At 66.8% G+C, this 95,454-nt stretch carries 84 protein-coding genes and 4 pseudogenes; 43 read left to right on the forward strand and 45 right to left on the reverse strand.

Annotated features, from left to right (window positions below; translation table 11 throughout):
• From A3ES_RS48800 to A3ES_RS52210, 3 genes are all read right to left on the reverse strand, one after another.
• On the reverse strand, positions 1 to 263 hold a 263-nt coding region (locus A3ES_RS48800), incomplete at its 3' end, for a DUF222 domain-containing protein (protein WP_040455840.1).
• Positions 264 to 396: 133 nt separating this feature from the next.
• Complete coding sequence (locus A3ES_RS0129270) at positions 397 to 1,722, reverse strand: FAD-binding oxidoreductase (protein WP_020390404.1); 1,326 nt, start codon at positions 1,720 to 1,722, stop codon at positions 397 to 399.
• Between the two features lies 1 nt (position 1,723).
• Positions 1,724 to 2,395, reverse strand: a complete 672-nt coding sequence (locus tag A3ES_RS52210; protein ID WP_237745085.1) for a DoxX family protein — start codon at positions 2,393 to 2,395, stop codon at positions 1,724 to 1,726.
• Here A3ES_RS52210 and A3ES_RS55620 point away from each other — a divergent pair.
• Positions 2,384 to 5,518 carry a LuxR C-terminal-related transcriptional regulator gene (locus A3ES_RS55620; protein WP_202806611.1) on the forward strand — a complete coding sequence of 1,045 codons (3,135 nt, stop codon included), beginning with the start codon at positions 2,384 to 2,386 and terminating at the stop codon, positions 5,516 to 5,518. The genes A3ES_RS52210 and A3ES_RS55620 overlap by 12 nt on opposite strands.
• On the opposite strand, the gene A3ES_RS48810 is transcribed toward A3ES_RS55620, so the two are convergent.
• Entirely contained in the window at positions 5,496 to 6,752 is a 1,257-nt protein-coding gene (locus A3ES_RS48810) for an alpha/beta fold hydrolase (RefSeq protein ID WP_020390407.1), read from the reverse strand. The two genes, A3ES_RS55620 and A3ES_RS48810, sit on opposite strands and share 23 nt — an antisense overlap.
• 270 nt (positions 6,753 to 7,022) lie before the next feature.
• Here A3ES_RS48810 and A3ES_RS0129290 point away from each other — a divergent pair, with 270 nt between their 5' ends.
• Positions 7,023 to 7,805 (forward strand): alpha/beta fold hydrolase, encoded by a 783-nt coding sequence (locus tag A3ES_RS0129290; RefSeq protein ID WP_020390408.1) that lies wholly within the window; start codon positions 7,023 to 7,025, stop codon positions 7,803 to 7,805.
• Between the two features lie 187 nt (positions 7,806 to 7,992).
• Here the strand turns inward: A3ES_RS0129290 and A3ES_RS0129295 are convergent, their stop codons facing one another.
• Together A3ES_RS0129295 and A3ES_RS0129300 are read right to left on the reverse strand one after the other, a co-directional pair.
• Positions 7,993 to 9,747: a bifunctional metallophosphatase/5'-nucleotidase gene (locus A3ES_RS0129295; protein ID WP_020390409.1), complete on the reverse strand. Its 1,755-nt coding sequence runs from the start codon at positions 9,745 to 9,747 to the stop codon at positions 7,993 to 7,995.
• Positions 9,748 to 9,902: 155 nt separating this feature from the next.
• Positions 9,903 to 12,881 carry an AfsR/SARP family transcriptional regulator gene (locus tag A3ES_RS0129300; RefSeq protein ID WP_020390410.1) on the reverse strand — a complete coding sequence of 993 codons (2,979 nt, stop codon included), beginning with the start codon at positions 12,879 to 12,881 and terminating at the stop codon, positions 9,903 to 9,905.
• 57 nt (positions 12,882 to 12,938) lie between these two features.
• Here A3ES_RS0129300 and A3ES_RS0129305 point away from each other — a divergent pair, with 57 nt between their 5' ends.
• A complete protein-coding gene (locus tag A3ES_RS0129305) occupies positions 12,939 to 13,970 on the forward strand; it encodes a questin oxidase family protein (protein WP_020390411.1) in 1,032 nt (343 codons plus the stop codon).
• 3 nt (positions 13,971 to 13,973) lie between these two features.
• Here the strand turns inward: A3ES_RS0129305 and A3ES_RS0129310 are convergent, their stop codons facing one another.
• The 6 genes from A3ES_RS0129310 to A3ES_RS0129335 form a co-directional block, all read right to left on the reverse strand.
• Positions 13,974 to 15,545, reverse strand: coding sequence for an FG-GAP-like repeat-containing protein (locus A3ES_RS0129310; RefSeq protein ID WP_020390412.1), 1,572 nt, complete (start codon positions 15,543 to 15,545; stop codon positions 13,974 to 13,976).
• 107 nt (positions 15,546 to 15,652) lie between these two features.
• Positions 15,653 to 15,868, reverse strand: a complete 216-nt coding sequence (locus A3ES_RS55140) for an NPCBM/NEW2 domain-containing protein (RefSeq protein WP_020390413.1) — start codon at positions 15,866 to 15,868, stop codon at positions 15,653 to 15,655.
• 99 nt (positions 15,869 to 15,967) lie between these two features.
• Positions 15,968 to 18,019: an alpha-galactosidase gene (locus A3ES_RS0129320; protein ID WP_020390414.1), complete on the reverse strand. Its 2,052-nt coding sequence runs from the start codon at positions 18,017 to 18,019 to the stop codon at positions 15,968 to 15,970.
• Positions 18,016 to 18,840 (reverse strand): carbohydrate ABC transporter permease, encoded by an 825-nt coding sequence (locus tag A3ES_RS0129325; protein ID WP_020390415.1) that lies wholly within the window; start codon positions 18,838 to 18,840, stop codon positions 18,016 to 18,018. Before A3ES_RS0129325 ends, A3ES_RS0129320 begins: the two co-directional genes overlap by 4 nt.
• Entirely contained in the window at positions 18,837 to 19,667 is an 831-nt protein-coding gene (locus A3ES_RS0129330; protein WP_202806613.1) for a carbohydrate ABC transporter permease, read from the reverse strand. Before A3ES_RS0129330 ends, A3ES_RS0129325 begins: the two co-directional genes overlap by 4 nt.
• Before the next feature lie 119 nt (positions 19,668 to 19,786).
• Positions 19,787 to 21,067, reverse strand: a complete 1,281-nt coding sequence (locus tag A3ES_RS0129335) for an ABC transporter substrate-binding protein (protein ID WP_020390417.1) — start codon at positions 21,065 to 21,067, stop codon at positions 19,787 to 19,789.
• Positions 21,068 to 21,277: 210 nt separating this feature from the next.
• Between A3ES_RS0129335 and A3ES_RS0129340 the strand changes: the two genes are divergently transcribed.
• The 4 genes from A3ES_RS0129340 (at position 21,278) to A3ES_RS0129355 (ending at position 24,867) form a co-directional block, all read left to right on the forward strand.
• A complete protein-coding gene (locus A3ES_RS0129340) occupies positions 21,278 to 22,000 on the forward strand; it encodes an SDR family NAD(P)-dependent oxidoreductase (RefSeq protein WP_020390418.1) in 723 nt (240 codons plus the stop codon).
• Positions 22,001 to 22,139: 139 nt separating this feature from the next.
• The gene (locus tag A3ES_RS0129345) at positions 22,140 to 22,907 is read left to right on the forward strand and encodes a FadR/GntR family transcriptional regulator (RefSeq protein WP_237745087.1); all 768 of its coding nucleotides are present in this window, start codon (positions 22,140 to 22,142) and stop codon (positions 22,905 to 22,907) included.
• Positions 22,904 to 24,049 carry a galactonate dehydratase gene (gene dgoD, locus A3ES_RS0129350; RefSeq protein ID WP_020390420.1) on the forward strand — a complete coding sequence of 382 codons (1,146 nt, stop codon included), beginning with the start codon at positions 22,904 to 22,906 and terminating at the stop codon, positions 24,047 to 24,049. The genes A3ES_RS0129345 and dgoD overlap by 4 nt, the downstream gene beginning before the upstream one ends.
• Before the next feature lie 5 nt (positions 24,050 to 24,054).
• On the forward strand, positions 24,055 to 24,867 hold the full coding sequence (locus tag A3ES_RS0129355) for a hypothetical protein (RefSeq protein ID WP_040455852.1): 813 nt from the start codon (positions 24,055 to 24,057) through the stop codon (positions 24,865 to 24,867).
• 8 nt (positions 24,868 to 24,875) lie between these two features.
• Here A3ES_RS0129355 and A3ES_RS0129360 read toward each other — a convergent pair whose 3' ends face one another.
• Positions 24,876 to 26,684, reverse strand: a complete 1,809-nt coding sequence (locus tag A3ES_RS0129360; protein ID WP_020390422.1) for a sialidase family protein — start codon at positions 26,682 to 26,684, stop codon at positions 24,876 to 24,878.
• 163 nt (positions 26,685 to 26,847) lie between these two features.
• Here A3ES_RS0129360 and A3ES_RS0129365 point away from each other — a divergent pair, with 163 nt between their 5' ends.
• From A3ES_RS0129365 to A3ES_RS0129400, 8 genes are all read left to right on the forward strand, one after another.
• Positions 26,848 to 27,471 carry a bifunctional 4-hydroxy-2-oxoglutarate aldolase/2-dehydro-3-deoxy-phosphogluconate aldolase gene (locus A3ES_RS0129365; protein WP_020390423.1) on the forward strand — a complete coding sequence of 208 codons (624 nt, stop codon included), beginning with the start codon at positions 26,848 to 26,850 and terminating at the stop codon, positions 27,469 to 27,471.
• 282 nt (positions 27,472 to 27,753) lie between these two features.
• Entirely contained in the window at positions 27,754 to 28,818 is a 1,065-nt protein-coding gene (locus tag A3ES_RS0129370) for a sugar kinase (RefSeq protein WP_020390424.1), read from the forward strand.
• 138 nt (positions 28,819 to 28,956) lie between these two features.
• Positions 28,957 to 29,271 carry a RidA family protein gene (locus A3ES_RS48815; RefSeq protein WP_020390425.1) on the forward strand — a complete coding sequence of 105 codons (315 nt, stop codon included), beginning with the start codon at positions 28,957 to 28,959 and terminating at the stop codon, positions 29,269 to 29,271.
• Positions 29,272 to 29,352: 81 nt separating this feature from the next.
• Positions 29,353 to 30,183 (forward strand): hypothetical protein, encoded by an 831-nt coding sequence (locus A3ES_RS0129380; RefSeq protein ID WP_157630804.1) that lies wholly within the window; start codon positions 29,353 to 29,355, stop codon positions 30,181 to 30,183.
• On the forward strand, positions 30,180 to 30,491 hold the full coding sequence (locus A3ES_RS0129385) for a hypothetical protein (RefSeq protein ID WP_026163311.1): 312 nt from the start codon (positions 30,180 to 30,182) through the stop codon (positions 30,489 to 30,491). Before A3ES_RS0129380 ends, A3ES_RS0129385 begins: the two co-directional genes overlap by 4 nt.
• Before the next feature lie 110 nt (positions 30,492 to 30,601).
• Entirely contained in the window at positions 30,602 to 31,447 is an 846-nt protein-coding gene (locus tag A3ES_RS0129390; RefSeq protein ID WP_020390428.1) for a nucleotidyltransferase family protein, read from the forward strand.
• Positions 31,444 to 31,755, forward strand: coding sequence for a hypothetical protein (locus tag A3ES_RS0129395; protein WP_020390429.1), 312 nt, complete (start codon positions 31,444 to 31,446; stop codon positions 31,753 to 31,755). Before A3ES_RS0129390 ends, A3ES_RS0129395 begins: the two co-directional genes overlap by 4 nt.
• 124 nt (positions 31,756 to 31,879) lie before the next feature.
• Positions 31,880 to 32,293, forward strand: a complete 414-nt coding sequence (locus A3ES_RS0129400) for a VOC family protein (protein ID WP_020390430.1) — start codon at positions 31,880 to 31,882, stop codon at positions 32,291 to 32,293.
• A 4-nt stretch (positions 32,294 to 32,297) separates the two neighbouring features.
• Here the strand turns inward: A3ES_RS0129400 and A3ES_RS56810 are convergent, their stop codons facing one another.
• From A3ES_RS56810 to A3ES_RS0129415, 3 genes are read right to left on the reverse strand one after another with little or no spacing between them, the layout of a single operon-like run.
• Positions 32,298 to 33,770, reverse strand: a complete 1,473-nt coding sequence (locus A3ES_RS56810) for an ATP-binding protein (RefSeq protein ID WP_020390431.1) — start codon at positions 33,768 to 33,770, stop codon at positions 32,298 to 32,300.
• Positions 33,770 to 35,431, reverse strand: coding sequence for an FAD-dependent oxidoreductase (locus tag A3ES_RS0129410; RefSeq protein WP_040455843.1), 1,662 nt, complete (start codon positions 35,429 to 35,431; stop codon positions 33,770 to 33,772). Before A3ES_RS0129410 ends, A3ES_RS56810 begins: the two co-directional genes overlap by 1 nt.
• Positions 35,432 to 35,486: 55 nt before the next feature.
• On the reverse strand, positions 35,487 to 37,262 hold the full coding sequence (locus A3ES_RS0129415) for a chitinase (protein ID WP_026163313.1): 1,776 nt from the start codon (positions 37,260 to 37,262) through the stop codon (positions 35,487 to 35,489).
• A gap of 228 nt (positions 37,263 to 37,490) precedes the next feature.
• Here A3ES_RS0129415 and A3ES_RS0129420 point away from each other — a divergent pair, with 228 nt between their 5' ends.
• From A3ES_RS0129420 to A3ES_RS51670, 3 genes are all read left to right on the forward strand, one after another.
• Positions 37,491 to 38,297, forward strand: coding sequence for a hypothetical protein (locus A3ES_RS0129420; protein ID WP_157630805.1), 807 nt, complete (start codon positions 37,491 to 37,493; stop codon positions 38,295 to 38,297).
• 408 nt (positions 38,298 to 38,705) lie between these two features.
• Positions 38,706 to 39,143 carry a hypothetical protein gene (locus A3ES_RS0129425; RefSeq protein ID WP_020390435.1) on the forward strand — a complete coding sequence of 146 codons (438 nt, stop codon included), beginning with the start codon at positions 38,706 to 38,708 and terminating at the stop codon, positions 39,141 to 39,143.
• A gap of 390 nt (positions 39,144 to 39,533) precedes the next feature.
• Complete coding sequence (locus A3ES_RS51670) at positions 39,534 to 42,359, forward strand: S8 family serine peptidase (protein WP_020390436.1); 2,826 nt, start codon at positions 39,534 to 39,536, stop codon at positions 42,357 to 42,359.
• A 94-nt stretch (positions 42,360 to 42,453) separates the two neighbouring features.
• Here the strand turns inward: A3ES_RS51670 and A3ES_RS48825 are convergent, their stop codons facing one another.
• The 3 genes from A3ES_RS48825 to A3ES_RS55625 all read right to left on the reverse strand — a co-directional run bounded on the left by A3ES_RS48825 (position 42,454) and on the right by A3ES_RS55625 (position 44,405).
• Entirely contained in the window at positions 42,454 to 42,807 is a 354-nt protein-coding gene (locus A3ES_RS48825; protein ID WP_020390437.1) for a transposase, read from the reverse strand.
• A 52-nt stretch (positions 42,808 to 42,859) separates the two neighbouring features.
• The gene (locus A3ES_RS0129440) at positions 42,860 to 43,681 is read right to left on the reverse strand and encodes a hypothetical protein (protein ID WP_157630806.1); all 822 of its coding nucleotides are present in this window, start codon (positions 43,679 to 43,681) and stop codon (positions 42,860 to 42,862) included.
• Between the two features lie 268 nt (positions 43,682 to 43,949).
• On the reverse strand, positions 43,950 to 44,405 hold the full coding sequence (locus A3ES_RS55625) for a hypothetical protein (RefSeq protein WP_020390439.1): 456 nt from the start codon (positions 44,403 to 44,405) through the stop codon (positions 43,950 to 43,952).
• A gap of 224 nt (positions 44,406 to 44,629) precedes the next feature.
• Between A3ES_RS55625 and A3ES_RS0129450 the strand changes: the two genes are divergently transcribed.
• The 3 genes from A3ES_RS0129450 (at position 44,630) to A3ES_RS0129460 (ending at position 47,862) form a co-directional block, all read left to right on the forward strand.
• Positions 44,630 to 45,937, forward strand: a complete 1,308-nt coding sequence (locus A3ES_RS0129450; protein WP_020390440.1) for a helix-turn-helix domain-containing protein — start codon at positions 44,630 to 44,632, stop codon at positions 45,935 to 45,937.
• A 40-nt stretch (positions 45,938 to 45,977) separates the two neighbouring features.
• Entirely contained in the window at positions 45,978 to 47,084 is a 1,107-nt protein-coding gene (locus A3ES_RS0129455) for a branched-chain amino acid aminotransferase (RefSeq protein ID WP_040455860.1), read from the forward strand.
• 223 nt (positions 47,085 to 47,307) lie between these two features.
• Positions 47,308 to 47,862: a chloramphenicol phosphotransferase CPT family protein gene (locus A3ES_RS0129460; RefSeq protein ID WP_020390442.1), complete on the forward strand. Its 555-nt coding sequence runs from the start codon at positions 47,308 to 47,310 to the stop codon at positions 47,860 to 47,862.
• A gap of 42 nt (positions 47,863 to 47,904) precedes the next feature.
• On the opposite strand, the gene A3ES_RS0129465 is transcribed toward A3ES_RS0129460, so the two are convergent.
• From A3ES_RS0129465 to A3ES_RS0129490, 6 genes and pseudogenes are all read right to left on the reverse strand, one after another.
• The gene (locus A3ES_RS0129465; protein ID WP_020390443.1) at positions 47,905 to 48,483 is read right to left on the reverse strand and encodes a GNAT family N-acetyltransferase; all 579 of its coding nucleotides are present in this window, start codon (positions 48,481 to 48,483) and stop codon (positions 47,905 to 47,907) included.
• 612 nt (positions 48,484 to 49,095) lie between these two features.
• Positions 49,096 to 49,437 (reverse strand): annotated as a pseudogene (locus A3ES_RS48835) (DDE-type integrase/transposase/recombinase); the annotation flags it as partial.
• 72 nt (positions 49,438 to 49,509) lie between these two features.
• Positions 49,510 to 49,692, reverse strand: coding sequence for a hypothetical protein (locus A3ES_RS0129475; protein ID WP_237745088.1), 183 nt, complete (start codon positions 49,690 to 49,692; stop codon positions 49,510 to 49,512).
• Positions 49,693 to 49,697: 5 nt separating this feature from the next.
• The gene (locus A3ES_RS54395) at positions 49,698 to 49,853 is read right to left on the reverse strand and encodes a hypothetical protein (protein WP_020390446.1); all 156 of its coding nucleotides are present in this window, start codon (positions 49,851 to 49,853) and stop codon (positions 49,698 to 49,700) included.
• Positions 49,854 to 49,860: 7 nt separating this feature from the next.
• Positions 49,861 to 51,084 carry a metal-dependent hydrolase family protein gene (locus A3ES_RS0129485; RefSeq protein WP_020390447.1) on the reverse strand — a complete coding sequence of 408 codons (1,224 nt, stop codon included), beginning with the start codon at positions 51,082 to 51,084 and terminating at the stop codon, positions 49,861 to 49,863.
• On the reverse strand, positions 51,081 to 51,272 hold the full coding sequence (locus A3ES_RS0129490; protein ID WP_020390448.1) for a hypothetical protein: 192 nt from the start codon (positions 51,270 to 51,272) through the stop codon (positions 51,081 to 51,083). Before A3ES_RS0129490 ends, A3ES_RS0129485 begins: the two co-directional genes overlap by 4 nt.
• Before the next feature lie 256 nt (positions 51,273 to 51,528).
• Between A3ES_RS0129490 and A3ES_RS0129495 the strand changes: the two genes are divergently transcribed.
• Complete coding sequence (locus tag A3ES_RS0129495; protein WP_020390449.1) at positions 51,529 to 51,681, forward strand: hypothetical protein; 153 nt, start codon at positions 51,529 to 51,531, stop codon at positions 51,679 to 51,681.
• A gap of 431 nt (positions 51,682 to 52,112) precedes the next feature.
• Here A3ES_RS0129495 and A3ES_RS0129505 read toward each other — a convergent pair whose 3' ends face one another.
• The 8 genes from A3ES_RS0129505 to A3ES_RS0129540 form a co-directional block, all read right to left on the reverse strand.
• Entirely contained in the window at positions 52,113 to 52,787 is a 675-nt protein-coding gene (locus A3ES_RS0129505) for a GntR family transcriptional regulator (RefSeq protein WP_020390451.1), read from the reverse strand.
• Between the two features lie 228 nt (positions 52,788 to 53,015).
• Positions 53,016 to 54,473: an aldehyde dehydrogenase (NADP(+)) gene (locus tag A3ES_RS0129510; protein WP_020390452.1), complete on the reverse strand. Its 1,458-nt coding sequence runs from the start codon at positions 54,471 to 54,473 to the stop codon at positions 53,016 to 53,018.
• A gap of 213 nt (positions 54,474 to 54,686) precedes the next feature.
• A complete protein-coding gene (locus A3ES_RS0129515; RefSeq protein WP_020390453.1) occupies positions 54,687 to 55,592 on the reverse strand; it encodes a dihydrodipicolinate synthase family protein in 906 nt (301 codons plus the stop codon).
• A 32-nt stretch (positions 55,593 to 55,624) separates the two neighbouring features.
• Complete coding sequence (locus A3ES_RS0129520; RefSeq protein ID WP_020390454.1) at positions 55,625 to 55,807, reverse strand: hypothetical protein; 183 nt, start codon at positions 55,805 to 55,807, stop codon at positions 55,625 to 55,627.
• A 57-nt stretch (positions 55,808 to 55,864) separates the two neighbouring features.
• Complete coding sequence (locus A3ES_RS0129525) at positions 55,865 to 56,443, reverse strand: aldehyde dehydrogenase family protein (RefSeq protein WP_026163316.1); 579 nt, start codon at positions 56,441 to 56,443, stop codon at positions 55,865 to 55,867.
• Complete coding sequence (locus A3ES_RS0129530) at positions 56,440 to 57,567, reverse strand: TIGR03364 family FAD-dependent oxidoreductase (protein WP_020390455.1); 1,128 nt, start codon at positions 57,565 to 57,567, stop codon at positions 56,440 to 56,442. The genes A3ES_RS0129525 and A3ES_RS0129530 overlap by 4 nt, the downstream gene beginning before the upstream one ends.
• A 26-nt stretch (positions 57,568 to 57,593) precedes the next feature.
• Positions 57,594 to 58,910 carry an MFS transporter gene (locus tag A3ES_RS0129535; RefSeq protein ID WP_020390456.1) on the reverse strand — a complete coding sequence of 439 codons (1,317 nt, stop codon included), beginning with the start codon at positions 58,908 to 58,910 and terminating at the stop codon, positions 57,594 to 57,596.
• Positions 58,911 to 58,967: 57 nt separating this feature from the next.
• Positions 58,968 to 59,204 (reverse strand): hypothetical protein, encoded by a 237-nt coding sequence (locus tag A3ES_RS0129540; RefSeq protein ID WP_202806614.1) that lies wholly within the window; start codon positions 59,202 to 59,204, stop codon positions 58,968 to 58,970.
• A gap of 256 nt (positions 59,205 to 59,460) precedes the next feature.
• On the opposite strand from A3ES_RS0129540, the gene A3ES_RS55145 reads away from it, so the two are divergent.
• Both A3ES_RS55145 and A3ES_RS57210 read left to right on the forward strand, forming a co-directional pair.
• A complete protein-coding gene (locus A3ES_RS55145; RefSeq protein WP_026163317.1) occupies positions 59,461 to 60,093 on the forward strand; it encodes a hypothetical protein in 633 nt (210 codons plus the stop codon).
• 192 nt (positions 60,094 to 60,285) lie between these two features.
• A pseudogene (locus A3ES_RS57210) lies at positions 60,286 to 60,746 on the forward strand (substrate-binding domain-containing protein).
• 54 nt (positions 60,747 to 60,800) lie between these two features.
• Here the strand turns inward: A3ES_RS57210 and A3ES_RS0129560 are convergent.
• From A3ES_RS0129560 to A3ES_RS0129575, 4 genes are all read right to left on the reverse strand, one after another.
• Positions 60,801 to 61,568, reverse strand: coding sequence for an alpha/beta hydrolase (locus A3ES_RS0129560; RefSeq protein WP_020390459.1), 768 nt, complete (start codon positions 61,566 to 61,568; stop codon positions 60,801 to 60,803).
• Between the two features lie 114 nt (positions 61,569 to 61,682).
• Positions 61,683 to 61,988, reverse strand: coding sequence for a transcriptional regulator (locus A3ES_RS0129565; RefSeq protein WP_020390460.1), 306 nt, complete (start codon positions 61,986 to 61,988; stop codon positions 61,683 to 61,685).
• Positions 61,985 to 62,446 (reverse strand): hypothetical protein, encoded by a 462-nt coding sequence (locus A3ES_RS0129570; RefSeq protein ID WP_020390461.1) that lies wholly within the window; start codon positions 62,444 to 62,446, stop codon positions 61,985 to 61,987. The genes A3ES_RS0129565 and A3ES_RS0129570 overlap by 4 nt, the downstream gene beginning before the upstream one ends.
• A 69-nt stretch (positions 62,447 to 62,515) precedes the next feature.
• Complete coding sequence (locus A3ES_RS0129575) at positions 62,516 to 64,591, reverse strand: S9 family peptidase (protein WP_020390462.1); 2,076 nt, start codon at positions 64,589 to 64,591, stop codon at positions 62,516 to 62,518.
• A gap of 229 nt (positions 64,592 to 64,820) precedes the next feature.
• On the opposite strand from A3ES_RS0129575, the gene A3ES_RS0129580 reads away from it, so the two are divergent.
• From A3ES_RS0129580 to A3ES_RS0129595, 4 genes are read left to right on the forward strand one after another with little or no spacing between them, the layout of a single operon-like run.
• Positions 64,821 to 65,804 (forward strand): ABC transporter permease, encoded by a 984-nt coding sequence (locus A3ES_RS0129580; protein WP_020390463.1) that lies wholly within the window; start codon positions 64,821 to 64,823, stop codon positions 65,802 to 65,804.
• Between the two features lies 1 nt (position 65,805).
• Entirely contained in the window at positions 65,806 to 66,747 is a 942-nt protein-coding gene (locus A3ES_RS0129585; RefSeq protein WP_020390464.1) for an ABC transporter permease, read from the forward strand.
• Positions 66,747 to 68,852 carry a dipeptide ABC transporter ATP-binding protein gene (locus tag A3ES_RS0129590; protein ID WP_020390465.1) on the forward strand — a complete coding sequence of 702 codons (2,106 nt, stop codon included), beginning with the start codon at positions 66,747 to 66,749 and terminating at the stop codon, positions 68,850 to 68,852. The genes A3ES_RS0129585 and A3ES_RS0129590 overlap by 1 nt, the downstream gene beginning before the upstream one ends.
• Positions 68,853 to 68,906: 54 nt before the next feature.
• Complete coding sequence (locus A3ES_RS0129595; RefSeq protein WP_020390466.1) at positions 68,907 to 70,586, forward strand: ABC transporter family substrate-binding protein; 1,680 nt, start codon at positions 68,907 to 68,909, stop codon at positions 70,584 to 70,586.
• A gap of 13 nt (positions 70,587 to 70,599) precedes the next feature.
• On the opposite strand, the gene A3ES_RS0129600 is transcribed toward A3ES_RS0129595, so the two are convergent.
• Positions 70,600 to 71,580 carry a hypothetical protein gene (locus A3ES_RS0129600; RefSeq protein WP_020390467.1) on the reverse strand — a complete coding sequence of 327 codons (981 nt, stop codon included), beginning with the start codon at positions 71,578 to 71,580 and terminating at the stop codon, positions 70,600 to 70,602.
• A gap of 116 nt (positions 71,581 to 71,696) precedes the next feature.
• Between A3ES_RS0129600 and A3ES_RS0129605 the strand changes: the two genes are divergently transcribed.
• From A3ES_RS0129605 to A3ES_RS0129650, 10 genes are all read left to right on the forward strand, one after another.
• Complete coding sequence (locus A3ES_RS0129605) at positions 71,697 to 73,196, forward strand: aminopeptidase P family protein (RefSeq protein ID WP_020390468.1); 1,500 nt, start codon at positions 71,697 to 71,699, stop codon at positions 73,194 to 73,196.
• Positions 73,197 to 73,340: 144 nt separating this feature from the next.
• Positions 73,341 to 74,396: a LacI family DNA-binding transcriptional regulator gene (locus tag A3ES_RS48845; protein WP_020390469.1), complete on the forward strand. Its 1,056-nt coding sequence runs from the start codon at positions 73,341 to 73,343 to the stop codon at positions 74,394 to 74,396.
• Positions 74,393 to 75,676 (forward strand): ABC transporter substrate-binding protein, encoded by a 1,284-nt coding sequence (locus tag A3ES_RS0129615; protein WP_020390470.1) that lies wholly within the window; start codon positions 74,393 to 74,395, stop codon positions 75,674 to 75,676. The genes A3ES_RS48845 and A3ES_RS0129615 overlap by 4 nt, the downstream gene beginning before the upstream one ends.
• Position 75,677: 1 nt before the next feature.
• Positions 75,678 to 76,640: a carbohydrate ABC transporter permease gene (locus A3ES_RS0129620; RefSeq protein ID WP_020390471.1), complete on the forward strand. Its 963-nt coding sequence runs from the start codon at positions 75,678 to 75,680 to the stop codon at positions 76,638 to 76,640.
• Positions 76,633 to 77,469 (forward strand): carbohydrate ABC transporter permease, encoded by an 837-nt coding sequence (locus A3ES_RS0129625; RefSeq protein WP_063746007.1) that lies wholly within the window; start codon positions 76,633 to 76,635, stop codon positions 77,467 to 77,469. The genes A3ES_RS0129620 and A3ES_RS0129625 overlap by 8 nt, the downstream gene beginning before the upstream one ends.
• 39 nt (positions 77,470 to 77,508) lie before the next feature.
• On the forward strand, positions 77,509 to 79,686 hold the full coding sequence (locus A3ES_RS0129630; RefSeq protein ID WP_020390473.1) for an alpha-galactosidase: 2,178 nt from the start codon (positions 77,509 to 77,511) through the stop codon (positions 79,684 to 79,686).
• Positions 79,687 to 79,714: 28 nt separating this feature from the next.
• A complete protein-coding gene (locus tag A3ES_RS48850) occupies positions 79,715 to 80,605 on the forward strand; it encodes an alkaline phosphatase family protein (RefSeq protein WP_020390474.1) in 891 nt (296 codons plus the stop codon).
• 36 nt (positions 80,606 to 80,641) lie between these two features.
• Entirely contained in the window at positions 80,642 to 81,529 is an 888-nt protein-coding gene (locus tag A3ES_RS0129640; protein ID WP_020390475.1) for a LysR family transcriptional regulator, read from the forward strand.
• A gap of 48 nt (positions 81,530 to 81,577) precedes the next feature.
• Entirely contained in the window at positions 81,578 to 83,074 is a 1,497-nt protein-coding gene (locus tag A3ES_RS0129645) for a S8 family peptidase (protein WP_020390476.1), read from the forward strand.
• A gap of 100 nt (positions 83,075 to 83,174) precedes the next feature.
• Positions 83,175 to 84,617 (forward strand): M60 family metallopeptidase, encoded by a 1,443-nt coding sequence (locus tag A3ES_RS0129650; RefSeq protein ID WP_020390477.1) that lies wholly within the window; start codon positions 83,175 to 83,177, stop codon positions 84,615 to 84,617.
• A 92-nt stretch (positions 84,618 to 84,709) separates the two neighbouring features.
• Here the strand turns inward: A3ES_RS0129650 and A3ES_RS0129655 are convergent, their stop codons facing one another.
• Positions 84,710 to 86,827 (reverse strand): alkaline phosphatase D family protein, encoded by a 2,118-nt coding sequence (locus A3ES_RS0129655; RefSeq protein ID WP_020390478.1) that lies wholly within the window; start codon positions 86,825 to 86,827, stop codon positions 84,710 to 84,712.
• Positions 86,828 to 87,042: 215 nt separating this feature from the next.
• On the reverse strand, positions 87,043 to 87,411 hold the full coding sequence (locus A3ES_RS0129660; protein ID WP_237745091.1) for an RICIN domain-containing protein: 369 nt from the start codon (positions 87,409 to 87,411) through the stop codon (positions 87,043 to 87,045).
• Here A3ES_RS0129660 and A3ES_RS56815 point away from each other — a divergent pair.
• Together A3ES_RS56815 and A3ES_RS0129665 are read left to right on the forward strand one after the other, a co-directional pair.
• Positions 87,384 to 87,509, forward strand: a complete 126-nt coding sequence (locus A3ES_RS56815; RefSeq protein ID WP_272944651.1) for a hypothetical protein — start codon at positions 87,384 to 87,386, stop codon at positions 87,507 to 87,509. The genes A3ES_RS0129660 and A3ES_RS56815 overlap by 28 nt on opposite strands.
• A gap of 523 nt (positions 87,510 to 88,032) precedes the next feature.
• Positions 88,033 to 89,460 carry an aminopeptidase P family protein gene (locus A3ES_RS0129665; RefSeq protein WP_020390480.1) on the forward strand — a complete coding sequence of 476 codons (1,428 nt, stop codon included), beginning with the start codon at positions 88,033 to 88,035 and terminating at the stop codon, positions 89,458 to 89,460.
• On the opposite strand, the gene A3ES_RS56355 is transcribed toward A3ES_RS0129665, so the two are convergent.
• Both A3ES_RS56355 and A3ES_RS57215 read right to left on the reverse strand, forming a co-directional pair.
• Positions 89,398 to 89,742, reverse strand: a complete 345-nt coding sequence (locus A3ES_RS56355; RefSeq protein ID WP_020390481.1) for a hypothetical protein — start codon at positions 89,740 to 89,742, stop codon at positions 89,398 to 89,400. The genes A3ES_RS0129665 and A3ES_RS56355 overlap by 63 nt on opposite strands.
• A gap of 227 nt (positions 89,743 to 89,969) precedes the next feature.
• Positions 89,970 to 90,269: pseudogene (locus A3ES_RS57215) on the reverse strand (alpha-L-fucosidase); the annotation flags it as partial.
• Between the two features lie 65 nt (positions 90,270 to 90,334).
• Here A3ES_RS57215 and A3ES_RS0129680 point away from each other — a divergent pair.
• The 3 genes and pseudogenes from A3ES_RS0129680 (at position 90,335) to A3ES_RS54400 (ending at position 91,936) form a co-directional block, all read left to right on the forward strand.
• Positions 90,335 to 91,477 (forward strand): SGNH/GDSL hydrolase family protein, encoded by a 1,143-nt coding sequence (locus A3ES_RS0129680; protein WP_020390483.1) that lies wholly within the window; start codon positions 90,335 to 90,337, stop codon positions 91,475 to 91,477.
• Between the two features lie 27 nt (positions 91,478 to 91,504).
• A pseudogene (locus A3ES_RS57220) lies at positions 91,505 to 91,660 on the forward strand (IS256 family transposase); the annotation flags it as partial.
• Between the two features lie 108 nt (positions 91,661 to 91,768).
• A complete protein-coding gene (locus A3ES_RS54400) occupies positions 91,769 to 91,936 on the forward strand; it encodes a hypothetical protein (RefSeq protein ID WP_020390484.1) in 168 nt (55 codons plus the stop codon).
• 365 nt (positions 91,937 to 92,301) lie between these two features.
• Here the strand turns inward: A3ES_RS54400 and A3ES_RS0129695 are convergent, their stop codons facing one another.
• From A3ES_RS0129695 to A3ES_RS0129705, 3 genes are all read right to left on the reverse strand, one after another.
• Positions 92,302 to 93,357, reverse strand: a complete 1,056-nt coding sequence (locus A3ES_RS0129695) for a GDSL-type esterase/lipase family protein (protein WP_020390486.1) — start codon at positions 93,355 to 93,357, stop codon at positions 92,302 to 92,304.
• Positions 93,358 to 93,432: 75 nt separating this feature from the next.
• On the reverse strand, positions 93,433 to 94,956 hold the full coding sequence (locus A3ES_RS0129700; protein WP_020390487.1) for a hypothetical protein: 1,524 nt from the start codon (positions 94,954 to 94,956) through the stop codon (positions 93,433 to 93,435).
• 33 nt (positions 94,957 to 94,989) lie between these two features.
• Positions 94,990 to 95,454: hypothetical protein (locus A3ES_RS0129705; RefSeq protein WP_026163323.1), on the reverse strand; the 465-nt coding region annotated here is incomplete at its 5' end.

Here is a 95,454-nt window from a genome sequence, read left to right on the forward strand (position 1 = left end):
AGGGCGGCGGCGACGGCGGGGTACTTGTGCAGGTTCTTGGCGAAGTTGACGCGGCGGTGGGCCTCGGCCGGGTCGAGCCGGTACCGGACCGCGATCATCCGCGCGGTNTCNGTGGCACCGATCTCCTTCGCGTGACCNGTCTCCTCCATCCGGCCCAGCAACTCCGCCCCGTAGGCCTCCAACGCGGCGACCTGCTCATGCACGGCGTCGTAAGCCGACAGCAGTTCGCTGCCGCTCATCAACACCGCTGCACGATCGTCCATACCGCTAAGGCTAGACGAGGCCGCCGACAGTTTCTGGGCCTGAATCCCCTTATCCACAAGGGAAAACCTCACACTCAGGAAACGCGGGAAAGCAGTAGGTTGGTTGGGCGATCCCCGGGAAGCCGGCGGGACTTCACGGGCGGATGTTGAGGGTGTGGTGGAAGACGTTGGTGGGGTCGTACTGGCGTTTGATCGCAGCCAAGCGGGTCAGGTCGGCGGTTGAGTAGGCCCGGCGTACTGCAGTGGCATCGTCGTCGGAGATGGTGTTGACGTAGGAACCGCTGGCGAAGGGTTCCAGGCCGGCGGCGTAGGTGCGGGTGGCGCCGACTCTCGTCTCGTCTTCGGCTGCGTCGGTCCAGCCGGCGGAGGTGGTGAACTCCAGGAGGGCGTCGCGGTGGCTGTACGCCGAGGCGCCGGGCGGTACGTCGGCCATCGCGCCGCCGTTCAGGGTCAGGCGGGCACTCATTTCGTTGCCTGGAGCAAGGAAAGCGTCGATCGCCTGGTCGGGGAACTCGCGGAGGTAGAGGCCCTTGCAGTAGCGGCGGAGCGCATGTTGCTCGGCGTCGTCGTCACCCATCTGCAGGTCGAGGTAGCTGAGCTCGCGGGCGCGCTGGGCGACCGGCCGGCCGATTCCGGAGTACGACGGGAGCAGTTGCCGGCCCTCGTCCGGATCGCCGACCCAGACGAATCCGATACTCGCCATCCGGCGGCCGCCGAACTCGTCCCACTGGCCGACTCGTGCCACCGGGGTGGCCCGCCGCGGGGTGTCTGCGAACAGGTCTCGCCAGGCGCGGAGCGCAGTACGGGCTTCTTTCAGTTCATAGTAAAAGTCGGCGACGAAAGCCTGGGTGCCGACTGGATGCAGGTGGAACTCGAATTCGGTCACGACGCCGAAGTTCCCGCCACCGCCGCGGAGTGCCCAGAACAGGTTTGGGTGGTTGTTCGCGTCGACCCTCAGTACGTCGCCATCGGCGGTGACCAGCTGGTATGAGGCGACGTTGTCGCAGGTCAGACCCAGTTGGCGGCCAAGCCAGCCAGTGCCGCCACCGAGGGTGAGACCGCCAACGCCGGTGTGGGATACGTTGCCGGCCGTCGTTGCGAGACCGTAGCGCTGGGCTGCGATGTCGAGTGCGCCCAGGAGGGCACCGCCGCCGACCCAGGCTCGGCGGGTTCCTGGGTCGACGCGGACCGTCGCCAGCCCGGACAGGTCGAGCAGCAGCCCGCCTTCGACCACCGGGAGGCCGAGGAAGCTGTGCCCTCCGCCGCGTACTCCGATCTCCATGCCGGCGTCCCGGCCGTACCGGATCGCTGCTACGACGTCGGCCGTGTTCGCGCACTTCGCGATCAGTGCCGGGCGCCGGTCGACGATCGCGTTCCAGACCGATCGGCCCGCTTCGTACCCTTCGTCTTCGGGGTGAATCAAGACTCCGTCGAAACCACGGATCAGCAAGTCGGTCATCTCAGCCCTCCGCCCGGATGTGCTCACCGGCGACCTCGCGGCTCTCCGAGCGGATAGGTCCACCGGTCTCCTCGCGGCTCTCCGAGCGGATGCGTCCACCGGTCCCCTCGCGGCTCTCCGAGCGTCGCAAGCCGCCGACCAGCCTGGCGAGCTGCTCGCGGATCGCCGACCGGCGGAACCAAGCGATCAGCCCGGCAGCTAGTAGGAAAGCGAACGCCACCACAGGTGAGTAGCCGAGGACGAACACGTTGGTGACCACGGCGCCGGCCATCACGCCCGCCAGCCCGAGCGCGGCGAGACCGCACAACCGCGGTACGAGCAGCCCAAGCGCCCCGGCCACCTCGAGTACACCGACGACGTACCGGAACCAGTGGCCGGCGCCGATCTCGGTGAACATGGTGACCATCGCCTCGTTGCCGGACAGCTTCAGGACTCCCGCCATCACGAACTGTGAGGCCAGGATCAGTTGCAGGATCCACAGCGCGACCGTGCCCGGCCGTACTTTCCTGGTCCGCGTTGCCGTACCGATGGTGCTCATCTCGTCCTCCTGGTGGGTTTGGTTCGGTACGACGACGATCCGCCCGCGGGCACGACCCCGGCATCCGTGCTGACCACGGATACGGCACGGATCCAGCACGGATTCGGCACGGAAGGACCACGGATGGGTGATCATGGGCGGATGGTCCCCGACGGGCAGGTGGAGATCTCGGCCCGCGAGGCTGAGGTCCTCGACGCGGTCGCCGACCACCGCTCGAACGCCCAGATCGCTCACGCTTTCCACATCTCGATCCGCACGGTGGAAAGCCACGTCTCATCACTCCTGCGCAAATACGGCGTCACCGACCGCCGCCAACTTGCAGACCTAGTAGCAGCATCCCGAGCCCGCACCCCCGACCCCGCGGAAGGCGACGAGAGCAGCGCAGGCGCAGTAGGTGCAGGGGCTGCAGGCGCAGGGCGTGGAGGCGGGGCGGGGCCGGGCGCGGTAGGCGCGGGGCCTGGAGCCGGGGCGGGCACGGGCGCGGGCGGTGCCAGCGCTGCAGGCGCGGGCGGGATGAGCGCCGGCTGGGTGGGCGTAGAGCGCGCAAGCGCAGCAGGGGCGGGCGATGCAGGTGCGGGCGCGGCAGGCGTCGAGTATGGAGCCGGGGCCGGGGACCGCGCGGGCGCGGAAGGCGTAGGTGGAGCCGGGGTCGGCGTGGGTGCGGGTGGCGTGGGTGGGGGTGTTGTTGGGGTGCCTGGGGGGCGTACTTCGTTTGTGGGGCGGGGGGCGGAGAGGGGCGTGGTGGGTGGGGCGTTGCGGGTGGCTGGGTTGGTGACGGTGGTGGGGCCGGGTGGGATGGGTAAGACGCGGATGGCGGCGGTAGTGGCGGGGGCGGTTGCTGAGCCGGGTGCGTTTGTGGATCTGGTGCCGGTGCGGGAAGGGCTGGTCGCGCGGGCGGTGGCGACCGCGCTCGGTGTCACGGAGCGGCCTCCGCAAACTCTGGAGCAGGCCTTGGTTGAGCGGCTGTCCTCAGGCCGCTCCTTGCTCGTGCTCGACAACTGCGAGCATCTCGTGGCCGAGGTCGCCGACCTGGTCGAGTTGTTGCTCTCCGCATGCCCGGATCTGAGCGTGCTCGCGACCAGCCGCGAGCGCCTCGCAGTACCGGGCGAACGGGTGGTGCGACTCGAACCGTTGCCGGCGGCATCCGACGGCGTACAGCTGTTTCAAGATCGGGCAGAAGCCGTCGACTCCTCCTTCGCCGCCGACGCGACCGACATTGCGCGGCTCTGCGAGCAATTGGACGGCATGCCACTGGCAATCGAACTGGCCGCAGCCCGTACGGCGTCCCTCGGGCTGGACGGCCTGCTTGCCCTCGACAACCAATTGCGGCTGCTGTCCGGCGGCCGCGGCGCCAACCCGCGTCACCGTTCCCTGAGCGCGGTGATCGGCTGGAGCCACGACTTGCTGGACGATGACGAGCGACGGCTCTTCCGTCGGCTCGGCATCTATCTGAGCGGCATCGACCTGGACGCCGCCTTCGCCACCAGTCCGGAGTACTCGCGAGGCGAGATCGCCGACCTCATCGGCCGCCTCACCGACAAAAGCCTGCTGGTACGCCGAGGCGCTCGCTGGCGCCAACTCGAAACCGTCCGAGCCTTCGCTCTGGAGCAACTGGAGGCCGCCGGCGAGACCGCCACCGCCCGCGAACGACACCTCCAATGGGCCGCCGCCACCGTCGCCAAACTGGAGTCCCAGCTAGACGCGCCAACTGGTGAGTGGCGCACGCTGTTCGGCGAGGTAGTGGATGACCTGCGAGCAGCTCTGGCAGGAACAGTCACAGCGCCAGACCCGACGGCGCATCGACTGGCTCGCTCATTGGCACATTTGGCCTTTGCCAGCCAGGGATTCGTCGAGGCGGTCGACCACTACCGAGCGGCGGCTGAGCGGGCGGAGGATGGAGTGAGCGCGGCGCGGGATCTGAGTTCCGCGGCGGATACCTCGCTCATCCTGTCCGACGGACCGGCCACCGTCCGGTACCTGCTGGAAGCCGCCGAGCTATCCGTTGCTGATGGCAACGTCCGGTCAGCGATGCTGGCCTCGGCGGTGATCGCGATCAACCGCTACCCCGCCGGCTCGATGTACAGCATGCCGCGGAACGAGAGTGCTCAGATGCTCGCTGACGCGCGCGCAGCCGGCGACGCCGCACGCGTTCAGCGCCTGGCGGAAACGGCGGCCAGCCGGCAAGCCGACGACGATCCTCATGTGGCAGCGCTCTTGGCCACGGCCGAAGCCTGGGAGCACGGCGAGCGACGGATCGGCGCGGACGCCGCCCTCGCCCAGAGCGCTGTGGATGCCGCCCGCCGATCCGGCGACCCGGTCCTGATCGCCGGTGCGCTCGACGCCCTCTGTGTTGCCGCAGGCAACGCGGGACGGTTGCGCGAGGCCCGCAAGTACGCGCTCGAAAGACTCGACCTGGTCGCACCGCTGCCACGCCATGAGCCTTATGCGGCAGCCGAGATCGTCGACGCGTATCACGTGGCCGCGACCACAGCCGTTGCTACGGGCAACCTGCCCGCCGCGCTACCGGAGTACCAGAATCTTCCACCGCTGATAGCCAGCGCGGGCGAGGCGGCCGGTGATCTCCTGGCCGGTGACCGCTCGTATCTGTGGCTGCCCCGAGTGATCCGTCTCAGCGGGCTGACCGGGCGGTTCGACGAATGCATCGCCGACGCCGACACGCTCTGGGCTCGGTGGGAGCGAGCCGGTTCGCCACCCCAGGAGTGGATGTCGTCCTCTCTGGCGGTGGCGGCGATGGTCCATGGTCTGCGGCGGGACGGCTCCTTCGAGATCTGGCAGCAGCGCGCACTCGAAATCGCCCGCGCCGGACGCGACACGACAGCACCCGTGCTGAGTGCCGTGGCCGCGTTCGCCGACGCCCGCGTCGCGGTGCACAACAACACTCCATCCAGGGCGCTGGTCGAGCAGGCCTTCGCAGAGTTCGCCGAACTCTGGTGGGCGCCCTACGCCCACGCCGCCGGCGCCGAACTCGCGGTCGTGGCCGGCCTCCCCGATGCCGATCACTGGCTGAAAGCCGCCGCGACGACCGCAGCCGAAAACAACTGGGCCGAGGCCTGTCTTCTTCGCGCTACTGCAAGGCTGTCCGGCGACACAGCTGACCTGCAACAGGCTGCAGCGCGCTTCGCCGAGATCGGCGCCCGCTTCGAACACGCCTGTACTTTGCTACTGATCCCCGGCCATACCGACGAGGCCCTGGCCATGCTCAACGAGCTGGTCGTCAGCCCGCCAGATATCGGTTGACCGCGGCCACCATCTCTGGAATCCGTTCGTCGTAGACACCGTGCGCGCGGCGATCGACTGTCTTGAGAGTTGAGTTCGGCAACTTCTGGTGCAGGGCGCGTGCCCAGGCGACCGGGATGCTGTCACGTTCGGCCTGGACGATGAGCATCGGAGTGTTGTTGCCGATGGCAAGTTCAGGCTCGGTCGTGTGGTCGGTCCAGAACGCGCACGGCAGGATGGCGACGGCGAACAGCGGCTGCGTCACGTGATCACGTTGCACATCCCGCCAGTACTGCGCTGGGCCGCGCGGCCAGCCGTTGTCGTTGCAGGTGTAGGACAGCGACGCCGCGGCGAAGCGCGACAAGTTCGGGTTCGTCTCGTAGAACTGCTGCAAGAACCCCAGCAGCTCTTCAGCTGGCTGGACCGGCTTGCCTGCGGCCGCATCGACGAGCGTGCGCACGTTGCGAGCCATCAGCTCGCGATCGCTCTCGTCTTCGAGCGCCGACTGCAGAACCCAAGGCATCGTGGCTGAACCGATCCGATACTTGCCCACCACAACGGGCCGCCGGCTGTGTACCAACGCTGTCACCTTCGCGCGAACCTGCATGCCGGTCCGGCCGAGGTGGTACTCGTCATCACGCCAGGCCGCCCAAGCGGCCCACTCATCGAAGGCCGCCTCGGCGCCGAGCCCCGTCGCAAGATGCCGGTACTCCGATCCCTCGACGTCCGTGACGCTGTCGACCACCATCCGGTCCACCCGGGATGAGAAGAGCTGGCTGTAGACGACGCCGAGATCGGCACCCCACGAGACGCCGTAGTACGAGAGCTTCTCCTCCCCCAACGCGGCGCGGATCGCGTCCATGTCCCGCGCGACCGCACGGATGTTCGCGTGCTCCAGCAAACCCGGGTTCTTCGCTCTGCACGCAGCGGCGAAGGTGGCGGCGTGACGGCTCCCGAAGACGAAGTCACGGCGGGTGATCGATGAGCGGTAGAGGTCGGTCAATCGGACCGGTCCGCAGTCGAGGGGCTTACTTCGGCCCATAAATCGTGGGTCGAACCCAATCAGGTCGTACTGCGAAGCCACCTCGCCCAGCAACGGTCGCAAGTCGAGCGGGTACGCCAGGCCGGGGCCACCTGGGCCGCCCGGGTTGGAGAGCAGGACTCCACGCCGCTTCGCCGGGTCTGCCTTGATCCGCGAGATCGCGATCTCCAGCGTGCGCCCGTCGGGATGCAGATGGTCCAGCGGGACGCGCACGGTAGTACAGGTTGCTCCTGCTTCGTCGAGTGCTTTGCCTTGTTCATCGCCCGAGTCGGTTTGGCACTTGTGCCAGGCGAGTCGGCTGCCGGGTGCGCGGGCCGGCGTACGCAGTACCGGTTGGGGCTAGGAGGGCGAGCACTAGTGCAGCCAAAGTCAGTCGTCGCATGGCTTCGACGGTAGGAAAGTAGAGCCGGTGGCGCGCGTGCCTGTGAGCCCGAATTGAGGTAGCTTCCGCGCTACCACCGTCTACGAGGGGAGCTGGGGATCATGGGTGAATACGTGCAGCTGGGTGCGGTGAAGACCTGGTACGACGAGCAGGGTGAAGGCGAGCCGCTTGTCTTGATGCACGGTGGTCTGGTGGATGCGCGGTTCTTCGCGGCGAACACCCCTGCGCTCGCCGAGCACTTCCAGGTCTACGTACCGGAGCGGCGCGGACACGGGCACACCCCGGATGTCGAAGGACCGATCGGCTACCAGGTGATGGCCGACGACACGATCGCGTTCCTGGAGACAGTGATCGGCCAGCCGGCCGATCTGGTCGGGCACAGCGACGGCGCCGTCACCGCGCTACTGGTTGCGATGCAGCGGCCCGAGCTGGTGAATCGGCTGGTGCTGATCAGCGGCGGCTTCAACAAGTCCGGCGAGGCGGGCCCGGAGATGGAGTGGGACGTCCCGGCGATCACGCAGTTCCTCGGCCCGGCGTACGGCGAGGTCTCGCCCGACGGGGAGGACCACTTCCCGGTGGTCGCGACGAAGATCGGGGAGATGGCTGCGAAGGAGCCCGACCTGCAGGCGTCCGAGCTGGCCGCGGTGACGGCTCGCACCTTGATCATGTTCGCCGACGACGATCTGGTGACGCTGGCCCACTCGGTCGAGATGTACGACAACATCCCGAACGCCGAGTTCGCCGTTGTCCCGGGCACCTCACACTTCCTCGTCCAGGAGAAGCCCGAGCTCGTCAACCAACTCGTGCTCGACTTCCTCACCAACGACCCCGTTCCCACCGTCGCCGGCATCCGCCGCCCGCCCAGCTTCCCCGAGGATGCCTAGGCACTCGACAACGCCTAGGCACTCGACAACGCCTGGGCACTCGAGAACACGTCGGGCGCCGCGAATGCCATGGGGTGCCGGACCGCCACCACTCACAAACGTCACCCGATCAGGTGAGCTCCCACCTGAGCGCAGTCGCTCGACCGGCTCGCAGCATGGTTCATGAGTGGTGGCGGTCCGGGAATCTCTAGCCCTTGGCGATCATTCGCGTCAGGGGCGCTGGGGTCAGCGTGCGATGTGCGCGGAGGTACGCCGCGAAGGTCTCATGGTCGGTGTTGTTCCGGACCGGGTTGGTATAAGCCTTGAAAGCTGAGTAGCCGTCAGCACCGATCACGGTGTAGGCGAGCGCCGCGACGCGATACGTCCGCGCCGGGTCGAGTGGCTTGCCGTCGATGGTCAGGGTGCCGCGGTCGCCGACCGGTTTCGTGGTGTCGAAGGTATAGCTGGCATTGGCCGAGATCGCCATCGGCGCGAACTTGGTTGTCCCGTCCGCCTGCTTCTGCCACTGCTGTTCCAGTACTGCGTCCAGCTGGGCGCCAGTCAGGCTCACCGTGAGCACCGGATTGCCGTACCCATAGGCATCCCACGATTCGCCGAGCATGACCTTGCCCTCGGCATCACCAGGTTTGGGGCCCTTGGCAACCAGCAGATCACCACGGAGCGCAGTACTCCCGGTGGCCGGCTTGGCGGCGATCAGCCCGAGATCGGCCTTACCCTGCTGGCGCGCGGTCCAGAGGTGGACGTCGGCCGCGAGGTCCGCGAGGGTGCTCTCGCCGTTCGCGTTCGCAGTACGGGTGAAGTCGCCGGTGATGGTGGCCACCTGCTCGGCGTACTTGCGATCGCCGGCCGCGGTCCAGTAGTCGACGATCTTCTGGATCTTCGGGTCGGGAGCCACATCGCGTGTGACGGCGTGATTGGTCGAGGTGGTCTGGTCGCGCAGGACTTCGCCGGTACGCCGGTCCAGCTGGAGGTTGATCTCGTTGATCAGCCGGCCGTGGTTGGCCGCCTCGACGACCGGGCGCGGATTGCCGGCGGGATCCGGGATGCTGCAGTTGAACGCGGCATGCCAGTGACCCGTCACGATCGCGTCGATCTGCGGGGTGACCTGCTTGGCGAGCTCGATCGCGGGACCGGTCGGGTTGACGCAGTTGTCGTACGTCGAGGAGGCGTCGGTACCGCCGTCGTGCATGTTCAGCACGATCGCCTTCACGCCACGGCGGGTCAGCTCGGCGGCGGCGGCGTTCGCCGAGGCGATGGAGTCCTTGGCTTTGAGGTCGGGCTGGTACGACGTGGAGCCGACCGGGGTGTCCGGCACGGTCAGGCCGATGAAGCCCACGGGGTACGAGCGATCGCGGTCGCGGACCCAGCGGATCTGGTACGGCGCGACGATCGTCCTGCCTTTGGCGTCGACGATATTTGCGGACAGGAAGCCGAAGTCCGCGCCGTGGAAACGCCGGCCGGTGGAGTCGATGAAGCAGCTGTCGACGCCGGGTTTGCCGAAGCATTTGCCCTTGGCCATGTGGTCGACGAGGAAGCTCTTGGAGACGTCCAGCTCGTGGTTGCCGACGCTGGTGAACTCGAGCCCGAGCGCGTTCAGTACCTCGATGGTCGGCTCGTCGGCGTGCGAGTCCACCTCGAACGGCCAGCCGGAGAAGTTGTCGCCGTCGGCGAAGAAGATCGAGTTCCGGTGACCGTCGCGGATGCTCTTCAAATGCGTCCCCAGGTACGCCGCTCCGCCCACGGTGACCGGTTTGCCGTCGGCGCCGGCGATGGTGCCGCCGTCGGCCACGGACGGTGGGCGCAGGTAGCCGTGGAAGTCCGTGATCGACACCAGCTGGACTCCGACGGTCGAGGGCGCGGATTCCTGGGCCGCGGCGGTCGCGGCACCGAAGGTGGTGAGAGCGAGAGCAGTGAGAGCGGCGAGCGCTCTTGGGCGGGTCATTCTGCGCACAAGTGTCTCCTCAGGTGCATCGGCAAGCACTTACCAACACCTATAAGCCTGGCCCAGAATGAACAAGATGTCACTACCAAACGGCAGATCCGAGAAATCCGAAGGAATTTGCCGATCCGGCGCCTGCCGTCACGTGAGATGCGCGATCAGGCGAGGGCTGCGGCCAGCCGGGAGGTGATGCGGTTGACGTCGTAGCGTTCGGCGGGTGGGAGTGGGGCGTTGACTGACAGGCGGAGGCGGGTGGCCTCGGCTAACAGGCGTATGGCCTCTTCCGTGTCGCCGGCGAGCGAGTGTGCGCCCGCCAAGCCCTCATGCGCTAAGGCCAGTGCGCGTGGGTCGCCGACTGCTTGGGCTGCGGCTAGGCCTTCGGTTTGGAGTCGGAGGGCCGTGGTTGCGTCGCCGCGTTGTTCGGCGATGAAACCCAGCTCGGCCAGGACGAGCGGGACGCCGGGTTGGGCAGGGAGTTGCCGAAGCCAGTCGAGCCAGCGGCGCAGGTGATGCTCAGCCTTGTCCAGTTGACCCGCGCGGCGGGCACCCAGACCAAGCCCGAGCTCGGCAAACTCCTCCGCCGGTTTGTTGCCCTGCTCGGCGGCAAGCCGCATCGCTCGGCTGTGAAGCTCTTCGGACGCGTCGAAATCCTTGCGCAGCAAGGCGATCCGCCCAAGCCCTGACAACCGAAGCGACGCCTCACCCCACAGTCCGAGCTCCTCCGCCATCCGCAGCCCGTCCTGATGAAGCCGTACGGCGCGGTCGTAGTCGCCGGAGATCTCAGCCAGTTCGGCCAGGCTGTTCGTTGCCTTCAGCAATCCCCAGCGATCGCCCAGCTCCCGGAAGATCGCCTCGCTCTCGGTCGCATCACGCTCGGCCTTCTCCAGCTCACCACTCGCCCGCCCCAACGTCCCCCGAACACTCAACGCAGCAGCGATCCCCCATCGATCGTCAGCTTCCCGGTACTCCGAGAGCGCCTTGTCCACGACCTCCACAGTCGCGGCAACCGCTCCCCCACGATGCGCGAACCCAAGGAACCAATGCGCCCTGATCCGTTTGTCCGCAGCCATCAGCGTGCGAGCGGCCGCAGTACGGGTCGCGTCGTCGCCGAGCAATCTGATACCCGCCTGCCAGCCGACAACTCGTTGCTGACGGCCCTCATCTCCTGGCGACGCCAGTGCTGCTTCGAAAGCCCGCCCTGCCTCCGCCACACGTCCCCGCAAGAACCAATACCACGCCAGCGCATCCACTAGCCGCAGCGCCAGATCCCCCTCTCCCAGCCGTACTGCGTCGTCGAGCGCACCCCGCAGATTCGGCGTCTCCACATCCAGGCGCGCGAGCCACTCGCGTTGCGCGTGCCCGTAGAGGTGTGGTTCGGCGCGTTCGGCCAACTCGGCATACCAGCGGATCGCCGCGAGTTCCACTTCCTCCGCCTCACCCGCTTCGCTCAGCCGCTCGGCGGCGTACAGCTTGACCGACTCGAGCAGCCGGTACCGCGGGCCCTCGACGACCGTCACCAGCGAGCGATCGACAAGCCGGCCGAGCAGTTCGATGTCATCGCCGACCGCGTCGAGACTCCAGCTGTCCGCGTGGACGGAGAGACGGCGGAGCAGCACCTGCTCGGGCTCAGTGAGCAGTCCCCAACTCCAGTCGACCATCGCGCGGAGAGTCTGCTGCCGAACCGGACCGTCCCGCCGCCCAGCCGGCAACCGGAACCGGTCATCGAGTCGAGCCGCCAGCCCCTCGATCCCCAGAGCGCGAGCCCGAGTCGCAGCCAGCTCCAGCGCGAGCGGAAGCCCATCCAGCCGTCGACAGATCGCCTCGACGGTCACCACTTCGTCGCTGCTGCAGGCATACCCAGCCGCTGCCGCGCGTGCCACAAACAGCTCGGCTGCGCTGGCCGGTTCCAATGGCGGCACCGGAAACTGAAACTCCCCAGTGATTGCCAGGGGCTCCTGACTCGTTGCCAACACCACCAACTTCGGTGCCTTGCGCAACAGCTCCGCGACCACCTCGACCACGGGCGCGATCAGGTGCTCACAGTTGTCCAGCACAACCAGTACGCTCTGGTTGCTGAGAGCATCCATCAGTAGGTGCTCCCGGATTCCCAGCGCAGTAGCGATCGCCTCAAGCGGAGTACCGGCTGTGGAAGCGAGCTCAACCAGCCAGACGCCGTCACCGAACTGGTCGCCGACCTCTCGAGCCGCGGCGAGTGCGAGACGGGATTTGCCGACTCCGCCGGGACCGGTCAGCGTGACGAGGCGACGGGTCTTCACGAGCTCGGTCACGCTGCCGAGTTCCGTTTCGCGGCCGATCAGGTCGGTCAATGGTTCAGGGAGGTTCGCCCGTCGGCGGGTCGAAGCAGGCGCCGCGTCGAGGCTGTCGTCTTGACGAAGGATCGCCGCTTGCAGGCTCTGCAACTCCGCCGACGGATCCAGACCTGCTTCGTCGCGAAGCTGGTGCTGCAGCAACCGATAGCTGTCGAGCGCCTCCTCGTGACGACCCGCCCGATAGAGAGCCGTCAGGTACGCCGCCCGCAGCCGCTGGCGTAGCGGGTGCTGCCGGACCAGATCACCGAGTTCGCCGACCAGCAGGCCGTGCTCCCCCAGCGCCAGCCTCACCTCGGCCAGCGACTCCATCGCGGCCAGCCTCTCCTCCTCCAACCGGTCGGCCGCACTCATAGCGAAAGCCTCGCCCGCGAAATCGGCGTACGCCGAACCGCGCCACAACCCGAGAGCCTCGGTCAGGGACGCGGCCCGGGTCGGCAGGTCTGCGTTTGACCCAGCGAGAGCGCGGAAACGCACGAGGTCGGTGGACGCCGTGGGAGCCCCAGCGCCAGAGCGGGTGGCAGTCCGCAACAGGTAGCCCGGCGACTGCGAGACGATCAGGCCGCGAGCGCCCGGCTCAGCGGCATCGAGCGTGTGCCTGAGCCGCGACACCCGAAGTTGCAGGGCATTGCTCGGGTCGCGAGGCTGCCGCTCCGGCCACAGATCGCCGATCAGGCGATCCGCGGGAACCACCCGTCCCTCGTGGATGAGGAGGTCGGCCAGCAGAGCGCGCACCTTGAGCTCCGGGATCCGCACCGGGACACCGGAGTCCGTCCAGACCGCCAATGGCCCTAGCACGCCGAACCGCATAGCGCCCACAGTAAGACCTACAGGGGATCTACAGGCGGATTCGGGAGACTACGAGGTATGAGCGACGGAATCCTGAACGAGGCCTATGAGCGATTCGCGCGAACCGGGCCCGAGTGGGGCGAGAACACGCTGACCAATCACGGCCCGATGGCGGTCGAGGTGCTGGTACGCCGCGGGCTCGCCGACGAGGTCCACGGCTGGGTCGACCAGTACGTCGGCAAGCTCAGCGAACTCCCCTCGGTCAGCGACCGGCTCACGGATGCCACCTGGATGGACGCGTTCGGTGACGGCCGCCGGATCGGCGACTGGTCCGCGTACTTCGAGGAGCAGATGCGCGAGCACGCGTGGCGCGAGGTGCTCGTCACCTGGTGGCCGCGGCTGCTGCCTGGGATCGTGGCCGGCGCGACTCATGGGGTGATCCGCGTCAGCCACGCAGTACGGACGTTGCTGTCTGGTGACGAGAGTGCGCCTGCAGTGACCGAACTGGCGCATGGGCTGGCGTTCTGGGCGGCTCGAATGCGTGCTGTTCCGCAGGCTGTGGATCCGGCTGGATCGCTGGAGATGGAGCAGGCCCTCGACGCGATCCCGCGGATTCCTTCTCAGCAAGGCACGGTGGCGATTCGCTTCGGCCAGCTCGCCGAGATGCCGACCTGGCCGACCTCGCTGCGTTCCTTGCGTGCGGCAACCGACCCTCAGGATGTCCAAGCACAGTTGGCGGATCTCGTCGCCGGGGCGGCCGCTCGATACTTGACGCATGGGCACGGGAGCCCGGTGCTCCTGGTCCACACCGCGACGGCGCCGAACGCAGTACTGCACACACTGCCGGTACTTCCGCAGTCGCTGTGGGCGCCGAGTCTGTCTGCGGTGTGGGCTGCCAGCGCGGCCATCACCTCGGCGTACGCGCCGCCTTCCGGGCTGCCGAAGGACGAGCTGCCGGCAGCGCGGAAAGGCGATTTGATGCCTTGGGCAATTGAGCACGGCGACGAGCACGTGATCAAGTTCGCGGACACCGCCCTCGACGCCTACCGCCACTCGGGCGATTCGGATGTCCTGGCCGCTGCCCAGCGCGTCGGAGACCTAATCAAATAAGTCTCAGCTGTTCCAGCCGCTGCCCTGTTTCGAGCGGGCGCCGAGGCCGCTGGCCTTGCCGGAGTACAGGTACATGTCGCCGCTGGAGTTGATGACGGTGATGAGGTCGGGGATCTTGTCGCCGTTCATGTCACCGACGCCGGTCAGCGAGCGCAGTCCGTTCCAGCCACCAGTTCCGATCTCGACCCGGCTGGTGCCACCGGCAAACGTCAGTCCTTTGTAGAGCCATAGCTTGCCGGTCTTGGAGTCGACGGCGACGAAGTCGGCCTTGCCGTCGCGGGACAGGTCGCCGATCGCGGCGAGCTTGGTCATCGACGTCCATTTCGTACCGATCTGCTTGCGCGGACCGAAGCCGTTCGCCTTGCCCGGGTAGGCCCAGAGGGCGCCGGTGGACTTCTGGATCGCGATCAGGTCCGGGTGCGAGTCGCCGAGGACGTTGCCGATGCCGATCAGGTCGCGCATGCCGGTCCAGCCGCTCGCGCCGATCTGGATCCGGGTCGTGCCGGCCAGGCCAGGACCCTTGTACAGCCAGAGCTTGCCGGTCGACTTCTCGACCGCCGCGACGTCAGGGACCTTGTCGCCGGTCAGGTCGCCGACGCCGGCCAGTTCGGTCATCCCGTTCCAGCCGTTGCCGATCTTGACCGCCTTGCTACCGCCGTCGAACGCACCCTTGCCGTTGTTGGTGTACCGGTACAGGTTCCCGGTCGGCCGGTGGACGGCGATCATGTCCGCGAGACCGTCACCGCTCAGGTCGCCGGCGTTGGTCAGGTCGGCGTCGGAGTGACCTGCCAGGTACGACAGGCCGTACTGCTGCATGGTCGCGTTCAGCGCGGCCGCGCTCAGCGTGTGGGTGCCGCCGGTCGGCTTCCACGGATCCCAGACCGTCAGCGTCTTCGCGGCCAGGTCGTACCCGTAGATCAGGATGGCGTGCCCGAAGTGCCCGGTCATGCCCTTGTTCCAGGGCAGTTTCTCCATCCAGACGCCGATCTTCGGCGCCTTCTTCAGCGTGCCGATGTCGTACGCCGCCCAGTTGAGCAGGTTCGTCGCATTGCCAGTGGTGTCGGCGTCCCAGACGGAGTACGCGAGCGGGTTGATGTAGCTGTTGATGACCGGCAGGGCCGTCTTGTCCCAGGTGCCGGACGTCGTCGTGCCCATCTTCTTCGCCAGCGTCTCCTGGGTGACGGTGACGCCGAAGGTGCCGAGGCTGACCGCGCTCGACGCGGGCACGCAGTTGTAGTTGGTGCTCTGGTAGACGCCCTTGATCGACAGCTTGGCCTTGGTCGGCGCGGCCGCTGCGGCGCGGGCGACCTCGGCTGACGTCCTCGGCCGCGCGGCCGCACCGGGGCGCACCAGCTCGGTCGATGCGGCAGCCGGTCGGACCAGACCACTCGCGCCGTTCGGGGTGGCGGCGGCGAGCTCAGTGGTGCTCAAGGCAACTGAACCGTTTGCGGGCGGCAACTGCTCTGCCGAGGGCTTGTCGGTATCCGCGGTGGCGGCATGGACGACGCCTCCGACGACAAGTCCCATTCCCACGAAGACGGCCGTGCCGAGCTTCCACTGACGACGGAGTTTCATGCACTGTCCCTTGCACCTTTGGCGGATGTTCGAGGTCCACCCAAACACACAACAGGGGCAGACCTCGACGCGGTCTGCCCCCTGCTACCTGGCTAGTTCACGACAAGTCAGCAAGCAGCCGTTGGAGCGGCCCAGTCGGCGCGGTCGTTGTAGCCGCCGTCGCCTGCGTCGCCGACCACCAGGTCGAGCACGCGAACCCCGGTGAGCCGGCGTAGTACCGGACCAGCGACGGCGACGCGACTCCGATGCCGGTCGGGCAGGTCTGGCTGCCGAGGCCGCACTTGCCGGGGATGAAGGGGCCAGGCGTCGGTGTAGATGCCCACCTTCAGACCCTTGCTGTGGATGTAGTCGACCAGCGGCTTCAGACCGCCGAGCAGGGCGGAGGGTCGTTTCGCGTCTTCATCCTTTGGCTGGACGGAAGGTCAGTCGACAGCGGTGACGACCCAGCAGGACGAGTCAGTCGCGCCGCCCCTCGGATCTGGGACGCCGACCCGGATCAAGTAGCTGCCCGGGTGGACCTCTTCTCCTACCCGGTAGTTCTTCGTGGGATCCAGCCCCACGAGGGGAACCCTGCGGGCGCGCGTCGGCATGCTGGCTCGCACGGCGAGGTCACCGGTGTCCCACAAGAACACCACCGCGCGGTCGGCGCCGACGTACTGCAGCCCGACGGTCGTACCCTCACCGAGCCAATAGACGTTGCCCAACGCAACAACATTCCTGATCTCCCGGTACTGCGCGACGTGGCCGGCGGCCGCGGTCAACTGCTCGTCGCTCCAGTTCGTGAGGTCGCCGCCGATGCCGAGCCCACCCGACATCGCCAGGTGGAACCGGAAGTCCAGCGAGCGTTCGCGGCCGTCGACGGTGCCGGCCTCATCCGTCACCCAGGAGCTCATCAGGTGCGGCGAATAGCCGCTGAGGAAGCCGCGCTGGATCCGCAGCCGATCCAGTGGAGCCGTGTTGTCGCTCGGCCAGAGCGTGTCGACCCGCGCCGCCATTCCGAGGTCGACCCGCCCACCGCCACTGGCACAACCCTCGACGAACACCCCGGGATGATCGGTCCTGAGCCGCTCGAGGATCCTGTACAGATTGGCGACCACGCTGCCGTCGAGATCACGCCCGCGAACCTCGCCCGCATCCAGCCGAGCTCGGTTCGCATCCCACTTGAGGTAGCTGATGTCATAAGAGGACAGCAACCGGTCCAGGGTCTCCCAGATCCAGCCCGCCACGTCTTCCCGGCTCAGATCCAGTAGAAGCTGGTTGCGCACCTGCAATGGCTCGCGGTCTTCCGTCCGCAGGATCCACTCGGGATGTTTGGCGGCCAGTTCCGAGCCGGGGTTGACCGACTCGGGCTCCACCCATAGACCGAAGTCCAGGCCGAGGTCACCGAGGTCGGCGATGAACGCAGTGAGCCCGTTCGGGAAGGCTGCGGGGTCGACTTCCCAGTCCCCCAGCCCAGAGGTGCTGTCGGTACGTCCGGTGAACCAGCCGTCGTCGACCACGAACGTCTCCACCCCCGCCCGGACCGCTCGACGGGCCAGCTCGAGCTGCTGATCGGCCCGGACATCGAACTTGGTCGCGTACCAGGAGTTGTAGACGACCTTCCGCGTCAGCTCCAGCCGCTCTCCCGCGAGGGATCGCTGGTACGCGTGGAACGAGCGAGCCAGCCCGTCGGAACCTTCGGCGCTACAGGCGCCGACGGCCACCGGCGACACCCACGACGATCCCGCCTCGAGCGTCAACCCGAGAGTGGATGGAAGCCGTCCGGTCTGGATCCGGGTTTGCCCCATCGTATCGACGTCCGCGCTCAGCTGCCAGGAGCCGGACCACGCGAGCTGCACGCCCCACGTAGTACCGGCTGGGTCGCGGGTGTCGGCAACCGACAGGAAGGGTGAATAGGAGTGGCCGGTGATGCCCTGCCGGCTGTCGATCGTGAAGCGACCTCGCCGCATACTGACAGAGGCCTGCTGGAACTCGCTGTTCCACTCGCCCCACAGATAGCGGATCACAGCGCCGTTGTCGGTAGGCACCACGAACGCGGCCGAGTCGTGGTGGTGCAGCGTCAGTTCGGTTTCCCCGTCGTTGTGGATCGAGACCCACCGCTCGACGACGTCCAACTGCGCAAGCATCCGGTAGTGCAGGATCAACCGGAGCGAGGTCAACGGATCGACGAAGATCAGGTCCAGCGTGCCATTGCCTTCCACGGAATCGACGAAGACCGGGCGCGACTCGTCACTGCCGGCCGGACCGCTGACCACGAGCTCGGTCGGATTGGCATAGCGGACCCCGCGGACGGCGTACTCCAGTGGCTCGGTGTCAGCCTCGGTGAGGAAGTCGAGCCTCCCGGTCGGTGAGAGATTCGAGGGACCGTCTTCAACGCCATGCGGGCCCCAGGCAAGCAGCTGCGCCCACTGCTGATGATCGGGCACTCCGACGACATACGACGTCGTTGCGCCACGCAGTGTCCATCGCCTCATTTGACCGCTCCAATCGCCAAACCCGACACGAAATGCTTCTGGAATCTCAGGAACACCGCCAACGTGGGGACGGCTGCGATGACGGTGCCGGCGGCAATCACGTTCCAGGACGAGACGAACTGACCCTGCAGGCCGAGCAGTGCAGGCGTGACCGGCATCTTCTCGCCGGACCGGATCACCGTGATCGACCAGAGCAGGTCATTGAAGATCCAGGTGAACGACAGCGCCCCGAGCGCCGCCAGCGCAGGCCTGGTCAGCGGCAGGATCACACTGGCATAGATCTTTCCCGGTCCAGCACCGTCGATCGTCGCCGCTTCCTGGATCTCTCGCGGCAGGTCCCGCATGAACCCGTGCAGCACGAACGTGTAGAAGCCCAGGCCGAAACCCACGTGCACCGCGATCAACGCGATCAACGTGTCGAAGTACCCGGTCAGCTCGACGAAGCGTGAGATCGGGATCAGCAGGATCTGTGGCGGCAACAGGTTGCCCATCAACATCAGCAACAGGACGGTCCGCCGGAACGGAACGTTGTACCGCGCCAGCCCGTACGCCGCCATCGACGCGAACCCGAGGCTCAGAACCACCGCCGGGATCGTCACCACCAGGGAGTTGATCAGCGCGCGGAACTCGTCCGCGTCCTGCCAGGCCGACTTGTACGTCGAGAAAGTGAACGAGTGCGGCAACGACCCCAGCCCGTTGGCGGCCACGTCGTCGAAGCTGCGGAATGAGATCACCACGACCCAGAGGATCGGCGCGATCCACAGAAACGAGACGAGGCCCATCGCCAGGTGATAGCCCGACGTCTTCAAACGCTGCGTCATGTCTCCTCCCGGAAAGCGCGGATCAGGTAGCCGAGGATGACCGCGAGCGCGAGGATGAAGATCACCACGGCGATCGCGGAGGCGTAGCCCAGCTGGGTGGACTGGAACGCGGTCGAGTACATGTAGGTGCTGAGCAGTTCGGACGAGTGGTACGGCCCGCCCCTGGTCATCGACCAGACGATGTCGAACGACCGGAGCGAGTCGATCACGATCACCGACAGCACGACCGAGTTCACGCCCTTCAACTGCGGGATCGTGACGTACAGCGTCCGCTGCCAGGCTGAGGCTCCATCGACCCGGGCGGCTTCGTAGAGAGCCGGGTCGACCGCCTTCAGCCCGGCCAGGTAGAGCACCATCACGTAGCCGATCTGCCGCCACAACGCGGGCAGGATCACGGCGTACAGGGCGGTGTCGGGGTCGGCGAGCCAGGGCCGGATGAAGTCGCCCAGGCCGACCCCCCGCAGTACGGAATCGACCAGGCCGTCCGGCTGGTAGAAGACGCGCCAGATCAGCGCGGTCACGACCAGCGAGAAGACGACCGGGGTGAACAGCGCGGCCCGGTAGATGCCGACGCCGCGGCGCTCCTTCTGCAGCAGGAGCGCCATCCCGAAGCCGCCGATGACACTGAGGCCACCGAACAGGACGAGCCAGATCGCGGTGTTCTTCAACGCCGTCTTGAAGATCGGGTCGGAGAACATGTCGTGGAAGTTGCCGAGGCCAACGAACGTCGGCGCCGACAGACCGTCCCAGTCGGTCAGGGAAAGCCAGAACCCCTGCAGGGCAGGCCAGAACACCCAAACCGCTTCGATCGCGAACGGAATGAACACGAACGCGAGGATCAGCGGCGACACTCGCGAGGGGCGTCGCTCGCCCGTCCGCGCCCGAGTCCCCCGCCGAGGCGGTGGACTCGGCGGCGAGTCAGACATGGTCTCGATCGCTGTCGAGGTCACGCTTTGAAGACCTTCCCGGCCGCGGCCTGCCAGTCCTTCAGGATCTGGTCGACCTGGTCCGGCTTGTCCATGAACTTGATCAGCGCGGCATCGGCGGTCGGCTGCAGCGCGTCGCTGGAGTCCCGGTTGAAGAACTGGGTCAGCTCCTTGGCGCTCTCGACCATCGCTTTGCCCTTCCGCACCAGCGGGGTGTCCGCGGACTTGCCGTCCGGGTTCGCGGGGATCACCGTCCCGGTGGAGTTCCGCACGTAGAGTTCCTGCGCCTCGGCGGTGGCCACCCAGGTGAGGAACTTCTTCACGGCCTCGGGGTCCTTCGCCCTCTTGCTGGCGAAGTACCCGTCGATCGGCGCCTCCTCGGCCACCGGCACCTCCGGATCGATGATCGGGAACTGGAAGAAGTCGATGTCGTCCGCCGCATCCTTCGGGGCTGAGTCGGCGACAAAGGCGCCGATCAGGAACATCCCGGACCTGCCTGCCAGCAACACCGATGTCGCCTCCTGGAAGGGGATCGACTTGCCCTTCGGGTCGAAGTACGGCAGAACCTCCTGCCACTTGGAGAACACCGCCTTCACCTTCGGATCGTCGAACCTCTCCTCACCGGCCAGCAGCCGGCGGTGGAACGGCGCACCGTTGATCCGGATGTTCAGGTAGTCGAACCAGGCCGACGCGACCCATGGGGTGCCGCCGGTGCCGATGCCGATCGGCGGTATGCCCTTGCTCTGGATCGTCTCGCAGACCTGGAGGAACTCCGCCCAGGTCGTCGGAGGCTTGACCCCCCACTTGGCGAAGTTCGACTTCCGGTAGTACACGCCCCACCAGTAGTAGTTGGTCGGCACGAAGATTTTCTGACCGGAATCGCTGGTGGACAGGTTCTGCATCGCCTGCGGGTAGTTCTTCATGGTGTCCCACACACTGCTGACATCCAGCAGCAGATCCTTCTTGGCATACGAGTTCGCCACGGACCCGGCGTACCAGGTGTAGACGTCCGGTGGGTTGGCCGAGGCCAGGTACGTCGGGAGCTGGGTGCGGTAGATCTCCACCGCGACGGTGTTCACCTTGACCTTGCCGCCGGTCTTGTTGTAGGCGTCGATCATCTTCGCCAGCGCGGCTTTGGTCTGCTCGGAGGAGAGGCTCGACTGCAGCGCGAGCTCACCAGTCGCCGCGCTTGCTCCTGAACCGCTTGGCGTCGAGGTCGCGCACCCCGGCACCAGCGCGGCGGCCCCGAGCACTCCGAGCCCCTTGAGGAACGTCCGTCGGTCAGCTGCCAGACCCGTCATGCCTGCTCCTGAGATCGCGGCACCGGCGGCCCGCGCCGTGCCAGTCGGGTAAGTGGTTCGTTCTGCGGAAGATCTTGCTGCCGCTGGGGAGGATCTTGCTGCGCTCCCCTGGATGTGTCAATATTAATTCGTAAATTACGATGAAATGGCTTGACGTGGTCAGATCCTCACGATCAACTTGGGCTGCATCGTTGGAGAGTTGGAGGATCCGTGCGTCTGGCAGATCGCGTCATCGTGGTGACTGGTGCTGCCACCGGCATCGGCGCCGCCTGCGTGCAGCGACTGCTCGACGAGGGAGCCTCGGTCGTCCAGGTGGATCTTCAACCCTGCAAGGAGATCGCGGGCCGGGCGCTCGCCGTCGTCGGTGATGTCTCGTCTGCCGACACCTGGAATGAAGTGTTGTCCCGCGGTCGCGACGAGCTCGGGCCGATCGACGGACTGGTCAGCAACGCGTACACGGTCGACGTCCGGCCCGCGCACGAGCTGCCGCCGGCTTCCTGGCAGCGCCAGCTCGACGTGAACCTGACCGCGGCCTTCCTCGGATTTCAGAGCTTGTATTTAGACCTGACCGCGCGTGGCGGATCCGTCGTACTGGTGTCGTCGGTGCATGCGCTGGCCGGCATCCCTGGTCATCCGGCGTACGCCGCTACGAAGGGCGCGCTGGTCGCGCTGGGTCGGCAGCTCGCGGTGGAGTACGGCGGATCGATCCGGGTGAACACAGTGCTTCCGGGGCCGGTCGACACCGCCGCGTGGGACCGTGTGACCGCCGAGGGGAAAGCTCAGAGCGCGCGGGCTACAGCGGTCGGGCGATTGGGTCGGCCGGACGAGGTGGCCCAAGCGGTGGCGTTCTTGCTTTCGGAGGAAGCGTCGTTCGTGACGGCCGCCAGCTTGGTGGTCGACGGTGGCTGGTCAGCGGTCAAGGACTCGGCATGAAAGCGCAGAGCCCGACGAAGGCGCTGGGCTCGATCAAGGCGCAAGGGTCGGCGAAGGGGCAGGGCGCAACCGAGGCGCAGGGTCCGGTGAAGGCGAGATGCCCGATGGTGAGGGGCGCAGGAGTGAGAGGACGGGCAGCGTGACGGGGATTCAGCGCGGGGTGTCGCGGGGTTTGCATGGGCAGATCGTGGAGGTGATGGCGCAGCGCATCCTGTCGGGGCAGATTCCCGAGGGGTCGACGATCAACGTGCCCGATCTGCAGGCCGACCTCGGTGTCAGCCTGACCGCGGTCCGCGAGGCGCTCAAGGTCCTGACCGCGAAAGGGCTCGTCGACGCGCGGCAGAAGCGCGGCACGTTCGTCCGGCCGCGGTCCGACTGGAACCTGCTCGATGCCGACATGATCCGCTGGCACTTCGACGACGACGTTCGGCCCGAGTTGCTGGAGGAACTGCACGAGGTGCGCGGGATCGTCGAGCCGGCCGCCGCCCGGCTGGCCGCAGTACGGGCGTCTGATGCGCAGATCGACGCGTTGGACGAAGCACTGGCAGCGATGTCGTCGGCAACCAATGACCTCGCCGCCGCAGAGGCGGATGTCGCGTTCCACAAGGCGTTGCTCGCTGCCACCGGCAACGAGCTGCTCACCAAGATGGAGGTCGTCATAGAGACCGGCCTGGCCGGTCGCGACAGGCTGGTCCACAAGCTGAAGCCCTCCGACGATCCTGTACCGAGTCACGCGCGCGTGGTCGACGCAGTACGGGCCCACGATCCCGAGGGCGCCGAGCTCGCGATGCGGGAACTGCTGGCGAAGGCCGCCGAGGACCTGTCCGCGGTCCGGAAGTCCGCGGTCCGGAAGTCCGCGGTGCAGAAGTCTTCGGTGCAGAAGTCTTCGGGCCGGAGCCGCAAGTGAAGATCGAGCGGATCGAGACCTTCCTCGTCGCGCCGCGCTGGCTGTTCTGCCGGATCGAGACCAGCGACGGCGTCGTCGGCTGGGGCGAGCCCGTGGTCGAGGGCCGCGCCGAGGTGGTGCGGACCGCGATCGAGGTGCTGTCGGAGTACCTGATCGGCCAGGATCCGCTGCAGATCGAGCGGCATTGGCAGATCCTTGCCAAGGGCGGCTTCTACCGTGGCGGGCCTGTGCTCAGCAGTGCGTTGGCCGGTATCGACCATGCGCTGTGGGACATCGCCGGGAAGGTGTACGGCGCTCCCGTCGCGGCCCTGCTCGGCGGGCGGGTGCGGGATCGCGCGCGGGTCTATGCGTGGGTCGGTGGCGATGAGCCGGCCGAGATCGCGGATCAGGTGGCCGCGCAGGTCGAGGCCGGGATGACCGCGGTGAAGATGAACGCCAGTGGGCGGATCCAGCCGTCGCCTTCGCTGGCTGAGCTCAACTCCATCGTCTCGCGGTTGGAGGCTGCTCGGTCCGTGCTGGGCGAATCGCGGGATGTGGCGATCGATCTGCATGGGCGGGTCGGGGTTGCCGGCGCGCGACGGATCCTGCATGCGGTCGAGCCGTTGCATCCACTGTTCGTCGAGGAGCCGGTGCTGCCGGAGCATCTGCAGCACCTGGCCTCGGTCGTCGAGGCTTCGACCGTTCCTGTAGCACTTGGTGAACGGCTTTATCATCGCTCTGAATTCAGCCCTGTACTCGAGGCCGGGGTGGCCGTGGTCCAGCCCGATGTGTCTCACGCCGGCGGGATCTCGGAGTTGCGGCGGATCGCAGTACTGGCTGAGACGCATGGGGCGTTGCTGGCGCCGCATTGTCCGCTGGGACCGATCTCGCTGGCGGCCAGCCTGCAGGTTTCGTTCGCGACGCCGAACTTCTTGATCCAGGAGCAGAGTCGCGGGATCCACTACAACGTGGACAACGACCTGACCACGTACGTGACCGACCCCACGCCGTTCATCTGGGTGGACGGGCATGCCGAGTGGAATCCTCTTCCTGGGTTGGGGATCACGGTCGACGAGGCCGCAGTACGCGAAGCTGACAAGAAGGGCCATGCCTGGCGCAACCCGATCTGGACGCACGACGACGGATCCTTCGCGGAGTGGTGATCTCAATGCTTCCGGACAATGAGGTCGCGATCGACCTGGACGACGGCGGGCGCTGGACGTCGCTCATCCTCGGCGGGCGCGAATGGCTGTGGTCCGGGCCGGGACTGATCGCGGGTTCGCGCGAAGGGCTGACGGAGTACGTCGACGTCGGCGGGCTGGACGAATGCTTCCCGACCGTACGCGGCGTGCCCGACCACGGCGGCTTGTGGAACCAATCGTGGGGCTCCCTGGATGAGGATGAAGATTGGGACGTCGTCCCGTACGGCGAGGCTGTGCTGCTCCGCCGCTTCAACGGAGGCGAAACACCAGTGGAGGCGGGCGATGCCGGGGCGATCTGGGTCGACTATCGCCTGATCGCTCCCGCCGGGTATCGCTTCATTTGGGCTGCTCACACGCTGCTCGATTGCGCGGTCGGAGCATCTGTCGAGGTTCCGGCCGACACTGTTTGCCGCTTGTATCCGCAGGATGGTTCTGATTGGGCGGAGAGCAGTAGCTGGTCGGAGCTCGACCTTGCCACCTACGGCCCTTCGGACGGCACCGCGCTCGGCGCTGTGCTGGTCGACTGCCCGACTGCTTCGGTTGTTGATCAAGGCATCGAGCTGACTTTGTCGCTGAGTTGCTCTGGGCAACCGGTTTCTGTTGCCTTGTGGCGGAATCTGGGTGGATTCCCGGCGCAGGCGCCGTACCGGAGCCTGGGTGTGGAGCCCATGCTGGGCAGGGTTTTCGGGTTGTCGGAGGCCGGTCCCGGGGACGCAGCCGTGGTGCCGGAGTCGGGTGAGCTGACCTGGCGTCTCGTGGTGACCGCCAGGTCAGTCTGATGATCGTGCTACCCGAGCGGCAGATCGAGTACTACGTTCGGGACCGTCGTGACGTTGCTGGTCCGGATGCTGTTCAGCTCGGCGGCCGTGATCGCGCGCTTGTAGATGCGGACCTCGTCGAGCGACCCGTCGAAGTGATGCAGTCCGTCGAGGCGCTGACCGACGTACATCTTGAACGGCCGTCCCGGGCTGACCGATCCAGCAGGCGACGCGACACTTGCGGCCGGTACGCCGTCGACCCAGATGGCCAACGTGCCCGCTTTCCGTTGCAGGGCGACGTGGTGCCAGGCGTTGTCGTTGTAGGCCTTGGTGGTTGCGACGACCGCCGTGTTTCCGCCGGTCGTGATCAGCCCGCGAATGCGAGCGTCGGCCGGCTCGGCGCGCAGCCAGAACTGCGAGAACTCGTTGAGGTTGTAACCCCAGAAGATTGCCTGAGGCGTCGTTCGGGCGCCGTACTTGATCCAGGTCATCGCGGTGAAATCACCCGCCCCTACGGCGAGCGACTCGGCGAACGGCAGCTGGATCGCGTCATCGGTTCCGTCCAGGTCGCGCGCCTGGCCGAACTTGCCGGCGACAACGGTCGTACCGCCGCGAAGGATCCCGTTGTTTCCCAACCCGGAGACGTCCGGCGTAGTCGGCCCGGGCGGTCCGTCAGGCAGCCCGATGTCGGTCTCGGTGAACCGGGCGAACCGGATCTGGTCGCGGGCGTCAACCGTCCCGGCTTCGTACAGCAAGCCGATCTCACCGGTGTCGAGCATCGTCATATCGGAGTACCCGGACCAGTCGCTGGTGATCCTGGTGCCGTCGGCAACGGACTGCCAGGTCTTGCCTTCGTCGAAGCTCGACCTGATCGTCATGTACCTCCGCCGCTCGGGATCAGCCGGCGAGGCGAACAGGATCCGGTTGTACTTCGCTCCCTCGTCGGTCGCCCGCAGCCGGAGCAGCGAGCCCTGCACGATCGGCGTGGTCAGGCCCGGGATGGTCGCGTACTTCGTCGCGTAGGTCTCACCGCCATCGTTGCTGACGGCAAATGCACGGCTGTCGTTCCCGGTACCCGCACTGTTGTTCCTGGCACCGGCATAGATGCCGCCGTCAACCTTTTCGACGACGCTGATCTCCTGGGGAACCATCCCGTCGCTGCGCAGGTCGGTGGCGCCCTTGTGCCAGGTCTCGCCTTTGTTGTCGCTGTAGACGAGTTGCCCGCCGCCTTTGCCGTCGACGTCGTAGTTGGTCCCGGCCACAAGGCGCCCCTTGTGGGCTCCGCGGGTCAACTGGATGCCGTGCACCGGGCCGGTCGCGTACCAGCCCCAGGTCGGGTCGTCGATCTGGCCGCCGATGTTCGTGGCTTTGCTGAACGTCTTCCCGTCGTCATCGCTGAACTGGACGTACGGCGTACGCGGGCGGCTCGACGTGCCGGGGTCCATCGTGGTGAGCAGGACGATCCGGCCGCTCTCCTGGTCGACGATCGGGGTCGGGTTGCCGCGGGTGGCGACGGCATTGGGGTCTGCGTCGGTGCCGGACAAGACGACCTCCTGAGCCGACCAGGTGCGGCCGTCGTCTTCGGACCGGCGTACGACGAGGTCGATCTCCTGGGAGTCGCCACACCAGGTACGTCGCGCTTCGGCGAAGGCGAGGAGGGTGCCGAGCTTGGTTCGCACGATCGCGGGGATTCGGTAGCAGCCATAGCCCGCGCCGCCCTTGTCGAACAGGACGGTCTGGGTGACGGCGGCATCGGCGGGTTGCGTTTGCTGGGGTACGGCGACGAGGCCGGCGGCCAGCAGAGCGAGGGAGACCAGCAAGGGGCGGAATCTGGGCATGGGTACCTGGACCTGCCTTCCGGTGAACGGAAAGTAAACAACGGGGCGGGTTGCTCACTCTGTAACTTATCCACCGATCGGCGGTGTCAAACGCTGAACATCCCACGTCCTATGTCTGGATCGATCAAATAGGCTGAAAGTCTTCGTCTAAGGGGTGAAGTAAGTGGAGTTGCTCGCGGAACTCGGTCAACGCAAGGTCCTGGCGATCATCCGGGCGGACGGACCCGATCGGGCGCTGGAGTGCATTCGCACGCTGGTGGCCGCGGGGATCACCGCCTTGGAGGTCTCACTCACGACGCCGGGTGGCGCTGAGGCGATCTCCAAGGCGCGTACGGAGTACGACTCATCGGTGCTGATCGGCGCGGGGACCGTCGTCACCGCGGAGCAGGCGGATGAGGTCGCGGACGCCCGAGCGGATTTCGTCGTCACCCCCGGGATCACGCGCGGCGCCAAGCGCAGTGTCGAACTCGGCCTGCCCTTGCTGTGCGGCGCCTTGACTCCGACCGAGGTCATCGCCGCCTTGGATCTCGGCGCGTTGGCCGTGAAGATCTTCCCCGCCAAGCTGCACGGCCCCGGCTACCTCCGCGAACTCCGCGCCCCGCTCCCGGACGCACCGCTCATCGCCGTAGGCGGAGTAGACGTCACCACCGCCCCGCAGTACCTGGCAGCCGGCGCCTTGGCAGTAGGCCTCGGCTCCCCCCTCCTCGGCAACGCAGGCACCGGCGGCTCCCAAGCCGACCTGGCCCACCGAGCCGCCGCCTTCCTCGAGGCCGTCGCCCATGCATAACCCCCAACTCTTTTGCTGGAGGTCGCGTGGGCGGAGGTCCAGCCCATCAATGCCCGGCGTACCGCCCCTCTCCCCCGCTCAGCACCACCATGCCGAGCCACCATTGATGGGATGGAGCTCCGCCGCCGCGAGGCCCCGGGCCCACCCTGCATTCGCGGAATGGGCTGGGCTGCGGAGGTCCAGCCCATCAGTGCCCAGCCCTTCCGGCCACTCCCCCGCTCAGCGCCGCCGTGGCAGGCGACGATTGATGGGCTGGATCTCCGCCCTGCATGAGGAGTACTGATGCCAGAGGTTCTTACCTTCGGCGAGGCGATGGTCTCGCTGCGGTCCAAGGCTGCCCTGCGGATGGGTGGCGACGTGCATCTGTCGGTAGCCGGTTCCGAGAGCAACGTGGCGATCGGATTGGCTCGCCTCGGCCATGACGTCGCCTGGTTAGGTGCCGTGGGCAACGATGAGCCCGGTCGCCTGATCCAGCGCACCCTCCGCGCCGAGAACGTCGACACCAGCTATCTCCGCTTCTCCGACGACTCGTTCACCGGGTTCATCGCCTTCGACCAACCGGCGCACGACATCACCCGCGTCAGCTACCACCGCCGCGGCTCAGCCGGTTCGACGCTCACCGCAACGGAATGCCTCGCCGCCCTCGCCGGCAGGCCATCCACCGCCGCTGCCACTGGTACGCCGACCGCTGTCGACCTCACCGGTTCGGTGCCCACCACCACTCCCACCGGTACGCCGTCCGCTGTCGCCCTCGCCGGTTCAGCGCTCTCCGCCAGCCCGGGGACGCCACGCATCCTTCACGTCACCGGCATCACGCCGGCTCTCTCCGACACGGCCCGCGCCGCGACGCTGGCCGCAGTACAGGCCGCTTCTGCTGCTGGCATCAAGGTTTCGCTGGACGTGAACTATCGCGGCCGCCTCTGGTCCCGCACAGACGCAGCCGCCGTACTGCGTACGCTGCTCCCCCACGTGACCACGGTCTTCGCCTCGGACGACGAACTCGACATCCTCACCGACGCCGACGACCCAGTCGCCGACCTGCTCTCCACCACGATCACCGAGGTCGTGATCACCGCCGGCGTCAAGGGCGCCTGGACCCACACCACGGACGGCACCCTTCACCGCCCAGCCCTCCCGGTGACCGTGGTCGACTCCATCGGCGCCGGCGACGCCTTCGTCTCCGGCTACCTCTCCGCCACCCTCGACAACCTCCCACCTGAAGACCGCCTCGCCCGCGCCACCACCTCCGGCGCCTTCTGCGTAGGCGCCCACGGCGACTGGGAATCCCTCCCCACCCGCGAAGACCTGACTCTCCTAACCCACACCCACGGCACAGCACTCCGCTGACAGAAGACCAGAGGACCTTCTAGGGTCGCCAGATGGGAAATCACTTCAATCCACCGGGTATCTGGGCTCCCAACGGCCGCGCCTTCAATCAAGGCGTGATTCAACCGGAGGGAAAAGTCATCCCATGTCACCGGTCAGGTGGCCTGGGACGAGAACAGCAACGTCGTAGGTGCAGGCGACGCCGCCGCGCAACTGGAGAAGAGCCTGGACAACGTCCAGGTAATCCTCAGCCAGGCAGGTGGAACGCTCGCCGACATCGTCAGCATGACCATCTACTTCCTGAACCGCGACGACCTACCAGCGATCCAGCAGGCGCGCTCCCGCGCCCTCCCGGCCGCCACCGCGCCGGCCAGCATCCTGATCCAGGTCGCCGGGCTGGTGATTCCTGAACTGCTCGTCGAGGTCGTCCCGATCGCCGTCATCCCGCTGGACAGATTCCGCGATCCAGCATGACGCTTGCTCGGAGTTCCTCAACTTATCCACAGATCCCAAGAACCACCCCACAGCACAGTCTGTTCTTCCTACCGTTGATGGATGAGCATGACTGGGGGCTCGGCCCGGCTACCTGAACCGACCGAACTACAGGCACTGTTCGCCGAGCGGCATCCAGTGAAGTGGGGTGACAAGCTGCCGACCGCGACCCAGCTCGTCGCCGAGTACGGCCTGGACGCCGCGCGTCTCAGCCTGACCACCTTGCAGAGAAGGCTTCGAACGGAGCAGCGGACCACCGCGGACTTTCTCGCCGCCGTACCGGACGGTGCAACCGCCTACAACCTCGACTGCCGGGTGAAGTCACCGATATCACTCGCGCGGCAGTTCGAGAACAGGCTGGAGCGGGACAAGGAAGGCGAGCCGGACGACGTACTGCGGTACACCGTCCTCTGCCGAACGCCGAACGAGCTGGTCGCCGCCGCGAGGTTCACGACCGACCAGTTGCAGGACAGTGGATGGGCGATGAAGTCCGCGATGCACTCCTACACCGCAGGTAGCCGATACAAAGGTCTGCACGCGGACCTACGGACGCCCGCCGGTGACATGGTCGAGGTGCAGTTCCACTCGGTTGCCTCGGCCAAGGTCAAAGAGGCGACGACCCGCCCCTACGAGATCGAGCGAAACGCCGCTTCCACCGACTCCGAGCGAGCCGCAGCCCGGCGGCTCTGCGTCGAACTCTCCAACACACTCGCCGTACCACTCGGGCTGGACACGGTGCGAACACTCGGCAGTGTGGCAGTGGGGGTCAACAACTACAGTGATTCGCGCAGCCGGAGTGGCCCGGCGAGTGCGCACAGCACGAGCACTGCGACCGAGCGACAAGTCCAACGGCACCAGCCCGAGGCGCGCCAGATTGACGGGACGGGCAGATGAGGCTTTATCTGGTCAAGGATGGGGAGCGGCAGGTTTGGGTTGCCGCGTTGGCTCATGAGCACATGTACGGGTATGTAGCCAACACCGGCTACTTTCATGACAACAATGCTCTGCGCAACGACTTCTACATGGACTTCGACTATCAGTACGAAGAGATCGACATTGTCCAGGCGAAGGCGTTGATCGCCGCGGGAGTCGGGCAGATCGACGAAGCCACTAGGGCCGACGCACTGGCGAAGTGGCGGGCTGATCCGCGGCCGCTGGCACCAAATGATGTGTTTGCTGCGGTCGCTGGGCTTACGCCATAGGTGGTGGGCGCTGGTTGTCCAGATTGGCACTCATCCCTTCCCTGCGCTGACTTATCCACAGATCCCAAGAACCACCCCACAGCACAGTCTGTTCTTCCTACCGTTGATGGATGACCACGACGGGAGGCGCCCAGCCCGCCGAACTGCGCAACCTGCCGGAGCCAGTTGAACTGCATGCGGTCCTCGCCCGAAACCGACCGGTGAACTGGGGCCATCCGCTGCCGACGAAAGCTGAACTGGTCGCCGAATTCGGCCCAGAGGCGGCGCGGTTGGCTCTAGCCGCGTTACACGCGAAGATCGCCATCGAGCCCGCAGCTACAGCCGAGTTCGTAGCCGCCTTGTCCGACGAGAGCACCAGCTACAAGCTGGAGTCGAGGGTGAAGTCACCACAATCACTCGCCCGCAAGTACTCCGACCAACTGGAGGCGCTCGATGACGACGAGCCGGACGACATCCTCCGCTACACGATGCTGACCGAATCACCGCACCAACTGGTCGCCGAAACTCAACGGACAGTCGGCCAACTGTGTGACTCCGGCTGGCGGCCGGTATCCGCGATGCACTCGTACACCGATGGCAGTCGCTACAAAGGAATCCATATCGGCTTCCAGCGGCCGTCCGGCGAGACAGTTGAAGTGCAGTTCCACTCAGCCGCTTCCGCCAGGGTGAAGGAGGCGACCACGGCGCCGTACGAGATCGAACGAAATGCCAACTCGAGTCCGTCCGAACGCGCGGCGGCGCGGGCACTGTGCATCGAGTTGTCCGACTCGCTAGAACCGCCGGCAGACGTTGCGGCTCTGCGGACCGTGGGCGATCTACCGGTCGAGGTCAACACGTTCGGTGATTCACGCCGAGAAGATCCACCGGGGACTGCGAGGATCAACACCGACAGCGCGAAGTCCACCCCAACGGCCTACAGATCCGCGGGCCGTCGAATCGATGGGATCGGCAGATGAAGCTCTACCTCGTCACCAAGGGCAACCGCCGTCTGTGGGTCGCCGCCCTCGCCCACGAGAACATGTACGGCTACGTGCAGAACACTGGCTACTTCCACGACAACAACGCCCTGCGCAACGACTTCTACCTGGAGAACCGCTTCGGATACGAAGAAATCGACATCACGCGGGCCAAGGCCTTGATCGCAGAAGGCGTCGGCCAAGCCGACGAGTCCAAGCACGCCGACGCCCTCGCGAAGTGGCGGGCTGATCCGCGGCCGCTGGCTCCGAATGACGTGTTTGCTGCGGTGGCTGGGCTTACGCCCTAGCCGGTGCTTCCAGCGGTGGGGATGGTTGTGCACTCATTGCTTCCCTGCGCACAGAGGGTTCTTGGGATGGGTACTGGGGCTAGGCTTCTTTGCTTCATCGTCGACGTATCAGAGGACCGGCATCATGGCGACCTATCCCGAACTGATGCACACTGCGCTGGACGCTACCGACGTGCGCGGGCTGGCGGAGCTCTACCGTGAGTTACTCGGATTGCGCTACCGCTCCGGCGACGAGCCGCCATCCGACGGCGCCGCCGATGACGCCGACTGGCTGGTACTGGTGGATGGTGACGGGAAGAGGAGGCTCGCGTTCCAGCAGGTGAGCACACTCCCCCGCTCGACCTGGCCTGAGCACGACATCCCGATGCAGTTGCACCTGGACTTCGCAGTACCGACGCTGGAAGACCTTCGCCGCCATCGCCGGCGCGCCGAAGAACTCGGGGCGCGGCTCCTCCTCGACCGTACCGACGAGCAAGGCGAGCCGCTCTACGTGCTCGCCGACCCCGCCGGCCATCCGTTCTGCCTGCTGGTCGCCTAAGACCTCAGATCAGATCGGCCTGAGCCTGGATCTCCGACTCCGGGTTGATCGGAAGCACGATCTTGAACCGGGTGTTCCCCGGCTCGGACTCGACGCGCAGGTCGCCGTGGTGTTTCTTGACGACGATCCGCCACGAGATGTCCAGGCCGAGACCCGTCCCCTCGCCGATCGGCTTGGTGGTGAAGAACGGTTCGAAGATCCGCTGCCGGATGTCCTTCTGGATACCGGGTCCGGTGTCACCGATCTCGACCAGCGCGTAGGCACCATCGCGTTTGGTGCGGATGGTCAGCGTGCCGGAGCCGTTCATCGCGGCGACGGCGTTGTCGATGATGTTGGTCCAGACCTGGTTCAGCTCGGCCGCGTACGCCGGGATCGGCGGCAGCTCCGGGTCGAAGTCCTTCACCACCGTCAGGCCGTCGAACTTGCCCGACATCATCACCATCGTCGACTTCAGCAGTTCGCGCAGATCAACGATCTGGTACGGCGCCCGGTCGATCTGCGAGTACTGCTTGGCGGCCCCGACCAGGGTGGAGATCCGGGTCACCGAGTCGTCGATCTCGTTCATCAGCGACTCGGTGTCGATCGTGTACATCAGCCAGCGAACAGCACCTTCGAGGTACTCCGGTCCGACGGCGGTGAGGACGTTCTCCATCCAGGGCACGTCGAGGCCGACCGCGGCCAGCACCGGCGCGACGTCCCAGCTGTTGCGCACGTCATGGTCGTCGAGCCAGTCCGACAGCGAGTCCTCGGCGTCGCTGAGCTCCATCGGCGACAGCTCGCGCGCCTTGGCCACCCGCTCGACCGCGTCCTCCTGGATCTCGACGATCTTGTGCAGCTTGGTCGCGTCAAGGGTGCCGTCGGCAAGCATCGCGAGCTTGGATCGCATCCCGGCGACCCGCTGGCGAAGCGTCGCCGCGGCCCGGACTGCGGCAGCTGCAGGGTTGTTGAGCTCGTGCGTGAGGCCGGCCGACAAGGAGCCCAGGGCAAGCAACCGCTCGCGCTGGCCCATCGTCTCGTTGGTCCGGCGCATCCCCATCACGAAACCTTCGATCAGGTGCACGGCCATCGGGAACCAGGTGTTCATCATCGTCGCCATCGCGGCGGCCTCGATCACGAAGAACTCCGATGGCTCCAGCACATATAGCGACGCCGTGTAGCCCTTGCGGTCGTCGGTACCGAAGAAGGCGTGGAACGCACCGGCGTACACGCCTCGCTGGGAGGTGCGGTTGATCTCGACCTCCTCGCCCTGCAGCAGCTTGCACATCCGCAGCCCGCCGGACATCAGCACGTAGCAGCAGGTCGCCTCGTCGCCCTCGGCGAAGACGCGGCCCTCCTGCACCTCGATGATGTGCCCTTCGCGGACCAGCCAGTCGAGCTGCTCGTCGTTCAGCGACTCGAACAGGAACAGCGTGCGCAGCTCGTCGCGAGTGATCCGGCGCGGTTCGGCGGTCCCCGAAACAGTCTCAGGCTCGGTCATCAGAGCATCTCCAGGTATCGGTGCACCAAGGTCACGGCCATCGCCCCGTCCCCGACCGCGGAAGCGACCCGCTTGACGGACTCGGCCCGGACGTCGCCCGCCGCGAAGACGCCCGGCATGCTCGTCTCCAGATGGTACGGATCCCGCTCCAGCGCCCAGCCCGGCGGTCGCCCGCGCAGGTCCGGTCCGGTCAGCACGAATCCACGGTCGTCGCGCAACAGGTCACCTGGCAGCCAGTCGGTACGAGGTGCGGCGCCGATGAACACGAACATCCACTCCGTATCCACCTCCCGGCTCTCCCCGGTCACGCTGTTGGTCAGCGTCACGCGTTCCAAGTGGTCCGAACCCTTGCAGGACACCACCTGCGTACAGGTGTGCACCTCGATGTTGTCGATGCCGCCGAGCTGATCGATCAGGTACGACGACATGGTCGCCTCGAGCGAGGGACCTCTGACCAGCATATGCACGCGTTTGGCATGTCTCGAGAAATAGACCGCGGCCTGACCGGCGGAGTTCGCCCCGCCGATGATGTAAACCTCCTGGCCTGCGCAGCTCGGCCCTTCGGTGGTCGCCGAGCCGTAGTAGATCCCGCGGCCGCACAGGTCGTCCACGCCGGGCGCTTCGAGCGTCCGGTACGAGACGCCGGTCGCCAGGATCACTGAATGCGCTGAGATCTCGCTGCCGTCGGAGAACTGCAGGCGCCGGGCGGACCCGATCGTCTCGAGCCCGACCACCTGGCGCGCGGTCAGCAACTCGGCGCCGAAGCGAACCGCCTGCCGCCGGGCCCGGTCGGTCAGCTGCGCCCCCGACACCCCGTCGGGGAAGCCCAGGTAGTTCTCGATCCGGCTCGACTGGCCAGCTTGGCCGCCGGTCGCGACCTGCTCGACCAGGACGGTCCGCAGCCCTTCGCTGGCGCCGTACACGGCAGCACCGAGGCCGGCAGGGCCGCCGCCGACCACCACGAGGTCGTAGAACTCCTCGGCGGGGTGGGTGGACAGACCGACCTTGTCAGCCAGCTCGGACTCCGACGGCGCCACCAGCACCGTACCGTCCGCAGTGATGACCACCGGCAGCGTCGTACCGTCGATGCCCGCGGCAACGAGTAGTCGCTGGCTCTCCTCGTCGTCGACGCCCATCCAGCGATAGGGCACGGCGTTGCGGGCGAGGAAGTCGCGCGCGGTGAACGACGGCGCCGACCAGCGATGGCCGATCACCCGGGTCTCGTCGCTGGGCACCTCGGGCGTCGACTTCCAGAGGTCGAGCATCGAGTCGACTACCGGGTAGAGCTTCTCTTCCGGTGGGTTCCAGGGTTTCAGCAGATAGTGGTCGAGGTCGACGACGTTGATCGCCTGGATGGCGGCGTCCGTGTCGGCGTACGCCGTGAGCAGGACCCGGCGGGCGAGCGGGAACAGGTCCATCGCCGCTTCGAGGAAGTCGATCCCGGACATGCCCGGCATCCGGTAGTCCGCGAGCAGCAGGGCGACCGGCTCGCCCCGCAGCTTGAGCTCCTTGAGCGCGTCAAGGGCCTGGTCCGGGGCCTCTGCCCGGACGATCCGGTTCTCCTCGCCGTACCGGCGCCTCAGATCGCGGGCGATCGACCGGGAGACGCCCGGATCGTCGTCCACGGTGAGGATCACCGGGCGGGATGTTGACGTTGGCATGCACCTTTCATACCAGCGGTCGGCGAATTCCCGTCATCGTTCATCCACAGGCGCACTACGGAAGGGCTGCGAGGTACGGCGCGTGGCTGTTCTGGAACTCCCAGTTGTAGTAGCGGTCCCAGTTGATCGACCAGGTCATCAAGCCGCGGAACGACGGCGATGGACCGCCTCTAAGGGTGTAGCCACCACAACTTTGGCCCTTCACCAGACAGTCGAGCGCTTGGTGAACGGCTGCGGGGGCGGTGTAGCCGTTCCCTGCGCTGACCGCGGCCGGCAACCCGAAGGCGATCTGATCCTCGCGGAGACCCGGGAAAGTGTGGCCGGTGTTCGCGACCGGGAAGCCGGCCTTGATCATGTCGGTCATCGCGATGTGGAACTCCGCGCCGCCCATGTTGTGGTAGACGTTGTCGAGCCCCATCACGGGCCCGGAGTTGTAGTCCTGGACGTGCAGCACGGTCAGCGCGTCGCGCATCGCGTGGATCACCGGCAGGTACGAGCCGGTCCGGTTGTCGCCGCCGCCCGCGCCGCCGTAGAACTGGTAGCCGACCTGCACGAAGAACGTCTCGGGCGCCATCGTCAGCACGAACTTCGCCCCGTACTTCGCTTTGAGCGTTTTCAGCGCGCTGATCAGGTTCACCACCACTGGGGTGGTCGGGTTGCGGAAGTCGGTGTCGCCGGCGTTGAGGTGGAGCGAGTGGCCCTCGAAGTCGATGTCGAGCCCGTCCAGGCCCCACCGGTCGATGATCGCGCTGACCGAGTTCACGAACGCGTCGCGGGCCGCCGTACTGGTGAGCTGGACCTGACCGTTGGCGCCGCCGATCGAGATCAGCACCTTCTTGCCCTGGGCCTGTTTCGCCTTGATCGCGGCAAGGAAATCGGCGTCGCTCTCGACGTTCGGGCACTCGCTGACCGGGCAGCGGTTGAACCGGATGTCGCCCGACGTGACCGAAGTGGGTTCGCCGAAGGAGAGGTTGATGAGGTTCCACGCGGCCGGGATGTCGGCCATCCGGATGTACCCCGAACCGTTAGCGAAGCTCGCGTGCAGGTAGCCGATCAGGGCGTGCTTCGGTAGGCCTGTGCTGGTGCAACCGGTCGTAGTACCGGATGCTGCTGCGCTCTTGGCCGACTCCCCGTTGCTGTTGTACGCCGCGACTGTATAGCTGTGACTAGTACACGCGGCTAGGCCGTCGACGCTGGTGGAGGTACCAGTCACCGTCTTGACCGCGGTGGAGCCTTCGTAGACCCGATACCCGGTCACTGTGCCAGTGGAGGCCGGCCAGCTCAGCGAGATCGCGCTGTTCGTAGTACCGGTGACTGACGGCGCCCCTGGTACTCCGGGAACGCCAGCCGGCGGGTTGCCGCCGGGCCCGTCGAGGTTGACGTCATCAGCCTGGTACGCCGGTTGCCCGTACCACCCATGCAAGTAGATCTGCGCCGACGTCTGACTGGCACCACTCGTAAACGCGACCGTCAGCTGGCTGTAGCCACTAGCCGAGGGCGTCCAGGTAGAGGCACCACCCGTCACACCCAGGTAGACATACGACCCACGCACCCAGGCCGACAACGTGTACGCCGTACTGGGCTGCACCGCCACCGTCTGACTGCACTGCGCAGTATCGGATGCCGACACCGCTCCATTCAACGCAAATCCGCCAGACCGGGTCGGGCTGGTAATCACCGACCCACCCGAGCAGGTCCACCCACTCAACGACCCCGCCTCGAACCCGGGATTGACCAGCAGATTCGCCGCCTGCGCAGTCTGCGCGACACCGACAAGACCGGCAACAACAAGCAGAAAGCCAAGAAGCGCGGCAAAACACCGTGAACGCATGGGCGGACCTCCAGCAGCGAGAGTGCATTAAGTAGAGACCTTGCAAAACTCCCGGTCAAGGCATCGCTCTGTCGGAAACCCGCCTCTGTGGGAAACCCGCCCGGTACCTGCAGGGCAGGAGCGGTCGCCTCAGCGCTGTTCGTGGTGTTTGGACACGGTGAAGCGGACTCGCTATCGTGCGCGGGCGACCGGAGAACCACCGGAGCATCCGTTCCGGAGGTGGGTTCCGTGGTCCCGAGCATCCTCAGTAGCGCCATCTCGTTGGTGTCAGTAGACAGCACCGCCTACAAGATCGGCACCGCTATACCGACCGTGTTGGGGCTGGCCCTGCTGATCGGTGGGCTGGTGGCGCTCCTTCGCATCAACCGCCGCGACAGGGCCACGCCGACGCCGGTCTTGCCGCCATCAGTTCCCAGCACCGCCTCCCACCCGGATGCCATGCCGCCGTACAGGCACAGCGACGCGCCCCACGTGTCCGGCATGCACAAGCCGAAGGACCGGGCCAAGGAGATTGCGATCGTGTGCCTCGCTGTCGGCGGAGTGATCGTGCTCGGCGGCCTGGCGAACTCGATGCAGTCGGCCAGCGCGGAACCCGAGCGGCGAATCGTGATCGCCGAGACAGCCGGAGGGGTGCCCCGCGTCCAACTCACGCCAGAGGTCACCGCCACGCTGGAGCAGCGTCGAAGCGCCGCCGCCCAGAAAGGCATCGAGCTCCAGTACGGCGGGTACGCGCACCCCGCAGGCGGCGATGCCTACATCCTCTTCCTGGGCGGCAAACAGCAGGCTTCCGATCCGGAACAGAGCATCAACGACTTCTTCGCCGGTATCGCGGAGAGCAGCGGCGTACAGGCCAAGCTCACGGAGTACCCGGCCGGCGACCTAGGCGGCGAGGTGCGCTGCGCCGCCACCACCGAACTCCGCTGCGCCTGGGCAGACCGGACCACCTACGGAATGCTGATGGCAACCAACATCACCGAAGCAGACCTCGCCGCACTACTGATCAAGATGCGCCCCAACCTCGAACAACCGAAGTAACCACCCCGACCTAGCCCCTGACCGGGCGAGCATCTGAGCCCATACAGCAGCGTCGACCGGGGGTAAGCTCTGCCTTCGGCCCGACGGGCGAGTCCGGTGGGGAGGATGGGACACCAGATGATGATGCGTGCCGGTTTTGCCCTGCTCGCCGTGCCACTGCTGGTCAGCTGCGGCGGCTCCGCCGAGCAGAGCGCGCCGCCACCGAGGGTACCGGCCACAGCTTCATCGACTCCGGCACCGCAAGCATCGGCTCCTGGGCCGAAGCCATTACGTACTTCAGCGCCGCGGCCGACCGCGCCCACAGCCACGTCACGGCAAGACGATCTTGCCCAGCTGGTCGTCCGATCCGCCACATTCACTCGACCGTCGTCGCGCGACTGGGATCAGCAAAGGATCGGTCCGTTCGACGTGGAGCGGTTCGTCAGCAAGTTGTCCGGGACGCCGAAGGAGGATCGGAGGCTGCTCGCCCGGACCGGATTCGTCCAGGGGTATGTCAGCATCCGCATGTCGTCTGATGACCGGCGCCTGGTCGTCTACCTGTACCGGTTCCGTACTCACGAAGGCGCGGTAGCGCTCCAGAATAGCTTCTGGAGACAGTACGAGCACGGCGACACCTTCACGGTCCGGGGCATCCCGCGCACCTGGACGGATGCAGGATTGAAAAAGAAGTCGTCTCCCACGCTCTTCATGGCAACTGCGAATGCGGACTTTGTCGTCGGCAACGTTCTCGCCCAAGTGACAGTGACCGAGTCCAGCAAGACCGCCGACGGCCTACGCCCAGACACCCGACTCGCCGCCACCATCTCAAACCTCCAGCACGATCACCTCCTCAAGGCCGCCGGCTGATCCATCACCACCGCAGCACCTGCACACGCTCTACGCAGCTACGCGCTGAATATCGATCGGACAGCCGTGCCTGGCTAACCGTGGGCTGAAGAGGCGCAGCCCTTGAAAGGCGCCCATGGCTGCATCGGCGCAGACGGCTGCGAAGCAGGGACCACCGAACCCAAGGTGCCGTGTGAATTCACAGGGTTCGCTGGTTGGTGGCGTGCAGATCGTTATGTAAGGTTTTTTGCGGAGCCGTAACGTCGGCGGTGGCGGTAGCGATGGGTGCAGGGGCCGCTCTTGCGGTTCGTTCCCGCCCTGTCTAGGCCTTGGGGGTCTGCGTTGTCCCGCTCCGTCCGTTTGCTGCATCTGGCCGTGCCCGCGGCCCTGGTTGCAGGTGGTTTGGTTGTTGTGACCGGCTCGTCCGGTTCGGCTGCCGAGCCCGGTCCCTACCGGCCGCCGTTCACCGCTCACCACAACTCCGCGAAGGCCGAGTTCGAGCCGAACGCGGTGATAGTGAAGTTCAAGAAGAAGGCCACTGCCTCGGCCCGCGAGGCCGCGGTCTCGAAGTTCCGCGCGACCACCGAGGACTCGGTGTCGTCGGACATCGTCAAGCTCGAGGGCGACCTCCCGGCCCCGGAACTGCTGAAGAAGGTCAAGGCAGACCCGACGGTCGAGCTCGCCGCGCTGAACTATAAGCGCCGCATCGCAGCCGTCCCGAACGACGAGTACTACGGCACCGACCAGGCGCTGTCCCTGAACACGGTCCGGGTCCCGCAGGCCTGGGACCTGTCCAAGTCGACCGGCAGCCAGATCGTCGCGGTGCTCGACACCGGCGTCGACGCCGGCCACCCCGACCTCGCCGGCCATCTCGTGCCCGGCTACAACGCGGTGTCGAGCACCCGGCCGAACCCGGTCGACGACAACGGCCACGGCACCATGACGCTCGGCATCATCGCCGCCGGTGCGAACAACGGCATCGGCGTGGCCGGTGTCGGCTGGAACGTCAAGGCGATGCCGGTCAAGGTCTTGGACGCGAAGGGCGAGGGGTACGACGCGGACATCGCCGAGGGCGTCGACTGGGCGGTCGCCCACGGCACCAAGGTGATCAATATGTCCCTGAGCGGTCCGGGCGACAACGCAGTCCTGCGCGACGCGATACAGCGCGCGGTCGCCGCGGGAGTCGTCGTAGTTGCCGCGGCCGGCAACGAGGGCAACGACGTCGTGCAGTACCCGGCGGCGTACCCGGAGGTCATCGCCGTTGGGGCGACCAACGCCTATGGCGTGATGACCTACTTCAGCTCGCACGGCGACTGGGTCGACATCGCCGCACCCGGCTGGGACATCCTCAGCACCGGCGTACGGTCGATGACCCCGTCCGGCTATGAGCCGTACTGGTACTGCACCGGTACCTCCTGCTCCGCGCCGATCGTCGCCGCTGTCGCGGCGCTGGTGAAGAACAAATGGCCGGCGTTCACGCCGGCCCAGGTGCAGACCCGGCTGAAGTTGCTGTCCCGCGACGCAGGTCCGCGTGGCATCGACCCGTACTACGGGGCCGGTGTCCTGGATGCATACGCCGATCTCGGTGGCAAGAGGACCGGAGACTTCCGGATCAACCCGGTGGGGGGCACAGACCAGCCCGGGGACGCGGCTGAGATCGTCTCGGTTCCCGCCACGTCCAGCTCGGTCGTCGGAATCGAGGGCGACGTCAACTGGAGCGAGCTGAAGTCGAGCGTGGCACGCAACCTGAAGGTGACGCTGACCGGGCCAGAGTTCGACTGCGCCAACTCGGCGAACTTCGCACCGCGACTCGACGTGTACGACGGCGAACTCCGATCTCTGGCGCATGCGGTGAACGCGTTCCCGGCAACGGGATGCGGCCAGCCGGTCAAGCTGTCCGTAACCGTCAACGTCAGCGCGCCGGCCGGCAGCACGTTCTTTGCCGTGCGCAACGACAACGGGTCGTGGGACAACAGCAAGGCCTACACGCTCTCCATCACCGAAGAAGGCGCCGGCTCCGCCCCGACAGGGACCGCGTATCCCGTGCGGGACGTGCTTCCGCGGGATATGTCGGAGACGACCCGGACAATGGATCCGTCAGTGACATTCGCACGTGATGTGGTCGCGAACACCGTGACCGCGTCCACGGTGCGGCTGCTGAGCGGAAAGACGGGCACCACGGTGGCTGCGACGGTCGCCTACGACGCAGCGACCAGGCGGGCCGTGATCACTGCGACCCCACCACCAGCCGCCGCATACCCGGATGACCCCGAGGCGCTGACCGACAACACGCCGTACCGGATTCGCGTCACGGGTGTCCAGGAGGCTGACGGTACGCCGCTGGCACCGTTCACCAGCACCTTCTTCACGGCAGACACCGTGCCGCCGCAGGTGGCGCCGTTCGATGCAACTGGTGCGTACCTGGCCGCGAACCTCTCATGGACGATTCACCCCATGACCGACCTGGATAAGGTCATCGTGCGGCGGAACGCCGGCAACACCGTACCGACGCCGACCACCGGCACGCTCGTCTACTCGGGCACCGGGACCGCGGTGAAGGACACGGGTCTGGCGCAGGGCGTCACCTACACGTACGCCGCGTTTGCCCTGGATCACCCCGGCCAGTACAGCTTGCCCAACCTCAAACGACTGCTGGGGATGAAGACGGGGATCAGCACGACCTCGACGCTGATCAACTACGGCGGGTCGATCACCTTGCGTGGGAGCCTGCTCGGGATCGACAACAAGGCGTACTACGGCGTGCCGATCAACATGTACGTGCGGCCGAAGAACTCGTCGACGTTCAAGCTGCTCGCTACCGTGAAGACCACGAAGACCGGAACCGTCAGCTACACCTACAAGCCGACGGTGTCGTCAGTGATCATGATGACCTTCCCCGGCAACGACGACATGATGGGGACCCGGACGCCGGACATCACCGTGCAGGTCGCGCCGACGATCTCGGCGACGCTGTCGCCAGCGACGATCCGGCTCGGGCAGGCGACGAAGTTCTCCGGGTACCTCGCTCCGGCGCACTACGGCAAGCCTGTCTACCTGCAGCAGTACGCGAACAAGACCTGGAAGTCGATCGCCTCGGTCAAGCAGAGCGCCTCAGGGGCCTACGCCTTCGGCATCAAGCCGGCCATCCGCGGCCAGATCGCCTACCGTGTCTGGTTCCCCGGCGACGCCGATCACGCCCAGGCGTTCGCGACAAACAAGATCCTCACGATCAGCTGACCCAAACGCGCCCCGGCCGCCTACCGACCGGGGCGCGTAACCGCTGTCTATCGCTCCCGACACGACGCTGTCGTACGCGTCGTTGAAAGAGTCGTCAGAGTCGCGACCGACGATCTTGGGACCTCGCCGCACGCGGCGGGCCGCACCACGAGAACCAGACCTCGACCAGGTTCATCCAGGATGCGTGGGTGGGTGTGAAGTGCACGCTGACGCGGGGATTGCCAGCCAGCCAGGCCTTGATCTTGGGGTGTTTGTCGGCGGCGTAGTTGTCCATCACCAGGTGCAGTTCGCGCTCGGGGTGGGCACGGGCGACCTGCCTGAGGAAGGCCAGGAACTGTTCGTGGCGGTGTCTCGGTTTGCATGCCGCGGAGCCCTGGCCGGTGGCGATCTCCAGGCACGATCCCGTCTTGTTTCCGCACGCCTTCAGCAGAGCTTTGGACGGCGGCAAAAGGATTGCCCCGCCCCAGCAGAGCCGAGCGAGGCAAGAACAGCAGTAGTGGCTACTCGCCGACGAGTTGGGGTCCGCGAGCGCCAGTCAAGAGGAAGTACTGCGGAGGGCGCCAGCCGGCGTCGCCTGTGCCGATACTCTTGATGACGGTCGATTCACCTGTGGCGCGCGTGAGGGCGTAAATGCTCACTCGGTTGGCATCGTCGTCGAACGCGGCCAGGACGCTTCCGGACGTACCGCAGCGCTGAACGACTAACGACTCGAAGGCCGAGTAGCCGGTACTGCGGACCTTCTTGACGATCGGCTTGATCGAGGCGGTGGCGGGGATCCGGATGGTGTACAGGGCACCGCCGGTGGTGGTGGCGAGCAGCGTGTCGTACGTCGCGGTCTCGGCGATCAGCGTCATCGCCTTGAGCGAGCTGAAGCCCGGCGCCGAACCCCAGCTCCGGATGCCAGACGCCGTGGTGTACCGGTACAGCGAGCCGTTGGTGTTCAGGGCGTACAGGTACGAGTGCGGCTTGGTGCCCTGCACATAGTTGGACCTCGAGAGCTGGCGGAAGGTGCTCCAGCCCGTGCCGATCCTGGTCGCGGAGACGGTCGGCTGCTGCGCGACGCCGTCGTACGTGACGCGGGTGGCGTACATGTTCGAGCCTTGCAGGATCAGGCCGGAGTAGGACGACCTGCCGCCGGCTTCTTCGGTGTAGTACGAGGTGGCGTTGGCGGTGCTGTTGAACATCGGGAACCCGTCACGCACGCGCACCTGTGGCGGCTTGGTGGTGGTGATGTCGTACCCGCCGGACCATCCGTCTGCCATGGCGCCGGCCGACAGCCCACAGCCCAGTAGCGGGGCGGGCGTAGCGGCTGCCGCGGTCATGGGCAGCACTGCTGCCGCAGCCAGGCTAGCGAGAGTCAGCGCAAGACGTTGCATGCTTTTCAACGAGATCCCCTTCATCAACGCCCTGATAGGGCGTGCCGCTCACATATCCCGGCCACCAGGCGCCGCACCCGCGAGCAACACCGGCGAGCCCCGGAGTTTATATCGTTCGAAGCCTTCTGTAGCAACTAAATTGCAGCTTGTTGCAACCCCCCTTGCTTGAGGCCGAACCGCTGGCACTCGTCGCTCCGCCGTGTGGGCATGGCCGTCACGGTCCGCAGCTCAGGCATGGCCAGACCAGGCCGCAGTTGACGCATCTGCCATCTACCCCCGGCGCCGCCAGCCGTAGCCCACCGACTGCCGCCCAATCCTTCCACTCCCGCGTCGACCGCCCGCCACCGGCTGCCTGCGACGCGTCGGTAGTACCGGTCGCCGGTGGGGCCGAGGCTTCCGCAGTACCGGTCGGTGGTTCAGTTGGTGCGTGCGCAGTGCTGGTTGGTGGTGGGGATGTGGGGAGCCAGCGGATCTCGGTGGTGCCGTTGTGTCCGTGGACCGCCAGTACGGCGTCGATGCCGCCCTCCCAGGCCGACGTCGCCGGCCATTGCCCCCGCCAGCGCAGCGTCACCGTGCCGTCGGACCACTCGACGCCCTCGGCAAGGGTGTCGTCGGCACCGGACGGCCGGACCAGGTGGAAGAGCCTTGGCTCTGGCTGCGGGGTGTTCATGGTCCAAGGCTGGTTGGTGAGGGGGTGTGGTCACCAGGTGTGAGCTGTGGGCTGTCCAAACAGCCCACAGTCACCAAAGCCTCTATCCCCTTGCAGGGTTGAGCTTCGGGCGGTGCCGCAGCCGGTTCTGTCGGTAGGGCCTTGTAGATTCTTGTTACGCACCGCAACCAACAGGCGTGACCAGTGGGCTGGCCAGACCAGCAGCTCGAACAGGGGAGGATCCTGTGACTGAGGCAGCGTTCGGCGTGCAGTTGAGACGGTCCCGGCAGGCAGCTGCCCTGAGCTTGCGGCAGCTTGCCATTCGAGTGGGCTACGACCACAGCTACCTGTCCCAGGTCGAGCGCGGCCGGCGCCCGGGCTCAGCCCACCTCGCCAGCCTGTGCGACCGGGAGCTGGGCACCAGCCCGGCGTTGTCGACCGCCTACGAGCAGACCCACCCATCAACTCGGGCGGACGTTGCAGCGCAGGCACTCGCGGCGGCAGACGCTGGGACACAGCTAGTCGGAGCGGCGCCGGGCGAAGTCCAGGTCGCCCGGGCGCCGGACGGAGGGAAGTTGCCCGCTGGGGTGGAGTTGCTGGAGGCGGTTCGGCATGAGTTGGCCGGGTCTTTCGGTCCAGGGCGGGAGGTGGCCGAGTGGCGGGCCGTGGCGGCCAGCCATGCCTACGAGTTCGCCACGACTCCCCCGGCTGAGCGCCTGCCCGCGCTCACCGCGGATCTTCAGCTACTGCGAGCCAGTGCCGCGGCTGGTTCAGCCGCTCTGGCCGTTCCGGCTGCGGAGCTGGCCGTGCTGATCGCCTTGACCCTCGCCGAGCTCGGCAAGCTCCGCGCGGCCGAGCGCTGGTGGCGAACTGCCCGCGCGACCGCCGACGGGTCGGCCGAGCGCCGGATCGCCGGCCTCGCCCGCAGCTGGGAGGCAATCAGTGGGCTGGCAGAGCAGCGCCCGCTGCCTGTCCTCCTCGATCTCGCCGACGATGCATTGACGCTGGCTGATCAACCAGACGGCGTTGCACATGCTCTAGCTGCGCGCGCCCAGGTGGTGGCTGCGCAGGGCGAGGCAGTCGAAGCACGGCGAGCCATGCGCGATCTCCAGGCGGTGGCAGCTGATCTGCCAGGCCGCTCGGCTCTGAGCAGCTCGCCGTTCGAGTGGGCCAGTTACCAGACCTGCGCTGTCGAGGGCCGAGTGTGCGCGGGTCTCGGCGACACCGTCGGCGCCTACGTGGCTCTCGACCAGGCATTGGGGCCGTGCGAGAGCACCGAGCGGGCTCTCCTGGAGTTGGTGGTCGCGCGGTGTCTAGTTATGGACGGCGACGTCGCAGCCGGGTTGGCCGTGGCGATGCGAGTGCTGGTGGAGCTGCCCGACCAGTGGCACACCCATCACCTTTACGACGCGGCCGGCCACGTGCTGGCCGCAGTACAGGGTGATGATCTTGGGCGGGCTGCCGTGTGGGACTACCGCGAACTGGTGAGGCGCAGGCCGTATGACAGCCGCACTTTGGGCAGCGGGTCGAGTTCTGGCTGGCAGGAGAGGTAGCGTGCCGAGCGTGACAGGTGAGAATCAGGCAGTGACAGTGATGGACACGTGGGACTTCCAGGTCGAGCTCAGCGCCGGCCTAGCTTCAGCAGAGGCCCGTACTGCGGTATTGGCCAAGCCCGGCTTCGGGCAGTCCTTCACCGACCACATGGTGCTGGCCTCGTGGACGAGTGAGCGTGGCTGGCATGACCAGAAGGTGACGGCGTACGCGCCACTCAAGGTCAGCCCGGCGGCCGCAGTACTGCACTATGCGCAGGAGATCTTCGAAGGGCTGAAGGCGTACCGGCATGAGGACGGGTCGGTGTGGGCGTTCCGGCCTGAGGTCAACGCTGCCCGGTTCAGCCGGAGCGCCAAGCGGCTTGCGCTGCCTGAGGTGCCGGAAGAGGCGTTCGTCGCCGCACTGCGTGCACTGGTGACTGTGGACGAGGTCTGGGTGCCGCCGGCGGGTAGCGGTGAGACCAGCCTCTACCTGCGGCCCTACATGATCGCCACCGAGGCTGCGCTGAGCGTGCGGCCGGCACAAGAGGTGCTGTTCGGTGTGATCGCCTCACCGGCCGGCGCGTACTTCGACACTGGCCCCAAGCCTGTCTCCATCTGGCTGTCCAGTACGTCGATCCGCGCGACCCCGGGTGGCACGGGCGCGGCCAAATGCGGCGGCAACTACGCGGCCAGCCTGGCCGCACTTGCCGAAGCAGTCGCCAACGGTTGCGACCAGGTCGCCTACCTCGACGCCGTGGAACGCCGCTGGATCGAGGAGAGCGGCAGCATGAACCTCTTCTTCGTGTACTCCGACGGCCGGATCGCGACGCCCGAACTGTCCGGTTCGATCCTGGAAGGCGTCACCCGCGCGTCAGTACTGGAACTGGCGGCAGACCTCGGCCACAAGGTGGAAGAGCGCCGCATCTCCGCCGACGACTGGCGCGACGGCGTGGCCAGCGGCGAAATCACCGAGGCCTTCGCCTCCGGCACCGCCGCCGTCATCACCCCCATCGGCCGCCTCGCCTGGACCGAAGGCGAAGTGACCATCGGCGACCACTCCGTCAACCACGGCGTAGGCCCAGTCACCGCGACCCTCCGCAGATCCCTCCTAGACCTCCAACACGGCCGCTCCCCCGACCCCCACAGCTGGCTGACTCGCCTCGCCTAACCCCAAACCACCGCCTTCTGGGACCAGACAACCCGGTGTTGGTCGTCAGTACGCAAGATCGCTCGTGACCTGTGCCAATACCTCAAATCTGCATGTCATTGGCATCCAACGTCTGTCACCATTTGCCACTGAATCACGTGAGTAAGGACGTCAGCGGCCTGCTGTACAGGCTGGGGATCGAGCTCCGGTTGACGACGCGAGCACTCGCGGCAGGATGGTCGCCATGCCATCACTGAGCACCGGTCGTGTGATCCTGCTGAACGGGACCTCTAGTTCCGGCAAGACGAGTATCGCCACCGCCTTGGTCGAGATCCTGCCGGGGCCGTGGTTCAACCTCGGGATCGACGTCCTTCACCGCGCCAGGACCCCGGGTCATCGCAGCGGCGAGGTCTTCGAGAGGACCGCTCGCGGCTATCACCGAGTTCTCGCGGCGATGGCCACAACGGGCAACGACGTCATCGCGGACCAGGTCATCGGCGGGCCGTGGCGTCTCGATGACTGCCTGGAGGCCCTCGCCGGGGTGCGGGTCCTGTTCGTGGGAGTCCGCTGCCCCCTTCCCGTTGTCGAGGTCCGCGAGCGCGAACGGTCCAACCGGCCACCGGGGCAGGCCGCCCGACAGATCGGCACGGTCCACGCGCATGCCCGCTACGACCTCGAGGTTGACACCAGCGTGCTCACTCCGCAGGAGTGCGCCACGCAGATCCGTCAGCGCCTCGAGAGTGGACCCGCCACCGCCTTCGATGACCTTCGAGAACGCACTCGCGCGCGCCAGCGGTGAAGGAGACGTTCGCAGCCGTGCAGGTCAGCGGAGGTCTCTTCGTTATCCAACTCGGGGCAGTTCACCATCAGTACGGCGTACGTGCAGGTGTCCTTCGAGCGGGAATCTTGGCGGCGCGGGCGCCAAGATCTGGTCGAACTCGAAACGACACTTCTGCGCGACGCGGCACGAGGCCACGTTGTCCACCTGATGACGCAGGACAAGCCGCTTGAGCCCGCGCTCCGCGAACGTGTCGAAGGCCCAATCGGTGAGCACCTCGAGCGCGCGCGGCGCCACACTCTGACCTCGCGCCCGGGCTGCGGTCCAGTACCCGACCTCGGCACCTGAACCGTCCTCGGTGAACTCTTTGAGCACCACGTTGCCGACCAGCCCACCGGCCGACGTTCCCTGATTGTGTACCGCGAAACTGAATCGCTCCCCGGCCGCCCAACCCGTCTCCTGGATCTGCACCCATCGCTCCCCCTCTGCGACGGTCTCCACGCAAGCACTGGTGTAGCGCCGCAAGCCCGGATCACGGCAGACCTCGATCAACTGCTCGATCTCCTCGGCACGCCACGGGCGAAGAACAAGAGCGGGAGCGGACGGCGTCGCGACCACCGGCAAAACAGCGCTGCTGTACACCTCACGGACCCTATGCCACCTCGATCAGTCCCCGAACCGGCCAAACCTAGAGCGCCCGAACGGCGCGACGATCAGGTTGACCTGGGGGCAGCGGCTGCGCGGTACTGCGTGTCCATACCTCGCTCCAGGTAACGGGGCGACCGGCACGACACACAACAGGCCGCGCATTGGACGATTGAGGGACATCGAAAGCCCCACCGTCGGTGTGCGATCAACGGCGGGGCTCTCTACTCAGGTTAGTGAACCGACCCCGGGGTCAGGATGGGGTACCAGTCCGGGATTAGCTCAAGGGCCACGCTACTTCCCCGGCGCAACAGATCGGGCATGTTGCTGCGGCGACTCGATGACGGCCCCGTCTCGATTGCGGCACACAATCCCGCGCGCTCCTGTGGTCGGCTGGTATCGCCATCACCTCGATCAGCCCGAACCGCGCAGCCGACCCGCCGACGAGCACCCACCCCTCGCCGCGCTCCTTGAGCCGCAACGCGGCCCTGGCGTCCATGAGCAACACATGTAGCACCAGCGACCCGTGCGGCCCCGGCAACTGCACAGCCATGGCGTGTCGCTGACCAGCACCAATGCGGTGATTAGCCGGTTAAAAGGGACACCCGGGGGCCGCGAGTGCGACCTGGTGACCTCGAGATCGGCGAGCAGCGCGGCGACGGTCTTGCTGGTCATCGACGTTCCCCGGTCGGCGTGAACGATCTGCGGGATGCCGTGCACCGCGAAGATCTGTTCCATCAATTCCTTTGCCAGCACACCGGATTCGTGGGCGTGCACGTGGACACCGACGATGTAGCGGGAGTAGATGTCGATCATCACGTACGCGTCGAAGTAGGTGCCCTTCACCGGACCCGCGAGCTTGGTGATGTCCTATGAGTACACCTGCCGGGGCGCGGTGGCGACCAGTTCCGGACACACCTGCGCCGGGTGCCGCGCCAGCCGGCGACGCTCCACCGCATAGGCGGCATATCGCGCGCCTGTTGTCTTTGGTCGGTGGAATCAGCTACGACCGGCCTGGACGTATCAGCTTGCCCGCGGCAACCACATCAGACGGGCCCGCGACCACACGATCGGCACACCGGTCTGAGCGGGGCCCTCGTGGAGACGCACGACCAGCCCGTGGATGCGCGGCAGGCCGTGGGTCGCGTTGTCCGGGCTGACCGACACGACCTTCACCCCGACCTGTGCCCCTACCTCACCGGGCATGAGGATCAGCTGCCCGCCCGACACATCGGCGAAGGTGCGCGGCGGTGTGTTCCCGGTGCGGCTCCGGACACCAACGCGTCCTCGAGCGCGTCAACCGCCTCCACCCAGCCGAGGGCGGTGTCCATCGTCAGCTCGTCGATGAACATGATGCTGTCGGGCATGCCTCTGCTAGGCCCCCATCCTGTCGTCACGAACGACCCGGCCCCCTTGGATGACGACCCGCGGTGCGGCGTTCCAGAGGATCTCCGGCTGCTCCAACGGGTTCCCCGAGACTACGAGGAGGTCCGCGACGGCTCCAGGGCGCACCACCCCGATGTCGTCGAGTCCCAGCAGCCGTGCGTTGACCGACGTCGCGCAGCGGAGGGTGTCGAGGATGCCCAGCACGTCGCTCTGCAAGCGCAGCCCGTTCAGTTGCTCCTCTTCGAGCTCGCCCATCAGGTCGCTACCGAAACCGACCGGCACACCCGCGGCACGGGCGATCTCGATCGCGCGGCGACCGGCATCGAGCACCTCGCGGTTCTTGGCCCGGGACACCGCCGCCATACCGAGCTGCGCACCGCGCCGGTCAATCGCGTCGTACGCGGCAAGGGTCGGGATGAGGAACGCCCCGTGCTCGGCCATCGCGGCCGCCGACTCGTCATCGAGCAGGTTGCCGTGCTCGATCGACCGTACGCCGTTCCGCACCGAGTGGATGATCGCCTCGGGCGAGTAGGAGTGCGCGGCGACATAGCTGCCCCGCCGGGTTGCCTCGACCGTGACGGCGCGGATCTCGTCCTCGGAGTACTGCGGAATCCGGATCGGGTCCGTCAGCGACACGACGCCCCCGGAGGTCATGATCTTGATCGCGTGGGCGCCCTGCCGGAACCGGTCACGCACGGCCCGTCGCAACGGGTCGACCCCGTCGACGACCTCGACCGTGTGTCCATGGCACGGGCACGTGTCCCAGTGCGCCGGCCGCGCGTCACCGTGACCGCCGGTCTGGCTCAGCGCCGGCCCCGTGAAAAGGTAGCGGGGCGACTCGAGCCGGCCCTCGGCGATCGCCCTGGCCAGGCCCGCGTCCCCACCGGCGACGTCGCGGATCGTCGTAAAGCCACGGTGCAGGGCGTTACGCAGCCGGCCCGCCGCGACGATCGCGATGTAGCTCAGTGGGCTCGCCTCGATGTCGACCATGTCCAGGCTGATGCCGTACGGATGGCAGAGCGCATCGATGAGACCCGGCAGCACCGTGCCGCCGCGCGCGTCGACCACCACGACATCGGTACCCAGTTCCGCCGCTGCTCCGACCGCGACGATCCGCCCGTCGCGGACGGCTACGGGCCCGTCGACAAGCTCCGCGTTCTCGCCGTCGAAAACTGCCGCGTTGGTCACCAGGAGGTCTGGCCGTGCCGTCACGAGCGCACCTCGCGAAGCGCGACGGTGGCCGCCTCGTCGACAACGAACGCGTCCGGGTCGACGACAACGCCGAACTCCGCCGAGGCCGCTTCGACGCTCACGAACTCATTGCGTACGTCGCGCGCTTCGCGCTCGGGCTCACGGTCGAACGGATGACCATGGCCGCCGCCACCACCGGTGTTGTTCACCAGAACATCCCCCTCATCGAGATAGTTGTAGCTGCCGCCCCGGACAACCTCACGGTCCGTGCCGGATTGAGGACGACGTGGTTGCTGCCGGCTCGAGCCCCGCTCCGATCGCCCACGGCTTGGTCTTCGTTTGTAACCAGACAGATCCCCTTCGATGGGGCCAGGAAACGGTAGCCGACGCCGACGCCGCCACGGTAGCGCCAGCCTACGCAGCCCTCGTCATCGCGGTGCTGTTCTTTCCTAACACCGAGCAGCAGTGGCTCTGCTCTCCACGTTCGCGGTGTACGCGGTCGGCTTCCTGGTGCGCCCGATCGGAGCATTCCTCCTCGGCAGCCTTGGCGATCGCATCAGCCGCAAGCGGGTCCTCGCCGGTGTCATCCTGACCATGGGTCTGTGGCGGTCTCCATGAAAGTGGTGTTCGCCATCCCGGCATACCTGCTTGCCTCACACGGCACGCTCGCGACCGCGTTGATCAGTCAAGGGATGCTCGCGCTCAGCCTCGGCTTGTTCTTCGGACCCGCCGACCCGACGTTCGTGGAACTTGTTCCCGGCCAGGACCCGCTACACGGGAGCACCGATCAGTTACAACCTGGCGTTCACGATCTTCGGCGGCACTGCCCCTCTCCTCTCCATCTGGCTCATCGACAAGACCGGCAGCACCATCGCGCCAGCTTGATACGTGGTCGCGGTCTCCCTTGCGGCGATCTTCATGATTGCTCGGATGGCGGAGACCAGTCGTTCGATCGATGGACCCGGACGAGGCCGACATGCCGGCTGGCGCCGCCTGAACCGAAGCGGTTGGTCGCGCGCTCCTGTCGCCGAGCCAGGCAGGAGCAGCGATTAGGGCGCGTCTCCTGTCGGGTGGGCCCAGCGGCCGCGGGTTTGGCTGATGTGGGCGTGCATGAGCTGGTGAACCTCCGCCTCGTCGCCGGCCTCGATCGCATCCAGGATTGCGTGATGCTCGCGCGCGGCGCCCTCGAGCTCTCCCCGTTCGAGCATCGAGGCGAGGCCGTAGAGTCGAGTGTGGGCGCGCAGGTCGGTAACCAGTGAGGTGACCCGGCGGTTGCCCGCGTACTCGAGTAGGGCGAGGTGGAACTCGCGGTCGGTGTGGGTGTACTCGACGAGGTCTCCGGCGAGGGCGCCGTCGACGATCGCCTGCGCCAGCTGGCGCAGCCACGGGAAGTCTCCGGCCGGGATGGACGGGCTCACCCGCGCCACCAGGGGCGGCTCGACGAGCAGGCGCAACTCGGTGATGTCGTCGAGGTCCCGCTCGTCCATGGTGGTGACCCGGTAGCCCTTGTTCGGCACGGTCTCCACCAGGTTCTCGCGGACAAGGTCGAGCATCGCCTCGCGTACCGGCGTGGCGGAGACCCCGAACTTCGCACCGAGCGCGGGCGCGGAGTACACCATGCCAGGCTCCAGCTCGCCGGACACGATCGCCGCCCGCAGGGCGTGGGAGGCTCGCTCGCGCAGGCTCGACTTCTCGAGCGGCTGGATGGTCCTGAGGTTGCTCACCGGCTGACTCCTGACGACGGCCTCACGGACGATGGTACGTCCCCCAGCGCCATGTCACACGGTAATGGTGCTGGGCCCAGTACCGGTCACTCCGCGGCGAGGGCGGTGAGGGCGACTGGCGCGGGTCAGCGACGGGCTGCAGCCACTCAGGTAGGCGTGCCGGCGGTGTGGGAGTCGCCAAGGTGAACCATACGGCTAATCCTGATGGTCGGCTCCTGGTGGCTCGGGTCAGGCGTGCAACTGTCCGTCGACGCGGCGTGGCACCGGCGCCGATGGCACCTCCCGCAGCTCGTCCGGCAGCAGCAGGTCGGGGAATCCCTGCCAGGCGACGGGGCGGGTGAACCGATCGATCGCGGCGGTGCCGACCGAGGTCGTCGCCGGGGCGGTGGTGGCAGGGTAGGGCCCGCCGTGCTGCTGGGCATAGGTCACCGACACGCCGGTCGGCCACTGGTTCCACAGTAGGCGGCCGGCCTTGCGGGCCAGCGCCTCGGCCAGCGCTGACACCACCTCGTCCGTCGGCTCCGCCACGATGGTCGCGGTGAGCTGGCCGTCGATCGCCTCCGCGATCTCGAGCAACTGGGCCTCGTCGCGGTAGGTCACCACCAGGGCGGTCGGGCCGAAGCATTCGGTGAACAGACTCTCGACCTCCTTGACCAGGTGATCCGCCGTCGTCGTGAGCAGCGCGGGCGCGGGCGAGTCGGCTTGGTCGGGGCCGCCCGCGGCCAGGACGGTGACGCCGGGTTGCCCGGCCAGCTCCTCGCGGGTACGACCGTGGCCGGCGGCGATCCGCTCGTTGAGCAACCGGGCCGGCTCGGGCAGCGGCGCCCGGGAGAGTCGGTCCATCAGGTCGGAGTCCTCTGGTACCAGCAGCACTCCGGGCTTGGTGCAGATCTGGCCGGCACCCACCGTGAACGAGCCGACGAAGCCGGTGACGATCTCCTCGGCGCGGGCGGCGGCGGCGCTGCGGGTGACGAAAACCGGGTTGACACTGCTGAGCTCACCGAAGAACGGGATCGGCTCTGGTCGGGAACTGGCGATGTCAGAGAGCGTCCGACCGCCCGGGATCGAGCCGGTGAACGCGCCGGCCTTCACGTCGGGGTGGGTGAGCACCGCCCGCGCTGTACCGGGGTCGGAGACTAGCGCGAACAGCCCCGCGGGCGCGCCCGCGGCGGCCAGAGCAGCGGTGACCACCTCCGCCGTGGCGACCGACAGTTGCGGGTGGCCCTCGTGGGCCTTGACCACCACCGGGCAGCCGGCTGCCAGCGCGGAGGCGGTGTCGCCGCCGGCGACGCTGAACGCGAAGGGGAAGTTGGAGGCGGCGAACACCAGCACCGGGCCGAGCGGCACGGCCGTGCGGCGGAGATCCGGCCGGGGGGCGCCCATCGGCCAGTTCGGATCGGCATGGTCGACGCGGGCGTCGAGGTATCCGCCCTCGGTGACGATTGCGGCCAGCAGCCGGAGCTGGAAGGTGGTCCTGGTCAGCTCACCGCTGAGCCGGGGCTCGGGCAGGTGCGTTTCCCGCTGCGCCAGCGGGACCAGCCGGTCGGCGGCCGCATCCAGTGCCTCGGCGACCGCGCCTAGAACCCGGGCCCGCTCGGCGCGCGGAGTGCGGGCCCACGTGCGACCTGCGGAAACCGCGTCGGCGACCAGCCGGTCAACGCCCACTGTGATGGTCGTCTCTGTCATGGTTACTCAATCCCCTCTGATGAAACGTCTCGTCTGGCCGTCGTCAGGCAGTGTCCCGACGGATGTCATGCGGGCGAGCCGTCGACGACACCGTCCGGACGACCTGATGCGGAGGCACGGGCCAGGTGGCGTTCGTGCGGCGCGTCGGCAACCGCCAGGTCCTCCCACACCATGCCGACCCGAGAACACCACGGAAAGTCGCGGGCAGCCATGTCAGTTGTGGCCCTTGGCCACCGCGGCCTTGGTGTCGGCGACGACCTGCTCGGCGATCTCCGGCGGCAGCGGGCCACGCGGCGCACGGCAACTGCCGCCCTTGCGCCCGACGACGTCCATCGACAGCTTGATCGCCTGGACGAACTCGGTCTTGCTGTCCCAGCGAAGCAGCGAGTGCAGGTCACGGTAGAGCGGCAGCGCCTTGGCGATGTCCCCGACATTGCCCGAGGTGCACAGGTCGTAGAGCTCCTTGCTGGCCCTCGGAAGAGCATTCGGGTAGCCGGCGATCCAGCCGACCGCGCCGGCCAGACCGAGCTCGAGCAGCACGTCGTCGGATCCGATCAGCAGGTCCAGCTCGGGAGCGAGTTCCCGGATCTCGTAGGAGCGACGCACGTCCCCGGTGAACTCCTTGACCGCGACGATGAGCCCCTCGGCGTGCAGCTCCGCAAGCAGGTCGGGGGTCAGGTCGACCTTGGTGTCGATCGGGTTGTTGTAGGCCACGACCGGCAGGCCCACCGCGGCCGCGGCCCGGTAGTGCTCGAGCACGGCCTGTCGGTCGGCCCGGAACGCGTTCGGCGGGAGCAGCAGCACCGAGTGGGCGCCGGCGTTCGCGGCCTGCTCGATCCAGGGAACGATCTCTGCGGCGCCGTACGCAGCGGCACCGGGCATCACGCCGAACCCTTCCGGCGCGGCCTCCACGGCCACCTCGACCACGCGGGCCCGCTCCTCGGGAGTGAGTGTCTGGTACTCCCCCAGCGACCCGTTGGGTGTGACGCCGTCCATGCCGTTCTCGGCCAGCCAGCGCACATGCTCGGCGAAACCGTCATAGTCCACCGACAGGTCGTCATGGAAGGGCAGGGCGGTGGCGACGTGGATACCGTGCCACGCCTTGGCCAACTGGCTCATGGTTTCTCCTCTGCTGGGAAGGCAAACCGATACTATGTGACATTGCACAGATCCGCAAAGATGTCGGCCGGGCCCGACACCGAACCGGACGCCGGTGCTGTGGTGGCCAGTGCTATCAGAAGCGCGACCGACAGGTTCACGCCGGCGCCCTCACGCCGCAAGACGGCCTCGATCACGGTGAGCGTGCCGAGCCCGAGGCTGCGGGGCCGATCCATCCTCGACCGAGGGCACTTGCGCGTGGCAGGTTGTTCACATGCGCCGCTGGGCAGTGCCTATCGCAGCAGCAGCCGCGCTGGCCGCAGCAGCTGCATGCACGAGCGCCAGTGCGTCCAACTCGCCGCTGGCGTCGACCCCACTGACAGTGCGTGCAGAAACTCGCCGTGCAGCGGCAATGCGCACGCGTGATCGGCGCCGCCGGCCGGCAAGGCGAACTCAGGCATCCGATCAACGGTCTCCTCGACTTCTGGCCGATGATGCAGTACATCGCCAACCGCGAGAACCCAGCAACTTTCGGCTCCGGCTGCGGCGCTCGGGGCACGATCGACTTCACCCGCTGCCTCGGACAGGCGTTTGCCCTGCTCCCGCGTGACGGCGGCAGCCACCTTGGCTGCTCGCTCGCCGAGCAAACGGTGTGCTCGGGTAAGGAACTTGCCGCGCCGGATCGGACCGAGCTCGCGCCAGGCTCCCGCAGCGGCGTACGCGCTGTCGATCGCGGCCTTGACATCGGCCGCCCCGGACTCCGCGAACTCACCGATAGGGTTTGCCAGGTTGGCGGGGTTGACGTTCGTCCGGGGCGCGCCGGCCTGCGCCGGCTGCCAACTGCCGTCGATGAAGTTGTCCTTAACGCTCATCCGAGCACCTCCTCGGCCAGGCCGAAGGACAGGGTCATGCCGGCGCCGCCTAGGCCGTTCACCACCGTTACGCCCGGCTCCGGCCGTGCGATCAGATCAGGCCTACCGTCCGGCAAGGACGGGTAGAAGCCGTGCCACCGCTCGTCGATCCGCGGTGTCGGCAGCTCGGCGAAGGTCGCGAAGTATTCGAGGATCGCCGCGTTGACATCCTCGCGCTCGAACGGGTCGTGCGTCATACCGTAGGCGTGACTGTCACCGATGGTGACCTCGCCGTACCGGGTCTGCGAGACCAGCACGTGGATGCCGTGCTCGACGAAGAAGGGTCGCTCGGCCTCGACCCGCTCACGCAGCGCGGCCAGGCTCGTGCAGTGCTTGAACGAGCCGTAGTGCAGCAGCGTCAGGCCCGCACAGAGCGCCGGGCCCAGCTCCCAGCCGCCGCGCTGCGGTGCCGTCCGCAGCATCTGCAACTTGCAGCGCCGGATGCCGCTGCTCGCGAAGACCTCCGGGTACAGCGCTTGAAACTCATTCCCGCTGCAGACGTACACCTCGTCGACCTGCCAGCTCTCCCGGTCGGTCTCGATCGTCGGCAGGTTGATCGACCGCACCGCATGGCCGAAGCGCATTTCCACCCCGAAGTCCCGGGCCAGTATCTCGGCCACCATCGGGATGGCCTGGCGGGGATCGACGTTCAGCTCGGTCGGGCTCCACATCGCCGCCAGCAGGCCGTCCGTCCGGACCACCGAGCTCTCCTTGCCGACCTCCTCCGGCGTGAGCATCCGGCATCCCTGCTCGCTGGCGGCCGGCGTCGTCGCGAGGAACTCGTCGAGTACGGCGACCTCGTCCTCGGCGTACGCGACATGCAGCGACCCGCTCTGTCGCGCCCACAGGCCGGACCGCTCGGCGAGGTCGAGCCAGATCCGACGGCTGGCCAGCGCTCGCTCGTACAGTCCGTCCGGCTGACCCACAGGCCAGACCAGACCGAAGTTGCGGATCGAGGCGCCCACCGCGTACTCGTCGCGCTCGAACAGGATGACCTTGCGACCCCGTTTCGCTGCGGCGAGTGCGTGCGCCAGACCGACGATCCCGCCTCCGACCACGGCGACCTCCGCGTGATTCATGTTCATGTGCTTGCTCCAGTCTGTGGTGGCGGTCAGGCGTGGGTGGGCATCCGATTCCAGTGCGGCGCCAGGATCAGCGCCGCCAGCAACGCGCTGGCCGCGAACCCGTAGAACAAGGCGGTGCCGCCGATGAACCCGGGCAGCAGCCCGCCGAGGACGGCGCCGATCGATCCGCAGCCGTTGACGAACCCGGCCGACGTACCGGCGCGTTCCGACGTACCGAAGTCAACGGCGGAGACACACGAGATCATCGCGTCGGCGGCGTACACGGTGAACCCGATGACCGCGAGCATCAGCACCATCAAGGGGACGCTGCCGGAGGCTGTCATCGGCATGAAGACAGCCAGCGCGACCACCAGGCCGAGCAGGCTGAGCACGCACGGCGGAACCCGGCGGGCCTTGAACAGCTTGTCCGACACCGTGCCGATCAGGATGGGTGCGGCCAGTCCGGCTACACCGAACGCGACCGGGATGATCACGGCCTCCAGGTTCGTGACGCCCGGGATGCGCTGGGTCACCAGAACCGGGCCCCAGAGCAGGATCGCGTATCGCGCGGGCTTGAGCAGGAAGTACGTCGCGCCGAGGGTAACGATCATCCGGTCGCTGAGCGCCAGCTTCACCTGGTCGCGCCAGCCGAGCCGCGCCTCCCGCTCCGCCACCAGCGCGCGGCGTTCCTCCGCGTCCTGGTCGAGGACATCGACTCGGTCGAGGCCGACATCTTCAGGCTTGTTCCGCTGGCCGACCGCGACGATCACCAGTACCACCGCAACCACCGCGGCGCCGGCGAAGAACGAGGCCCTCCAGTTGTCGAACAGCGAGTAAGCGACCCAACCGACCAAAGGCGCCGCGGCCAGACCGCCGAACGCGTAGTTGCTGCTCCACAGGCCGAGGACCCGGCCCCGCTCCTTGATCGTGAAGAAGCACGCCATGTTCTTGCACAGCGAAGACCAGCCGGTGGACTGCGCCAGCCCCTGGACCACCATCAGCGGCAGGAACAGCACGATGGCCGTGGTGAATCCCATGAACACCGCAGCGACCGCCGACATCGCCAGGCCGCCGAGCACGATCACCCGCGGCCCGAACCGGTCGGACAGAGAGCCCCAGACGAACTGCCCGACCGCATAGGCCAGCAGGTACGCCGCGTCGAGGACGCCGAGCATCTGCTGGGTCAAGGAGGCGCTGACCGTCGGATCGTCGAGGATCCCGACCTTGGCGACGGAGAAGGACTGACGCGTGAAGTAGTAGCCGGCGTACGCGATCCAGGTGACCGCGAAGATCTGGATGCGCCAGCGCTTGAAGGATGGCGCGAATGTCCCGGTAACCGTTCCGCGCGACTGCAGATGGCTCATGACGGTGCCTCTCGCAAGTGTGGCAGGTGACACCGGTCGGCGTCACCCACCGGTCAGTCAGATCTGACTGACCGGGACGGACGCCGCTTTCGCGACGTGGTTCAGAGCGACCCAGTAGGCGTCGAAGTTGCGCAACCGATGCCCCGCGGGCAGGCCATCGACCGGCCGGCTGACGAGGAACGGCACTCGCTGCTCGGTGAGGCCACCGTGTGATCTCAGTGCAGACTTCGACGATCGGCGCCACGGGGGCGTCGTACCGGCGGCCATTTGACCTCGCCGGAGTGGGGCTGTCATGACTGGCTGGTCCTTCCGTCGGATGGTGCCCCATGTCTACCGACGGTTGGTTTGGCACGGAACCACGCAGATTCCTATACCTGCCATAACTTCAGCGGCCACCGTTCACCAGGAGTTGCCCTTACGCCGGTTCCGCTTAAAGCCCGTATTCGCGAATCGCTATGGCAGCGCAGCCGCGAGTCCAGCATGTGCGCTGTCGCCATCGCCATCCGAAACAGGAGCGTCCCCATGAAAAGGTCCCTCGCCGCGCTGTCTCTTGCCCTGGCCGTCGCCGCTGACCAGCGACAGTGCGGGGCAGGCGATCTTCTCCGACACGATCGACAAGCGGGTGACCGTCGACGGTGACGTCCTGGGCTCGGCCGCCGCGGATGCCAAGATCGCCACCGACGCCGCGGCCTACCTGAAGGGAACGGGGCCGGACGCTGCCTTCGTCTACTTCGGCGATGTCGACATCGCCTGCCCACACCTGCGGCGCGACCGGCGCCTGCTACCGGACGGCCATCGAGAACACCGACCGCCACATCGGCACTCTGCTCGACGGCATCAGGTCCCGGCCGACGTACGCCCACGAGGACTGGACGTTCATCTTCACCACCGACCACGGCCACACCGATGCTGGCGGGCACGGCGGCAGCATCCCCAGGAGCGGGCGCCGTTCATCATCCAATACGGTCCCGGCATCGCACCGACCACGCCGGCGATCCAGCCGAAGAACGTCGACATCGCCACGGCCGTGCTCGCCCACTTCGGCGTCGCGATCGACCCGGCTTGGGGGCTCGACGGCGAGGTGCTCGGCGCGGAGTCGGACGATCTGTTCGACTCGGCTCCTCGAAGGCGGCGTCGACGGTCTGGTGATCGCGACTCGCCTGGATCTCCGTACGTCACCTGAGACCGAAGACTGGTTGCGCTCGATACCGGTACCCGTCGTGCTGGCGGAGCGTCGGGTCGGCCGTAACTCCGGCAGCGTCGAGCAGGTCGCGACCGACCACGAGTTCGGCGCCTACACGGCAGAACGCCACCTCGCCGCCTCGGCCACCGCCGGATCGGTCTGCTGCACTCCGAGACGATCACGGCACCCCGGTTGCGCGCGGGCTTCGAGGAGGCCCTGTCGGAGCTCGGTCTCGAGGAGCGCGCGTCCGATGTTCCGCGGACTGTCGACGAAGACAGCCCGGCAACCGTCGACGAGGCGGCAGCGGCATTGATCGACTGCTTGCACGCAGGGACCGTGGACGCCCTGCTGGTCCACAACGACTCCGCCGCGCTGCCACTGGTCAGCCGGCTCCGTCAGGCAGGAGTCGAGATTCCCGGTGATCTCGCAGTGGTGCCCTACGACGACCAACTCGCAGCCCTTGCAGCCCCCCACTCACCGCCGTAGGGCCTCCGCGCGAAGCTGTCGGCGCAGCAGCGGTCAACCTCCTGATAGAACGCCTCCGCGAGCCCGGACGGCCGCCACACCAACTACTCCTACGCCCCGAACTCCGCCTACGCGCCAGTTGCGGTGCCGTAACAGCAGGCGCGTCCCCGATTCCAATCGCGCTCTAACCCATGTCCGCGGAGCAACGGCCGACAGCGATCTGACTACAGGCTCGTCGCGGGTCAGCCGTGGCGCCGGTGCCTCGCCAGCCAGGTCAGGCTTCCGTCGATGATCCCCGAGGCGTCGTTGTCGAGTGTCGCCACGTGATAGCTGTTCTCGACCATCTCGATGACAGGGCGATTGGGAAGCCTCGTCCGCAGCAGGTCGATCGACGAGTCGTCCACAACGTGATCGACCCGGCTGCGATAGACGAGCGTCGGGGCCGCGACCGCCGCGAGGTCGGCGCGAACGGCCCGCCAGAGTCGGGTCAGCTCGTGGACCGCGCGGGTCGGGACGATCTCGTAGCCGGTCTGGCCGACGCCGGGTTTCATGACATCGCCGTCGATGCCGGGAGCGGTACGGACCGCTCGGGTCAGGGCCGGGATCCTGCCGATCAGGCGGACCCGCCAGTCGCGCGTGGCGATCGCCGGGTTGACGAGGACGAGGCCGGCGATCACCTCAGGGTGGCGCTGAGCGAGTCTCAGCGACGGCGCACCGCCCATCGAGAACCCGAAGACAAAGACGTCCAAACACCGCTCGCGCAGACCGAGCAGATTCCTCCCGACCTCGTCGTACCAGTCGATCCAGGTCGTCTGCTCCAAGTCCTGCCAGCTGGTCCCATGCCCCGGCAGCAACGGCATGGCGACCGTATGCCCCGCCGCCGCGACAGCCGGTCGGACCGACAGTCCGCTGCCGGCGAAACCATGGCAGACAAGCACACCGACCAAGTCACCCTCGACGTGGTAAGCCGCGGTCGAGCCGGCGACCCCGGTCACGGTCCGAACCCGCACATGTAGCCTCCCGGCCGCCTTCGGCAATAGCACTAAATCAGCCTCCTACTATTTAGCTCCAGCCAGCCCCTCTCGAACATCGCCTACAGGGGTCGCGTGACCGTCTGGGCTTACTTACTCCCGCTGGTCCGGGAGGGGGTCGTCGAGGATGGCATGGAGGGCTTGTCGGTGCGCGAGGTAGGCCGTTTGGCCGAGTTTGGTCAGCTTGAAGGTGGTGGTAGCGCCCCGGCCGCGGCCATCCTTGGCGGCGGTCACATAGCCCGCCGCCTCCAGCGCCGACATGTGCTTCGACAGGTCGGAGTCGCTGATCTGCAGGTAGTCCCTCAGGAACCTGAACGACGCCGACGCCGAGTTCGCAAGCACCGCCATCGCGGCCAACCGCTTAGGGGCATGGATGACTGGATCGAGTCCGTCGATCACCCGAGCCGCTCCCGCACCTTCGCCGCGGCTGCGGCGTACCGACGCTCGTAGTACGCAAGCCCGGCGGTGACGACGACGAACGCCGTCAGCGCCGCCGCGTGGACGCCGATCAACCACCAGGCCAACCCGACCACCGCGATGACGACCGGCAGCGACATGAAGTACCTGCGCCAAACCGCCCCGATCTCCTTCGGCGGTGTACCGCGCCCAGGCATCGGCATCGCCCCATGCCGCCGTTGCATCCAGGCCAGGAAGGCCCCCTCCAGCACCAGCAGAATCGCCACCGAGGCGGCAAAGAGCGCAGTGTTTGCCCGCCACCAGAGGAATGCCGTGATCATCGCCGCGACCCACAGCCCTACCACCGGCGGGTACCACCACGGCGTTCGGGGATAGTGGATGTACGGCGCCGCCTCTGCGCGCTCGACGATCTGCAACTGCTCCCGCGCATCACTTTCCATACCGGAAACCATAGCTATCACTTTCCAGTTTCGCAAGTAGAAAGTTTCCGCCTCGCCACGCCCGACCCGTCAAGCTCGACCGGCCGCGCCTAGATGTTGATGGAAGAACTCGACCTCCATCCGCCGCAGTGCTATCGCGACTTCCGGGTCGGAGAGCATGTGGCTGACGCCTCGCAGTGGTACCACGCCGTGCGGTCTGGCAGCGGCCGTCAATGCCTCCGACAGGCGGAACGTGTGCACGGGCAGGACGTTGTCGTCGGCCAGACCGTGGACCAGCAGGAGCGGTCGACGCAATCGATGTGCCTCGAGCATGAGCGAGCAGCGGTCGTAGGCATCGTCATGCTCATCCGGATGTCCCAGATAACGCTCGGCCCAATGAGTGTCGTAAAGCCGCTGGTCGGTCACCGAGGCACCAGCGACGGCCGCATGGAACACGTCCGGGCGCCGCAGAACCGCCAGCGCCGCCAGGTACCCACCGAACGACCAACCGTGGATGCCGACGCGGCCGAAGTCCAGTTGCGGGTAGCGAGCGGCTACGTCGTCGATAACCGCGACCTGGTCTTCCAGCACAGGACCAGCCTTGTCCAGCCAGATCGCCTGCTCCCACCTCCGGCCCCGAGCCGGGGTTCCCCGTCCGTCCGCGATCACCACCGCAAAGCCCTGGTCGGCAAACCACTGGGACTGCTGGTATCCGTCACGCGCGTGGGTCACCCGCTGCCCACCGGGCCCGGCGTACGGCGCAAAGAGAACCGGCAGCGGCCCTGACGCCAACTCCTCGTCGCGGGGCAGCACGACCGCCGTACGGATCTCGCGTTGACCGGCGGTGAAGATCTCGACCCTCGGGCTTGGCGCCGGGTGCGACCGGGAGGCGATCTCACGGTCCGGGCGTCCCGGTGAACGCACCACGATACGAACACCGTCGAAGTCAAGGCTCTGACTCGACAGAGCAACGGTTTCGCCACCACGCGCCGCAGCGTGCACGCCCGGATCGGTCGACTCCCGAATCACTCCGTGGTCCGGTGTCCACCGGTAGACGTGGGTCTGGGTCGGCTCGTCCGTGGCCCGGAAGAGAACGCTGTCCCCTTCGACGTCGATGACCTCGCTGACCTGCAGTTCGCTCGGTGTGACGACTTCGCCGTCCACCAGCAGACTGACAGCGTCGCCCTCGCCACCGATCGACACGATCTTGCCCGAAGAAAGCCGCGCGGGGACTCCACTCCGGACAAGGATCGGCGTGGAGTCCTCACTGCCGGCGACCTCTCGGGTCGCGCCGGTGGCCAGATCCACGTCGAGCACCCGGATCTTCGTCTGCGCACGGTTCTGGACCACGATCAGCAACCCGTGCGAGTCCCAGAGTGTGCGAAGAAGATACTCGTACGCCACCTGGTCCCAGACGACGTCCGTGGCCGTACCGTCGAGCCCCACGATCGACAGGCTCACCTTCGCATTGGGCCCGCCGGCCGTGGGATAGCGAACAGCTCTGGGCTCGGCGCCCGGGTCCGTGGGATCGGCGAGGTGGACGACCGGGAGCGGCGAGGTGTCGACGCGAGCGAGGAGAATGCTCCGACCGTCCGGCGACCACCAGAACCCCTCCTGACGGCCGAACGACTCCGCGGCCACGTGCTCAGGCAGCCCATAGGTGATCTCTGGCCGGGAGGACTGCGCCAAGACCCGGCCGTCCCCGTCCGGGAGCTCTACCACCATGAGAGACCCATCGCTAACGTAGGCCACAGCTGTTCCTGCTGGGTTCGGCGAGGGCGCGACAACCGGTCCCGGTGTCGGTATCTCGCGAGCGGATCCGCTCGCTGCGTCGACCACCATCAGGCGCCCGTTGACCACGGTCGCCACGCAGGTGCCCGACGCGTCCGTCGCGAATCGGCTGAGACCGCGCGAACGGTCGCGTTGCCGCTCCCGACGCACACGCTCCTCCGGGCCCATTTGATGTCCTGAGTCGTCGGGCTCGTACAGCAGCCGCTCAGTTCCACTCGCTACGTCGTACGCCCAGAGGCTGCTGAGGTCACTGGAGCCGTCCGAAGTGCGGCAGAAGAGGATTCGCCGCCCGTCGGCACTCACCTTCAGGTGCGTCGGTCGTCCCAACGAGAAGTTCCGGGTCCTGATCTGGTCTTCGAGAAAGTCGCTGGCCATGGGCTTCCTTGGTGAGTGGTCCGCGGTTGACGGAGGAACTCTTGCCGAAGTCTCGTCTGGCGTGGGGCGGGACGCGCCAATGGCGTGATTCGGCACAGCTCCCGCCTACCGGACTCGGTGGCCGGATCGTGCCAGTGGCGGAGATGTGCTCCGCGCCGGTCGTCAGCTCGGTAGACACACCCCTCAGCGCTGAAGGGCTCTCGGGCCTGTCGATGAGAAGGGAGCGTCGATGACGAAGTACATCTTGCGCCGGATCCTCGGCTGGGCGTTGATGATCGTGCTGGCCACCAACCTCACCTACTTCCTGGCCTCGTCCTTCCTGGATCCGCGGGCCAACTACCTGCAACGTCGACCGCCGGTCCCGGAGTTCGCGGTCAATGCGAATCTGACCCGCTTCAACCTCAACGACCAGGAACCGCTGCTGCACCGGTGGTGGGACTGGATCTCCGCGATCGTGGTGCACTGGAACTGGGGCGCCAGCCCAGAGGGCGCCTCGGTCAATGACCAGGTCGCCACCCGGATCTGGGTCAGCGCGGAATTCGTGCTCGGGGCAACCGTGCTCACGACCTTGATCGGCGTCGCCCTCGGCGTCTTCACGGCATCCCGCCAGTACAAGGCCTCCGACCGGGTCCTGCAGCAGGTGTCGGTGGTGACGCTCAACATCCCGACGCCGGTGATGGCGCTCGCCGCCGTGGTGGCCGGCATCGCACTGAACAACGCGCTCGGCCGGACCGTGCTGTTCGTGTCGGGGTCCGGAAGCGTTGGCACGCAAGGCTTCCTGCACGGTCTGCTTGACGGTCTGCAGCACCTGGTCCTGCCGACGGTCACCCTGGTCGTCACCGGCTATGCCGGCTATCACTTCCTGCAACGAGCGCTGCTACTCGACAACATCGGCGCTGATTACGTCCGAACGGCCCGAGCCAAGGGGTTGACCAAGGCGACCGCCATCCGACGCCACGCGCTGCCCACCTCGATCATCCCGGTGGCGACGTCCGTTGCCTTCTCGATCCCCGGCATCTTCACGGGTGCTGTGATCGCGGAGACGATCTTCGGCTGGGAGGGCATGGGGCGCTACTTCGTCACCACCATCAGCAAGAACGATATCCACGGCGCCGTCGCCGTGGCCGCCTTCGGCGCCGTCGTCACCGCGATCGGAGCGGTGCTCTCCGATGTTGTCGTCGGCGCCCTCGACCCGCGAGTGAGGGTGAGCTGACGTGACCAACCAAGCCCTGCCCACCGAGGTTGCCGGCGACGGCGTCATGTCGACGATGGGCAACACCTTCGAGGCCCCGGCGCGGCGGGGTACCAGGAAGTGGCGCCTCTACTCCAAGCGGTTCCTGCGCAATCGGATGGCCGTCGTCGGTGTTCTCGTTTTCGTCTTGATCGCCTTGTTCGGCATCATCGGCGGTCACCTCGTGCCGTGGACCTACAGCGACGTGGATTTCCTTGCCATCGGCACCGGTCCCAGCCGTGAGCACTGGTTCGGCACCAACGGCTCCGGGAACGACCTGTACGCCCAGCTGGCGCACGGCATCCAGCGCTCGCTCACCATCGGTGTGCTGGTGTCCCTGTGCACCACAGCGGTCGCCGCGTTCGTCGGCTCCATCGCGGCCTACGTCGGGGGCCGTACCGAACGCATCGTGCTGGAAGTCATCCACTTCCTGCTCGTCGTCCCGAGTTTTCTCATCCTCGCCCTCGTGTCGAACAGCGTGAACGGCGACTGGCGGATGCTGATCGTTGTTCTGGTCCTTTTCGGATGGATGTACTACGCCCGCGTCGTGTGGACGATGGCGATGTCGCTGCGCGAACGCGAGTACGTCGCGGCCGCCCGCTACATGGGGCTCGGGCCCGCCGCCGTGGTGTTGCGTCACATCGTGCCCAACATCGGCTCCATGCTGACCATCCACTTCACCCTCGGCGTCGTCACAACCATCCAGGCCGAGACCGGACTGTCGTTCCTCGGGTTCGGCGTCAAGACGCCTGACGTGTCACTCGGAGCCCTCATCGGTGACGGCAGTTCACAGCTCTACAGCGCTCCGTGGCAGTTCTGGTTCCCTGCCGTGACGCTGACCCTGCTCACCGTCTCGATGGCCTTCGTCGCGGACGGGCTCCGCGACGCACTGGACCCCAACTCGCAGGCCGGAGGCCACGCTTGATGCCCACAACTCCGGCGGTCACCCGTTCCACCGTCCCCAGCGACAGCCATCTCCGCGGCACCCCCCTGCTGCGGGTTGAAGATCTCAAGGTGTCCTTTCCGTCCGAGGCGGGCACCGTGGACGCAGTACGCGGCGTCTCCTTCGAGCTCCATCCAGGGCGCACACTCGGCATCGTCGGCGAGTCCGGCTCGGGCAAGTCGGTGACGGCCCTGTCGGTGATGGGACTTCTCCCGGACAGTGCTCGGGTGAGCGGGTCCATCCGCCTCCTGGACCGCGAGCTCGTCGGTCTCACCGACCGGCAGCTGTCATCGGTGCGCGGTAACGACATCGCGATGGTCTTCCAAGACCCGCTCACCAGCCTGACCCCGGTGCACAGCATCGGCAAGCAACTCGTCGAGGCCATCCAGGTCCATCAGGACGTCGGCAAGATCCGTGCCTGGGAGCGCGGGGCCGAACTGCTCGATCTCGTCGGCATCCCGAACCCCGCGGTACTGATGAAATCCTACCCGCACGAGCTGTCCGGCGGGATGCGGCAGCGCGTCGTGATCGCCCTCGCCATCGCCAACGATCCGCAGGTGATCATCGCGGACGAGCCGACGACTGCCCTCGACGTCACCATCCAGGCGCAGGTATTGGAGCTGCTGAAGAAGGCCCAGGCGGAGACCGGCGCCGCGGTCATCATCGTCACCCACGACTTGGGCCTGGTGGCCGGCATGGCCGACGACGTCATGGTGATGTACGCCGGTCGGCCGGTGGAGCGCGCGACCGTGGATGAGCTCTTTCACCACCCGCGGATGCCCTACACGCTCGGCCTGCTCGGCGCGGTTCCCCGCCCTGACGACCGGTCGGGTGCTCCCCTGGTACCCATCGCCGGCCATCCGCCCCTGCTCATCGACCTTCCCGACCGGTGTCCCTTTGCTGCCCGCTGCCCAGTCGCGCTCGACAAGTGTCTGGACAACGAACCTGCCTTGCTGGAGGTACACGCCGGCCACGGAGCCGCCTGTGTCAGGAGCAACGAGATCGTCGACGGTGCCATCGATGGGGCGCCGGTCTTCCCACTGCCGGAGATCCCGCCGGGCGTGATGGCCAACGTGCCGCGGGAGCAGCGCAACTCGGTCTTGGTGGTGGAAGACCTGACCCGAGGATTCCCTCTCACCAAAGGCGCGGTACTCAAGCGGCGGATCGGTACGGTGCACGCCGTCAGCGGTGTCAGCTTCGACATTCGTGCCGGAGAGACCCTCGCCATCGTCGGGGAGTCGGGGTGCGGCAAGACGACGACGTTGTTGTCGATCATGGACCTGGCCAAGGACGCCGGTGGGCGGATCGAGTTCGAGGGGATCGATCTCTCGACAGCGAACAGGCGCGCCACCCGCGAGCTGCGCCGTCGGCTGCAGATCGTGTTCCAGGATCCGATGGGCGCCCTGGATCCACGGTTCACCGTGAGCGAGATCATCAGCGAGCCGATCCGCGCCTTCGATCTTGCACCAGCCCGCGAGATCGACGGGCGAGTAGCCGAACTGATGGATCTCGTCGGCCTCGACCCGGCGCACGTGGACCGCTTCCCCGGCGCATTCTCCGGCGGCCAGCGGCAGCGTATCGGGATCGCTCGCGCACTCGCGTCGGAACCTTCCCTGCTCGTCCTCGACGAGCCCGTCTCGGCACTGGACGTGTCGATCCAGGCCGGCGTGATCAACCTCCTCGAGCGCGTGCAGCACCACCTCGGTCTGTCCTATCTGTTCGTCTCTCACGACCTCTCCGTGGTCCGGCACCTGGCCGACCGGGTGGCGGTCATGTACCTCGGCCGCTTCGTGGAGTACGGCGATGTCGACCAAGTGTTCGGCAGTCCTGTGCACCCCTACACCGAGGCGCTGCTATCGGCTGTCCCGGTTCCCGATCCTGCCGTGGAACGGTCACGCCGCCGGATCCTGCTGTCCGGTGATCTTCCCCGCCCGACCGAGCAGCAGACCGGCTGCCCGTTCGCGAGCCGCTGTCCGCTCAAGCCGACCCTCAGCCAGGAGAAGCAGCAAAGGTGCACCACCGTGTCGCCTCAGCTGGAGGAGACGGCCGACGGGGTTGACCACCGCTATGCCTGCCTCCACCGCTGAGAGCCCCACCCGCCGAGTCGGATCAGTCACGACCTCCACAGAAAGCACCTGACCATGACGCTCAAGAACAAAGGGCTTGCCCTGGGGGCAGTCCTCGCCCTCACCCTGACCGCGTGCTCTTCCACCAGTCCGACCGCCTCCGGCCCGAAGATCGACCGCGAAGGTCTGTCGGCGTCGGTGCAGTACAACCCCCAACCGCGCGAGAACCTCAAGGACGGCGGGACCCTGACCACCGCCAGCGGCGGCGCACCGGACCAGCTCAACCCCTTCCACGCCGACTACACGAGCGGGAGCGTCGAGCTCTTCAGGTGGTACAACGCGGACCTGAGCCTGATGTCACCCGACGGCAAGTGGTCTCCCAACCCCGACTACCTCACTGAGGTCAAGGACGAGCTCGTCAACGGCAACCGGGTGATCACCTACACCATCAACCCCAAGGCAACCTTCAATGACGGGACGCCGATCGACTGGCGCGCGTTCGCGACGGTGTGGAAGGCCTCGAACGGCAAGAACAAGGAGTACTCGGTCAACAGCACCGACGGTTACGACATCATCACCTCGGTCGAGCCCGGCAAGGACGCCAAGCAGGCCAAGGTGACCTACTCCGGGCCGTGGGTGTGGTGGCAGGGCCAGTTCAACACGCTCCTGCACCCGAAGGTCGACAACCCGAAGATCTTCAACGAGGGCTACATCAACAGCCCCCATGACGAATGGGGCGCAGGGCCGTACCACGTCAAGTCGATCAGCAAGACCGACAAGACGGTCGTTTTCGAGCGCAACCCCAAGTGGTGGGGCAAGCCCGGCAAGCTGGATCAGCGCATCTTCCGCAACCTGGAGTCGACCGCCGCGATCAACGCCTTCCGCAACGGCGAGATCGATGCCGTCGACGCCAGCAGCAAGGAGCCGAACACCCAGGTGAAGACGATGCAGGGCATCGAGCTGCGTCAGTCGGCCGCGCTGAGCACCGGATTCGTCGCCCTCAACCCCGACTCGAAGACATTCGGCGATCCCAGCGTCCGCCAAGCCGTGGAGCGCGCCCTCGATCGCGAAACACTCCTGAAGATCAAGACGGAGGGGATGAACTACAGCGAGGACCTGCCCGGTTCGTTCGTCCTCTACCCGTTCCAGGAGGGCTACCGCGACAACCTGAAGGAGGCCGGAGTCAGCTACGACGAGGCCGGCGCCAACAAGTTGCTGGACGAGGCGGGCTGGACCAAGGGGCCGGACGGAATCCGCACCAAGGGTGGCGAGAAGCTCCACCTGGTCTGGCCGATCATCGGCGACTCCGCCGCGGTCAAGAACGTCAGCGTCGCAGCGCAGGCGATGCTGAAGAAGGTCGGTGTCGAGCTCGAACTGCCGCAGCGCAAGGGATCCGAGTTCGCCGATATCCTGGCCAAGAAGGAGTACGACACGCTGTACCTCGGCTGGTCGACGGGCGGCCCCGACGAAGGCTTCTACCTGTTCTGCCAGTTCTACTGCTCCCCCGCCGCCGGCTACAGCGATGCCAAGACGACCGTCGAGCTCGCCAAGTTGGCGAAGGAGATCGGCCAACTTCCGGACAAGCAGGAGCAGAAGGATCGCTTCAACGACCTCGAGGTCGAAGCACTCAAGAAGTACCAGGTGCTGCCGCTGTTCAACGGACCGAAGATCACCGCCGTCAAGACAGGTTTGGCGAACTACGGATCAGGGCTGTTCTTCCGGGGACCCCTCGAGGACATCGGCTGGCAGAAGTGAGCTGACGGCAGCGTCACAACCATCCGCGTCGCTGGGCCAGGAGGGCCAACTGGAAGCGGGTCGAGGCCCCCAGCCTGGCGCCGAGGATCTCGACCCGCCGGTAAAGCGTCCGGCGGCTGACCCCCAGTTCGTGGGCGATGGCCTCGTCCGAAACGCCACCGGCCAGCAGCGCAAGGAGCCGGCGGTCCTGGGCAAGCAGTCGCTGCGAATCCGCCTCTCGGTCGTGGAATGGCAGAGCTGCCCGCCAGATGTGCTCGAACAGCGCCTCCAGGGCCGTGAACAGGCCGCAGGGCTGGACGACGAGCATGGTGTTGAAGACGTCCACCTCCCGGATGGAGAAGGACACCATGGCTGCCGAGTCGTCGACGATGATGAGCTTGACAGGGATCTCCGGCGCCACCCGGGCCTGCTCCCCCGCCTTGATGGACGGCTCGATGTCGTCATGCAGCTTGCCGGGATGAGTCAATGACTCCCTGGAGTACACGATCCGTTGCTCGACTCCGCGGGTCAGGTTCTCGAACGCGTCCTGTACCGCCTCATGCGGATAGTACGGCGGTGAGTCCAGTTGCCGGATCCGGTGGCGGGCACTGGTGTACAGCTGCCTCATGCGCGGCCCGATGGCCGCGCCGGTCACCACTTCTACGAGGTTGTCGCTGCCGGTGGCCATCCGCTGGCGGCGAAACGCCTCGAAGGCACTGGTCACCGCGAGGCGGGACTCGTCGATCTCCGCCGTGCGGAGTCTGCCGAGGATCTCCAGGATGGCCTGCGGCGGGAGCGGCACGATGACACCGTCCGCCGCCTCCAGCGTGTTGACGAGGCCCGCATCGACGAGTTCCCGATGAGCCGCGGTCACGGCGTCCGCGGCCAGGCCGGTCCTCTTCGCCAGCTCTTCCAGTGATGCCGCTCCGCCGGCCAGCAGTACCTGGTAGGTCCGGGCCGCCTCGTTTCCGAGGCCCAACTGGCTGAGGGCTTCGGAGACATTCACTGCTGCCATGGACGCAAACCTAACAATCCCTGCCCCGTGCGATACCACGTGACGTGCCTGCCGCCCAAGCGTGTCACTGTCACGTTTGGGCACCATCTGGAGCGGTGCTGCCTCACGATGATCCCATGCCGAACGAACGCGAGAGATTGGTCGAGAACAGAGCGCGTCCCACCACCGATGAACTGCGCAGGTTCATCGCGCAGGACTGGGCTCCGCGTCCCACCGCGACGACCGGCCCCGCAGAGGTCGCACCGTACGCCGCGACGCGCCGCGAGACGCTGAGCAACCAGTTCGCGGGCCAGCGGTTGGTGGTCCCGGCAGGCGGACACAAGGTACGCAGCAACGACTCCGACTATGTCTTTCGCCCGCACTCGGCGTTCGCCCACCTCACCGGGCTCGGCGGTGACCGTGAGCCGGGCGCGATCCTCGTACTCGAGCCGCGCGAGCAAGGTGGTCACGAGGCCATCCTGTACTTCCGCCCGCTGGCCGGCCGGGACAGCGACGAGTTCTTCGCCGACACGCGGTACGGCGAATTCTGGGTCGGTGCTCGTCCCACGATCACCGACGTCGAGACAGAGCTCGGCCTGACCGCCCGCCACATCGACGAATTCGCCGACGCGATGGCCAAGGACGTCGGCCAGGTAACCCTGCGAGTGGTCCGCGACGCCGACCCCGACGTCACCGCACAGGTAGACGAGGCCAGGACCACGGTCGGCGCCGACCCGGGGAAGACCCTCGCAGTCGAGCGGGATGACGAGCTGTCCCACGCCCTCTCGACCCTGCGGATGGTCAAGGACGACTGGGAGATCGACCAGATGCGTCAGGCTGTCGCAGCGACGCATCGGGGCTTCGAGGCCGTCATCGCCGACCTTCCCGAGGCCGTCGCCAGGGGACGCGGGGAGCGCTGGGTCGAGGGAGTCTTCGGACTGCACGCCCGCCATCAAGGCAACGGCATCGGCTACGACTCGATCTGCGCCGCCGGTGACCACGCCACCACCATGCACTGGATCAAGAACACCGGCGACCTGCGCAAGGGCGACCTCATCCTGGTGGATGCAGGTGTCGAACTGGACTCTCTTTTCACCGCCGACATCACCCGCACGCTACCCCTCAGCGGCGAGTTCAGCGCCGCGCAGCGTGAGATCTATGACGCCGTCTATGCCGCGCAGGAGGCCGGACTGGCCGCGGTGAAGCCTGGCAACAGGTTCTCCGACATCCACGCCGCGGCCATCCGGGTGATCGCCGAACACCTGTATGAGTGGGGTCTGCTGCCCGACGGCGTCGATGTGGAGGCCACTCTGGACGCGGACCGGGGCCAGTATCACCGACGGTGGATGGTGGCCGGAACCAGCCACCATCTCGGCATCGACGTGCACGACTGTGCGCTGGCCACCCGCGGCGACTACATGGACGCCGAACTCCAGCCAGGCATGATCCTCACGGTCGAACCCGGACTCTACTTCAAGGCCGACGATCTCCTTGCCCCTGAGCGGTTCCGAGGCATCGGCGTACGCATCGAGGACGACGTACTCGTCACCCCTGACGGCCACGAGAACCTGTCGGCCGCGATGCCCCGCACAGCTGCCGACGTCGAGAGGTGGATCCGCGACATCCAGGCGCGCTGATAGCCAGAACCAAGGAGTTATGGGGGCATTCGCGAAAGCGGATGCGCACCCCCTTGTCCTGGATCGACGCTGGCTCCTATGGTCTCTTAAACGTTTAAGACGCTCAGCCACAAGGCTTGGCGGACAGCTTGGAGGCAGGATCGGATGGCACGGGACATCACTCGCCGCACCACTCTGCGACAGGTCGCCGAAGATGCCGGCGTGTCGATCGCCACGGCCTCCTATGTGCTAGCAGGCCGCAGCAGGGTCGATCCCCGTGCCAAGGTCAGCGAGGACACCGAACAGCGGGTCCGTGAGTCGGCCCGCCGGTTGCACTACCGCGTCAATGTCTCGGCGCACGCCACCCGGACGGGCCGGACCGGGCAGGTCCTGCTCGCCATGACCGTCTCGTACGACCCCTGGGTGCAGACGGTCGTCACGGCCGTCAGCAAGGAACTCGAGGAGCATGACGTCCAGGCTCTCGTCATCCCGGACGGCAACTGGTACCGCGCCCTGCAGCGGATGAACCCTGACGCGGTGTTCATCGACGGCCTCACCAAGCCCGAGGATCAGGCGCACGTCGAGGAGCTGGTCGCCAGTGGCCTGCGGATCATCGTGCTCGGCGACAACCTGTCCGGAGACGGCTACGACATCATCGACTCGCGCGCTACCGAAGGGTGCAGGCTGTCGATGCATCACCTGATCGGTCTCGGTCACCGCCGGATCGCCTGCCTGACGGTCGAGCCCCAGAACGAGACCCGGACCACCCGGGCTGCGATCTATCTGGCGGAGATGAAGGCGAGCGGGATCGCCGTACCAGAGGGCTTCCTTCGTTCCACCGGGCCCACCCCGATCGGCGGCTACCAGACCGCGATCGACCTTCTTACGATGCCCGAGCCACCCACCGCGATCTTCTGCGCCTCGGACTACCTAGCCCTCAGCGTTGTGAAGGCGGCCGAGCGTCTCGGTGTCTCGATTCCGGGGCAGCTGTCGGTGATCGGCGCCGGCAACATTCCCGACGGCACCGTCAGCACGCCCGCACTGACCACTGTCGGCGCCGAGGACGAACCCGGTGAGATCGCCCGGCTGGTTCGCCGCCGCGCCCTCGGCGACAAGTCGCCGCCGAGCCGAACCGTTCTGGACTGGTCATTGATCCAGCGGGACTCCACCAGCAATCCCAAAACCAGCGGGGACTACCGATCGAAAGGAAATACCTCATGAAAAGGCGCGGATTCCTCGCCGGACTCGCGGCGGCCGCCGTGGCCGGCGCTCTCAGCGGCTGTGGTGACAACAACGGCGGTGGAGGCGGAGGTGGCGCCGGCAGCACGGACAAGGCCGACCTCACCTACACCACCTGGGAGTCGTACACCGCGGACGGCATCAAGAAGGAGCTTCCGGAGTTCCGGCAGAAGTTCCCCGGCATCAATGTCGGAGTGACCTTCACGCCGTGGAAGGACTACTTCACCAAACTGCAGACCCAGGCCAGCTCGGGCACGGCCCCGGACGTGTTCTCGATGAACACCGTGCAGTTCGACCTGTACGCCGCCGAGAAGATGATCGAGCCGATCGACTCGATGGTCGCCGACGGCCGGATCGACCTCGCGAAGTACCCGAAGGCGCTCACCGAGCGCTACAAGTGGGATGGCAAGCAGTACGGAGTTCCGAACAACATCGACTCGATCGTGCTGTTCTACAACAAAGCGATCTTCGACCAGGCCGGCCTGGACCATCCGACGGACGACTGGACCTGGGACCAGTTCCTCCGCGCGGCCGCCGAGATCAGCGCGAAGCTGAAGAACAAGGGGATCTACGGCTTCACCCCCTCGATGGGTGATTCCCAGACCACCTACTACAACTCGATCCCGGCGGCCGGCGGCCACGTGATCAACGAGGACCGCACCAAGTCCGGCTACGACCTGCCCGAAACCATCGAGGGCCTGAAGTTCTTCGCCGACGTCCTCACCAACGGCACCGCGCCGACCATCCAGCAACTGACGGACATCACCGGACTCGACTGGTTCATCAACGGCAAGGGAGCGATGACCTGGGCGGCCTCGTACAACCTCGCCGATCTGTCCGCCTCGAAGTTCGCCAAGGACTTCCAGCTCGTCCGGCTGCCGACCAAGAAGACCAACCAGTGTGTGGTCCAGGGAACGGCAACCGTGATCTCGGCGCAGTCGAAGAACAAGGCAGCCGCCCAGGAGGTCCTGCGGTGGCTAGCCGGCCCCGATGTCGGCAGCAGGGTCGCAACCGACGGCAAGGTCATCCCGTCCTACGCCGGCAGCGAGGGCGGCTTCCTGAAGGCCGTCCCCGGTTGGGACCTCAAGAAGTACATCGACGCCGCGGCGGACGGTGTGCTCTACCCGACGTCGAAGAACACAAAGGCGTGGGACCAACTGGAGGCACCTGCGCTCGCCCCGCTGTGGCAGGGCAAGGAGTCGGCCGAATCGGTGGGCAAGAAGCTGGCCGAGCAGATGAACGCAGCGCTGGCCAAGGAGTGAGATGACCGTCTCCACAGCGCAGCGCTCGCCCAGCGCGGCAGCTCCCCGCCCGGAAGGCAGCAGGTCCCCGGGCGGGGACCGCCGGCGCCGGAACCGCTACGACGGGCTGACTCCCTGGTTCTTCGTGGCCCCGACCCTGGCCGGCGTCGGACTGTTCTACGTCTGGCCGACCATCCAGTCGTTCTACTTCAGTTTCACCGAGTGGGGCGCCTTCGGCGGTACCACCTGGGTCGGGATCGCCAACTACACCAGGTTGTTCGCCGACCCCGAACTACTCGTTGCGCTGGGCAACACTGTGCTGTACGCCGTGGTCGCCCTCGCGGGGATTCCGCTGGCAGTGTGGCTGGCGAGCCTCCTCAACCGGCCGGGGCTGCGGTTCCGCAGCCTTTTCCGGGTGTTGTTCTTCCTACCGGTGGTCACCGTGCCCGCCGCTGTTTCGGTGGTGTGGAAGCTGCTCTACAACGGCGACTTCGGCATGATCAACTACGCCCTGTCGGCTGTCGGCATCGACGGCCCGTACTGGCTGCAGACGCCGGTGGTAGCAGTGATCGCCGTCGGCATCGTCGGGGTCTGGATGAGCCTCGGATTCAACATGATCATCCTCGGTGCCGGACTGCAGGCGATCCCTGACGACCTGTACGAGGCCGCCGAGCTTGACGGCGCAAGCCGGTTCCAGCAGCTGATCCACGTCACCATCCCGCTCCTCACCCCCAGCATCTTCTTCCTCACCGTGATGAGTGCGATCGGGGCTTTCAAGGTGTTCGACCTGATCTTCTTGATGATCGGCAACACCAGTCCGGTGATCAAGGAGACCCAGACCCTGGTGTTCTTCTTCTACAGCAAGGGCTTCATGGTCAACGACAAGGGCTACGCCGCGGCGATCGGGATCCTGCTGCTGCTGATCATCGCGTTGGTCACCTTCGTCCAGTTCCGGCTGCAGCGGAAGTGGGTGCACTATGCCTAGTCGTTCCGGGCGCCGACAGGAGTCCAATCTCGTCGCGTACATCGTGCTGGGCATCGGCGGGTTGATGATGATCTTCCCGTTCCTCTACCAGCTCTCCGCCTCGTTCATGACCAATGCCGAGGTGCAGTCGATCCCGAAACAGCTGCTACCAGGTGAACTGCGCTGGGAGAACTACGTGAACGGGATCAACTCGTTCCCGTTCTGGGAGCAACTGCGCAACACCACGGTGTTCTCGATCATCCGGACGACCAGCCAGGTCCTGTTCTGCTCGATGGCGGGTTATGCCTTCGCACGGATGCGGTTCCCGCTCAAGAACGTGACCTTCGCGGTCCTCCTGTCGATCCTGATGATCCCTGGTGAGCTGCTGTTGATCAGCCAGTACCAGATCGTGCAGAGCTTCGGCTGGCTCAACTCGATGGCCGGCCTGGTCGCACCGGGCATGGTCAGCCTGTTCGGCACCTTCATGATGCGCCAGTTCTTCCTGGGCCTGCCGAAGGAGCTCGAGGAAGCGGGCCGGATCGACGGGGCCGGCCCGGCGACCATCTTCTTCCGGATCATGCTCCCGCTCGCGTTGCCGGGCGTCTCCGCGCTGGCCGTGATCACCTTCATCGAGTGCTGGGGTGCCTTCCTGTGGCCGCTGATCGTGGCCACCCGGGCCGAGGACATGACGCTCGCCGTCGGAATCGCCTCGTTCACCGGTGAGCACCAGACCTTCTATCCGCAGATCATGGGCGTCTCGCTGTTGATCATGCTGCCCATGATCGTGCTCTTCATCGCCTTGCAACGCCGGGTGATCTCCGGTCTCGCCTTCGCCGGCATGAAGGGCTGACCCATCTCAACCCCAGCTGCACTCAAGGAGCTCTTCAGCGTGAGCAATGCACCGGAGTCTGTCCCGGCGGCAACGATCCATCTACGGGCCGCGGGCTGTTCCCTCCTCGTCCTCGCCGATGACGACCGGCTCCCCCGGATCCGGCACTGGGGTGCCGATCTCGGCGAGCAGTCGTCGGCCGGGGCCGCGGGGATCGACATCGTGAGTGATCCTCACAGTCACCTGTCCGGCGAACTGCCGGCCAGCGAAGTCTCTGTGGTCACCGATCCGACGACGGGCTGGTTCGGTCGCGCCGGGCTCAAGGGTTCACGCCTTGGCCGATCGTGGTCTACCTCGTTCCGCACCACGAAAGTGGAACTGAACGGCCGGCCGGTCGCCGGCTTCACCGAGGGCGGGCCGGGCACGCTGAGGATCGCGGCCGTCGATGACGAAGCCGCGCTCACCCTGCACCTGGTGATCGAACTGCTGGACTCCGGGCTGGTCCGGCTCCGCGCAACGCTGACGAACGACGGGGCCGACTTCGACCTCGATGAGCTGTCGCTCAACGTCCCAGTGCCTAGTCAGGCGACCGAGATCCTCGACTTCGCCGGACGCTGGGGCATGGAGCGTCAAGCGCAACGCCATGACTTCACCGTAGGCACCCATCTACGAGAGAGCCGTCGGGGCCGTACCGGGTTGGATGCCGCCACCGTGGTCCATGCCATGGAGCCTGCAACGACCTTCTCCGCAGGTGAGGCCTGGGGTGTCCACGTGGCGTGGAGCGGCAACCACCGACACTTTGCAGAACACGACAGCACCGGCGTACGACTGCTTGGTGGTGGTGAACTCCTGCTCCCCGGTGAGCTACAGCTGGCCACCGGCGAGAGCTACACCACACCGTGGCTCTACGCCTCGTACGGCGTCGGGCTGGACGCGGTTGCCCATCGCTTCCACAACTATCTGCGCGACCGGCCTCAGCACGTGTCGACCGACCGGCTGGTGACGCTGAACGTGTGGGAGGCGGTCTACTTCGACCACGACCCCGAGCGCCTGATCGCCCTGGCCGATCGCGCGGCCGAGGTCGGGATCGAGCGGTTCGTCCTGGACGACGGCTGGTTCGGGGCCCGCCGCAACTCCGGCGCCGGCCTCGGCGACTGGACAGTCTCGGCCGACGTGTGGCCCGACGGGCTGCATCCTCTGGTCAACGCGGTCAGAAGCCACGGCATGCAGTTCGGACTGTGGTTCGAGCCGGAGATGGTCAACCTGGACTCGGACCTGGCCCGCGCGCATCCGGACTGGATCATGGCCGCCCGCTCCGTGCTGCCGCGGGAACAGCGCAGCCAGCACGTTCTGAACCTCTCGATCCCGGAATGCTTCACCGCGGTGCACGATCAGCTCGTCGCGATGATCGCCGAGTACGAGATCGACTACCTCAAGTGGGATCACAACCGTGATCACCTCGAGGCAGGACTGCAGTCGGCCGGCGGTGCTCCCACCGAGCACGCACAGACACTGGCCGTGTACCAGCTGCTCGACGACCTCAAGGAGCGCTTTCCCGCACTGGAGATCGAGTCCTGTGCAGCGGGTGGGGGCCGGATCGACCTGGGCATCCTGGAACGCACCGACCGGGTCTGGGTATCGGACTGCATCGACCCGCTGGAACGACAGCGCCTGATGCGGTGGACCGGCCAACTGCTGCCGCCAGAGCTGATGGGTTCACACATCGGATCCCCCCGATCACACACCACCCATCGCACCCACGACCTGTCGTTCCGGGCGGCCACCGCGCTGTTCGGTCACTACGGCGTCGAGTGGGATCTCGGCGCCGCGACGGAGGACGACCTCCGCGAGCTGGCCGACTGGATCGCGATCTACAAGAAGCACCGCGGCCTGATCAACCGAGGGAACGTACTGCGTGGGCCTGACCCAGCAGACAACCTCTGGCTGCACGGGGTCGTCGCCGGAGACCGATCCGAGGCGCTGTACGGCGTTGCCGCGATGTCCTGGGGTGCCGCGTCCACTCCCCCACGGGCGAGGCTGCGCGGGCTGGACGCCGTACGCAGGTATCAGGTCGCACCCATCGTCGTCGGTGACGCGGACCGCGGGTTCACGCCGCCCCGCTGGTGGGACGACCGGACTGCAGTGGTCAGCGGCGCCGCCTTGGAAAGTGTCGGGGTGCAGCTACCCAATCTGCATCCCGAGCATTCGATTTTGATCCACGTCATTGCTGTGGACTGACCACGGCGCACACCTGGAGGCACGAACCATGACGGATACGCATGTTCTGGTGATCGGTATAGACGGGGTCCGGTACGACACCCTGTGCGAAGTGGCGACCCCGAGCATCGATTCGGTTGCAGCCAACGGGTTCCTGGCACCGGTGATGGTCAACCCCGCTGCACCGACGATCTCGGGTCCGAGCTGGACCACGATGGTGACCGGTGTGCTGGCTCAGGTGCACCGGGTCTTCGACAATGACTTCACCGACGCGCAACTCGCCGGCAATCCCGACTTCGTGTCGCTGGCCAGTACCACGCATCCGGGGATCCAGACCTCTATCGGCGCCGACTGGCAGCCGCTCGTAACCAGCCACAGCGGAGGTCCGCTGTTCGCCGGGGGCGGCTTCCTGCCCGATCGGCCACGTGGTGCCGGATCGACCCCGCAGGACTGGCACGACTCCGACCAGGACGTGGCGGATCGGGCGTGTCAGTTCCTGCGCGGACTCCGCTCCGACCTGGGCTCGGTGGCCTTCGTCTATCTGCACGGTCCCGACACGGCCGGCCACGAGACCGGCGTCGGCGACACGTACCGCGAGTTCATCGAAGCCTCGGACAACAGAGTTGGTCAGCTGCTGCGGACAGTTCGGGCCAGGCCCCACTACAGCGCTGAGCGCTGGCTGGTGATCATTGCGACCGATCACGGCCATGCCGACGGCGGCGGACACGGTGGGGACAGCTTCGAAGAGCGTCGGGCCTGGATCGCCGCTGAGGGGGCCGAGGTTCCTGTCGACGGCGGTGAGCTGGTCCTGGAGCAGGCAGATGTTGCGGGGCACGTCGCACACGTACTTGGTCTGCCGCGGCCGGCTGCTGCCGTTGGAGGCGCCTTCGGTGCCCGGAAGGAAGCCGCCGCAGCTCTGGTCGATGACCTGAAGAGCTGATCGGTCGGGCCGGACGACAGCGAGGAGCGTGACTTGATGGCCGTCACCCTGCAGCAGCTCGAGATCTTTCGGGCGGTGGCCGGCAACCTGTCCTTCTCGGTCGCCGCCCGCGAGGTCTACACCTCGCAGCCCCATGTCTCCAACCAGATCCGCAAGCTGGAGGAGCACTACGGCATCCCGTTGTTCGTCCGGTCGCGACCGGGGATCACGCTCACCGAAGCCGGCGCAGTTCTGTATGAACGGATCAACAGGATCCTGGCCGATCTCGAGGGCGCCGAGCAGCTGATCCAGCAGTTCCGTGGCCTTCGGCGAGGCTCGGTCCGGCTGGCTGCGACGTCGAGCGTGGGCAACCATGTGCTACCCGGTCTGATCGCAAGCTTCCAGCGCGAACACCGCGAGATCGTGATCTCCCTGCGGGTCAGCAACACCGACCATGTCTGGAGCTTGGTTGAGGCCGACGAGGCCGAGCTGGCAGTGACCCCGCTGCAGCCGCTGTCACGCGAGCTGACGTACGAGCCCTTCTCTACCGACGATCTGGTGGTGGTGGCCCCGGCCGGGATGGAGCTGCCGGACCCCTTGACGGTCGCGGCCCTGGCCGAGCTGCCGCTGGTGACCAGGGAGGAGGGCTCGCTCACCCTGAACCAGCAGCAAGAACTGCTCAGGTCCTACGACACGACCGTGGTGGCCCAGCTCAGCGGCACCACCGCGGTCAACGAGGCGGTAGCAGCCGGCACCGGTGTCTCCCTGGTACCTGAGAGCGCGGTGCGGGCGTGGGTCGACGCGGGTCTGGTGTCGATCCGACGGCTCAGCGACGCCGCGCCGAAGCACGACTACTTCCTCGTCTACTCACCGCAGCGCTACCTGACGCCGGCCACCCGAGCCTTGATCGAACATCTCCGCAGCTGGAGCAACGGGATGGGATAGCCCGGCTTGACCCTCGCCAAGCAGCTCCCGACACACAAAGGATCCGCCATGCAACGAAGTACAGTCCGTACTGCGCTCGCCCTCACCGCGGCAGGTCTGCTGGCCGCCTCCATGATCTCGGGAGTCGCCGGCGCCGCGCCCGCCGAGAGGTCGACGCCAGTCACCATCCGGACGCCTGACGGAATGCTGATGAGCTACATCATCAACGCCAAGAACGAGGCGCCCGGACACCTGAAGCAGCTCGAACGCGCCGTCGCGAGGTCCGGCGGCGCGGTGGTTCAGAGCTGGCCGGAGATCGGCGTCGTCGTCGCGCACTCCGACCGCGAAGCCTTCCGGGCCGACATGGTGCGCTACGCCGGCAAGGACATGCACTCCATGGGGCCGACCCGGAGCATCGCGGTCGGCGAGGGCACACCTGAGGACGTCCCGACACCCTGGGGTCCCGCGGCGGCTCGCACGCAGGGCGCGCAGCCAGCGAGCAGGTCAGACCTGAGGTCGTCCGTGAAGAGCCCTGACGCGGCGGCCGTCGCTGTCGCGGATCCACGCGAGTCGGAGCAGTGGGCACTCAAGGCGACGAAGGCGGACCAGGCGCACCAGGTCACCGAGGGCTCCCGGGATGTCCTGGTCGGAATCCTGGATACCGGGGTCGACAACAAGCACCCCGACCTGGCGCCCAACTTCGATCCGGCGAAGTCGGTCGACTGTACTGACGCCGGTCGCCCGGACCGCACCGAGGCGAACTGGTCGACCGGAGGTCACGGTACCCACGTGGCCGGCATTGTCGCCGCTGCCCGCAACGGCATCGGCGTGGTCGGTATCGCCCCGAACGTCCGGATCGCGTCGGTCAAGGTGGCCGCCGACTGGATCTACCCGGAGTACGTGGTCTGCGGAATGATGTGGGTCGCCGCGCACGGCTTCGACATCACCAACAACAGCTACAACATCGACCCGTTCGACTTCTGGTGCACCGACCAGGCGGAGCAGCGAGCCTCTGTCTACGCCGTCCAGAAGGCTGTCACGTATGCGCGGGACAAGGGAATCGTCCACACGGCCGCGGCCGGCAACCATTCGTGGGATTTCACCAAGAAGACGACCGACTCGTCGAGTCCGTATGACGGCGGAGGCGCCGTCGACCGTCAGATCAACTCGAGCTGCAAATACATGCACTCCCAGCTCGACGACATGGTCGTCGTCTCCGCCACCACCCAGGACGGTCTGCTCGCGTCGTTCTCCGACCGTGGCCTCGGCATCATCGACGTCGGTGCGCCTGGCCACCAGGTGCTCTCGACGATCAACGGCGGCGGCTACGCCAAGTGGAACGGCACCTCGATGGCCGCGCCCAACGCGGCCGGCGTACTGGCTCTGATGAAGTCCGCCCACCCGGACTGGACACCTGATCAGCTCGAGGCGGCGCTGCTGCAACAAGCCGACGATCACATTTGCGCGGCACCGCAGAACAACACCGGTCCCGCTTGCGAAGGCACGGGAGAGAACAACAGCTACTACGGCGAGGGAACCGTGGATGCTCTCGACGCAGTGCGCTGAACCGATCGTGTCCCCCCATCAAAGACGTTGCCCTCCGCACCTACACGGCGTCACGCCGGGTGCTGGGCTGATGTGACTCCGACTCTCGGAAGGAACACCGATGATCGACCCAACCCACCTGACCCGGCGCAGCGCCCTCGGTCTCATCGCCGGCGGCACCCTCGCCGGCGCCGCCGGGCTGGCGCCGACAGCAGCCGAGGCGCGGCCCGCGGACCCGGCCGGCGAGCGAAGCCGCACCGCCAAGACCGGCGCACTCACGTTCGCCGTCAAGCCGCGGCGATCGGCCGACGCGGACCGCGCCGCGCTGTGCGTCACCTACACCCCACGCACCGACCTGCAGCCGACCGGGCACTACGTCGCGCCGGGTGACGTCCTCACCGTCACCCTCGACGCCAGCATCCAGGAGGGCGATCCGCTGCCGCGGATCACCGTCGGTGCGCCCAATACCCAGCGCGACGAGAACGACAAGAACATCGACCACACCCGGCCATACGACCTGGCCAAAGGCGTGAACAAGGTCTCCGATCCGTACGGCGGTCCGATCTACTTCAGCTGGCCGGTACAGTCGCGCAAGTCGCAGAGCACCGCGACGGTCGCCATCTCCGGGCACACCCGGCCGGTGCCCACCTTCCGGCTCGGCGTCACCTCCGAGAAGGAATTCCAGCGACAGCTCGACCGGCACGACACACCATTCGTCGAACTGATCGGCGAGCAGGCGCTGCTGAGCTTCCACCGGCACCAGGTGCTGCGCTACCGCAACGAGAGCCACACCGCTCTGCTGCGAACCATCGACCGGGCGATCGAGATCGAGGACCGGCTGGCCGGATACGGCCTCGACGCCGACGCGCCGAGCCCTGCCGGGCCGCATCATCTGGTCGGGTACCCGGGCAACATCCCCGGCGCGGCTGCCCAGGCGTGGTTCCAGTTCACCACCTACTCCGAGTCCGAGCACCCCGACGTACTGACCGTCAGTGGCGTTCGGACCCACGGCTGGGGCATTTACCATGAGGTCGGTCACCAGCACCAGGTCGACAAGATCACTCCCGGCGTCCTCGGCGAGGAGACCAACGAGAACTTCTCCTACGCGGTCCAGCGCCGGTTCACCGAGGCGTACGGCCAGCAGCCGCGGGCGCGGGCGATCAACAAGTCCGGAACGTCCCGCTGGGACGATCTGATGGCGTCGCGCGGAGCGACCGACATCAAGGACGTCAAGTGGCGGCAGCTGATCTTCGAGCAACTGCGGATCGCTTACGGGGAAGGGGTCCTGACTGACTGGTACCGCGTGGTGCGTCAGCAGTACGCGCAACTGCCCGACGGTGGTACGACCAACGCCGAGCGGGATCTCACCCGCTGGCAGAACGTCGTGTGGACGACCAGTCACGCCGCCGGTGTCGACCTCACCGACTTCTGGGCCGGCTGGGGCGTCACCGTCACCGACCAGACCCGAGCGAACGTCCGCCGGCTGGGCGTTCCGGCGCCCGCGGTCGATCTGGCTGCGCTCCGGGAGACCAACATCGACGAGCCCAGCGTCTGGCCCAACTGATCCCGACGGTCAGCCCGGACCAGGGATGGCACCCTCTCCCCCGATGGAGGCCATCCCTGGTCCGGTGACCGCGCTGAACGCCGTCGATGTGCTCAGCGGCGGTGGCCCATGTCGGTTGAGGTGCGGTGTACCTCGAAGATGCGCTTCCCGGCGCTGTTGATCCAGGTAGCTGTCAGCGTCGCCGGCTTCACGGTCGTGTCCGCTACCAGCTTCAGGAACACGTTCGGCTCGACGGCGCTGTGCACCAGTGCGGGGTGCGGGACGTTGAGGCTGGGGATGGTGCGGTTGTGCAGCGGGCTGACGATGAACTGCCACAGGTCGTAGCCCACCCGGGCCCCGTAGTTGAGGGCCCGTGAGACGTGGATGTCACCGCCCAGCAGGAAGACGCCGGGGATCTTCTCCTTCGTGATGAAGTCGAAGATCGCCTCGCGCTCGTGCTGGTAGGTGCCCCAGTCGTCACTTTCGCTGTTCTGCTTGTCGTCCCAGATCATTCCGGTGGCGAGAGCCTTGAAGGTCGCCGTACTGCGTTGGAGCTGCTCGCGCAGCCACTGCCACTGCACCTCGCCGGTGCAGGTCTGCTTGGCCGGGTCGGCCCAGCTCGGCCCGGTGCGGCTGAACCACCGTGGGTCGATCAGGAAGATCTCGATCGGGCCGCGGCGGAAGGACGTGTAGACGCCCTCGCCCTCGTCGCGTCCGGTCTGGAGCTCGCCGTCAACGGTCTGGCCGTACGACGAGTTCGCGCGGTAGTCCACGAAGGCCTTGCGGGTGTTCTCCTTGCCGACATAGTTGCCGTCGGTGTCGTTGACGCCGAAGTCATGGTCGTCCCAGGTACCCCAGATGGGCCGGGTACTGATCAGCTCGGCGACCTCTGGGACCCGCAGGAAGTCGCGCTGCTTCCGCCGGGCGACATCGAGGCGCGGTGAGTCGATGTACGGCGTGTCGCCGAGCATCACGAAGCTGTCGACCCCCTCCTCCATGATCCGGTTCCACACCGGGTCCGAGACCGAGGGCGCGCACGATCCCAGCCCCATCGTGACCACCGCAGGACGGTGATCGGGCGGCGCGGTCGTGAACGAGCCGGTGTGCGGGTCAGCCGTCGGCCTGCTGTGCGGGCGGATCGCGAACGTGTACTCCGTGTCCGGCGCGAGGCGCGGCACGTCGAAGATCATCGTGTGGTCGTTCTCGCGCGAGATCTCGGCGGTGACGCGGTGAACCGGAGCTCCAGGACCGACCGCCGGGATGACCGTGCAGGCCCAGACGAGCTCCTCACGGTCCTCCGGCCCGGGACGCAGCCAGAGCCGGGCGTTCTTGGTGCCCACGTCGCCGACCATCGGGCCGGTGACGACATCGCCCGGCTGGGGCGTTGGGACGACCTCAGGAGCGGTCCCGGCCTTCACCATCCTGACGTACGCCGCGACTGCCGCGAAGAAGGTCTCGCTGTCGCTGATCGCCGCCGCCGGCTGGACCGGCGTACCGTCGACGCCGAAGCACTTGTCGACCGTGAGGCTGCTGATCACCCAGCGGCCGGAGCCGTGCGCACCTTCGAGCAGGCACGGGGGCTGGACCCCGCCGGAGGTGCCGGACATCAGCACCCGCATCCGGGTCCACTCGACCAGCGACTCCCAGCTGGTACGGATCGCGGGGTTGCGGCCGGCGAGGACCTGACCACCAGAGACCGGCAACGCCTTGACCAGCGGGTGGTCGGTGGCCACTGGGTAGATCGCGTCGAAGTCTCTGTCGTCGCGGATCGCGGTCGTCCCCGCGGGCAGATAGGTGACAGCCGGGCCGAACTGGTCGGACTGGGTGAGCTCGAGGACGACGCCGCCCCCGTCGACGAACGTGCGCAGCGACTCGCCGTGGGACTCCACGAACTTGCCATAGGCAACGTCGTTGTTGGTGAAGCTGCCGAAGGCGATCAGGTCGACGGTTTGCGCCTGCTCGGCGGCTCCCTTGGTAACGTCGAGCGGGATCACCTCGACGCCGGCGCGACCAAGCAACTGGGCGAGGCCGGTGGCCTTCGTCCACTGGTCGCGGAACTCGAGCACCGCGGCGCGCAGCGGTGCGTCATCGGCCGCAGCGGCGAAGGCCGGACGGACGCCGGACAAGGCGAGCGCCCCGCCGACGCCTCCGAGCAGGACCGTACGGCGACCGACGCCGTCGGGCCGGACTTGAGACTCGGGGTTCGCGGCGTCGTCGGAATTCTTCGTCACAGGGGGCTCCTCAGGAGGGAGTTCTGGCGGGCGGACAAGGTCCAGGCAATACCAATTCCGGAGGCGAGGGCAGAATGCGTTTGCTTATGCCTGCCATAACCAAAGGCAGGGTTCCCGAGCTGATCACCGGGACCGGGTTCAGCGCACTGAGTCGAGAGCATCCACGACTCCCTCACCGTGGTAGCTGTCCTTCTCGCCCGGGCCTTCGACTGCATTCAGACAGGTGACAGCATCCAATGCTGGCTTGGATGTCCGGTGTCGGCCTGGATCTCGACGGTCGCGCCTTGACCGGTGGACGCCGCCGCGATGCCGAGCACCTTGTCCGTGACACGGCTGACGATCTTGAACCTTCCTGAGCCGACGTCGAGCAGCTTCCACTGCTGGTTGGTGTTGCCTGTCAGCGGCCACTGCACGACGTCGGTGCCTTCCACGGTCGAACTGCCGGGAATGTCAATCACCTGTCCCGAACGGATGGACTCGATGGTGACGAACCCATCGGACAGCTTGGCCCTCTTCCATTGCTGATTTGGTGGACGCACCGTAAGGCCACTGGACGATGCCCGCACCCGCCACCATGCTGCCACCCGCGACGCTGAGGTCGTGCCCGCTGTGGACATTGACGATCCGCGACGTGGCCGACGGCGGGTTAGGGGTTCCGGCCGGAGTGAAGGTGATCGACTGACCGCGCCGCAGGGTGATGTCGCGTGACCAAGATCCTGTGGTTCCCTACCGCGAATCGGTCACACTCACCGTCGGTTCGAAGGGGCAGCCCTCGTCGGTGCCCTCGAGATCGTCGTCGGCTCGTGTGGTTCCTGACCCGACTCATCGGAAAGGCCGGCATAGCGCACCTGCGCCGCCGAACTTGTTCATCGCCGGGGTGCGGTGTCCCGGGGACTGGGGGATCGACACCTCACTCGCGCCGAGCTGGTCCGACTGTGCCAGGTCTAGCACGACGCCGCCCCGGGCAACGAAATCCCGGATCGAGCGCCAACTCCCACGGCGGCAGTCCGACGCCTACCGGCATCTTGGTTATCGACTCGATAACCACGAGGGTCCGCCGCCAGGCCTTGACACCGGCAGCAGTCCCATCCCTTCTTGCGTTCATTCCACTGAACGATCATCGGCGGGTGGTCGTTCTCTTCCCTGGTAAGCGTTCGGTATCGTGAACGTGGTGCCTCCGCGGGCGCCGAACTGAGGGAGTGTGCATGACTTACCGCCAGCCGGCTGGACGCCGGCGTAACGGACTGTACGACGAGGTGGCACCTGAGCTCGCCGAGCTGATGCGAACGGGATGGGCCGACACCGAGCTGTTGGACCTGACCCCCGACGCTCAAGCCCCGTTCGCGGCGGCGCGCCGGGACCGGCTGTCCGCGCGCTTTCCCGGTGAGCGGCTGGTAATTCCGGCCGGCAACCTGAAGATCCGGTCGAACGACGACCTCTACCCGTTCCGGCCGTCGAGCGCCTACACCCATCTGACCGGCGACCAGACACCGAATGCCGCCCTCGTGCTCAACCCGTTGCCAGAAGGCGGTCACGAACCGGTCGCCTACCTGCTGGACCGATCGAACCGGACGACCGGGGAGTTCTGGCTCAACTCCAGCATCGGCGAGCTATGGGTCGGTCGCCGGAGCAGCCTGAAGGAAGCCGAACAGCTCCTCGGTCTGCCTTGCCGGGACGTCGCCGTACTTGTCGAGGACCTGACAGCATCTGCTGTCTCGACACGCCTCCACCGGGGCTATGACGTGGACCTGGATCGGCGGCTGGACACCGGCGCCGACACGGATGGGGAGCTTGCCGAGTTCCTCGCCGAGCTGCGGTTGGTCAAGGACCCGTGGGAGACCGAGCAACTCCGGAAGGCGTGCACCGCGACAGCACGAGGGTTCCAGGACGCGGCGGCGGACCTGGCTACCGCGATCGCCACCTCGGAGCGATGGATCGAGGGCACCTTCAACCGTCGTGCCCGGCTGGAGGGCAACGGTGTCGGCTACGGCACCATCTGTGCGGCCGGGGCCCACGCGACCATCATGCACTGGGTGCGCAACGACGGTCCCGTGCGCCCGGGCGAGCTCCTCCTGTTCGATGCGGGCGTCGAGACCACGACCCTTTACACCGCTGATGTCACCCGGACCCTGCCGATCAGCGGCCAGTTCACGCCGCTGCAGCGCGAGATCTACGACGCCGTCTACCAGGCACAAGAGGCGGGGATCCGGGCGGTCGCGCCGGGCGCGCGCTACCGCGAGTTCCACGAAGCCTCCCAGCGAGTGCTCGCCGAGCACCTGGTCGGATGGGGTTTCCTGGACGGTCCGGCCGACCGCGTCTACGAGCTGGGACTGCAGCGGCGCTACACCATGGCCGGCACGGGCCACATGCTCGGGCTCGATGTCCACGACTGCACGCAGGCCCGGAATTCGCAGTACGTCGACTGCGAGCTCGAGGCAGGTATGGTGCTGACCGTCGAACCTGGACTGTACTTCCAGCAGGACGACCTCACGGTCCCTGAGGAGTTCCGCGGAATCGGTGTCCGGATCGAGGACGACCTGCTGGTGACATCTACCGGTCACGAGAACCTGTCAGCTGACCTGCCGCGCACCGCGACGGCAATCGAATCGTGGATGGCGGGGCTGTCCGGCTGACCGAAGCGCAACCGACCAGCTGTCAGGTCGCGAGCGCGGCGGCCCGGCCAGACTGCTGACCAACAGGTCGAAGAACTGTTTCAGCCACCCGACCAGGTTCTCGGAGTAGAACTCCTCGTCGCCGAAGCAGGCGGAGAAGAAGTTGTGCCGGTTGGCGCGCATCGCGGGTGTGCGCAACCGCTGTCCCGGCCGCGGCGGGCCGACGGTCTGCCAGGACTCGGGGAACGGGGCTGTCGTCCACAGCCGGTTATCGAGCTGGGCCTGGTAGCTCGCGTCGTACATTCCGTCCGGGCCGATGAAGTAGTAGCAGGCGCGGTCACCTTGGGAGACCGAACCGGCCGATCCCGGACGTGGACTGTTGGATCCGGGATGCGCCCAGGCCTGTCCGGCGGCGGTACCGCCAAGAGCGATGCCGGCGGTTCATGTTCGTAGAACATCAGCATCCGGTCGTCATGCGAGCTGACCCCGAACGGCATCCCGACACGGCGACTAGCAGCAGCGAACTCGCCGATCAGATCCCGCCGCGGGCCAACGTTCACCGAGTTCCACGGCTGATGGCTGGAATCGAAGTTGTCGAAGTGGTCGTGATGATTGGCGAGGGCCACGAAGTACCTCGCGCCGAGCCCGGCGAAGTACTCCAGCAACGCGTCCGCGTCGAACTCGGCCGCCTTCCACTCACGGATGACGTCCTTGAATCTTTCTCCATGGAGGTCCACGTACCCGCGACTGAATGACTGATTGTGATTGATTGAAGGCACGCATTGACATATTCGCGCAAACACTCCTAACCTCGAACCCGGATTTGTCATCTTCGCTTACTACGCGGGAGCGCTCCCGCGACCCGCCCGGATCCACCGGAACGAGGAGGACCGACATGCCCACCCCTGGTCGACTGTCCCGGAGAACCTTGCTCACGGCCACCGCCGCGGGCCTCGTCGGCGCAACCGCCGCGCCCTCGCAGGCTGTCGGCGCGCGGACCCGGTACCACGGCGCACTGACCCGATACCACACAGCGGGCCGGGTCAGGAGAGCCGCTGACGGGTCCGTGCAGTACAGCTGGCCCGGCGTCTACTTCGAGGGACGGTTCCGCGGTACCGGCGTTGGCATCGTCCTCGAAGACTCCGACAACGACTACGATGTTCGGATCGACGGCACGCCCGCCGCCACGCTGGTGACGCCGGGCCGGACCGTCTTCTGGATCGACGACCTCTCGGACACCGAGCACGGCGTGCGGCTCGCCAAACGCACCGAGAGTACGCGGGCCGCGGGCCGGTTCGGCGGCTTCGTCGCCACTCCCGGGGGTGTGATTCTCCCCAGCCCCCGCGCGCGGAGCAGGCAGATCGAGTTCATCGGCGACTCCTTCACCGCGGGCTACGGAAATGTCTCCGACACACGTGACTGTTCGAGCAATGGCGGAGTGAACCGGAACAGCAACGCTGACCTCACCTTCGGCGCCCTCACCGCCCAACGCCTCGACGCGGACTACCAGATCAATGCCTTCTCCGGCCTTGGAATGGTCCGCAATTACAACGGCGCCATTCCCGATACCGACTTCCGCACCTATTACGATCGGGCCCTGCTGAACGTTGAGGGCGATGTCTGGCGCAGACCCGGCAGTTGGCGGCCGCAGGTCGTCGTGGTCGGTCTGGGCATCAACGACTTCTCCACTCCCCTGAATCCCGGCGAGCGCCTGCGCTGGACGACGCAGGAGGCACTGATCGCTGACTACGAGGCGGCCTACCACGGCTTTCTCGGCAAACTGCGCGCCCTTTACGGCCCCAGGACGTTCCTCGTGGCCAGCGCCACCCGCCTCTACAACACCACGGCGTTCGCCGAGACCACCCTGCGCATCGTCCAGGAACGCAACCGCCAGGGCGACGACAGGGTCCGCCATTGGTACTACGCCGACCCCGGTCTGGACTACCGGGGCTGCGGCTGGCACCCCTCGGTCCACGACCACCGGATCATCTCCGGCCTGCTCGACGACTATCTCGCCGGCCTGCCGCTGCGCTGGTAGCCCGATGGAGGATCGACGGACATCAGCCGACGGGCGGGATGCGTGCCGATCGAGGCACACGACGAGTGGCAGGTCGCCGAACGCCGCTACCTCTCCGAGGCATCGCTACGCCTGAGGACTGTCAGACAAGGGTGTGAGTGGCTCGACACGCCGACCGGCTGGTTGGCGAGGATGCGTCACTGATGACCGAAACACTGGCGGGCGTGGGCCCATCAAGAACTGAGGACCTGCTTGAGGTGCCGTTGTTGAGCGACGCTTCGGTTGATCGCGTGTAGGTGGGTCTGCGTCACCGTGTACGACGACATGGCGGTGGCCGGGGTGGCGGGTGCTGAGCCCGACGCGTCGGTCGACATCGCCGATCCGGCTGAGCCGTCACAGGAGGAGCTCGCGATCGCGCGTGAACTGGTTCGCTCCGCAGGTGCCCCCGGCCACGACCTGGACGCACACCCCCCGGCCTGACGCAGCCACGCCAATCCCCGATGCCGATACGTGCCAGTACACCACGCTGATGGACGCCACTCAGCGGGTCACAGTTAACGACCTTGGCTCGAGGAAACCGTTGCCACCAGCATTGTTGATCACGACGTCGACCCGTTCGAACTCCTGCCTGACAAAGTCGGCAGCGCCACGGGCTCCCTGCGGGTCGCTGAGATCACCGGTTGTACCACCGATCCCCGGTCCCTCCACCGCTGATCACAACAACAAGGGTCATACAGCCGATCCTATGAGCCGCCGCGGCGGCCCCCGCTGCCGTATCCAGCTAGCCTGGACATCTGAGACGAGTTGGGATCGACGAAGGGCTCGTGCGGGAAGGGTCGGCGTGCTTATGCTGACTGGCCGGTGGAGGCGGACGGCAGGATCGCGGCGAGTCTCGGCGCCAGCCGCGATCCGATCAGCCGGTAGCCCTCGGCGTTGGGGTGCACGTCGTCGCCGTACAGCGCCAGCGCCTCGGTCTCCGACAGGATCGTCCGGCCGTCGATCAGGTGCAGAGCGTGATCACCGCGGTCGATCAGCGCCTGGACTCCCAGCGACACGCAGCTCCGGACATCCTCCAGGGTCAGGCCCACGCCGTTCGCACGCCCTTCTCGCTTGGGTGCCAGCAGCGGGGTGATCGCGACAATCGGTGTCCGGTGCTGTCGTTCTCGCACGGAGGTCAGAAATGCCTCGACCTGTCCCGGCAGGGTCCGCCCGCTGAAGCTACCGCCGGTGAAGATGTTGATCCCGATGCAGAGCGAGATGAGATCGGCGGGCGTGTCCCGGATCGCCCTGGCCGCAACGGGGTCAAGGTGGCACTCGCCACCGAGGCCGAGAGCAAACGCGTCCCAACTGTTGGCCCGTGCGACCAGGGCGGGCCAGGTCTCCGACGGTCCCGCAGCCGCTCCGCTCTGAGTGATGGAGCTGCCGTAGGTCGTCCAGCGGACTCCAGGTCGCCGCACTGGCGCGGCCGGCGCGTCGAAGGCGAGCCCGCGGATCGACACCTTTCCGAGGTGTGGCAGCCAGACCTCGATTTCGGAGGCAACCCCGGGCAGATCGAGTCGGACCAGTTGCTCACCCTCGTCGACCCGGCCGCGCCAGTGCAACTCGCCGTCGACCAGTACGTCGATCGACCCGATCGCTGCTTCCGGCACACACTCGCCCCGGATCTCGAGCCGCAACTGTCTCGCTGCGGTACGCCAGCAGCCGCGCACACCCGCCGGCGTACAGGCTCGGGACCAGAGCGCCGCCGTCGGTGGACGGTTCGCCCGGTCGCCCTCGCCGTGCCACCGAACCAGATCAAGATTCTCGCCGCGAGGATCGAGCCGCCAGAAGGTGGTCCATCCCTCGCTGTCTGTCGATTGGTGCCGGAATCCTGTCCAGGCAGAGGCCGCTTGGGTAGTCACGCATACTCCTTGGGACGGTGGAACGCGGCTGGAGCACGAGGTGCTCCAGCCGCCACGGGGCATACTGCCGATGGGTCAGATCCAGTAGAACAACAGGCCGACCGCACCGTTCACGGGTTTGGCCAGGGTGTAACGCTTGGAGCCGATCGAGCTCAGCGCCGGCGAGCTGACTGCGCCTGTAGCCGGGTCGATCATGCGCAAGTCTCTGGGTTTCCTGCCGCTGGCGGTCAGGTCGAAGGTCAAGGTGATGGTTTGCCGCAGTGCGGTGGACTCGCCGCCAGGACTTGTCCGGCTGGTGATGTCGTTCTTCGGCCAGCCGGCCGCGTTCAGCACCATGAAGAACGGCGTGTCTGCCGCCGGGAGGTACGAGCCACGTTGCGCTCCGGTCAGTTTCGGGATGGGACGGTAGGTGCCGACCAGCACGTCGACAGGACGTCCGCCGTTGACCCCGGCAGGCGGCGAGGTGACCGTCACCGAGGTCAGCAGGGTCCCTGGATCCGTGGCCGCGCTGAATGCCGGAATGCCGCTGGCCGGCGTCGGGACCCAGCCGCCGTTGAAGTACTCACCGCGGATGATCCCGGCACTTCGGGTCCGTAGCCGAGACAGGTAGGGACTGAGGTTGACCCGCATCTTGTTCAGCCGCGCGTACTGCTGGTACTGCGGAGTGAGCGCTCCGGACTCGTCGTGGAGAAGCCAGATGGCGTCACCGGCTCTCCACTGGTAGCGGAACATCGACAGCCACTTGCCACCGAGACACCAGGTGACGAATGACGGCATCCACAGCTCCGTTTCCGACGCAACTCGCGGGCCGGTGAGGTGGTGCCCGGTGCCTTGGCGGTATCCCAGGGTGTACTGGCCGAAGTTGAGCGGTGAACCGCCGTTTCCGTCCAGACCCTCCAGCGCGAGCCTTCGGATGCGCCAGGTGTCGTTGTACAGCGGAGTGACACTTCCGGCGGGGAAGTGGTGCCGGGTCGTGTCGTAGTAGTAGTGGTCCCAGGTGAGCAGGTCAGGCTGGACCGCGGCGATAAACGCGCGGTACTGGGAATCGGACCACTGCCCGCTCCACTGGTTCGTGTGGACGAGGGCCTGCGGCGCTTCCGCCCGCGCCAGCGCCGCCCAGTTCGCAGCGTATTCCTGCATGGCGGTCGAGTAGTGGTCCTCGTCCCCGAGGCAGATCGAGAAGAGGTTGGCGGCGTTGGCCGCGTGCGTGGTGGTGAGGAACTTCTCGCCGGGGTTGGGGTTACGGGTGATCGCGCCAGCGTGTGGCGCCTTGGCCAAACCCCAGGTGGAACCCTTCGGAAGGCTGGCCATCAGGGGAGAGTTGTACTGGGGCGGGTCGTAGAACATCGGCAGCGTGAAACCCGCACCGGTGTACTCCGCGGCTGACGGGTAGAACCGGCCCGGGGTCGCCTCGGCCATCCAGCTCCCGTGCTGCAGGCCCCGCTTGAGGAAGGCGGCGTCAGAGCGGGACAGCTTGGCCGCAGGCGCGGCCCAGGACGACTGGCCGTTCGCGGATATCGCCGCGATGGCGACACCACCGGCCGCGGATGCGAGTAGGGTGCGGCGGGACAGACCGCCGTTCGGTTTGTCTGAGGGCACGAGCGTTCTCCTTCGGGTGGGCGGATTTCTCTGTCAGGTGAGCGTCATGTCGAAGACTGCGGTGTAGGGACTCCCTCGCTCCGCGGGGACCGAGAGCGACATCCCGTTGGCGTGGACCTGGTGATCGATGACTGCGTCGCTGCCGATCAGCCGGACCGCTGCGGGCCCGTCGGGCCCGAGCGGTGAGTCCGAACCGAGGCCAGGCAAAAGGATCTCGCCCTGCCCCGGGTTGAGGACGAACACGTAGAGATGGTCGTCCCGGGTGGTGAACCGCACCTCGTCGTGTGGATAGGGCGGACTGGCCAGCGTGCGTTCGTTGAAATGGCCGCCTGTGTGTTCCTCGGCCCCGGACAGGTCGGCCTGGTCGACGGTCCGGTCTGCGGCCATCGCCGCCAGGTTGTCTCCGTACACGTGCCACGGTCTGCTGGCGAAGATCGCCTCGGCGTGGGTGCGGACCCAGGCGCCCAGTCCGTCGAGGATCGGGCGATGATCGTCGGG

Origin of the sequence: Kribbella catacumbae DSM 19601 (genome assembly GCF_000372465.1) — a bacterium.
GTDB classification, from domain to species: Bacteria; Actinomycetota; Actinomycetes; order Propionibacteriales; family Kribbellaceae; genus Kribbella; species Kribbella catacumbae.

Coding starts and splice junctions, on each gene's coding strand:
- A3ES_RS0129270 (WP_020390404.1), bottom strand. CDS start 1,722: ATGACCGACTTGCTGATCCGTGGTTTCGACGGAGTCTTGATTCACCCC.
- A3ES_RS55620 (WP_202806611.1), top strand. CDS start 2,384: ATGGGTGATCATGGGCGGATGGTCCCCGACGGGCAGGTGGAGATCTCG.
- A3ES_RS52210 (WP_237745085.1), bottom strand. CDS start 2,395: ATGATCACCCATCCGTGGTCCTTCCGTGCCGAATCCGTGCTGGATCCG.
- A3ES_RS0129290 (WP_020390408.1), top strand. CDS start 7,023: ATGGGTGAATACGTGCAGCTGGGTGCGGTGAAGACCTGGTACGACGAG.
- A3ES_RS0129295 (WP_020390409.1), bottom strand. CDS start 9,747: ATGACCCGCCCAAGAGCGCTCGCCGCTCTCACTGCTCTCGCTCTCACC.
- A3ES_RS0129300 (WP_020390410.1), bottom strand. CDS start 12,881: ATGCGGTTCGGCGTGCTAGGGCCATTGGCGGTCTGGACGGACTCCGGT.
- A3ES_RS0129305 (WP_020390411.1), top strand. CDS start 12,939: ATGAGCGACGGAATCCTGAACGAGGCCTATGAGCGATTCGCGCGAACC.
- A3ES_RS0129310 (WP_020390412.1), bottom strand. CDS start 15,545: ATGAAACTCCGTCGTCAGTGGAAGCTCGGCACGGCCGTCTTCGTGGGA.
- A3ES_RS0129320 (WP_020390414.1), bottom strand. CDS start 18,019: ATGAGGCGATGGACACTGCGTGGCGCAACGACGTCGTATGTCGTCGGA.
- A3ES_RS0129325 (WP_020390415.1), bottom strand. CDS start 18,840: ATGACGCAGCGTTTGAAGACGTCGGGCTATCACCTGGCGATGGGCCTC.
- A3ES_RS0129335 (WP_020390417.1), bottom strand. CDS start 21,067: ATGACGGGTCTGGCAGCTGACCGACGGACGTTCCTCAAGGGGCTCGGA.
- A3ES_RS0129355 (WP_040455852.1), top strand. CDS start 24,055: ATGCTTCCGGACAATGAGGTCGCGATCGACCTGGACGACGGCGGGCGC.
- A3ES_RS0129360 (WP_020390422.1), bottom strand. CDS start 26,684: ATGCCCAGATTCCGCCCCTTGCTGGTCTCCCTCGCTCTGCTGGCCGCC.
- A3ES_RS0129370 (WP_020390424.1), top strand. CDS start 27,754: ATGCCAGAGGTTCTTACCTTCGGCGAGGCGATGGTCTCGCTGCGGTCC.
- A3ES_RS0129380 (WP_157630804.1), top strand. CDS start 29,353: ATGAGCATGACTGGGGGCTCGGCCCGGCTACCTGAACCGACCGAACTA.
- A3ES_RS0129385 (WP_026163311.1), top strand. CDS start 30,180: ATGAGGCTTTATCTGGTCAAGGATGGGGAGCGGCAGGTTTGGGTTGCC.
- A3ES_RS0129390 (WP_020390428.1), top strand. CDS start 30,602: ATGACCACGACGGGAGGCGCCCAGCCCGCCGAACTGCGCAACCTGCCG.
- A3ES_RS0129395 (WP_020390429.1), top strand. CDS start 31,444: ATGAAGCTCTACCTCGTCACCAAGGGCAACCGCCGTCTGTGGGTCGCC.
- A3ES_RS0129400 (WP_020390430.1), top strand. CDS start 31,880: ATGGCGACCTATCCCGAACTGATGCACACTGCGCTGGACGCTACCGAC.
- A3ES_RS56810 (WP_020390431.1), bottom strand. CDS start 33,770: ATGACCGAGCCTGAGACTGTTTCGGGGACCGCCGAACCGCGCCGGATC.
- A3ES_RS0129410 (WP_040455843.1), bottom strand. CDS start 35,431: ATGCCAACGTCAACATCCCGCCCGGTGATCCTCACCGTGGACGACGAT.
- A3ES_RS0129415 (WP_026163313.1), bottom strand. CDS start 37,262: ATGCGTTCACGGTGTTTTGCCGCGCTTCTTGGCTTTCTGCTTGTTGTT.
- A3ES_RS0129440 (WP_157630806.1), bottom strand. CDS start 43,681: ATGACCGCGGCAGCCGCTACGCCCGCCCCGCTACTGGGCTGTGGGCTG.
- A3ES_RS55625 (WP_020390439.1), bottom strand. CDS start 44,405: ATGAACACCCCGCAGCCAGAGCCAAGGCTCTTCCACCTGGTCCGGCCG.
- A3ES_RS0129455 (WP_040455860.1), top strand. CDS start 45,978: ATGGACACGTGGGACTTCCAGGTCGAGCTCAGCGCCGGCCTAGCTTCA.
- A3ES_RS0129460 (WP_020390442.1), top strand. CDS start 47,308: ATGCCATCACTGAGCACCGGTCGTGTGATCCTGCTGAACGGGACCTCT.
- A3ES_RS0129475 (WP_237745088.1), bottom strand. CDS start 49,692: ATGCCCGGTGAGGTAGGGGCACAGGTCGGGGTGAAGGTCGTGTCGGTC.
- A3ES_RS54395 (WP_020390446.1), bottom strand. CDS start 49,853: ATGCCCGACAGCATCATGTTCATCGACGAGCTGACGATGGACACCGCC.
- A3ES_RS0129510 (WP_020390452.1), bottom strand. CDS start 54,473: ATGACAGAGACGACCATCACAGTGGGCGTTGACCGGCTGGTCGCCGAC.
- A3ES_RS0129515 (WP_020390453.1), bottom strand. CDS start 55,592: ATGAGCCAGTTGGCCAAGGCGTGGCACGGTATCCACGTCGCCACCGCC.
- A3ES_RS0129520 (WP_020390454.1), bottom strand. CDS start 55,807: ATGGATCGGCCCCGCAGCCTCGGGCTCGGCACGCTCACCGTGATCGAG.
- A3ES_RS0129525 (WP_026163316.1), bottom strand. CDS start 56,443: ATGAGCGTTAAGGACAACTTCATCGACGGCAGTTGGCAGCCGGCGCAG.
- A3ES_RS0129530 (WP_020390455.1), bottom strand. CDS start 57,567: ATGAACATGAATCACGCGGAGGTCGCCGTGGTCGGAGGCGGGATCGTC.
- A3ES_RS0129535 (WP_020390456.1), bottom strand. CDS start 58,910: ATGAGCCATCTGCAGTCGCGCGGAACGGTTACCGGGACATTCGCGCCA.
- A3ES_RS0129540 (WP_202806614.1), bottom strand. CDS start 59,204: ATGACAGCCCCACTCCGGCGAGGTCAAATGGCCGCCGGTACGACGCCC.
- A3ES_RS0129570 (WP_020390461.1), bottom strand. CDS start 62,446: ATGGAAAGTGATGCGCGGGAGCAGTTGCAGATCGTCGAGCGCGCAGAG.
- A3ES_RS0129575 (WP_020390462.1), bottom strand. CDS start 64,591: ATGGCCAGCGACTTTCTCGAAGACCAGATCAGGACCCGGAACTTCTCG.
- A3ES_RS0129580 (WP_020390463.1), top strand. CDS start 64,821: ATGACGAAGTACATCTTGCGCCGGATCCTCGGCTGGGCGTTGATGATC.
- A3ES_RS0129590 (WP_020390465.1), top strand. CDS start 66,747: ATGCCCACAACTCCGGCGGTCACCCGTTCCACCGTCCCCAGCGACAGC.
- A3ES_RS0129595 (WP_020390466.1), top strand. CDS start 68,907: ATGACGCTCAAGAACAAAGGGCTTGCCCTGGGGGCAGTCCTCGCCCTC.
- A3ES_RS0129600 (WP_020390467.1), bottom strand. CDS start 71,580: ATGGCAGCAGTGAATGTCTCCGAAGCCCTCAGCCAGTTGGGCCTCGGA.
- A3ES_RS0129605 (WP_020390468.1), top strand. CDS start 71,697: ATGCCGAACGAACGCGAGAGATTGGTCGAGAACAGAGCGCGTCCCACC.
- A3ES_RS48845 (WP_020390469.1), top strand. CDS start 73,341: ATGGCACGGGACATCACTCGCCGCACCACTCTGCGACAGGTCGCCGAA.
- A3ES_RS0129615 (WP_020390470.1), top strand. CDS start 74,393: ATGAAAAGGCGCGGATTCCTCGCCGGACTCGCGGCGGCCGCCGTGGCC.
- A3ES_RS0129620 (WP_020390471.1), top strand. CDS start 75,678: ATGACCGTCTCCACAGCGCAGCGCTCGCCCAGCGCGGCAGCTCCCCGC.
- A3ES_RS0129625 (WP_063746007.1), top strand. CDS start 76,633: ATGCCTAGTCGTTCCGGGCGCCGACAGGAGTCCAATCTCGTCGCGTAC.
- A3ES_RS48850 (WP_020390474.1), top strand. CDS start 79,715: ATGACGGATACGCATGTTCTGGTGATCGGTATAGACGGGGTCCGGTAC.
- A3ES_RS0129640 (WP_020390475.1), top strand. CDS start 80,642: ATGGCCGTCACCCTGCAGCAGCTCGAGATCTTTCGGGCGGTGGCCGGC.
- A3ES_RS0129645 (WP_020390476.1), top strand. CDS start 81,578: ATGCAACGAAGTACAGTCCGTACTGCGCTCGCCCTCACCGCGGCAGGT.
- A3ES_RS0129650 (WP_020390477.1), top strand. CDS start 83,175: ATGATCGACCCAACCCACCTGACCCGGCGCAGCGCCCTCGGTCTCATC.
- A3ES_RS56815 (WP_272944651.1), top strand. CDS start 87,384: ATGCCCGCACCCGCCACCATGCTGCCACCCGCGACGCTGAGGTCGTGC.
- A3ES_RS0129665 (WP_020390480.1), top strand. CDS start 88,033: ATGACTTACCGCCAGCCGGCTGGACGCCGGCGTAACGGACTGTACGAC.
- A3ES_RS56355 (WP_020390481.1), bottom strand. CDS start 89,742: ATGTACGACGCGAGCTACCAGGCCCAGCTCGATAACCGGCTGTGGACG.
- A3ES_RS0129680 (WP_020390483.1), top strand. CDS start 90,335: ATGCCCACCCCTGGTCGACTGTCCCGGAGAACCTTGCTCACGGCCACC.